Raw genomic sequence first — 112,078 nt, 5'->3', positions numbered from 1 at the left:
ATTTACAGGCGTTGTCGAGGAGGTTACCCATGACTTCCATGAAGTCGTTCTTTTCCCCGACAAAGCTGATCTCGGGTGAAATATCCAGGCTGATATTCACCCCTTTACGCTGATACACCTTGTTCAGCGCAGAGGTAAGATTATCCAGCAGCGGGGCAACAGGGTGCAGCTCGCGGCTGAGCAACGCGCTACCTGATCGCATGCTGGCCCGATGCAAATAGTAACCAATCTGCTGAGAGATACGGCTTATCTGCTCAAGCATGACCGGCTCGGCATCATCTACCGATAATTTAGCGCCACGCATTGAGCGCAACGTGCTCTGCATAACCGCCAGCGGGGTTTTCAAACTGTGGGTCAGATCGGTCAGCGTCGTGCGATATTTATCATACCGCTCGCGTTCGCTCTTCAGCAGTCGATTGAGGTTACGCACCAGACTGGTGAGTTCACGGGTGGTGTCAGGGTTGAGCTTTTCCCGATGATGCTCTTCGAGCTCACGCACCTCTTTTGCCAGCGACTCAATGGGACGCAGGCTCCAGCGTGCCGCAAGCCAGAGTAACGGGATCACCAGCAGGAGATTAGCGGCCAGCACATAAACAAACCAGCTCCAGACCTTATAAGAACGTTTAAGCTCAACCGGAATGGTATCGACCACAACGATGGTCAACTGGGGCATGTCCATGGTTGCCGGATAGATATTGATGGCGACCGAGTGGGTCATCTCCGTCTCATCGTCATCTTCACGAATTTCCGCCAGTTCGCGTTGCATCGACGCATCGTTACCCAGCAGGGCGCTGGTGGCATTCAGACCCGTTTCAATTTCATGAAAGCCGTTCGTTTTAAGCCACTCGGGGCGGATACTCTTTTCCAGCCAGGGAACGTGCCGCTGTGCCCATAAGAGTTGACCCTTTTCATTATAAATCAGCGCCATCGTCGGGCTTTGACGGTCAAGATTTTCGGGCATCTCCACGCTGATGTGGTTATCTTCCCATTTGGCGAGGGTATAGAACAAGTTGCTCTCCCCGCGCAGCAGGCGGAAAGTCGTCTTATCAAAACTGACGCTGTACCCCACCAGAGCAACCATGCCGTAGGCGAGTGACAACACCAGCACAACCGCTGCGGTTGCCAGCAAAAAGCGCACCCGCAGTGAAAGGGGTAAAATATGGCGAAGAAATTTTTTCATTTAGCGTAATTCAAACAGGTATCCCTGACCGCGGACTGTCGTAATGACATCTTGCGGATATTGAGCCTGAATTTTTTTACGCAAACGTCCCATCAGAACATCGATCGTGTGGCTTTCACGCAGTTCTGCATCAGGATAAAGCTGCAACATCAGCGAATCTTTACTGACCACTTTGCCGCTATTGCGGATAAGGGTTTCCATGATGGTGTACTCAAACGCGGTGAGTTTGATCACTTCATCATTGATGGAAAATTCGCGGCGGGAGAGATCGACCAGGAAAGGCGGGATAGAGATAACCTGCGAAGCCAGACCGCTGTTACGACGCATCAACGCCTGCATGCGCGCGGCGACCTCTTCAATATGGAAGGGTTTAGTGACGTAGTCATCGGCGCCCGCACTGAGCACTTCGACTTTATCCTGCCAGCCTTCACGCGCGGTTAAGACCAGAACGGGCAAAGAGATGTCATGGCTGCGCCAGCGGCGGATTAAGGACAAACCGTCTTCGTCCGGTAGCCCTAAATCGACGATGGCAATGTCAGGTAAATGCTCATTGAGATAATAATCGGCTTCTTTCGCATCTTCCGCATCGTCAACCTGATGTCCCATTTCCTGAAGCTGAACCTTCAGGTGATGACGTAGTAATGCATTATCCTCAACAACCAATACGCGCATCATCTCTTCTCCCTAAAATTAATGGTATGAATAGTTTAACGCTGATTATGGTGTTTTGGGGATAAACATTACGTAAACCGGGCGGGAAGGACCCTCTTTCCAGGCGGAAAGAGGGCAAAAGGCATTATTTCAGCTCGTCTACCATTGTAATAGCACGACCGATGTAATTGTCCGGCGTCATGGCCTTGAGACGCGTTTTCTCTTCTTCCGGCAGTGCCAGTCCGTCGATAAACTGTTTCATGCCTTCGGCATCAACACGCTTACCACGGGTCAGCTCTTTCAGTTTTTCGTACGGTTTCTCGATACCGTAGCGACGCATCACGGTCTGGATAGGCTCGGCCAGCACTTCCCAGTTATGATCCAGCTCGTCCAGCAGACGATCGCGGTTCACTTCCAGTTTGCTCACGCCTTTCAGCGTGGACTGATAAGCAATCAGTGAATAGCCAATGCCGACGCCGAGGTTACGCAGAACGGTGGAATCGGTCAGGTCACGCTGCCAGCGGGAAACCGGCAGTTTGCTTGCCATATGCTGGAGCATGGCGTTTGCCAGACCAAGGTTACCTTCTGAGTTTTCGAAGTCGATCGGGTTAACTTTATGCGGCATGGTGGACGAACCAATTTCACCGGCAATGGTTTTCTGCTTGAAGTGGTTCAGGGCCACATAACCCCAGACATCGCGGTCGAAGTCGATGAGGATGGTGTTGAAGCGGGCGATGCAATCAAACAGCTCGGCGATGTAATCGTGCGGCTCAATCTGCGTGGTGTACGGATTCCACTGAATGCCCAGAGAGGTAACAAACTCTTCACTAAACTGGTGCCAGTCAACTTCCGGATAGGCAGCGATGTGGGCGTTATAGTTACCGACGGCGCCGTTGATTTTGCCGAGAATTTCCACCTGCTCAAGCTGGCGGAACTGGCGCTCCATACGGTACGCGACGTTAGCCATCTCTTTACCCATGGTGGATGGGGTAGCGGGCTGGCCGTGGGTGCGCGACAGCAGCGGAATATCACGATATTCAACGGACAGCGCTTTCACCGCATCAATAATCTTGCGCCAGTAAGGCAGCACCACGTCCTGACGCGCGGTGGACAGCATCAGCGCATGCGACAGGTTGTTGATGTCTTCAGAGGTACAGGCGAAGTGGATAAATTCAGACACCGCGTGCAGGGCGGGGATAGACTCCACTTTCTCTTTCAGGAAATACTCGACCGCCTTCACATCGTGGTTGGTCGTGCGCTCGATGGTTTTAATGCGCGCCGCATCGTCTTCATTAAACTCAGCGACGATTTTATCGAGGTAATCGTTTGCCTCGGCAGCAAAAGCAGGAACTTCCTTGATTGCTGCGTGCGCGGCCAGTTTTTGCAGCCAGCGTACTTCAACTTGTACACGGAATTTCAGCAGACCATATTCGCTGAAAATCCCGCGCAGCGCGCTGACTTTATCGCCGTAACGTCCATCGACGGGTGAAACGGCGGTCAGTGAGGATAATTCCATAATTCGCAACTCCGGGAGGTTAACAATGAGCAAGAATTTGTTTTGCCTGAGCGGTCAGGCGACTACGAGAAAACATAAGCTGCAGACGTCCGCCGCCGACCTGGTGCCACAGCACCGCAGCGCGGATACCGGCCAGCAGTGAGGCGCGAACCTTCGCCTGAACCTGCGGGCTTTGCAGCACAGCAGGGGAGCCGGTGACCTGAATACGCGGGCCGAGCGGGCTTATCACGTCAACATATATGGCGGCCATCGCGCTCATTAATGTTTCAGACTGTAGGTCAAAATGATCGAGCTGGCGTTGCAGGCCCGCGATGCGCTCACCGAGGGTATCCATCGCCCCTTTGGCGCCGCTAAGCTTACGCTCAAGGACCATCAGGCTTAACGTGTAACGCGTCAGCTCAGCGTTCAGACCCTGACGGTTACTGGCATTCAGTACGCCAAGGAGCGTTTCGAGACCAGGACGAAGATTCGTTTCACTGCCACCGAATACCCCAAGCGTGGAGCCCGGGTTGAGATCGATAACGCTGTTGAGCGAAACGTGCAGCGCGTCGGCGTCGCAATGACCCTGATGCGCCAGCTCCTGCACCAGACGGGCAGACTGGCAAATTCCAGCCAGCGCCAGGGTGATGTCATAATAGTTCTTCGCCACTCGTGCTCCTTATGGTGTGCAATCGTTTTTAAGCAGACGTCAGGGGCAGACGCTGTTCAATAATACCGCCACCCAGGCAAATTTCACCGTGATAGAAGACAGCGGACTGCCCGGGGGTGACAGCAGAAACGGGTTCATCGAAACGAACCTCAATACGTTCATCATCCAGCGCGGTGATTGTGCACGGGATATCCGTCTGACGATAGCGCGTTTTCACGGTGCAGTGCAGGGTGCCTTTAACCGGCTGGCGGTCGACCCAGTGAAGCTGCTGCGCGATAAGCCCAACGGACATCAGACGCGGATGGTCATGGCCCTGAGCAACGATGAGAATATTATTCTCAACGTCTTTATCGACCACATACCATGGATCTTCGCTGCCTTCTTTAGTGCCGCCAATGCCCAGCCCTTTACGCTGACCGAGGGTGTGGTACATCAGCCCCTGATGCTGGCCGACCTCTTCTCCGTCAACGGTCAGGATTTTGCCCGGTTGTGCAGGAAGATAACGGCCAAGGAATTCACGGAATTTACGCTCACCGATAAAGCAGATACCGGTTGAATCTTTCTTTTTCGCGGTGATGAGATCAAGCTCTTCGGCAATTTTACGCACCTGCGGTTTTTCCAGCTCGCCGACCGGGAACAGGCTCTGTGCAATTTGCTCATGACCGAGGGTATACAGGAAGTAGCTTTGATCTTTGTTGCCATCCAGGCCGCGCAACAGCTGGCTTTTGCCATTCACGTCTGCGCGACGCACGTAGTGACCGGTCGCAATATAATCTGCGCCCAAATCTTCTGCAGCGAACTCCAGGAAGGCTTTAAATTTGATCTCTTTGTTGCACAGAATATCCGGGTTCGGCGTACGTCCCGCTTTATACTCTTCGAGGAAAAGCTCGAAGACGTTATCCCAGTATTCTGCGGCAAAATTGACGGTGTGCAGCTCAATGCCCAGCTTGTCGCACACGGCTTGCGCATCGGCAAGATCGGCAGCAGCGGTGCAGTATTCCTCGCCATCGTCTTCCTCCCAGTTCTTCATGAACAGGCCTTCAACCTTATAGCCCTGTTGTTGCAACAGGTAGGCGGAAACGGAGGAATCGACACCGCCGGACATGCCGACGATTACTTTTTTCTGGCTGTTATCTGACATGGAATACTCACGACATTGAACTTAAGGCGGCGTATTCTATCACGCGCCCCCACCATTGACACCCTCTGTAAACGGCCAGTTAAATTCGCCAATCACCGCAAGCGGCAGGCGAGCGCCAGACTGGTAACTGCGAATACTTTCGGCAACCAGCGGCGAGCGCAGGTTTGGCGCGTTGAGGATCTCCTCAGCGGTGACCCACAGGCAGCGATCGATATCGTCATCATGCGGCTCGGTGGCGCACATTTCGCTAAGTTCAACGACAAACAGAAAACGCAGGAAAGGGGTTCGATCCGGGGCAATCCACTGATGCATACGCACAAAGTACTGCGGCTTTGCCTGAATACCGGTCTCTTCCCACAGCTCGCGCGTGGCGGCCTGCACCAGCGTTTCATCGGCTTCAAGGTGCCCGGCGGGCTGATTCCACAATGCCTTTCCATTAATGGTCTCTTCAACCACCAGAAACTTATCCTGGGCATGAACGAGTGTGGCGACCGTGACATGGGGCTTAAACATATATGTGTCCTTATTCTGTAACGTCCCGCCACGCACCGTTGGCAAGAGCATCCAGGGTATAACTGCCCATCGCATAGCGAATGAGCCGCAGAGTCGGATATCCCACGTGAGCCGTCATCCGGCGCACCTGACGGTTACGCCCTTCGTAAAGGGTGACTTTTAGCCAGGCGGTGGGGATAGCTTTTCGCTCACGAATCGGGGGCTGGCGCGGCCATAACCATTCTGGTTCATTGACCCGCTCAATGCCTGCCGGCAAAGTAGGACCATCATTTAAGGTCACTCCCGTGCGCAGTGCCGCGAGAGACGCTTCGGTGGGTTCACCTTCCACCTGAACGTAATAGATTTTACCGGTGCGCTTTCCCGGCTGGGTCAGTTTGGCCTGTAACGCCCCGTCGTTGGTTAAGACCAGCAATCCTTCGCTGTCGCGGTCAAGACGGCCTGCCGCATACACCCCTTCTACCGGAATAAAATCCTTCAGGGTGCGCCGGCCCGCTTCGTCGGTGAACTGCGGCAAGACATCGTAGGGTTTATTGAACAAAATGACCCGCTTTGGCTGGCTTACCGAGGGTTTGCTGGTGGCTTGTCGTGAGCTGAATCGCTCAACCCGGTGATTTCTAATAGAAGTTTTCTTCATGGTATTTTCAGACGTTATTAATTGCCGCATTATAGCCCAATAACGAATGCCTTTCATGGCGCCAGACATTCAGGTACTATCGAACGGCTCATTACAAATTATTAACATAAGATCAGTAACAACCAGAAGCGCTCGAAGGAGAGGTTAATGGAAAGCAAAGTAGTTGTTCCGGCGGAAGGTAAAAAGATCACCCTGCAAAACGGCAAGCTTAACGTTCCACACAATCCGGTTATTCCGTTCATTGAAGGTGACGGTATCGGTGTAGATGTAACGCCAGCGATGCTGAAAGTGGTTGATGCCGCTGTTGAGAAAGCCTACAAAGGCGAGCGTAAAATTTCCTGGATGGAAATTTACACCGGTGAGAAATCTACTCAAGTTTACGGCCAGGACGTTTGGCTGCCAGCAGAAACGCTGGACCTGATTCGTGACTATCGTGTTGCCATTAAAGGCCCACTGACCACCCCGGTCGGCGGCGGTATTCGCTCCCTGAACGTTGCTCTGCGTCAGGAACTGGATCTGTATGTGTGTCTGCGCCCGGTGCGCTACTACCAGGGCACCCCTAGCCCGGTAAAACATCCTGAACTGACCGATATGGTTATCTTCCGTGAGAACTCCGAAGATATCTATGCGGGTATCGAGTGGAAAGCGGACTCTGCCGATGCAGAAAAAGTCATCAAGTTCCTGCGCGAAGAGATGGGCGTGAAGAAAATTCGCTTCCCTGAACATTGCGGTATCGGCATTAAGCCGTGCTCTGAAGAGGGGACTAAACGTCTGGTGCGTGCGGCGATCGAATACGCAATCACCAACGATCGCGACTCTGTGACCCTGGTTCACAAAGGCAACATCATGAAGTTCACCGAAGGCGCGTTCAAAGACTGGGGCTACCAGTTGGCGACCGAAGAGTTCGGCGGCGAGCTGATCGATGGCGGCCCATGGCAGAAAATCAAAAACCCTAACACCGGCAAAGAGATCATCATTAAAGATGTGATCGCCGATGCGTTCCTGCAACAGATTCTGCTGCGTCCGGCTGAATATGACGTGATCGCCTGTATGAACCTGAACGGTGACTACATCTCTGATGCCCTGGCGGCACAGGTTGGCGGTATCGGTATCGCGCCTGGCGCAAACATCGGTGACGAATGCGCGCTGTTTGAAGCGACTCACGGTACGGCACCGAAGTATGCCGGTCAGGATAAAGTGAACCCAGGTTCTATCATCCTGTCCGCAGAAATGATGTTGCGTCATATGGAATGGTTCGAAGCCGCAGACCTGATTGTTAAAGGTATGGAAGGCGCGATTAACGCCAAAACCGTCACCTATGACTTCGAACGTCTGATGGATGGCGCTAAGCTGCTGAAATGTTCAGAGTTTGGCGACGCGATTATCGCGAACATGTAATCCAGACTCAGGGTTAAACAAAAACGGGAGCCGATGGGTTCCCGTTTTTTTTCGTCTTAATGCCAGCCCCGCGTCGTCTGTAAAAATGTGTTGCATTTTGATGGCGTAAATTCCCTTGTGATTCGTTTCCGGCTAGCTACGCTTAGAGAGGTAACCTATATCGGAGGGGTTATGCTGACTCATTCTGAAGCGAAACGCTGGGCGTCGATAATGTTGAAATCAGCATTATGCGATGGCATGAAAACGGAAGAGATTTCTCGACAGGTGCACCTGATTTGCGATCATCACGGACGTGAGTGCCTGGAAGAACTCATCGAAGAGATCTTAATTGAAGCAGGGCGAATTGGTCCAAGGCACAGCGCCGGGGAGATCACCCACCATTAATCCTCTGCTGACCGCCTTCGGGCGGTTTTTCATTGTCTGAAAGGCGTGCAGGCGTTAGCTCTTTTTCCACCCCTGTAAGGCACCGCGTTACCAGTGTGACAACTCCCGCAGGCCCCTGCGAACCGATGCGACAATTACACGCCGTTACGCGTGACGACGAAGGTCTCGTCGTCACGGCGTTAATCGCCCGATCATGCGTCGGGTGTGCTCAGATCAGAGCCAGTCAAACCGCACGGACAGGAGCACCATCAGCATACTGGCGGCAGTCAGGTTTAACAAAACAACGAATCGGCTTGAAACATTCATAACATCAATTGGTTCCAGCTGTTTTTGGTGAAGTAAGCGTAGTCGGCTTGTGAGGATATTCAAGCTATTAAAGCGGGTAGGGAGGGGAAATCGCTGCGCATGGGGCAAAAAAAAGCCCACTAAAAAGTGGGCAAGAAATACTGGAAGCAATGTGAGCAATGTCGTACTAAATACCTGAGCGTTTCACTCAACTATTCAGTAATGAGAAAGATAATCTTTCTCAAAGGAAGATGCAACCCCATCTTTTGTGTGGTGCGTTTTACCGTGTTGCTTATAAAGTATGCAAACAATCCACGTGATGAATGTCACAAATTTCCTTTCTCAGATCCTGTGCTATCCTTTTCGGTGTCGTTGATTTAATGACAAAAACCATACGGAGAGGAAAACGATGGGAATTTTATCCTGGATTATCTTTGGGCTTATTGCAGGTATTCTGGCGAAGTGGATCATGCCGGGCAAAGATGGCGGTGGTTTCTTTGTGACCGTCATTCTGGGGGTCGTAGGTGCCGTTGTAGGTGGCTGGATCAGCACCTTGTTTGGTTTTGGTAAAGTTGACGGCTTCAATATGGGGAGTTTTGCTGTCGCGGTGATTGGTGCGCTGGTAGTGTTGTTTATCTACAGAAAGATCAAAAGCTAAGCAAAGACTAACTCATTAAAAGGCTGCCCTCTGGCAGCCTTTTTACGTGATAAATTTCACCACCAGCCAAGCTGAGTGCCTGCGACCGCAACAATGGCGACGATCAGCATAATAATGGTCGTTTTTTTCATTCATGCCCCCGGTGCGGCATAACCGCCGACAAAAAACCACGTTAAAAACACCACAGCCGTAATAAAAATAACGACCGGGAAAAGTATTCCGATTCTCATGACGTCCCCTTATTGGGTTTTGATGCGTGCAGAGTGTACGAGGTTACGCCTCAGGGAGAAAGCGGGTTTTCTGCTTACCTTTCTTATCCCGGTACATTGCCGTATCCGCAGCCCGCAATGCGGTGTCTGCATCCGTGGTTGAAGGGTCAACCTCCACGATGCCGAGACTGGCCCCGGGATAGACAATATGAACGCTTCCCAGCCAGTAATCACCGGCAATGCTGGCGCTAATCTGCGTTTTAATCACGTTGAGCTGACCGTTTTCCGCCGCGTTGTCGCTCTGGCTCAGGCAGGCTACCAAAAACTCATCGCCGCCCAGTCGGCCAACAATATCGTCCTCAGTCTGACTGGCGGTGAGACGCTTACCCACCTCAACCAGAAACTGGTCCCCGGCTTCATGGCCCAGCTGGTCGTTGATGAGCTTAAAATCATCCAGGTCAATAAAGGCAATGATGGCTTTGCGTCTGAGATGGCGCGCCAGAGAAAACAACGTGGTCAGATTTTCGAAGATGGCCCGCCGATTCGGTAACCCGGTCAGGGCATCCGTGTACGAGTGAGCAATAAGGGCGGCGTTCGCCTCGCGTAGCTGCATCACCAGCGACTCTTTCTGAATATATTGCCCGATCAGACCCGCAAAGAGCCGCAGCACCTGTTCGCCACGATTGCTGAGCAATTTCTTGTCGGTGCTGGTCGCACATAAGGTGCCGTACAGGTAACCATCGGCCAGATGAACCGGAATACTCACATAGGTTGTGATCCCCAGCGCTTTAGCCGCATCGCAATCAGGCCACCGCTCCGCCACCTCATTACTGAAAAACGTCCCGCTGTCGAGGGCGCGCTTGCACAGCGTGTCGCCCCATGGAACGCTCAGCCCTTCGGGGATCTGCATCTGTTTGCTGTTTCGCGCATACAGAATGTGTTGCAGCCGGGCGTTAATATCGACCTTCGTCAGATAGGTCGATTCCATCTCGGTAACAATCTCAAGCATTTCCAGTAACTGACGTACCAGGCTTTCAAGGGATTGTTCGGTTGCGAGGGTTTCTGAGACACGGGCAAGAATGATGTCCGACATGAAATGGGTAAACTCCCATGCAGAAGGTGTCAATATCTGCATGTTATGCTGAAATTTTCGACTCCGGCATAGTAAAACATGAATTAAAAAAATTTTATATATTTGCAGCGTCACCGGATAGGCGACAAACGAAAAAAGCCCCGAGGGTAAGGGAAACGCGTTAGCGCCAGGAATGAAACGTGCAGGTTTACGCCAGAAATCATGGAGAACGCGACGATGACAGGGTAGTCTTATATCACTGCATTTTATAAGGAGACATGCATGCGTTATCTGTTCCTCGCACTCATTTTGCCCCTCACCGCGTGCTCTACGGCACCTGACGCGCCTGAACCGCCGCAGACAGGCATGGCCAATCCGGCTGCGGTATACTGCATGGATAAAGGGGGAGCGCGCGTTCCGGTTCAAAGCCCGCAAGGTGTGCGTACCGAATGTAAATTGCCTGGCGGTGAAGTCGTTGATGAGTGGACGCTGTTCCGTCGCGATCATCCTGCGTCCACCAGGTGACATTTGCCTCTGGTCTGCGATAAACTTCTCATTAGGAATTATCTTAGCCTTTCATTGGCCGTTAACACCGCGAGAGAAGTATGTTTCAGTTAAAACCGGGTAGCCTCGCCATTATTATTGGTGCCCGCACATCAGCAGGGCGCCGAAATATCGGTAAATCCGTTGAGCTATTTGCGCTCTGCCAGCCAGGGCAGCGTTTTTTGAATCCCGTTAATGGCGTCATGACGGAATTACCGGCTACGGCGGATCGCGCCCTGTGGCTGGTCACCGGCGACATTACCTCGTTTGACCATCAACACGGTTTTGCCTTTGTGCGACCGGAGCATTTAATGCCCCTGACGCCAGAAGATGCGCCGTATGCGGTGGATGCCTTCACCGTTAACTGATTTTCAGATGGCGTAACCAGTCGGCCAGTACCAGGGCGTGATTTTGCCCGGTATTTTTGGCGCCATAGAGCAGGGTAACCGTCTGCTGAGCGGCAAGGGCGGCAATGCGTCGTCCTTCGTCTTCGTGCTGCGCCAGCTCCTGACGGTATGCGTCACTGAAGCTGGCAAAATCTATCGTTTCGCCGTGAAAGGCCTTACGCAACTCGCTCGAGGGGGTGAGGATTTTGCACCACTCGTCGAAGGCCAAATCCGCCTTGCGCACCCCGCGCGGCCAGAGTCTGTCGACAAGAATTCGATAGCCATCGTTTTTACTGGCGTCGTCGTATACCCGTTTACACTGAATCATTCTCTCGCTCCTTAACCCAGTCGATCAGTTCTTCCAGCCGGCTTTCCGGGAAGACTGTTATCCCGTGTGCATTCAGCAAGGCTGCTGCCACACCCATCCCGTCACGTTTTTGCCCGTTAAAATGGCCGCTATAAATATTGTCACTGCCGCAGGTCGGGCTGCCATCGGTCAGCAAAGCCGCGCTACAGCCTGCTTCCTGCGCTGCCTTCAGGGCCAGCCAGGCGGCAAGCTGATAGTGTTCCGTCACGTCTGTGCCATCGCTTTCCAGTATACGCGCCCGGCCTGCCATTACATCCTGTCCGGTGCCCGAAACAATCTCAGCGGGCAGACGCGGAACAGAGAGACCGGCCGCCAGTTCAGGGCAGTGCGTGACCAATCTGCCTTGTGCATGCCAGTCTTTTAATGTGGCCGTAAGGGCGGCCTTTTCGCTGCCGTTATACCGCACCTTGTGGCCCATCAGGCAGGCGCTGACCAGGATTTTTGTCTTCATGTTGCCCCTCGAACAGAAAGAAAACAGGCTATCACATTCTGACAACAGACTTTTGCCCACCGATTTTAAGGTATTGTGATAGCGGCAAAAGATCGGTAGTCTGAGGTTCCTTATGTTATCGGATAATTATTCGCATAAGGACCCTCGCATGGAACTCTCCCCGCTTAAAGACACGCTTCGTATTGCCCTTGTGGGCGATTATAACGCTGAGGTTATTGCACATCAGGCCATTCCACTGGCGATCGATGACGCTGCCGCAGTGCTGGAGTTAACCGCCGATTACGACTGGATCGCCACGCCCGAGCTGACCAGCCCGGAAGACCTGGTCGGTTACGATGCTATCTGGCTGGTGCCCGCAAGCCCCTATAAAAATACCGAGGCGGCCTTTATCGCTGCACGCTACGCGCGTGAGAACAGTGTCCCGTTTCTGGGGACCTGCGGCGGCTTTCAGCATGCGTTAATTGAGTATGCCCGTAACGTGCTGGGCTGGGCGGATGCGGCCCACGCTGAAATTGACAGTGAAGGGCGAATGGTCATTGCACCTTTAACCTGTTCGCTGGTGGAAAAAACCGATGCCATTGAACTGCGTCCCAACACCCTGATTGCGAAAGCGTACGGAAAGTTAGAGATTGAAGAGGGGTATCACTGCAACTATGGTGTCTCGCCCGAGTTTGCGCTGGCGCTGGAGAGCGGCGATATGCGGGTAACGGGCTGGGACGATCAGGGTGACATCCGGGCGGTGGAGCTGATCACCCATCCGTTCTTCGTGGGGACGCTGTTTCAGCATGAGCGCGGTGCGCTGGCCGGGCGACCTGTCCCGCTGGTTCATGCCATGCTTCGCGCCGCCCGGGGATAAAGGGGCAGGGTTTTGGCCTGCCTGAACACTCAGCCGGGCGTGATTTCGCGATCGCGCCCGGCGAGGACGCCACAAAAAGCCATCACCACGGCGGCAAACGCACAGACCAGCAGCGGGATGCGCCAGTCGCCAGCGGTATCGTGGATTTTCCCCATCAGCGGCGGTCCACAAGCGGCCAGCAAATAACCGACGGATTGCGCCATACCGGAAAGCGCGGCGGCCTGATGCGCAGAGCTGGCACGCAGACCAATAAACGTCAGGCCCAGAATCATCGTCGCTCCCGATCCAAAACCAAAGATCAGCGTCCACAGCACCGCCTGCCCGGGAATCATCCAAAAACCCGCCGCGCTCACGGCACACAGCAACGCCGCGAAACCTGCGATGCCGCGCTGATCCTTCATACGATGCAGCAGAAGGGGAACCGCCAGCCCCGGCGCCGCCGTCGCCAGCTGAAGCAGTCCGTGCATGGAACCCGCCTGGGTTTCGCTATAGCCCTGGCTGATCAGGATGGCGGGCAGCCAGCCAATAATGACGTAGTAGACGAGCGAGTTTATCCCGAGAAAGAGCGTCACCTGCCACGCCAGCGCCGAGCGCCAGATACCGCGATTGTGCAAGGCACGGGCACCGGTCAACGGCGAGGTTTGTTTTGCACGCCACTGGGGGAGCCACAGGAACAGCGCCAGCAGCGGGAATGCCATCAGCATCAGCAAGGCGTTATGCCAGCCCGCACCGGCCAGGGCCAGAGGCACCACCAGCGCGGAGCCGAAGGCGGCAGCCGCGCCCATTGTCAGGGAATACGCCCCGGTAAGCCTGGCGACATGCCCAGGGAAATCGCGCTTTATCAGACCAGGCAGTAACACATTGCCCAGGGCGATACCGCAGCCGATGACGGCCGTGCCCGTAAAGAGCAGCGCGGCGGAGGGCAGCGAACGGATCCCGATGCCTGCACAGATCAGGATCAGGGAGATAAACAGGCTACGCTCCATGCCAATCCGGCGCGCGGTGCCTGCCGCCAGCGGGGAGATCAGGGCAAAAGCCAGCAGCGGGAGCGTAGTGAGCAGGCCGGTTTGGGCCGTGGTCAGCCCGTAATCGCTGCGAATCATATCTAAAAGCGGCGCCGCCCCCGTAAAGGTGACGCGCAGCGTGGTGGCAATCATCAGAATGCCCGCGATCAGCAAGGCCCGATCTTTTGCAGAAGGTTGAGTGGTGGTGGTCATTGTTTTCTCTTACATCTTTTAAGAGCGCTCACCTTACCCGTTTTCAGCCTGGTTTAAATCAAGCTAAAATGACAGTTTATCGCTCAAAGAGGACAACATTATGATGGGGCTCGGACTTGAAGGGTACGATCCCGACAGCCAGCACGATCCGGCAGCGGCCTTTCATATTCGCGTGGTCGAAGATGAACAGCACATTCCCGCGCATCAGCACCGTAAAGGTCAGCTGATTCTGGCGTTGCAGGGGGCCATCACCTGTGAAGTCGAAAATGCGATGTTAATGGTTCCACCGCACTATGCGGTCTGGATCCCGGGCCAGTTGCCCCACAGTAATAAAGCTACGCCGAGCGCGCAGCTCTGCTTTCTGTTTATCGAGCCGGGGGCGGTGACGCTGCCGGAACGGTGCTGTACCTTAAAAATATCCCCGCTGGTGCGGGAGCTCATATTGGCGCTCGCTGCCCGCACGCGCGAGCAGATGACATTGCCTGCCACCGCCAGGCTGATTGACGTTCTGTTTGACGAGCTTCCCCAACAGCCCCAGGAGCAGCTGCAGTTGCCGGTCTCCTCTCATCCCCGGATTCGCCTGATGAGCGACACCATGGCGAAAGAACCTGCCGCCTGGCAAACCCTTACCCAGTGGGCGCAGCACTTTGCGATGAGCGAACGCAACCTGGCGCGGCTGGTGGTGAAGGAGACTGGGTTGAGCTTTCGCCGCTGGCGGCATCAGCTTCAGCTGATACTGGCGCTGCAGCTGCTGATTCGTGGGCAGTCGGTACAGCAGGCTGCCCAAACGCTGGGGTATGACTCCACCACCGCGTTTATCAATATGTTTAAAAAAGGGCTGGGCCAGACGCCCGCCCGTTACGTTGCCGGCTTGTCTATGACTTCCCGATAAACAGTGAAACCAGCCCGGCGGCGATCAGCGGGCCGACGGGAACCCCACGGAACAGCGCCACGCCCAGTACGGTGCCCACCAGCAGTCCAGCCACCAGCGAGGGCTGACTGCTCATCAGGGTAACGCCACGGCCACCCAGCCACGAGACAAACACGCCTACGGCAATGGCGATCAGTGATTTCCAGTTTACAAAGGAATGCAAAAGCGTTGAGGCGGGAAGGGTGCCGCTGGCAATGGGAGCCATCACCCCAATGGTCAAAATGATGATCCCGAGGGTCAGGCCTTGTTTTTCTATCCATGGGAAGAATGTGTTCAACGGCGTCACGCGGACAATGATCAACACCAGAATAGAGATAGCGACCGTTGTGTTATGACTGATAAAGCCCAGCGCGGCCAGCGCCAGCAGAATCAGGAGGGTAGGGTCGAACATGAAGGTATCCTTGCCAAAAAAAGTAAGCCTGCTTACTTTACGCGTAAATGCGTGCGCAAACAGGCTATCACGAAAAAAATCGTTCTTTTTTGGGCACCTGCCAGAGGCTTACGCGACCAGCACGGTGATCAAGAGGCTGCCTTCACGAATGAATACCGGAATGGTCTCCAGCCCTGCCTGCACGGTAATACGTTCTCCGCCTGCGTAACCTTCACCGTTCAGGTCAACCCAGCGATTGCCTGCGGGCAGCCAGACGTCGCGCTGCCGCTGTCCGGCATGCATCACCGGGGCAATCAGCAGATCCTCACCGAAGAGATACTGATCCTCACATGCCCAGCTTTCGGGTTCATCCGGATAGTGCCAGAAGAGGGGGCGCATAAGCGGATCGCCGTGCTGGTGCGCATTCTCATACAACGCATCAATGTAAGGACGCAGCTTTTCGCGCACCGACAGCCAGTGCTGCATCAGTGAATAGTTCTCTTCGCCATAGCTCCACAGCTCGTTAGGCGAGCCGCTGTTGCACTGGGGTATGCCATCCCGATAGCGCTCGGGCGGCTGGATTTGTGGTTCACGGTAGCCGTGCATACGCAGCACCGGACAAAATACCGCCCACTGGAACCAGCGAATAAGCAGCTCGTGGAATGCCGGATCGTTGACGTTCCCCCCCTGGAAACCCCCAATATCCGTTGTCCACCAGGGGATGCCTGCCAGACCCATATTCAACCCTGCCGCCAGCTGATTGCGAAACGCGTGGAAAGAGGAGTGGACATCCCCCGACCAGGCCAGCACGCCGTAACGCTGGCTGCCTGCCCAGGAGCAGCGCACCAGGTTGACAATCTCTTTTTCCCCCTCGGCCTGTAAGCCATCATAAAAGCCCTGGGCGAAATCACGCGGATAGCGATTCCCCACCTCCAGCACCGGGCCTGCATGATAACGATAATTATCAAAATCGTAGGCACGGTACTCCGGCTCGGCTTCGTCCAGCCAGAACAGCTTAATGCCCAAATCGTAATAATTCTGCTTCACCGTCTCCCAGACAAACTGGCGTGCCTGAGGATGCGTGGCGTCAAAGAAGGTGGTGTTGCCCATGAAATCCAGATTGACCTGCACGCCACGCTCGCTGCTGACCAGCCAGCCTTTTGCCTTCATCTGCGGGTAGAGCGGACTGCGGGCTTCTACCGTCGGCCAGACCGAGACCATGAGCGCAATGCCCATCGACGAAAGCTCGTCGACCATGGCTTTAGGATCGGGCCAGTCCACCGGATCGAAACACCAGGTGCCCTGATTGGGCCAGTGGAAGAAATCAATCACCATCACCGACAGGGGGAGATGACGCCGACGGTACTCGCGGGCCACTTCCAGCACCTCCTGCTGCGTGCGGTAACGCAGTTTGCACTGCCATAAACCGCTAATAAAGGCAGGTGCCTGCGGCGGCGTGCCGGTGGCTTTGACGTACTGGCGCGTGATGTCAACAATGCTGTCGCCCGCGGTGATCCAGTAATCCATCTCGCCGGTGACGCGGGCGCGCCATTCAGTCTGATTTTTTGCAAAACTCACTTCACCAATCGCCGGGTTATTCCACAGCAGGCCATACCCCAGGCTGGACTGCATAAAGGGGACGCTGGCCTGAGAGTTACGCTGTGCCAGCTCAAGAGTACAGCCTTTCAGATCCAGCCAGGGCTGCTGATATTGACCCATACCGTAGATGCGCTCGCCGTCGCGGGACTCAAAACGTACGGTCAGCTGATATTTGCTGCCCGGCAGCGGTTTAAACTCGCGCCCGTCAAGCTTCAGCGCGCTGACGTATTTATCCTGACTTTTTTCACTCGCGCCAATGCCAACCGTTGAACGCTGTCGCCACATCTCTTCCAGCAACAGCTCGCCGCGCTGGTTGTAAAAGGCCAGTTGCCCCTTCAGATTCAACGTGGCGGTAATGTTGCCATTACGGAGCGTCAGGCTCTCTGCATCTGCGTTGATCCCGGCCTGGCAAGCTGCAGGCGGTAACAGGGCGTGCAGGTCGTCGTTAAAGTCGGGTGAGCAGGTGGCTCTGACGCGCAGGCTATGCTCGCCCCAGGGTTCGATACGCAGGATTTGACGTTCGAAACGCCACTCAATGCTGTTGGTATGTTGAATAAGTTCACTCATGGTTGTGCGTCCTTTTACGAAATGCTCTGTCTGGCGAGATTGATTGATTTCATGGTGCTGTCGTCAAGCTTGTACCAGCGCAACGTGGCGAAGGCACACAGCGACAGTATCCCCGGCACCACGGTAAAGAGTGCGATGATGCAGTACATGGCCGTGGACGTTTGTTCCGGGGCATTCGGCACGTAACCGCTAAAGCCTAGCGTCCAGCCGACGATGGCACCGCTGATGGCCATGCCGAGCTTCAGCACCGCCAGGAAGGTGGAGAAAATGACGCCATCCATCCGCTTGCCCTGTTTCCATTCACCGTAATCGGCCACATCCGCCATCATCACCCACATAAGGGTGGTGGTAGCCTGGTAAAGGGTGGAAATAATGAAGGTGAGCGGGACCAGCACGTACGCGGATTTAGGCGCAAAGAAGAGGGCGATACTCAGAACGCCCGCCAGGACCGCGCAGTAGCCAAACATCTGTACTTTGCTGTAGTCGCGCGTCAGGCGTTTTGCCATCGCGCTGCCGGCGGCTTTGCCCAATATATGAGCCCCGAGCATCCACATAAAATAGCTGGCACTGCCCAGATAATAGGTCACGAAATACATCATGGCGCCAAGGCGAATAACGCCAAAGCCGATATTGGTTAATACCAGAACGGCAACGACGCGCCACTGATCGTTACGGATTAAATCCCGCAGTTCAGCAAGGTAATTATTATGGGTTGCGGGGGCGTTAATCCGTTCGCGGGTATTCGCAAAGCAGATCCAGAACATGACGACCGCGATCGTGGCCATGATAGCCATTGCCCAACGGTAGCCGAGCAGTTTATCGTCGCCACCTAAATATTCCGCCAGCGGCATCATAAAGAACGTGGATAATGCCCCACCCAGCGTGGCCAGGAAAAAACGATAAGATTGCAGCGATATTCGCGCTTCGTTATCCGGCGTAATGACCGCACCCATTGAGCAATAGGGAATATTAATAGCGGTATACATCAGCATCATGACGGTATAGCTGACGGTAGCGAAGATCATTTTACCGTGTAAATCCAGTGATTCCGGGACGGCGTAGGTCAGCAGGCAGCTTGCGCCGAAAGGCAGCGCAAGCCAGAGCATCCACGGGCGGAATTTACCCCAGCGCGTCCGGGTGCGGTCGGCAATATAGCCCATCGCGGGATCAATGATGGCGTCAGCAGTACGCGCCAGCAAAAACATCGTTCCGACAAACGCGGCGGGTAATCCCACAACGTCCGTGTAATAAAAGGTCAGAAAGATAATGACATTATCCAGCCCAATATGGCTTGCCATGTCTCCCAACCCGTAACTGATTTTTTCTTTGCGGGAAATCGTATCGGTCATGAAATTCACCCTGCCAGTGTAAGGTTTATTATAAAGATGTTCTGTTATTCATCCTTGACCACACGCGGGCGGTTAACAATTGCGAGATCTGGCATTGGATTTATGGAAACTCTTTTTCGTGATACCGGTAACAAATCGGGCGGGTAGCGGTTGTGTTATTGAGGAAATAATTATTTTTTAAGGAATCGTTTCAGCGCTGGAATATTCATGCAGGTGCCGTTGAAATGTCATCTCACTGTCATCCTGAACGTTTAAAAAAGAGGCAATAACCACGGGGGAGTCCGTATGAACGATACCATGTTTGTCGAGACGCTGATTATCTCATCCTCATTTCTGTCGATTGCGGTGATTCTGATCGCGTCCGTTATTTTTCTTGAGAAATATCGTTAAGCCTGACGGACGTGCTGCCGTTAAGCTGTTTTAGCGCTATTTGCAAGCCCTGTCAGCGGCTTTTATTCTCTTTGACGCCCGTTGTATCCCTTTTCCCCGCCTGCGAGAATTTTCATTCTTTTTATGCCCCCGCGCTTGACGGTCATCCTCTTTTCTCTGTGAGCCGTGCTTGCGGCAGTGCGCCCTGAAAATAGCTTCACAGGCTCAAGAATGAAACCAAAAAAGTTAACTCTTCATCCCCTGGCGCTTGCGCTCATGGGGGGACTCTCGTTTGCTGCTGGCGCAGCACAAACTTCTGCCGCGCCCGTGCTGAATGACGACGACGTGATCACCGTCACTGCGCCGGTGCTTTCACCGCTGGAAGTGGTGACCTCACCCAAAGCGCCCCGACAGCCCGTCCCGGCGAGCGATGCTTCGGACTATCTGAAAACGATCCCCGGTTTTAGCCAGATTCGTAACGGCGGCAGTAATGGCGACCCGGTGTTTCGCGGCATGTTTGGTTCACGTTTGCGTATGTTAACCAACGACAGTGAAATGCTGGGCGCGTGCCCGGCCCGTATGGATGCGCCAGCCTCATATATCTCCCCCGAAAGTTACGATCTGCTGACCCTTACCAAAGGACCGGAAACCGTCCTCTGGGGGCCAGGAAACTCCGCAGGTACGGTGCGTTTTGATCGGGAACCGCCGCAATTCGCGAAGGGCGATGCGAAAGGCGATGCGAGTTTACTCGCGGCGTCTAACGATCGCTTCGATGAGAACGCCGACGTCAGCTTCGGAAACGAGAAAGGCTATGTCCGCCTGAGCGGCAACCACTCGCAGGCGGGGGATTATAAGGATGGCGACGGCCAGCGCGTGGCCTCTCAATGGGAGAAGTGGAATACTGATATGGCCATTGGCTGGACCCCGGATGCCGATACGCTACTTGAGCTCACGGCCGGACAGGGAGACGGTAACGCCAGCTATGCGGGCCGTGGCATGGATGGCTCCCAGTTCAAGCGCGAAAGCCTGGGCCTGCGCTTTAAGAAAGACAATATCGGTGAGACGTTTGATTCGCTTGATATCAGCGCCTGGTATAACTATGCCAATCACATCATGGATAACTACTCCCTGCGCTCGCCTGGAACGATGACCTCTGCCACGTCTGACACCATGGATATGTCTGCGAAGATGGATAAACAGGTGGACCGCCGAACCGTAGGAGGGCGCATGATGGGCACCTGGCTTTGGTCTGATTTTCAGCTGCAAAGCGGGTTAGATACGCAACTCAATACTCATCGCAGTAATGAAGAAGATGAAAATGAAGGCTGGCAGGAGGATGCGCGCTTTCACGACTATGGCGCCTTTGGCGAGCTAACCTGGACGGCGACGGACCTCACTAAAATGATCGGCGGCGCTCGCCTCGACAAGGTGGAAGTCGACAACGCTACCGGCGTGGGCGACGACAGCCGCCAGGACACCTTGCCCGCAGGCTTCTTACGGGTTGAGCATAATCTGGCAACGGTGCCTGCCATGTATTATGTCGGTCTGGGTTATACCGAGCGCTTCCCGGACTACTGGGAACTCTTCTCGCCGACCTACGGGCCGGACGGCACGACGGACGTCTTCGACCATCTAAAACCAGAGAAAACCACTCAGCTGGACGCAGGGGCGCAGTATAAAGGCAAGCGCGTGAGCGGCTGGGTTTCTGCCTATCTGGGGCGGATCAACGACTATATTTTGTTTGAATATGATCCTGATGACAGCCATGTCAGCCAGGCGCAAAACGTCGACGCGACGATCATGGGCGGCGAGATGGGGGCCTCTTACCAGCTCAGCGAGCAGTGGAAAACCGATTTTACCCTGAACTACTCCTGGGGAGAAAACAGTGATGAAAACCAGCCGTTGCCACAAACGCCCCCGCTGGAAGCACGCGCAGGGCTGACCTGGGAGAAGGGCGACTGGACTTCAACAGGGCTATTACGGATGGTCAGCCCGCAGCACCGGGTGGCGATTAACGAAGGGAATGTCGTGGGCAAAGACTTTGACAGCAGCGCCGGGTTTGCCATCGTTTCGGCTAATGCGGCCTATAAGATCAACCCGCACCTCAAGCTGAGCAGTGGGGTGGATAACCTGCTGGATAAAACCTACAGCGAACACCTCAACCTGGCGGGTAACAGCAGTTTTGGTTACTCCACCAACACGCCGATCAACGAACCCGGCCGGACGTTCTGGGCGAAAATGAACCTGACGTTTTAAACCCGCCCGTTTTTACGCTCAGGCGCGGCGAAAGTTAATCAGTTCAGGTTGAGCGATTCGCAGGTAGTCATCCGTTTTCATAATGACGGATTTTTCCAGCAGGCCGGCATTAAAGGCAATTTCATCAAAACGCTCAAAGAGCAGCGGATCGGCGACCAGCGTCAGGTCAGGATGAAAGCTAAAAGGCGGTATGGCGCCAAAGACGCAGGCGGTAAGCTCATCGACCTCAGCCGGGCTGGCGAGTGACGCTTTTATACCGCCAAAATGGCCGGCTAACTGGCTCAGGTCCGCCTGCTGGTCGGCGGCGAGGATCGCCAGTACGTGTTTTTTCACCCCGTTGCCTTTCACTTTGCAAACCAGCGCTTTCGCACCCTGGCCCAGGTCTGTGCCGCGTATTTCACTGACGGCTTCGCATTTCCCTACCGGTTCATGCTCCACAACGCGAAATTGCGCGCGCTGCTCGGTGAGCAAGGTAATGAGCTGCTGGTGTGTTGCAGACCCTTTAATATCCTCTGACATGGATGTCGTTACCTGTAACGTTATTGAAGAAGATCCAATCTAGCACAGATAAATTGGCGGGGCGTAGAGCAGGAATAAAGATTTATATACCTCTCGCTGACAAATGTTGAACTCTCTGCCGTTATGATGATCCTGCGTGAATTACTCATGGACAGGAGCGATGATGAACAGAAAATTCAAGGAAATCGACGCAACCCTACAGGGCCTTAATTATTCTACCGATGCGCACTTTAAATGGTTGGTGACGATACTGCGCTTTGTCTCTCACCGGGATGTACAGCTGGCGGAGATTACCTTCAGCGATGCCCACGATCATTGTGAGTTCGGTCAGTGGCTTAACGAGCAACTGAAAGCGGAGCGAGAAGATAAACATTTTTTGCTCGAAATAGATGCGAAGCACCGCCAGGTTCATCAGGCGTGTCGACAGGTTGTTACCGCCATTGAAAACAAACATTCCCGTTCCGGGGCATTCGATCTTTTTGAGGCCACGCTGCTGGAATTTACTGCGTCGCTTTCACATTATAAACAGCATTTGCTGCAATTACGCACCAGTTATGATGCACTCACGGGATTACCCTTGCGACGTATTCTGGATGAGTCATTTGAGAAGCGGAATTCCCGCGTGCAGGTGGAAGGGCTCTATTTACTGTTGCTGGATATCGATCACTTTAAAAAGGTGAACGACACCTATGGTCATTTAGTCGGTGATGCAGTATTGCGTTCACTGGCGTTAAACCTTGAAGAAAATGTTCGCCGTGCCGAAACGGTATACCGTTACGGTGGGGAAGAGTTCATTATTTTACTGCAGGCGAATAACGATCGGGATGCCGTGGCGGCGGCGGAGCGTCTGAGACAGTGTATTTCTGCCACCGAAACCGTGTCTGGTGAGAACAGAATCCGTATTACCTTTACCTCTGGCTTAACGCGCGTGCAGAGCGGGGAATCGCTCCGGGAAGTGCTGGAAAGAGCTGATAAGGCACTTTATCGGGGTAAGCATAGCGGGCGAAACTGCACGATGCTAATCGACCCACATTTTCACTGCCTCAACGCAACACGCTAAAAAAGCCAGCTCTGGCGAGCTGGCTGTCAGGTCAGGCATTACTGTTGCTGGTCTGCTTGTGGAAAAGTTCGCGGAAGACGGGGTAAATATCGTCCTGATCGCGGATGTGTTGCATGGCAAAATTATCAAACATCGCCTGAAGATGTTCATACTCTCGCCACAGGGTCTGGTGGGCGCGGCGGGTGATCTCGATGTAACTGTAGTAACGCACCACGGGCAGGATCTTCTTCGCCAGAATGTCGTGACACAGCGGGGAGTCGTCTGCCCAGTTATCCCCGTCCGACGCCTGGGCGGCATAGATGTTCCACTGGGCCGGGTCGTAACGCTCTTTCACGACGTCGTCCATCAGCTTCAGGGCGCTGGAGACAATCGTGCCCCCGGTTTCCTGCGAGTAGAAGAATTCGTGCTCATCCACCTCTTTCGCCTGGGTGTGGTGACGAATATAGACGACTTCCACGTTCTTATAGGTTCTGCTCAGGAACAGATAGAGCAGGATATAAAAACGCTTCGCCATATCCTTGGTGGCCTGGTCCATGGAGCCTGATACGTCCATCAGGCAGAACATCACTGCCTGGCTCGACGGTTCAGGGCGTTTTTCGTAGTTCTTATAACGCAGGTCAAAGGTGTCGATAAACGGGACGCGCTCGATTTTCGCCCTTAGTTCGGCTATCTCTTTGCGCAGGCGTTCTTCTTCCAGCAGTTGCGCGGGTTCGGTGTTTTCAACAACTTTCAGGCTGGTTTCCAGCTCGCGCAATTCGCGCCGTTTACCCGCGGTCATCGCCGTGCGGCGCGCCAGGGAGTTTTGCAACGAACGCACCACGCTGATATTGGCGGGCACGCCGTTGGCGGTATAACCCGCACGATGCGTTTTGTACTCGTTCAGCTGACGCTGCTGATTCTTTTTCAGATTGGGCAGGGCCAAATCTTCAAAGAGCAGATCGAGATATTCGTCTTTCGAAATCTGAAAGACAAACTCATCCTGGCCTTCACCGTCCTGGCTTGCCTGACCCTGACCGCTGCCAGACCCTCCGCCTCCGCCTTGTGGGCGCTCGATTCTGTCGTTTTGCACAAAGTGATCGTTGCCGGGATGAACGCGATGGCGCAGGCCGCCGCGCCCCTGGTGAAACATCGGTTCGCTGATGTCATCGTTAGGGATGGAGACAGATTCGCCGCTGTCGACGTCGGTCACCGAGCGTTTGTTGATGGCCTCGGAGATCGACTGTTTAATTTGCGATTTATAACGACGCAAGAAGCGCTGGCGGTTCACCGTGCTCTTGTTTTTGCCGTTAAGACGCCGGTCAATAAACCAGGTCATATACCCCCCGTACTGCTTTTGCCAACTGTATTCTGCGCTGTAATGCCGGATGCGTTGCAGGTATCCGGCTTACGGTATGTTATTGCAGGCCCCGGTGACGGGGCCTTTTTGTTAAGACGATTTACGTACGCGCAGGTACCACTCGCACAGCAGGCGAACCTGTTTGCGGGTATAACCTTTCTCCATCATGCGGTCGACAAAATCGTCGTGCTTTTTCTGCTCGTCGGTTGAGGTTTTGGCGTTAAACGAAATGACCGGCAACAGCTCTTCGGTATTGGAGAACATTTTCTTCTCGATAACCGTGCGCAGTTTTTCGTAGCTGGTCCAGTTAGGATTGCGTCCGTTGTTATGCGCTCTGGCGCGTAGTACGAAGTTCACAATCTCGTTACGGAAGTCTTTCGGATTGCTGATCCCGGCAGGCTTCTCAATTTTTTCCAGTTCGGCGTTCAGGGATTCACGGTCAAACAGCTGGCCGGTATCCGGATCGCGATACTCCTGATCCTGAATCCAGAAGTCCGCATACGTGACGTAACGATCGAAAATGTTCTGCCCATATTCGGAGTAGGATTCCAGGTAGGCGGTCTGGATCTCTTTGCCAATAAACTCAGCGTATTTCGGGATCAGATAGCCTTTGAGGAACTCCAGGTAGCGTTCAGCCTGCTCCTGCGGGAACTGTTCCCGTTCGATTTGCTGTTCCAGGACGTAGAACAGATGCACCGGGTTGGCCGCGACTTCCGCGTGGTCGAAGTTAAAGACCCGCGAGAGGATTTTAAAGGCGAAACGGGTGGACAAACCGTTCATCCCTTCATCGACTCCGGCGTAATCCCGGTACTCCTGATAGGATTTCGCTTTCGGATCGGTATCCTTCAGGCTCTCGCCATCGTACACGCGCATTTTGGAGTAAATACTGGAGTTTTCAGGCTCTTTCAGGCGCGACAAAATGGAGAAGCGCGACAGCGTTTCCAGCGTGCCGGGGGCGCAAGGCGCGTGCACCAGCTCACTGTGGTTGAGCAGTTTTTCGTAAATCTTGATCTCTTCGGAGATCCGCAGGCAATAAGGCACTTTGACGATATAAACACGGTCAAGGAACGCCTCATTGTTTTTGTTATTACGGAAGGTTACCCATTCCGATTCGTTGGAGTGCGCCAGGATAATCCCGTTAAACGGCAGTGCCGAAATACCTTCTGTCCCGTTATAGTTCCCTTCCTGGGTGGCGGTCAGCAGGGGATGCAGCACTTTAATCGGTGCTTTGAACATCTCGACGAACTCCATAATCCCCTGGTTAGCACGGCACAGCGCGCCGGAATAACCGTACGCATCCGGGTCGTTTTGTGCGTGGTTTTCCAGCTTACGGATGTCCACTTTACCCACCAGCGCGGAAATATCCTGGTTGTTCTCGTCACCGGGTTCCGTTTTGGCGATGGCGATTTGTTCGAGGATAGAAGGCCACACCTTGACCACGCGGAATTTGGTGATATCCCCGCCAAACTCATGCAGTCGTTTAGCCGCCCACGGCGACATGATGGTCCCGAGATAGCGATGCGGGATACCAAATTCTTTATCCAGAATCTGGGCGTCTTCTTGCGGATTGAACAGGCACAGCGGGTGATCGTTTACCGGGCTGCGTTCGCCGTTCGCGCTCAGCACATAGATCGGCACGCGCTGCATCAAGGCTTTTAAGCGCTCTGCCAGGGATGATTTACCGCCGCCCACCGGGCCGAGTAAATAAAGGATTTGCTTCTTCTCTTCCAGACCCTGGGCAGCATGCTTCAGGTACGAAACAATCTGCTCGATGGCATCTTCCATGCCGTAAAACTCTTCAAAGGCCGGATATCGTGCAACCACACGATTCGAAAAGAGACGGGAAAGCCGTGGCTCCAGGGCAGTGTCGACCATATTAGGCTCACCGATGGCCATCAATAGCCGTTCTGCCGCATTGGCATAGGCACTGCGATCTTGCCGACAAATGGTAAGAAACTCCTGCAGTGTGAACTCTTCGTCCTTGGCAGCTTCATAGCGCTGGCGATAGTGATCGAATATATTCATGGCATGCCGTCCTTTCGTTTTTTAGCACAGGAAAAGAGCCGTTCATATGAATAGTGGAGGCTCCCGGAAGAGGGATCCCGCGCACCTTACTGTCAAAGCAGCAACCCGTGTGCCAGGTTGAGAACGAAGCACCGCAGGGCTGGGTGTTCAGGAATTCATCTTCTAAAATTAAGCGTAGATGGCATTTGCAAAACTTGCCTGTCTGCAAAATCTAATTTCAATGACATATCAATAACTCATCCTGAAAATGTCTCTTAAATAAAAAGAGAAAAATTCAGGTTTCATGCGTTGGTCACAATACTGAAAGCTGCCGTTCATCTGAAAAGTTAAAAATAATGGGTTAATCAGAGTGATTAGCAGGCAAAAAATTTTGGGTTGTCTGGAAAGGGCGGTTACACTTCATCCGCTGATTATTTGACTACAGGAAAGAATGGATTGTGACCAAACTCAAACTTCTGGCATTGGGCGTACTCGTCGCCACTTCAGTAAGCACCGTTTATGCAGAGGGCAAAGTCTCTCTTGGTGCAGGCGTTGGTGTGATCAATAGCCCATACAAACAGTATGACCGCGACATTTATCCGGTGCCCGTTGTCACCTATGAGGGAGATAACTTCTGGTTCCGTGGCTTAGGCGGCGGTTACTACCTGTGGAATGATGACACCGACAAGCTCTCCATCATGGCGTACTACGATCCTACCCACTTCAAACCGGGTGACAGTGATAATCGTGGTCTGCGCCAGCTGGATAAACGCAAAAGCAGCCTGATGGCTGGTTTGTCCTATGTTCATAACACGCAGTATGGTTTCCTGCGTACGGCGCTTGCCGGGGATACGCTGGATAACAGCAACGGTTATGTGTGGGATATCGCCTGGCTTTATCGCTATACCAACGGTGCGCTGACCCTGACGCCCGGCATCGGTGTGGATTATAAAAGCGAAAACTATAACGACTACTACTATGGCGTGTCGGGTCATGAATCACGACGCAGCGGCCTGAAGCGTTACGACGCGGATGACGGCTGGAACCCGTACCTGGAGCTGACGGCTAATTACAACTTTGCCAGCGACTGGAACGTCTACGCCACAGGGCGTTATACGCGTCTGAGCGATGAGATCAAAGACAGCCCAATGGTCGACAAATCCTGGAACGGTCTTTTCTCAACAGGCGTGACCTATACGTTCTGATTGGGCACATTAACAGTGCATTCTGTGCATATTAACGGGGCGCTTGCGCCCCGTTTGTTTTAGGGTGGTGCAGAGAACAGGAGGACAGATGAGCATAAAAACGGTGACCTTTGCGGACATGGCTCCACTCCCGGCAATCGGGCAAGGAACCTGGTACATGGGCGAGCAGGCCTCTCTCCGTCAGCAGGAGGTGGCTGCTCTGCGAAAGGGCATTGATCTTGGTTTAACCCTGATTGATACCGCTGAAATGTACGCGGACGGCGGCGCCGAAGAGATCGTGGGGCAGGCGATCAAAGGCCAGCGCGATCGGGTATTTCTGGTATCAAAAGTTTACCCGTGGAACGCCGACGTGAAAAAAGGGGTTGCGGCGTGTGACGCCAGCCTTCGTCGTCTGGGGACCGACTTTATCGATCTCTATCTTCTGCACTGGCGCGGCGACATTGCGCTCGACGCATCCGTCGAACTGATGGAAACGTTACAGCGGCAGGGCAAAATTGGCCGCTGGGGCGTATCGAATCTGGATTATGACGATATGCAGGCGCTCTGGAGCGTGGAGGGCGGTTCTGCCTGTTCGACAAACCAGGTGCTCTATCATCTGGCGTCGCGCGGCATTGAATATCAGCTACTGCCGTGGTGTCAGCAGCAGGCGATGCCGGTGATGGCGTACTGCCCGCTGGCGCAGGCGGGGCGCTTGCGAACGGGGTTAATGAACCATCCCGTTGTGAATCAGATTGCCCGGCAGCATAACGCCAGCGTGGCGCAGATCCTGCTTGCGTGGGTCATCAGCCATCAGGGCGTGATGGCGATCCCGAAAGCCGCAACGGCTGAACATGTGCAGCAAAATGCCGACGCACTGAGGATTGGACTCACTGAGGATGACTGTCTCCAGCTGGAAAAAGCCTTCCCGGCACCGGGGCGTAAAACGCCGCTTGAGATGGTCTGAATCGTTAACCCTCCCCGAAAGGAGAGGGTGACAGGCTTAGCGTTTAATACTGATGGTCTGAGCCAGTCGGGAAGGCTTTTCTTCGCGGGCCGTTTGCGGCGTGGTCACGCAGGCGGTTTCGACGCAAACAAAGGTTTTATACCCGTCATCCGGAACGTCTGCCATGCTGACAGAAAGCGCCGGGCCCGGGTTCCAGCCCACTACATTGCTGTGGTGATGATGCACGACGTCAATGGCGCGATTCAACGCGCTGTCGTGGATCACGCTGCAGGCTTCAGGGTGTAAATAGACGCGGTCGGTGCGATCCGGGAAGGTCTGAACGCCGTCGCTAAGCTGACCTTCTTTCGCGTTATCCACTTTATCGATAAAGGTATCACCCAGGCCGCTGACTTTCACTGCGCCAATGTCACCGACGTTGAAGTAGGTGTGCAGCGCTGAGGTGGTGTCAAATTCGCCGTGGGCTTCCAGTTCGATTTCACAGGTTTTCGCCAGTTTGAAACGGGCGTACAGGGTGAAATCATGTGGCCAAAGCGCACGGGTTTCTTCGTTGGCCTGCAGTTCGAACGTCAGGACAACGCCATTATCATCTTCGTTATGGGCTTTCAGCGTCCACTGTTGGTTACGGGCAAAACCGTGAGCCGGTAAGCCTTGCTGCGCTGCCGGGCCAAACCAGGGCCAGCAAATCGGCACGCCACCGCGGATTGCCGCGCCTTTCCTGAAGGAGGTCGCATTGCTCAACCATAACCCTTCTTCTTCGCCTTCTGGCTTCCAGGAGAGGAGGTGAGCGCCATTCAGCGCCACGGACGCTTTCACGCGGGGATGATCGACCACGATAACGTCAGCATCGTCAATCTTACGAAGTGAAAGCACAGGGGTAAGCTGTTCGACTACCGGAAGTGCAAAAATTTTATTAATCATTACGCAATCCTCTGTCTTTAAGGCAATAAAAAAGGCGACCATAGTCGCCTTTTTGGATCAGTGTCTCATCTCACTTATTTGGAGATGTGAGCGATCAGGTCCAGTACTTTGTTAGAGTAGCCGGTTTCGTTGTCGTACCAGGAAACCAATTTCACGAAGTTGTCGTTCAGTGCGATACCTGCTTTAGCATCGAACACGGAAGTGCATACTTCGCCGTTGAAATCGGTAGAAACAACGTCGTCTTCGGTGTAACCCAGAACGCCTTTCATTTCGCCTTCGGAAGCAGCTTTGATTGCTTTCTTAATTTCTTCATAAGAAGCAGCTTTTTCCAGACGAACGGTCAGGTCAACAACGGATACGTTAGGAGTTGGAACGCGGAACGCCATACCAGTCAGTTTGCCATTCAGTTCTGGCAGTACTTTACCTACTGCTTTAGCAGCACCGGTAGAGGATGGGATGATGTTCTGAGCCGCGCCACGGCCGCCACGCCAGTCTTTGTGAGACGGGCCGTCAACGGTTTTCTGCGTTGCGGTGGTTGCGTGAACAGTGGTCATCAGACCTTCGATGATACCGAAGTTGTCGTTGATCACTTTAGCCAGTGGAGCCAGGCAGTTGGTGGTGCAGGATGCGTTAGAAACGATGTCCTGGCCCGCGTATTTTTCGAAGTTAGCGCCTTTAACGAACATAGGCGTGTTGTCTTTAGAAGGACCGGTCAGAACAACTTTCTTCGCACCCGCAGTGATGTGTTTACGTGCAGTTTCGTCGGTCAGGAAGATACCGGTTGCTTCTGCAACAACGTCAACACCGATTTCGTTCCACTTCAGGTTAGCTGGATCTTTTTCAGCGGTAACGCGGATGGTTTTACCGTTAACAACCAGGTGGCCGTCTTTCACTTCAACGGTGCCGTTGAAACGACCGTGAGTTGAGTCGTACTTCAGCATGTACGCCATGTATTCAGCGTCCAACAGATCGTTGATACCAACGATTTCGATGTCAGAACGTTCCTGAGCAGCACGGAAAACAATACGGCCGATACGGCCAAAACCGTTGATACCTACTTTGATAGTCATATATTCCACCAGCTATTTGTTAGTGAATAAAAGGTTGCCTGTAAAATTACAAAAACCTTACGCAGCGTCAAGCGGAATCGTGTCAATCATTGCGACAAATCAATCCTGCGCATAAACCTTGTGCGACTGACCGCCTCACTTTCCCTCTGAGCTAGCAACCACATGGGGGCTGCGCGCCGAATTTTAAAGGGCCAGCAGGATAAAAATGTGAAACAGATCACAATTGCCCGACTGCTACACCGCAACGCATAAGTTTAGAACAAAAGTTCAGGCTTCACTGTTAATGTTTTGTTAGAATTCGCGTGGAAAGGTATCTGTTTCTACAGCGAGATGTGAGCATATGTCGAATCAACGAAACCCTGAAGACCTGAAAAAAGATCTGACTGAAATGCAGTTCTACGTGACGCAGAATCACGGCACGGAACCCCCATTTACCGGGCGTTTGCTGCACAATAAGCGCGAAGGCGTCTACCACTGCCTGGTCTGTGATGCGCCGCTGTTTCACTCCCAAACCAAGTACGATTCTGGCTGCGGCTGGCCCAGCTTTTATGAGCCGGTGAGCGAAGAGGCGATCCGCTATCTGAGCGATACCACGCACGGTATGCAGCGCACCGAAATACGCTGTGGTCAGTGTGATGCTCACCTGGGGCATGTTTTCCCCGATGGGCCACAGCCTACCGGCGAGCGTTTTTGCGTTAACTCGGCGTCAATGAGCTTCTCTGATGATGAAAATGGCGACCAGACCAAAGGTTGAAGAATCGATTCAGCAAATTATTCCTTTGAACGGGACGCAGTATGAATATTGATGAGATGATTAACAGCATGACGCCGGACGTTTATCAGCGTCTGGTCACCGCCGTTGAGCTGGGTAAATGGCCTGATGGCGTGGCGCTGACGGCGGAGCAAAAAGAGAACAGCTTACAGCTGGTGATGCTCTGGCAGGCGCGTCACAATACGGACGCACAGCACATGACTATCGACACTCAGGGTCAGATGGTGATGAAGAGTAAGCGTGAGCTAAAAGAAGAGTTTGGCATTACGCCTAAGCCTATCGCCACGTTTAAGTCCTGAGTCCGCCGGGCTTCTTCCTTGCTGACGTGCGTCAGCAAGGAAGGGATCGCATCATTTTTTATCGATCATCGCTTTCAGATTGGCGAACGGGTTGTATTTGGCTTCGCCAACGCTCTGTTGCGCGTCTTCGCCCGCCACCACGGTTGAACCATACTGATCCGCCTCGGTGTACTTCGAGTGCTCATGATCGTGGCAAAACAGGCATAACATCTCCCAGTTACTGCCATCTTCCGGATTATTAGAGTGATCGTGATCGATATGATGCACGGTCAGTTCACGCAGATTCGAGTAGACAAACTCGCGTGAACAGCGCCCGCAAACCCAGGGAAAAAGCTTGAGCGCCTTTTCGCGGTAGCCGACTTCCAGACGGGCGTAATTTTTAGGGATAAAAGCCATTAACGTGTTCTCTCCTGCCTGTTTAAACTGAGGGTGATGCTACGCCTGCGTCTCTTGCCAGTCGGCCAGCGTAAAGAGGGTGGCCCCCGCAACCGACATCTCCATAAATGCGTGCGTGCTGTCCTGAGCCTGGATATTGACGCCCCGGCAACCGTCGGTGATAACGTTAACGGTATACCCCAGCTGCAACGCATCCAGCACGGTAAACTTAACGCAATAGTCCGTGGCCAGGCCCATGACGATCAGTTCGTTAATTTCATGATGACGCAGCCAGTCATCCAGCGCCGTTTTTTGCCGGTGTCCGTTATCAAAAAACGCGCTGTAGCTGTCGATGCCGACATTTTCGCCTTTATGAAAAACCGCGTCGATCGCTTTTTGATCCAACAGCGGGTGCAGTTCTGCCCCCTCTGTGTTTTGCACACAGTGATCGGGCCAGAAGGTTTGCGCCAGCCCGTTGAGTTCACCCTGCGTGAAGGGCTCAACCTGATGCTGGCTGGCAAAGCTGCCGTGGTTTGCCGGGTGCCAGTCCTGGCTTGCGACCACCGCGTCGCCACGCGCCTTGCACCAGTCAATCAGCGCATTAGCAACATCAATAGTACTGTCACCTTCCGCAACGGCCAGCGCGCCACCGGCGCAAAAATCATTTTGTAGATCAACCAATAACAAAGCTCGTTGGCTCATAGCGACTCCTTATTCGTCGGGGGTCAGTTCGCCGCGCAGGTTTTGCATCATGGCGAGACGAATGGACTGTATATCCAGATCCTGACTCAGTAAGTAATGAAGTTTAGTCAGCGTCGCTTCCACCGTCATATCAAAACCACTGATGACGCCGGCGTGCGCCAGCGCATTGCCGGTGGCATATCCACCCATATTGACCTTGCCGGACATGCACTGCGTCAGGTTAACCACCACGATCCCGCGATCGCTGGCTTCCTGCAGCTCTTTGAGGAACGCGCCATTCTGCGGCGCGTTGCCCACGCCATAGGAGCGCAGAATCAGCGCTTTGACCGGCTGGCGCAGGAAGTTGCTCACCACGTCAGCGGAGATGCCAGGGTAGATTGTCACCACGCCAATGGGCTGCGGCGTAATAGGATGCACAATCAGCTCGCCCACCGTATGGGGTGCCGGTGGGGTCCCCAGACGACGAATGTGGATCCCGGCCTCCAGCAGCGGCTGCAGGTTTGGCGAAGCAAAGGCATTAAAGCCGTCGGCGTGTGCTTTGGTGGTGCGGTTGCCGCGAAACAGCGTGTTGTTGAAGAACAACGTCACTTCGTTAATCGGGTAATTGGCCGCGACATACAGCGAGTTCAGCAGATTGGTTTGCCCGTCCGACCGCAACTCCGCCAGCGGGATTTGCGAGCCGGTCACAATCACGGGTTTGCTCAGATTTTCCAGCATGAACGAGAGCGCCGAGGCGGTGAACGCCATGGTGTCGGTGCCGTGCAGGATCACGAAGCCATCATACTCGTCATAATGGGCTTTGATATCGTCGGCGATATGCTGCCAGTCTTCCGGCGTCATATCGGATGAATCCATCAGCGGGGTATATTCATGGATGGTGAAGTCTGGCATCTCCGGGCGATGAAACTCCGGCATGAGCGCAAGCTGGCGTTGCAGGTGGCCGGAAACCGGGATGTAGCCATTTTCTGAGCGTTGCATACCGATGGTACCGCCGGTATACGCCACATAAATTGATTTCTTCTGCATGGTTGTGTGTTCTTGTGCTTCAAAGAAAAATCCCCTCTTCGTGGAAGAGGGGACGGGGATTAACGAACGTTAGCGCAGGTCAGACAAAATGCGTAACGATTTTGTGGATCGTTGAAGGCCGCCAGTTTATCGCTTTCAGTCTTCACCACGTTTGCCGCCGAGGCAACCGGTGCAGGCAGCCAGGCCTGAAGGGCGTCTGGCAGCGCGGCGCTCACCGTACCGGACATGCTGTTCATTACCCGGTCAAAGAACGTCGGTTCATCCTGGTAATATTCCACATGCCACTGTTTCACTTTTGCCAGCTCTGCGGCTTTCGCTACGGCGTCATCGAAATCACCCAGGCTGTCAACCAGGCCGTTGCTCTTCGCATCCTGGCCTGTCCAGACATGGCCCTGGGCAATCTTATCGACCTGCTCAGGCGTCGACTTACGCGAGGCGGCAACCAGACCAATAAAGCGTTTGTAGCCATTTTCGATGCTCAGCTGCATCATCTGCGCCACTTCCGGCGGTAAGGATTTGGTGACGGCTACGTCTGCCAGCGGCGAGGTCGCCACGCCATCCGTATGCACGCCCAGATAATCCAGACTGTTTTCCACGGTGTTAATCACCCCGAAGATGCCGATAGAGCCTGTCAGCGTGCTGGGGTTGGCAACAATGTAGTTCGCTGGCGTCGAAATCCAGTAACCGCCTGAGGCTGCCATGCCGCCCATAGACACCACCACCGGTTTACCCGCCGCGCGTGCCGCCGCCAGTTCCGCGCGGATCACTTCAGACGCGCTTACGCTGCCGCCCGGGCTGTTAACGCGCAGGACAATGGCTTTCACCTTCGGATCGAGTCGGGCATCGCGAATTTGCGACGCGGTAGTATCCCCGCCGACGTTGCCCGGCGTTTCTTCACCGTCCATGATTGCGCCATTGGCGAAGACTACGGCGATGCTGCCGCCTTTCTCCTCCGGTTTTTTCGGCGTGTAATCATACAGGCTGATCGCACTGTAATTTTTCTCTTCTTTGCTCCAGCCGAACTGTTTAGTCAGCGCTTTTTCGATATCGGCGCTTGAACCCAGTGCATCAACCAGTTTGTTGTCCAGCGCATATTTCGCCGTATCGCCTTCCGTTTTTTGCAGACCTTGCAGCAGGGCCTGCGCGCCCGGGAAGACCTGCTCAGGGGTAATCTGACGGTTCGCTGCCACGGTGGTGAGATAATTGTTCCACAGCTCGCCAATCCAGCGGCTGTCCGCTTCACGCGCGGCGGGAGACATATCATCGCGGATGAACGGCTCAACGGCAGATTTATAGGTGCCCACGCGGAAAACATGCGTGGTCACTTTCAGCTTATCCAGCAGGGACTTGTAGTACAGGCCGTTGGTGGCGAACCCGTGCAGGTCGACCGTACCGTACGGGGACAGCCAGATTTTATTGGCAAAACTCGCCAGATAGTATTGCCCCTGGCTGTAGCTATCGCCGACGGCAATAACGGGCTTGCCGGTATCGCGGAATTCACGCAGCGCTTTGCCGATATACTGCATGGAGGGCTGATCGGCCCCGGCAAAGTTCTTCAGGTCGAGCACGATGCCGGTAATGTTCCGGTCATCCTTCGCCTGGCGGATGGCGTCGACGATATCAAACAGGGAGTTCTCCTGCAGGCGATCAGAGGTTGACCCGAACAGCTGACGGCCAATCACGCCCAGACGGTTGCTGCTGGACGGTTTGTCCACAATAACGCCCGTAATATCTAACAGCAGCGCGCCGCGCTCAGCATGCTGTGGCTGACTGGCGCTGTTGATGTGCATCCAGATACCTGCACAGACCAGGATCAGGGCGATGAAGAAAATGTTCATCACCAGCTGGCGGACAAAATTAAGCAGTCGCCACGTCCATTTAAAGAATCCGGCAAAAATTCGCCAAAGGGTTCGCATGTATTCTCCCTGTCCAGATATTTACGGTTCCGCCACGATGGGCGGCAATGTGCGGATATCGTAATGACCCAACCGCCACTTGTCAGCAGGAATCGCCCGCTACGCTGTAACAAAGTCTACTCTCGTGTTAATTTTGTAGATAATTTTGATGACAGGAGTTAACTAATGGATGCACTTGAACTGCTTGTTAACCGTCGTAGCGCGTCACGTCTGGCGGAACCTGCGCCTGCGGGCGAGCAGCTGGAAAACATTCTGCGCGCCGGTATGCGCGCACCGGATCATGGCACCCTGCAGCCGTGGCACTTCTTTGTTATAGAAGGTGAAGGACGCGAACGTTTCAGTTCTGTCCTGGAAAAAGGCGCCGTGGCGGCAGGCCAGGATGAAAAGGGAATTGAGAAAGCGCGTAGCGGTCCGTTCCGTGCGCCAATGATTATCGCCGTTGTCGCAAAATGTCAGCCGGAACATAAAGTCCCGGTCTGGGAACAGGAGATGTCCGCCGGTTGTGCCGTGATGGCGATGCAGATGGCGGCTCTGGCGCAAGGGTTTAACGGTATCTGGCGTACCGGCCCGCTGACGGACAGCCCAGCGGTACGTGAAGGGTTCGCCTGCGGCGAGCATGACAAGATTGTCGGTTTCCTCTATCTGGGTACGCCTCAGCTTAAAGCGTCCAGCACTATCACCGTGCCGGATACCTCTCCTTTCGTCACCCGTTTCTGATTTGACGCAAAACTGTCTGGATTCTGAGCATCTGCCCCAGAATTCAGACAGTCATACTTACCTCTTTAAGGAATGAGCGCTACCATAGCGCCAGAGTAATGACAGGAGATGTCCATGAGCGAGCAAACTATTCGTTTAACGCAGTACAGCCACGGAGCCGGTTGCGGTTGTAAAATTTCGCCGAAAGTGCTGGAAACCATCCTGCACAGTGAGCAGGCAAAGTTTGTCGACCCGAACCTGCTTGTTGGCAATGAAACGCGTGACGATGCAGCAGTTTATGATTTAGGGAATGGCACCAGCGTCATCAGCACCACCGATTTCTTTATGCCGATCGTTGATAATCCTTTTGATTTTGGTCGTATTGCAGCCACCAATGCCATTAGCGATATTTTTGCCATGGGCGGCAAACCGATCATGGCGATCGCTATTCTGGGCTGGCCAATCAATACCCTGGCACCGGAAATCGCCCGTGACGTGATCGAAGGCGGTCGCTTTGCCTGCCAGCAGGCGGGTATCGCACTGGCGGGCGGTCACTCGATTGACGCACCTGAACCGATCTTCGGCCTTGCGGTAACCGGCATCGTGCCGACCGAACGCGTCAAGCGCAACAGCACCGCGCAGGCCGGATGTCAGCTATACCTCACCAAGCCGCTGGGTATTGGCGTGTTAACCACGGCCGAGAAAAAATCGCTGCTCAAACCCGAGCATATTGGTCTGGCGACGGAAGTGATGTGCCAGATGAACCTTGCGGGCGCCGCCTTTGCCAATATCGACGGCGTGAAGGCGATGACCGACGTGACCGGTTTTGGGCTGCTGGGCCATCTCAGCGAAATGTGTCAGGGTGCAGGCGTTCAGGCACAGGTCCGGTTCCAGGACATTCCTAAGCTGCCGGGCGTTGAAGAGTACATCGCCCAGGGCGCCGTGCCTGGCGGAACCCAGCGTAACTTCGCCAGCTACGGTCATCTGATGGGTGAAATGCCTGCTGAATGGCGCGATCTGCTGTGCGATCCGCAAACCTCCGGCGGGCTGTTGCTGGCGGTCACGCCAGAAGCCGAAGCCGAGGTAAAAGCCACGGCGGCAGAGTTTGGCATCACGCTGACCGCAATCGGTGAGCTGGTGACCGCGCGCGGCGGACGTCCGATGATTGAGATTCGTTAATTTCATGCGGTTGTTCATTGCGGAAAAGCCAAGCCTGGCGCGTGCCATTGCCGATGTGCTGCCTAAGCCGCATCGCAAAGGCGACGGCTTTATTGAGTGCGGCAACGGACAGGTGGTGACCTGGTGTATTGGTCACCTGCTTGAGCAGGCGCAGCCGGATGTCTATGACAGCCGGTATGCGCGCTGGAACCTCAACGATCTGCCCATCGTACCTGAGAAATGGAAATTGCAGCCTCGCCCGTCGGTGACGAAACAGCTTAATGTCATTAAGCGTTTTCTTCATGATGCGTCTGAAGTGGTTCACGCGGGTGACCCGGACAGGGAAGGACAGCTGCTGGTCGATGAGGTACTCGATTATCTTGACCTCGCCCCTGAAAAACGCCAGCAGGTTCAACGCTGCCTGATAAACGATCTTAACCCGCAGGCGGTCGAACGCGCCATTTCGCGCCTGCGTGCGAACAGTGAGTTTATTCCGCTGTGTGTTTCTGCCCTGGCCCGCGCGCGCGCCGACTGGCTGTACGGCATCAATATGACTCGCGCCTATACCATCCTGGGCCGCAATGCCGGCTATCAGGGCGTGCTGTCCGTCGGGCGTGTGCAAACGCCCGTTCTGGGGATGGTGGTGCGTCGCGATGAAGAGATCGAAAACTTCGTGGCGAAAGATTTCTTTGAGGTGAAGGCGCACATCGTCACCCCGAAAGAGGAGCGTTTTGTCGCCGTCTGGCAGCCAAGCGAGGCGTGTGAACCTTATCAGGATGAAGAGGGGCGGTTATTACACCGTCCGCTGGCCGATCATGTGGTCAATCGCATCGCGGGCCAGCCCGCTATCGTCACCAGCTATAACGATAAACGGGAATCAGAACCGGCTCCGCTGCCGTTTTCGCTCTCCGCGTTGCAGATTGAAGCGGGCAAACGCTTTGGTATGAGCGCGCAAAACGTGCTCGATATTTGTCAGAAACTCTATGAAACGCACAAGCTGATTACCTATCCGCGTTCAGACAGCCGCTATCTTCCGGAAGAGCATTTTGCCGGGCGTCATGCGGTGCTGAATGCCATTGCGGTGCATACCCACGATTTGCTGCCGCAGCCGGTCGTAAACCCCGACACGCGTAACCGCTGCTGGGACGATAAAAAAGTCGATGCTCACCACGCCATCATCCCCACGGCACGCAGCAGCGCCGTTAATCTGACCGAGAATGAATCGAAGATTTACTCGCTGGTCGCCCGCCAGTATTTAATGCAGTTCTGCCCCGATGCGATGTTCCGCAAATGCGTTATCGAGCTGGAAATTGCTAAAGCGAAGTTTGTAGCCAAAGCCCGTTTCCTGGCGGAGGCAGGCTGGCGCACGCTGCTGGGCAATAAAGAGCGTGATGAAGAAAATGACGGTACGCCGCTGCCAGTGGTTGCCAAAGGCGATGAACTGTTGTGCGAAAAAGGGGAGGTCGTTGAGCGTCAGACTCAGCCGCCGCGCCATTTTACCGACGCCACGCTGCTCTCTGCCATGACCGGTATCGCCCGCTTTGTGCAGGATAAAGACCTGAAAAAAATCCTGCGCGCCACGGATGGATTAGGCACCGAAGCCACCCGCGCCGGGATCATTGAACTGCTGTTTAAGCGCGGATTTTTAATCAAGAAAGGGCGCTACATTCACTCCACGGATCCGGGCAGAGCGCTGGTGCACTCCCTTCCTGAAATGGCGACCCGCCCTGACATGACCGCGCACTGGGAATCGATCCTGACGAAAATCAGCGAGAAACAGTCCCGCTACCAGGACTTTATGCAGCCGCTGGTGGGGACATTATATGAGCTGATCAATCAGGCGCGCAGCACCCCGGTACGCCAGTTCAGAGGAATGGTGGCCCCGGGCGCGGCAAAAAAACCGTTCAGGAAGAAAAAGAGCGCGGCCTGAAACAGGCCCGATGGCGCGTCGCTTATCGGGCTAATCTTGCTCAGCGGCAATCATGGGCGCGACATCCATCACGCCGGCAGGTGGACGTCTTTGGGCAATTTGTTCCGCCATATATCGCATATACGGGTCCATGTGGCGGAAGATCGCTTTATATCCCGCGCATAAATGGTTATGCCAGCGTTCGCCGCTTTTATGAATACGGTGCTTCGGGCAGCCGCCGTGGCAGGCGAAACGCCACGGGCAGCGCATGCACTCCCCGGATACCTCCGTTTTAGCCATGCCAAATTTCCGCTGCTGTCGGCCATTGACCATTTTCGCCAGACTGTCCCGCTTCAGGTTGCCGAGCCGGTGTTCCGGATAGACATAGTGATCGCAGCTAAAGACATCGCCATTCTGTTCAACTACCAGCCCAAATCCGCAGGACGACTGCATGACGCACAGCGAGGGCTTTTCACCAAGCCAGGCCGCCAGCGCACTGTCGAACATCTGAACATATACCCGTCCCACGTCCTGCCTGACCCACAGGTCAAACACGCCATTGATAAACGCTCCCCACTGTTCGCCTGAAACAGACCACTCCGTTACTGTCCCCCCTGATAACGACTGGGGATACAAGAGTTCGCCATATTTCTCTTTCACCGGCCGCTGTTCGACGGCGGGAATAAACTGCACGTGCCCGGCCTTGAGTTCACGGGTGAGAAAATGATAAATCGCCTGTGGGTGCGCGGCCGTGACGTTATTCACCACGGCTAATACGTTTACCTCCACCCCCTTTTCCTGAAGCAGGCGCATGGCGTTGATCACCTTGTTAAACACCGACTGGTCGCTGCGGGTTTTTCGGTAGGTATCGTGTAACCACTGTGGCCCATCGACAGAGAGACCCACCAGAAAATGATGGGTCGCCAGAAACGTTGCCCACGCCTCGTCGATCAGGACACCATTGGTCTGAATACTGTTAGTGATACGTTTTCCGCGGGCATATTTTTGCTGTAACCGCAGCGCATTCTCATAAAAAGCAATCCCGGCCAGCGTCGGTTCCCCGCCTTGCCAGGTGAACTCGACCTCGTCACCGGGGTGAGCCTCAATGTATTGACGCACGTAGGCCTCCAGGGTCGGCTCGTCCATATGGCGCGTGGCTTTCCGTGGCTTCAGCGTGCCTTGCTCCTTTTCCAGATAAAAGCAGTAATCACAGGCGATATTGCACTGATAGCTGACCGGTTTGGCCATAAGATGAAACGGACGATTCATAGCAACTCCTCGGGTGATTGTCCCGCTGCGAATACGTGATATTGCTCACTTTTCTGTCAATGCGTTTTGACATGGCGGAGAAATGATCGAAATATATATTTCATATAAACACATATAAAATGAAATTAAAACTTCACTGCACCAATATCAGGGGTCTTTATGAGCAAACTGTTCGCCGGAGCACAAAACCTCGGAAAGTCGTTTATGTTGCCTATTGCTGTCCTGCCTGCCGCCGGGTTGCTGCTGGGCTTTGGCGGCGTATTCACTAACCCGGTAACCCTCGCGACCTATCCCATCCTGGATAACCACATTATCCAGACCCTTTTTACCGTGATGAAACTTTGCGGCAGTGTCGTCTTCGATAATCTGTCACTGCTCTTTGCCGTGGGGATTGCCGTTGGTATGGCGCGTAGCGATAAGGGAACGGCAGGACTGGCGGCCGTGCTGTGCTTTATCGTTATGAATAAAGCCATCAGCGCGCTGTTACTGATCACCGGTACGCTGGCGACGGACAACCTCGCCGGTGCGGGGCAGGCAAACGTCATGGGCATCACTACGCTACAGACCGGGGTGATGGGCGGGATCATGAGCGGGCTGCTGGCCTTTTGGGTACAAAAACGCTTCGGTAAAACGGAGCTACCCAGTTTGCTCGCCTTCTTCAGCGGCTCGCGTTGCGTACCCATTATCGGATCCTTCTTTGCCATATTTCTTGGTGCGGCACTGTTCTGGATCTGGCCGCCCATTCAGGCTGGTATCACCCATCTGGGCGGGCTGGTGGAGCAAACCGGTTACATTGGCACGCTCATTTACGGCATGATCCTGAAATGTCTGATTCCGCTTGGGCTTCATCATCTCTTTTATCTGCCTTTCTGGCTGACCAGCGTTGGCGGTGAGGCGATAGTGAACGGGCAACTGGTGCAGGGTACGCAAAAAATCTTTTTTGCCCAGCTTACCGATCCCTCTGTTACCCAGTACTACATTGGGGTGTCACGCTTTATGGCGGGACGTTTCGCCGACTTTATGTTTGGTTTACCAGGCGCCGCGCTGGCCATTTACCACTCCGCCCGACCAGAAAACCGTAAAAAAGTGGCGAGCCTGATGCTCTCAGCCGCGCTGACGGCGTTTGTTACCGGCATCACCGAGCCGCTGGAGTTTGCCTTCATGTTCTGCGCACCGCTGCTCTATGGCGTGCATATCGTCCTGACCGGCGTGGCTTTTATGCTGACGCATATGCTGGAAATTACCGTCGGGCAAACCTTCTCTGGCGGCCTGATCGACTTCCTGCTCTTCGGCGTGCTGCAGGGGAATGCGAAAACCAACTGGCTACTCATGCTGCCGCTTGGCGCGGTCATGTTCTGCCTCTACTACTTCTCTTTCCGCTTCCTGATCGGCTGGCGTCAACTCAATACGCCGGGACGTGAAGCGGAGCGCGATGAACCTGTCCAACCCGTGCAGGTGGGTAATGAAAGGGCGGCAGGGATCGTGGAGGCCCTGGGCGGGCGCGACAATATTATCGATGTCGACTGCTGCGCGACCCGGCTGCGGGTCACCGTAAAAAATCCGCAGAGCGTCAACATTGAGGGCTTCTCCCTGCTCGGCAGTCGCGGTGCCTTTGTGCGTGGCGAGGGCGTGCAGGTGGTCTATGGGCCGCACGTCACCCTCATCAAAAACGAAGTAGAAGAATTTATCGGCTCATAACGAAGAGATGTCTTATGAAAGCAGTCATGCTGATGTTTGATACGCTAACCCGCAACCACCTTGCGCCGTATGGCGGTGATGCTATCACGCCCAACTTTACCCGCCTGGCCAAAGAGTCGGCGCAATTTGATCGCTTTTACGTTGGCAGTATGCCGTGCATGCCTGCACGTCGGGAGCTGCATACGGGGCGATATAACTTTCTCCACCGCAGCTGGGGACCGATGGAGCCTTTTGACTTCTCAACCTTTCAGGCGCTTAGTCAGGCTGGCGTCCATACGCATCTGGTGACCGATCATAAACACTACTGGCGGGATGGCGGCGCGACCTATCATACGCGGTATTCCACCTTCGAGTTTATCCGCGGGCAGGAGGGCGATTGCTGGAAAGGGCGGGTTGAGAAACCTGCCATTCAGTGGAAAGGGGCAGAAGATACCGAGACGTTACGCCGCCGAAGCGGCAGGATGACGCAGGATCTGATTAATCGCGCCGCCATGCCCACGCAGGAGGAGCACTACACCCATCGGACCCTTCAGGAGGGCATGGCGTTCCTCGATGCCAACCACCAGCAGGATAACTGGTTTTTGCAAATTGAATGTTTTGATCCCCATGAGCCTTTTTTTGTGCCTGACAAATATCTGGCACAGTACGGGTGTCGTGCAGAGGAGTTTGACGGCTGGGTGCCGTATTACTGCGGTGCGCCAGGCGGAAGCGAAGATGAAAAGGTCAGGAAGTTTTATCAGGCGCTGATCACCATGTGCGACGATTATCTGGGTCAGGTCATGGATAAGCTTAAAGCCCTCAACCTGTGGGATGACACGCTATTTATCGTCTGCACCGACCACGGTTTTTTGTTGGGCGAGCATCAGTGGTGGGGCAAAAATATCATGCCTGTCTATAACGAGATCGCCAACACGCCTTTTTTCATTCGCGATCCGCGCAGTGGCGTGAAGGGCGTCAGACGTCAGGCGCTCGCGCAGACGATAGATATCCCCGCCACGCTGCTCGACTATTTTGACCTGCCTCGCCCCCCAACCATGACCGGCAGGCCACTCACCCAGGCCATCGTCGATGATTCACCGGTGCGCGACTATGCCTTGTTCGGCTATTTCGGTGGGCACATTAATATCACTGACGGCGATTATGTTTACATGCGTTGTCCCCGGGAAGAGGGGAAAACGCATCTCTATGAATACACCCTGATGCCCACGCGTATCGACAGTATGTTTAATGTGAAAGATCTGACCGACATTCGCATACACCCTGGTTTCACCTTTACGCAAGGCGCACAGGTGATGCAGATCCCGGCCTCCTTCGGCTACCTCAATCCCTGGCGCTTTGGCGATAAACTCTTCGATCTGCGGGCCGACCCGGGACAACTCACCCCGCGACAGGAACCCTCGCGAACGCGCCACTATGCCCAGGCGATGCGCGACATGATGAACGCGCACGACGCGCCGCCAGAGCTGTATACGCGATTTGAACTCGATACGCTGAGCGATTCGCGCGAACAGGCCTTTGCCGAGCGCTGGGCGCGTCTGACCCTGGCAGAGGGCGATGCGCTGCGCTGCGAACATTTTGGTGTGGAGGAGGCGCTGCGCTTTGTCCTTCGGGCCGCAGAGGGGCAGGGCTGTCGTCAGCAGATGCGCGAGCGCCTGGAGGCGTGTGCGGTCGTGACCGAGCAGGATATTTATGTGCTCATTAATACCTGTCTGACCGGCGATTGCCACAAGGCGACCCTCTACCAGGCGCGATTGCTGCTGAGGACCGCGTAATGACGTCGTGGACACTGGAAAACAGCCGTTTCAGCGCGGAAATTGCCCAGGCAGGCGGCGAGCTAACCCGCCTGTGGGATAAGCGCCGGGGCGTGAATGCGCTGTGGACGGCCACGCCGAAGGTCTGGAATAGCGCGGCTCCTCAGCTTTTTCCGGTAGTGGGGCGCTTGATCCATCAGGGCCTCTGGATCGGTGACCGTTTCTGTGCGCTTCCCGCGCACGGCTTCTTACGCCACCAGCCCTTTTTGTGTCTGGAACATACCCACGACACGCTGCGGCTGGAAGCCAGCGCAACCCCGCAGACCCAGGCGGTATGGCCTTATCGCTGGCGCGTTCGGATCTCTTTTAAGCTCGACGAGGAGGGGCTTTCCGTCAGCCAGTGCGTCGTTAACGAGGATGACACGACGTTTGCGTATTCGCTCGGCTGGCACCCCGGCCTGGCGCTGCCTGTTTCCAGCCGTGCTGGCTGGTGTGTCGACTTTGGCCCAGGCCCGGCTGGCGGACCGTTCTATACCCGCGACCGCACCCTGACGGTGCCGGACAACCAACCGTTGCTGCACCGCTTTGCGCTCACTGAAACTACTTTTCAGGGCGGTGCAGTCTATTTCGGCGTCTGTGAAGGCCAGCAGATCGCGGTGCGGGGCCCGGACGGAACGCTGGTCGTAAAGGTTGAAACGTTCAATTACCCCTGGCTGGCGCTCTGGGGGATCCCGGGTGAGGATTTGCTCTGTATCGAACCGCTCGCGGGAACCACCGACGCGCCGGATTTTGACGGACAGGCGGCAGGAAAGCGCGGCATGCAGCGCCTGCTCGCGGGGCAGCAGGAAACGTTTCGCACCCGGTTGCGTTTTGCGGTGGACGCATGAACGCGGGATTGCCAGAATACCCGGATACTTTGTTGCCGAGAGAGCAGAACGTCACTATGAGCGTAAACCGGGAAAATGTCCGCGTGTATATCAGCAATATCCTGAGCGGGTTAAGCGATACGGATCGCCATATTGCGGAGTTTATTCTTCAACAGCCCGCGCAAGTGGCGCAAATGCCGGTCAGCAAGCTGGCAGAGGCGGTACAGATCAGCGAAGCCACCATTGTGCGATTCTGCAAAAAAATTGGCTATGGCGGATTACTTAATCTGAAGACGGCCCTTAAGCGTGAACTGCTGGAAGAGAGCGAGCAGACGTTACCCGCCTCGCCGGATATTTTCCTGGATGATTCACGTAACGACGTGGCGCAAAAAATTGCCCTGACGGTAGAAACCACCATCAACGAAACCATCGGGCTGCTGGATATGAAAGTGGTGAATCCGGTGGTGAACCGTTTTCTGTCGGCAAACCGCATTCTGTTTGTCGGGTTTGGCGCCTCCGGCCTGTCGGCAATGGAAGCCAGGGATAAAATGAACCGTCAGGGGATAGATTCTGAAGCCTACACGGATCGTTTCACGATGACCCTGAAGCTGGCCAATCTTAAACCTCAGGATCTGGTGGTGGCGTTTTCCCACTCTGGCGAAACACCGGAAGTGGTAAATGCGTTCCGGCTTGCCAGAAAAGCAGGTGCCCACTGTCTGGCGATCACACACAGTCCACAGTCGCCGCTGACCGAACTTGCTGATACCTGGTTGTTAACCAGCGGCAGCGCAGGGCCTCACCAGGGGGACTCCATTGCGACGCGCGTTTCCCAACTGTTTATTATTGAGTTCCTTTGTACCGAAATCACCCGGCATAACTTGCGCGACAGCGTCTCTACCGGGCTGTCGATCAAGGAATTGCTGATAAAAGAAAGGATTAAACGTGAGTCTTCAGGATCATAATACGCCCCGAGGGAAATGGTGGCTGAGGGGAAAAACGCCGGATTACCGTTTCACGCTGGCGAATGAACGCACCTTTCTGGCATGGATCCGCACGGCGCTGGCGCTGATGGCAGGTGCGGTGGGTATCGAACAGTTTTCGCCACAACTCGCCTCGGCTGAACTCAGGTTCACACTGGCCGGGCTGTTGCTGTGTGCCGCCTGCTGGATGGGCATCACCGCCTGGCGACGCTGGCGCAGAAATGAGTATGCCATGCGTCTGGACAGCGATCTCCCCTACACGCGGGGGCTGCTGTTTCTGGGATTACTGGTGGTGATCCTGGCAGTGCTGCTGGGGCTATTACTCTGGCAGGCACGGACATGACGCCGCGCGATCCGGGCCTGCAGCCGGAGCGCACCTTGCTTTCATGGCGCCGTACCGGATGGTCGATGATGATCCCGGGGCTGTTATGCCTGCGCATCTGGTTTCACAATAGCGAGCCGCTGCATGGAATCAGCGCGCTGCTGCTGATTCTGACGGGTGCGGCAATGCTGGTGGGGGTGGCGAGAGGGCGTATCAGCCTGATTGCGGGTCTGGTCACCGGCATCGCGCTGTTGCTGCTGATTGCGCTTTCCGGCGTGGCGGGCAACCTGGCCGGGCAATAAGTCTGCCCGGCCATCTTGATCAGATTACACCCTGGCCGATCATTGCGTCGGCGACCTTCACGAACCCGGCGATATTTGCTCCGCGCACGTAATTGGTTTGCGCTTCTTCGCCACCGTACTCGACGCACGCATGGTGAATATCGAGCATGATGTGGTGCAGTCGGGCATCCACTTTCTCTGCCTTCCAGCCCATTCGCGCCGCGTTTTGTGCCATCTCCAGCCCTGAGGTGGCCACGCCACCGGCATTTGCGGCTTTCCCTGGCGCAAACAGGACGCCCGCCTCCAGGAACAGATCGGTCGCTTCAATGGTGGTCGGCATGTTGGCCCCTTCGGCCACGGCTTTAACACCATTGGCGATCAGCTGCTGCGCGGCATCGGCATCCAGCTCGTTTTGCGTGGCGCACGGCAGCGCGATATCAACCGGCACCGACCAGGGCTGTTTGCCTTCCAGATAAGTCAGGCCAAATTCACGCGCATAGTCGGCGACGCGACCGTCGCGGCTGGCTTTGATTTCGCACAACCGCGCCAGTTTTTCGGTCGTGAAGCCTGCTTCATCCACCACGGTGCCGCTGGAGTCGGATGCGGTGATCACGCGGGCGCCAAACTGCATCGCTTTCTCAATCGCATATTGCGCCACGTTGCCCGACCCTGACACCGCCACGCGCATGCCTTCGAAACCAAGACCGTGGCGTTTAAGCATCGCTTCGGTGAAATAGACCAGCCCATAGCCGGTCGCTTCCGGTCGAATCAGGCTGCCGCCAAATGACAACCCTTTGCCGGTGAAGACGCAGGCGCTGTTATTAGAGAGCTTTTTCATCATCCCGGCCATAAAGCCCACTTCGCGCCCGCCCACGCCGATATCGCCGGCCGGCACGTCGGTATCCGGCCCCAGATGACGATACAGTTCAGTCATCAGCGCCTGACAGAACCGCATCACTTCGCCTTCGCTTTTGCCTTTTGGATCAAAGTCGCTGCCGCCTTTGCCGCCACCCATAGGCAGCGTGGTCAGGGCATTTTTAAACGTCTGCTCAAAGCCGAGGAATTTCAGGATCGATAAATTGACCGACGGGTGGAAACGCATACCGCCCTTAAAAGGGCCGATGGCAGAGTTAAACTGCACGCGCCAGGCCCGGTTAACCTGAACCTGATTGCGATCGTCGACCCAGACCACGCGGAACTGAATGACACGCTCGGGTTCTACAAGACGCTCCAGTAAAGACATCTGACGATAGCGGGGGTTTTCTTCGAGAAACGGCCACAGGGTAGTCATTACCTCGCGTACGGCCTGCGCAAACTCACTCTGATGCGGGTCGCGTTGTTGAACATGGGTTAAAAACGAGTCCAGAGAGCGTGTCTGATCCATAGATATAAGAACCTCTTATAATAAATTTTGTATGTTGTGTAGGCGTTTTAGGTTGTTTTTCGACTATAACACCCGTACCGCTTTGCGAGGCAAGCAGAAATTGGCGCTGAAAGGGAAATTCATTATCGGATGCCTGTCATCACAAAAAACGATGATGCAGAAATTAAAGGTTCGGCCCGGGATTACCGTTATAGTCATTAACAGGACAAAAAAGGAAGAGATGTCAATGAACCGTTACCTCGTCACCGCACTGTTTGCTTTACTCTGCACGGGGGCTCAGGCCGACCGCCTGCGCCCGGATGTCGACGTGAATATTCCGCCGGAGGTCTTTAGCTCAGGCGGCCAGCGCGCGCAGCCGTGCAATCAGTGCTGCATTTATCAGGATCAGAATTATTCGGAAGGGGCGGTGGTCAAAGCGGACGGCATTTTGTTGCAGTGTCAGCGCGATGAACGCACCATCAGCACGAATCCGCTGGTCTGGCGGCGCGTAAAAGGATAAACGCGTCCAGCAGGGGGATATCCGCCGGGGCCAGGTCATAGGTGAAAGCCGCCTCAGGCGTACACCATACCAGCTGGCTATGATGCAGAGCGGTGGGCGTACCGGTGTACTCAGGCACATGCCAGGCATGCAGGTGGATCATCCGCTGCGACACCTCTCGCTGATGGCTGGCAACATAGCGGGCAGGGCGGGCCTCAATGCCCAGCTCTTCGCGCAGTTCGCGTATGAGCGCCTCGGGTTGCGTTTCCCCTGACTCCACTTTTCCCCCGGCAAATTCCCACATTCCGGGCTGATCCGCGTGGTCCGGGCGCTGAGCCAGTAAAATTTTGCCATCTTGTTCAATAATGGCGGCAACAACATCGAGCGTTTTCAGCATGGTTATCAATATCTGATCGGTAAAAACGACATATTATCGTGCGCTTGCAAAGAGTCCAGCTATCAGGAGAATCCGGTGAAAGAGTCGTCCGCCTGGGTCAAGCCCCTCGAATCCCTGCCCGTCAGTATCAGGCCTGTCGCCGCCATGCAGAAAAAGCATTTTGGTGTGGTGCTCAATCCCACCCGCTGGTGGGGACGAATGCCTCGTCTTTTCTGGCTGGTGGCCCTTTTTGTCGGGTTCCTTGAACGCCGCAACGCGCGGCTGAATCCGGCGCTGCGAGCGCTGCTTCAGACCCGGATCTCTCAGCTGTGCCACTGCGCTTTTTGCATTGATGCCAACAGTCTGCGGCTGGCCGAGCGCTGCGGTGCGATGGATAAAGTGCAGGCGGTTAGCCACTGGCAGTCATCTGCGTTATTCAGCCCCGAAGAGCGCGCGGCACTGGCCTATGCGGAGGCCACCACGGCGACGCCGCCACAGGTGAGCGACGCGATTAAAACGGCGCTAAAACGCTACTACCGCGATGAGGCCATTGCAGAAATGACCGCGTTGATTGCTTTCCAGAACTTATCCGCTCGTTTTAATGCCGCGCTGGATATACCCGCTCAAGGGCTGTGTGACGGACTGAAAGGAAAACCGCATGTTTGACCGGCATTTGCACCCCCGCCTGAAGCCGCTGTTGAATCGCGTCGCGGCGGCAGTGGACAGACCGGGCATCACGCCCGATCGGTTGACCCTGCTGGGCTTTGCTCTCGGGGCGCTGGCGCTGCCGTTGCTGGCGTTGGGGCATTATAGCGCCGCACTGGTGGCCATCCTGCTGAACCGGCTGCTGGATGGCCTGGACGGTGCCTTAGCCCGTCGCAGAGGACTTACCGATGCGGGAGGGTTTCTTGATATCGCCCTCGACTTTTTATTCTATGCGCTGGTGCCGTTTGGTTTTGCGCTTGCCGCACCGGTCGACAATGCTCTGGCGGCGGGCTGGCTGCTGTTTGCCTTTATTGGAACGGGAAGCAGCTTTCTGGCCTTTGCGGCGCTGGCATCCCGACATAATATTGAAAATCCAGGCTATGCGCACAAGTCGTTTTATTATATTGGCGGCTTAACGGAAGGGACGGAGACCATCCTGCTGTTTGTGCTGTGCTGCCTGTTTCCGACGCATTTCGCACTGTTTGCCTGGGTGTTTGGCGCGTTGTGCTGGTTGACCACCACAACGCGCATCTGGAGCGGATATCAGACGCTAAAAGCGCTCAGGCCCTAACGCGTCTGTTCCGGTGTCACAGGGCCGGTAGTCACCGGATTTTTGGGGTGGCTGCTCCACTCGTACCAGCCGCCATCATAGACGGCGATGTTGTTCCAGCCCATTGCCCGCGCATACATGAAGGTTTCTGACGCCCGCCAGCCGGTGCCACAGTAAAAGGCAACGTGCTGGTCTGGCGAAATATTCCACTGCTTCCACATCGCGGCAATATCATCGGCGCTACGCATGGTTCCGTCCGGATTGTGAAAATCCTCCATATGTGTGGCATCGCTGCCTGCGTGCCCCCAGCGCGCGCCCGCGATTTCACCTTTTGGTTTGATGTAGCTATAGCCGCTGGTTTCACCGATAAATTCCGGCCATGACCGAATACTCACCAGTGAGGCATCCTGGCGATGCAGCATACTGCGGGCCTGCTCCATATCCACCATCAGCTGCGGCTGACCCGGGATCGGCGCGCCAAAATCCTCTGCTGGTTGAACAGGGGCCGGCATGCCACGCTCAACCGGCAGACCTGCATCGGCCCAGCTTTTCCAGCCGCCATCCAGGATCCGGACATCCTTCACGCCTGCGTAAAGCATGATCTGGGCGACTCGCGCGGCGGCATACACATCACGCCCGTAAAGAATGACGGTGGTGTCATGCCGAATACCCTGTTTTGCCAGCAGCGCTTTAAGCTTTTCATCAGAGACTTTATTCCACAGCGGTTCGCTTTCGACGTCGTTCGTGTCGATATAGCCTGCGCCGGGAATATGGTTCAGAAGATAGAATTTCGGTGCGCCCCAGGCGGCTTCAATTATTTTCCACTCGCCCGCGGGGGCAGCAACCACCGGCTTGCCTTGCTGAAGCTGATGGATCCACTGTGGGTAAACCAGCTGCTCAAAATGCGGCAGGCGTTGCAGACGTTCGGGATGGCGCAGCGCATCGCTGAGCAGAGAGATATGCTGAAAACCGGCCTTGTTGAGACGTGCTTTTACCGCCTGGCGGTCGGCCTCGGCGCCATACAGCGCAAGAGGCGCATCGGCGGCCAGATGATGCTGCGCGGCCCAGCGGGTAAGTTGTTCGTCGCTCATCTTGCCAAGCCACGAGGCGGAGAGATTCAGCGCGGCCGGTTCATGGCCGGAAGGCCCGTTCAGCGTCTGGGGCCAGCCGTTGTAAAACGCGCTGGGGCGGGTATCAATCACCGCGCCCTTTTGCTGTTGAAGTTGCGTGAGCGTCATCTCAGCGGCAAGCGAAGAAAAAGAGGCGAAACCCAGGGCGAGGGTCAGCGCGGTCAGTTGAGAAACACGTTTCATCGAAAAACCTGACGTTAAATAATGGGAGCGTCATTTTCGTCTTCCCCTGCGGAGAATTCCTTGCGTTAGCACATACATTATTGCCAGTCGGCGATCTGGATAACGCGTCCACCGTCGGGGATATCTTCGTTATCATGGGTGACCAGCACCACCGGGATGTTCAGGCTGCGCACCTGTGCAAACACCCATTTCCGGAACGTCTCGCGCAGGGCTTTATCCAGACGGCTGAAAGGTTCATCCAGCAACAGGGCGTGCGGTTGCGCCAGCAGGGCACGCAGCAGGCTCACGCGGGCGCGCTCGCCGCCGGACAGGGTGGCAGGGTCTTGCGAATAAAAACCGGTCAGCCCGGCACTGGCGAGCGCCTGTTCGACGTGTTCACGACGCGCCGGGCCTTTAAGGGTGCCCGGCAGGGCCAGCATCAGGTTTTGCCCCACGCTGAACGCGTCGAAGAGCAGCGCGTCCTGAAACAGAATTCCGATACCCCGTTTTTCGACGGGTAGCGCATCGCAGCGCCGATCGTTGAGCCACAGCTCGCCGTGAGCGTGAAAATCGGTCGACAGGGCACCCACCATCCACGCAAAGAGGGTCGACTTTCCGCTGCCTGACGGCCCCATTAGCGTCACGATTTCACCCGCCTGCACGCTGAACGACACGTCGCGCAAAAGCGGCGGCAGAGACAAACTATTCACCCGCAGCATTAACGTAATCCTTTTCGATAGTCACCGGCGAGCCGGGAGAGGGCCGCCGCAAGCGCAAAGATGAGGGCGGTAAGCACCAGCAGGCCCAGCGCCCGTTCCGCTAGCACTGGCGTACTGCCACCGCTGCTTAATGCCACCGCTTCGGTGGTGAGGGTAGCGTATCGGCCTGCACCCAGCCACAGCGTGGGCATATATTGCGCCATGCTCACCGAAAAGCCTGTCGCGAACGCCAGCAGCAGAGGACGGATCAGCAGCGGGCATTTGATTAACCAGAACCGTTTCCAGCGTGGCATCCCCAGCGTGCGGGCAATGAGCACCTGACGCGAATCGATGCCACGCCAGGCGGGTTGAATAACCAACAGCATCCACGGCAGTACCCACAGCAAATGGCCCCAGAGCACCGCGAAATAGTGCCCCTCGACGCCAAGGTATAGCGCCAACTGATATTGTCCGGCGACCAGCGGCAGAGCGGGCAGCGCCAGCGGTAGCCATACACAGCTTGTATAACGTTGCGGTCCCCACTCAAGCCAGCCGAGGATGGCGACCAGCGCAATCAGGCTGGATAACAGCCCCAGAGAGAGGCTGGTCATGACAGGGCCAAAATCGCCTTGCAGCGTTCGGGAGAGAACAACCAGCACTGCCGCGCTGAGGAGACCGGCGAGCGGCAAGAGCCCGCCCAGAAGAGCACCCGTACGAGACGGAGCGCTCGGGTGGCGTTGGCCTTTTTCCACCGGCATCGTCTGTTTAACCCCCCGCCAGAGCACGTATCCCAGGGCGGCGAAAAGCAGGACCAGGCCCAGCAATAACAAACACAGCAGCGTGCCTTTTGTCTGTTGTTCGGCATCACCCTGCGTCAGCCATTGCCAGGCCAGCACCGCCAGCGTGGGCGGATTACCGGGACCGAGAATCATCGCCACGTCGACCACCGACAGCGACCAGGCCGCGACGGCCAGCATCACGCCGCCCAGCGCCGGGGCGATGGCGGGAAGGACCAGCCAGCAAAGACCCTGCACTCTTCCGTAGCCCATCGTTCTGAGTATCACCATTTTTTGCGCCAGCCTCTCCTCGGGCAGGACGGCATAGATAGCCCACAATACAAAGGCGCTCTCTTTTATCGCCAGCGTCACGCCCAGCCCCACGCCGTATCGATCGAGCTGTGGGGTACAAAGCGTGCACAGACGATAAAACTCGCCTCCTTCGGCAAACAGCAGCAGGGCGCTGGTGGCAAAGGCGACGTGCGGGATCGCGAGTAAACAGGGCAGACGCGTGCTTAGCCGTTGCCAGGCTTTACCGGGCCAGAGCGCGGCGACTACCACCAGGGCGATAAACAACGATCCCAGGGTGGCGATAAGCGATGAAATAAGCGTGGCAGCGAGCGCCTGAGGGACCTGCGGATCGGTCAGTAGCGCCTGCCAGCCATCCGGTGAGAATGCGGGTGCCAGCATCAGCCCGCCTGCCGGCAACAGCGGCAGGTAAATGGCAGCCATCACCAGCAGGATAAGCCCGCCTAGCGGGTGCCGTAACGACGCAGCCATTCCTGCTCCAGTGCGTTAACCCAGGCGGCGTGGGGTTCGGCTAACACCACGGGCAAGCCGCCAGGGGTATGCTGACGCAGCGATGCCGCCAGTGGCGCAGGCAATTTTTGCGGATCCAGCACGCTTGGGTCGCCCCAGATTGCCGGGTCGGCCTTGCGGATTTGCGCCGGTGGCGAAAGCAGGAAATTAGCGACCACTTTTGCCCCGGCGCTGGCGCTGCTGTTGGCCGGGATCGCCACGAAATGCACGTTGCCCAGCATGCCTTTCTCAAAGCCAAAAGGATATGCGTCGGCGGGGAGTTCACCGCTTGCCACTTTTTGTTGAGCATGGGCCGGATTAAAAGTCAGCGACAGATTCAGGCTACCGCTGGCAAGCAGGGCATCCATTCGTGCAGGCGAGGGTGGGAAATCGTTCCCTTCACGCCACAAGAACGGATGCAGTTTATCCAGATAGGCCCACAGCGGCGCCGTCACCTGTTCCAGGGTGTGCGGGTCGGGGGCGCGCTTCAGGGCATCGGGGTCATGGGTTAATGACAACAGCAGCTGCTCAAGGAAGGCGGTCCCGGTAAAATCAGGCGGGCGCGGATAGCTCACTTTGCCGGGATGACGCTGCGCATAGTCAAACAACGCCTGCGGATCGCGCAGCGCGGCCGGCAGCGTGGCCCGACGGCCAATGAAGGTCAACTGCGCGCCGCCCCAGGGGGATTCGGCGCCGTCAGTCGGGAGGGCGAAATCTTCGCTGACCGGCTTCGTGGTGTCCACGTACCGCCAGTCTGGCAGCATAGTCGCCCAGCCAGTTTGCAGCAGCCCGGCCTCTTTTAGCGTGCGAAAGTTTTCGCCGTTCACCCACAGCAGGTCAACCGAGCCTTTCGTCTGGCGGCCGGCACGGGACTCGGTCTGGATGCGCTTAACGGCATCGGCGGCATCGGCCAGATGAACGATGTTGAGGGTAATGTCGTAGTGGGTTTTGACTTCAGTACTCACCCAATCCAGATAACGGTTAACGGCTTGATCGCCGCCCCAGGCATTGAACCAGACCGTCTGGCCTTTGGCTTCGTTCTGGATGCTTTGCCATGACGCCTGGGCAAAGAGAGGGGCAGTCACCAGCAGACTGGTCAGAAACACGCAAGAACGCACACGGCGCATAATGGCTCCCTGTTAGTGAGAAATTCGGGTGAAGCGAGAAAAAAGCCAGCGGGTGGCCAGGGGAAGTACCCCTAATAGTGTAAGGGCGATAAGCATCCCTGGCGACAGAATATCGTGTAAAGAGGTGAGTTTTCCCAGCGCTCGTCCGGCATTGAGAAAGATCACCGTGGCGGGCAGCATCGCCACCTGGCTGACCCACCAGTATCGGGGTACGCTCAGGGTCGTTAATCCCGCCAGCAGGTTAACCATAAAAAAGGGGAATAACGGCATCAGGCGCAGGGCAAAAAGATAAAACGCCCCGTCACGCTGAACTCCGGCATTGACGGTCGCCATCTGCCCGGCAAAACGGCGCTGCACCCACTCGCGCAGCAAATAGCGGCTGGCCAGCATGGCCAGGGTCGCCCCCAGCGTTGAGGCGAAAGAGACCAGCAGCGTGGCCTGCACCAGGCCGAAAATCGCCCCGCCGAGCAGGGTCAGCAGGGCCGCGCCGGGAATCGACAAAGCTGATACCAGCACATAAACGCAAAAGTAAATTGCCGCGCTGCGTAACGGCGCATGATTAACGTGAGCCAGCAGCGCAAGCTGATGGCTTTTCAGCGAGGCCAGTGAGAAACCGCCCGCAGGGAGCAGAAAAAACACCACGGCAAGTGCGCCCAGAAGGGCGCACAGGAAGAGTTGTTTTTGACGTTTCACCGGGGGTTACAGTTTGAACGTGGCCCAGACCGGCGCATGATCGGAGGGTTTTTCCATGCTGCGGATGTCATAGTCGATACCGGTTTCAATGCAGCGCTCCGCCAGTGGCGCACTGGCCAGCAGCAGGTCGATACGCAGACCACGGTTATCGTCAAACCCTTTCGAGCGATAATCAAACCACGAGAAGCGGTCCTGTGTTTCAGGGTTAGCGGCACGGAAGGTATCCACCAGGCCCCAGTCCTGTAAGCGCTGCATCCATTCACGCTCTTCCGGCAGGAAGGAACATTTCCCCGTACGCAACCAGCGTTTGCGGCTGTCTTCACCGATACCAATATCCAGATCGGTCGGGCTGATATTGACATCGCCCATGATCAGCACCGGATTCTCATTTTTCAGCTCGGTATTCAGATAATCCTGCAGGTCCTGATAGAACTTCGCTTTGGCAGGGAATTTGGTCGGGTGATCGCGGCTTTCGCCCTGAGGGAAGTAACCATTGATCACCGTGATATTTCCAAGCGGGGAGGGAATTTCCGCCATGATAATGCGACGCTGTGCTTCACCGTCATCGCCCGGGAAGCCGCGACGAACCGAAACCGGGGTCGCTTTGGTCAGTAACGCCACGCCATAGTGACCCTTCTGCCCGTGATAAAAGACGTTGTAACCTAACTTTGCCACCTCTTCGAGAGGGAACATGTCGTCGTGAACTTTTGTCTCCTGCAGGCCGATCACGTCTGGCTGATGTTGTTCAACAATGGCTTCCAGTTGATGAGGGCGGGCGCGCAGGCCGTTGATATTAAAAGAGACAAATTTCATAGTCGCTGCCAGTGCAAGGTGAATAGTGCAAGGATGTTAGCAGAATTTCCTTCAACTGTTATCCGGTTCGGCCAATAACTGCGACAGATCGTTGTGACGGTGCAATATTTGCACCATTTTGACGCGGCTTGCCCTGAATAAGCGCGTAAACGGAGAGTAAATTTCGCGAGCGATCACAAATCCAGAATTATATTTGGCATGTGAATAGTCTTTCTGGTTTTCATGCGGGAAAGCGCCGCTTACCGTAAAAATATTCACTTTTTATGCAGAAACAGTGAATAACTCCATATCGTAACCCCTTGATATTCTGTCCATCACCCCCGTTTATGCATTTTTATCGCTGGCTGGCACGAAGGCTGCAATCTACATTCACAGTGCAAACACTCAATAATTTAACATTTAAACAACCTTTTGTTTACCGGATGAGGTCGCTATGTCTCTGTCAATTACGCGTGAAAATTTTGATGAATGGATGATGCCGGTTTACGCGCCGGCGGCTTTTATTCCGGTTCGTGGGGAAGGCTCGCGCCTGTGGGACCAGCAGGGGAAAGAGTATATAGATTTTGCCGGTGGGATTGCGGTGAACGCGCTGGGGCATGCGCATCCTGCCCTGCGTCAGACGCTGAACGATCAGGCGGCCAAATTCTGGCATACCGGTAACGGCTTTACTAACGAGCCGGCATTGCGTCTGGCGAAGAAACTGATTGATGCCACTTTTGCTGAAAAAGTCTTTTTCTGTAACTCCGGGGCAGAGGCCAACGAGGCCGCGCTGAAGCTGGCGCGTAAGTACGCCCACGACCATTTTGGCGCACAAAAGAGCGGGATTGTTGCTTTTAAGAATGCCTTCCATGGACGTACCTTATTTACCGTGAGCGCAGGCGGACAGCCAGCTTATTCAAACGATTTTGCCCCGTTGCCGCCGGATATCCGACATGCGGTATTCAATGATTTACAGTCGGCCCGCGATCTTATCGACGAAAACACCTGTGCGGTGATCGTCGAACCGATGCAGGGCGAGGGCGGCGTTGTTCCCGGTCAAAAAGCCTTCCTGCAAGGGCTGCGCGAGCTTTGCGATCGCCATAATGCGCTGCTCATTTTCGATGAAGTACAAACCGGTGTCGGCCGCACGGGTGAGCTGTATGCCTATATGCATTACGGCGTCACGCCGGATGTGCTGTCGACAGCCAAAGCGCTGGGCGGCGGCTTCCCGATTGGGGCCATGTTAACGACCGATAAATGCGCCAGCGTCATGACCGTGGGCACGCACGGCACTACCTACGGCGGAAATCCGCTGGCCTCGGCGGTGGCAGGGCAGGTGCTGGATATCATCAATACGCCGGACGTGTTAAACGGCGTCAAACAGCGTCATGCGTGGTTTGTTGAACGCCTGAACGCGATAAACGCTAAAACCGGCATGTTTAAGGAGATCCGTGGGTTAGGGCTGCTGATTGGCTGTGAACTGACGGCTGAATTTAGCGGCAAAGCGAAACTGATCTCACAAGAAGCCGCCAAAGCGGGCGTGATGGTACTGATTGCCGGGGCCAATGTGGTGCGCTTTGCTCCGGCGCTGATTGTCAGTGAAGAAGAGGTGCAAACCGGTCTGGACCGTTTTGCACGGGCCTGTGAACAGGTGAAATCTGAGGTGTCATCATGATGGTCATCCGTCCCATTGAGCGCGGGGATATCGCCGGGCTTATGCAGCTTGCGGGGAAAACCGGCGGCGGCCTGACGTCGCTGCCGGTGGATGAAAAAACGCTGTCGGCGCGTATCGAACGCTCTCTGCAAACCTGGCAAGGGACGCTGCCAAAAAGCGAACAAGGCTATGTGTTTGTGCTGGAAGATACACAAACGGGGACCGTGGCCGGGATTTGCGCCATCGAAGTGGCGGTGGGTCTGAACGATCCCTGGTACAACTACCGCGTCGGGACGCTGGTTCACGCTTCGAAGGAGCTCAACGTTTACAACGCGTTACCCACCTTGTTTCTCAGCAACGATCACACCGGCAGCAGCGAGCTGTGCTCGCTTTTCCTCGATCCTGACTGGCGCAAAGAGGGCAATGGCTACCTGCTGTCCAAATCACGCTTTATGTTTATGGCTGCCTTCCGCGATCGCTTTAACGAGAAGGTGGTGGCGGAGATGCGCGGCGTGATCGATGAGACGGGTTATTCGCCTTTCTGGGAAAGTCTCGGGGAGCGCTTTTTCTCCATGGAGTTCAGCCGCGCCGATTATCTGTGCGGAACAGGGCAAAAAGCCTTTATCGCCGAACTGATGCCGAAACACCCCATTTATACCCACTTCCTCTCGCCGCAAGCGCAAGCGGTGATCGGTGAAGTGCATCCCCAAACGGCTCCGGCCCGGGCGGTGCTCGAAAAAGAGGGCTTCCGCTACCATAACTACGTCGACATCTTTGACGGCGGGCCAACACTCGAATGCGAGGTTGACCGCGTGCGGGCGATTCGCAAAAGCCGTCTTGTCACCGTGGCTGAAGGCCAGCCGGCGCCGGGAGAATGGCCAGCCTGTCTGGTCGCCAATGAAAATTACGCGCAATTTCGCGCCATGCTGGTACACACCAACCCAAAATGCGAGCGTCTGGTCCTGACTGCCGCGCAGCTGGATGCCCTGAAATGTAGCGCAGGCGACACGGTTCGCATGGTGCGCCTGTGCCCCGAGGAGAAAACGGTATGAGTTTATGGATCAATGGTGACTGGATAACGGGCGAAGGTGAGCAGCGGATCAAAACCAACCCTGTGGGTAACGAGGCGCTGTGGCAAGGAAATGATGCCAGCGCCGCGCAGGTTGAACAAGCCTGCCAGGCAGCGCGGCGCGCCTTTCCGGCGTGGGCCAGATTGCCGTTTAACGTGCGTCAGGCCGTCGTCGAAAAATTTGCCAGCCTGCTGGAGGCGAACAAAACCGCGCTGACGGAAGTGATTGCCCGCGAAACCGGCAAGCCGCGCTGGGAAGCCGCCACTGAAATCACGGCAATGATTAACAAAATTGCTATTTCTGTCAGGGCCTGGCATGCGCGCACCGGCGAGCATCATACTGAGATGCCAGACGGTGCGGCCACGCTGCGCCACCGTCCGCACGGGGTACTGGCCGTTTTCGGGCCGTATAATTTCCCCGGACATCTGCCGAACGGGCATATCGTGCCTGCTTTGCTGGCGGGTAATACCCTTATTTTCAAACCCAGTGAGCTGACTCCCCGGAGTGGCGAAGCGGTGGTCAAACTGTGGGAGGAAGCCGGTTTACCGCCGGGCGTGCTGAACCTCATTCAGGGCGGGCGTGAAACCGGGCAGGCGCTCAGCGCATTGTCAGACCTCGATGGGTTACTCTTTACCGGCAGCGCCGGTACGGGCTATCAGCTGCATCGCCAACTGGCGGGCCAGCCAGAAAAAATCCTCGCCCTGGAGATGGGGGGGAATAACCCCTTGATCGTCGAAGATCCTGACGACATTGACGCTGCCGTGCATCTGACCATTCAGTCGGCCTTCATTACCGCAGGACAGCGCTGCACCTGCGCCCGTCGTCTGCTGGTGAAACGTGGGGCGCAGGGCGATGCCTTCCTTAAGCGTCTGGTCGACGTCGCCGGGCGCATTGTGCCCGCCGAATGGGACAGCGAACCGCAGCCGTTTATCGGCGGGCTTATCTCCGAACAGGCCGCTGAGAATGTGCTCAACGCCTGGCAGGGCCATATTGCCCGTGGCGCAACGGCCTTGCTGGAGCCGAAACGCATCAAGCCCGGCACCTCATTATTAACACCCGGCATTCTCGACATGAGCGGTGCGCATGATGTGCCGGACGAAGAGGTCTTCGGTCCCTTGCTGTGCGTGTGGCGTTATGACGATTTTGACAGTGCCATTGCCATGGCTAATGACACGCGGTACGGGCTGTCGAGCGGACTTGTCTCACCCCATCGTGAGAAGTTTGAACAGCTGCTGCTGGAAGCGCGTGCGGGCATCGTGAACTGGAACAAACCCCTGACCGGGGCGGCCAGTACGGCACCCTTTGGTGGCGTAGGCGCATCAGGTAACCACCGCGCCAGCGCCTGGTATGCGGCTGACTATTGTGCCTGGCCTATGGCAAGCCTTGAAACGCCTGCGCTGACGCTGCCGGAAACGCTTAATCCGGGGCTGGATTTCAGCCAGGGGAATGACCATGAAAGCGCGTGAAGTCAATTTTGACGGGCTGGTTGGCCTGACGCACCACTATGCCGGGCTGTCGTTCGGGAATGAAGCCTCGACGAAGCATCGCTTTCAGGTTTCCAATCCCAAACTGGCGGCAAAACAGGGGCTGCAAAAAATGAAGGCGCTGGCGGATGCGGGTTATCCGCAGGCCGTCATTCCCCCGCAGGAGCGTCCCAACGTGGCCGCGTTGCGCCAGTTAGGCTTTAGCGGCAGCGATGAACAGGTGGTCGAAAAGGCCGGAACCCAGGAGCCAGACCTGCTGTCGGCGGTCAGTTCCGCCTCGTCGATGTGGGTGGCGAACGCCGCCACCGTCGCACCGTCGGCGGATACCCTGGACGGTAAAGTGCATTTCACGGTGGCAAACCTGAACAACAAATTCCATCGCGCGATGGAAGCGGTGACCACCGGGCGCGTACTGAATGCCATCTTCAGCAACGAAGCACACTTCAGCGTGCATGAGGCGCTCCCGCAGGTGGCGATGTTTGGTGATGAAGGGGCCGCGAACCATAACCGTCTGGGGGGCGAATATGGACAACCCGCCACGCAGCTTTTTATTTATGGCCGCGACGAGCAGGGCAACCAGGCGCCGGTGCGCTATCCGGCGCGTCAGACACGAGCGGCGAGCCAGGCCGTGGCGCGCCTGAACCAGGTCAATCCTTCGCAGCTGGTTTTCGCCCAGCAAAACCCGCGCGTCATCGATCAGGGCGTCTTTCATAACGATGTCATCGCCGTTTCTAACCGTCAGGTTCTGTTTTGCCATGAAGAGGCCTTTGCCGGGCAGGATGAGCTGATGGCGACGCTTCATGCACGCGTGCCGGGGTTTACGCCCATTGTGGTGCCTGCCAGTGCCGTCAGCGTCAGGGATGCGGTGGAAACCTACCTCTTTAATAGCCAGCTTCTCAGCCGCGACGATGGCAGCATGATGCTGGTGCTGCCGGAGGAGTCACGCCAGCACGCCGGGGTGTGGCGTTATCTCAACGCGCTGATAAGTGAGGATAACCCTGTCAGTGAACTGCGGGTGTTTGATCTGCGGGAAAGCATGGCAAACGGGGGCGGGCCAGCCTGCTTGCGTCTGCGCGTGGTGTTAACCGAGGAAGAGCAACGTGCGGTGAATCCGGCCGTCATGATGAATGACGCGCTGTTTGAGGCCCTGAACAACTGGGTCGATCGCTACTATCGCGACCGTCTGACGCAATCTGACCTTGTCGATCCGCAGCTTTTACGCGAAGGGCGCGAGGCGCTGGACGCGTTGACAACGCTTTTGCATCTGGGATCGGTCTATCCGTTCCAGCGATAAAGGAGCCACCATGGAAAATCTACTGGCACTGACGCTGGCCAATGAAACTCCAAATCAGGTAGAAGGAGAGAGTGCGTATTTTCACTGGCGCTGGCTGGGGAGTGGTTTACTGGCGCTGACGCCGCATCAGTCAACCGAACGCTCCCTGGTGCTCTCGGCCGGGATCCACGGTAACGAGACGGCGCCCGTCGAGATTGTCGATCTGCTTCTGCGGGCGTTATTTCGCGGTGAGGTAACCTTAACCTGTCGGCTGCTGGTGGTGCTGGGAAATCCGCCCGCGCTCGCTCAGAACAAACGTTATCTGTCCAGCGACATGAACCGGATGTTCGGCGGCCGCTGGGTCCACTTCCCTGAAAACGACGAGACGCTGCGGGCACAGGCGCTGGAAAGCGCCGTCAGCGCCTTTTTTGCAACCGGGGGCGAGGATCGCTGGCATCTGGACCTGCATACCGCCATTCGGGCCTCCTACCACATGCGGTTTGGCGTCCTGCCGCAGCGCGAGAAACCCTGGGATGAGGCTTTCCTGAGCTGGCTGGGCGATGCGGGTCTCGAAGCGCTGGTCTTCCACCAGTCGCCTGGCGGTACCTTCACCCACTTTAGCTGCGAGCATTTTGGCGCACTTGCCTGCACGCTGGAGTTAGGGAAAGCCCTGCCGTTTGGTCACAATGATTTGACGCAATTTGCGGCCACCCATCTCGCGCTGCGCGCCTTGCTCGCCGGTGAGGCGACGCAGCATCCGTCCGGAAAAGTCGAACGCTATCGCGTGGTGCAGCAACTTACCCGTCGCAGCGAGGCTTTTATCCTGCACATGGCGGCTCACACGCTCAACTTTACCCCTTTTCGACAGGGCGTTCTGCTGGCGGAAGAGGGGGATGAACGTTACGAGGTGCAGAAAAGTACCGAATATGTTCTTTTCCCGAACCCATCTGTGGCGTTGGGTTTACGGGCAGGCTTAATGCTGGAGAAAATAACCTGAGGCGATAAATTCCTCCTCCTGAGGAGGGGGGATGCGTTTTTTTCTTGGCATTCAGCGCGGCCTGAGAGATTTTGCAGAATATTCCTGGAGAACTGCTTTATTATTAATCTCTCCCTGGTTATACTCCTCCATAATCTCTTTAAAATCATCTGGTTGTTTATTCTTGTTTCAACTCTCCATCCTTTCTCCTTTATTTCTCCATAGTTGGCGATAAAGTGTTTTTTATACTTTCATTGATTTACCGTTGCTCTGACTTATTGACGATAAACCCCGTAAAGTTAATCTCGTCAACACGGCATAGCGCCGAAGAATAACTGAAAGAAAGGACCAACTATTATGCGTAAATTAACTGCACTGTTTGTTGCTTCTACCCTGGCTTTGGGCGCTACCAGCATGGCGTTCGCCGCGGATACCTCAACCACCACCGCTGCGCCGACCGAAGGCAAAATGATGCACCACAAAGGTAAGCCGGGCATGCATCACGAGATGATGATGTTCAAAGACCTCAACCTGACGGATGCCCAGAAACAACAGGTTCGCGACATCATGAAAAGCCAGCGCGATCGGATGAAACGTCCTTCGCTGGAAGAGCGCCGCACAATGCACGACATCATCGCCAGCGACAGCTTCGATAAAGCCAGGGCGGAAGCGCAAATCGATAAGATGGCTGCACAGCATAAAGACGGTATGCTGGCACGTATGGAAACCCAGAATAAGATTTACAACATTCTGACCCCGGAACAGAAAAAACAGTTTAATGCCAATTTTGAGAAGCGTCTGACAGAACGTCATGCGCCGGAAGGTAAAATGGCCCCTGCTGCTGAGTAATTAGCACACCCTATCAAGACCGCCGGATCCTGTTCACAAACGCGCATTACGCGGTGAACAGGTCCGGCGGTTTTTCGTTGTTTTTACGGGTACCCTCGCAAAATCCCGATCTGGCGATCTTATTTTTTTCTTCCCCTCTTGTCAGATGCGGCAGGAGGGGTATTCTCCTGTATGCAGTCGCTGAAATGTTTAGCATAGTCAGGGCGTTACTCTTTTTTTACACGTCAGGCTAAGCCCTTTCATCGCGCTGCCGATAATACGTCTGAGACTACCTAACGATAACAAATAAGACAGCGACACGGGTTACCGCGTCGCCCTGGTGCGCGTTGCGCCTTTCAGGAGTGGTGATGGAGTTCTTTGATATCCGCAAAATGCCGATCAACCTTTGGCGTAATGGCGCGGGCGAAACGCGGGAGATTTGCTGCTTTCCGCCTGCGACGCGAGATTTTAACTGGCGTGCCAGTATTGCTTCTATCGCCAGTAACGGCGAATTTTCCCTTTTCCCGGGCGTAGACCGCGTCATTACCCTGCTGGAAGGCGGTGAGGTGACGCTGGAGGCAGGCCAGCGCTTTTGCCATACGTTAAAACGCCATCAGCCTTTTAGCTTTGAGGGCGATCTTCCGGTGAAGGCGACGCTGACAGAGGGCCAGATGTCGATGGACTTCAACATCATGACCCGTCGCGAGAGCTGCAAAGCGAAAGTGCGTGTTGCCGATCGCACCTTCACCACGTTTGGCTCGCGGGGCGGGGTGGTTTTCGTGTTAAGCGGTGCATGGCAACTGGGTGAAAAGCTGCTGACCCCGGATCAGGGGGCGAGCTGGCAGGAGGGGACGCACACCCTACGCTTACTGGAATCCACAGGAACGGTGCTCTTTAGCGAAATCACCTGGCTTCCGGGTCATTGAGTTCAATTACGTCATAGGTGCCGCCCAGCAACGGTTTGCAGAGGATCTTATACCCGTCGTGATCGAATCCGGCGGGGGAGCGCATTAATTCGGCGGCCTCATGCAATGTCTCAACGGCGCCCAGCCAGAACCAGTTGTGGATGATGTGATAGTGGGTCATCCCTTCGCGGGTCTCTTTGAGCGCAACGGCGCTCTTCCACGGCCAGCAGTTGACGCGTAACGTCGACAATCCGGACAGTAACCGCGCCTGATGCGCCTCGACGCTCTCTTTACCACAGCACGCCCCCGCACAGCGTTTTAGCGCCGAACGAAAACAGGCGCGCCCCCGCGTGACCGATTCCAGCCCTAACAGGCCGTAACAGAGCTGTTGCTCATCGGCCAGCGTTTGCAGCGTTTGCAGCGCCGAGCGGCGGTTGGCGAACAGGCCGAACAGATTGGGCGCACGTGAGAAGTCAACCTCACGGGCATAGACCACCTGCGGCTTGCCGTCGATGATTTGCAGGGAGCAAAGCTGACGATTACGGCGCAGGCGCTTATTAAACAGCGGCTGCTGCTCTTTAATCAGCCGGGCTTCAAGAAGTAACGCACCCAGCTCTCCCGCGGTCTGAATGAAGGTGATGCGGCGGGACTGGCGCAACATAGAGGCTTCATCCGGCGTGCGCAGATGCGACAGTACGCGGCTGCGGATATTGACGCTTTTGCCGATATAAAGCGGCATCGCCTCGCTTTCGCCATGAAAAAAATAGACGCCGGGCTGCTTAGGTAATGCTTCCAGCCACGGGCGAAGATGTTCAGGATATTCATAGATGGCCGCCGCTTCGAACTCCAGACGCGGGGCAGATTGACGCCTGCTCACAAAAAACTCTCCATACTGTTCAGGCATACAGTGTATCAGGTGTTGTCTGGTTAAAAAAGAGGCGGGTGCGCTTTAGCGTGGCGGTCTGTAGGGTGTAAACATCAGGCAGGATGTGAGCGATAAAACGGTAACCCTGAGGTTACCGTTTTTGAGATTAGCGTTTCCAGAAATCGTCAAAGATGGTTACCGGCGGGCGGCGTTTATGTTCGGTCTTGATGTACCAGCCTTCGATAATGCGGGCAATGCTCTCCTCGACGGGTTTACCTTCAAGATAATCATCAATGTTTTCATAGGTAACGCCCAGCGCCGCTTCGTCAGGCAGGGAAGGGCGATCGTCTTCGAGATCGGCGGTTGGGGCCTTTTTATAAAGATGCTCCGGACATCCCAGTGCCGCCAGCAGCTGTTTCCCCTGACGCTTGTTCAGGCGGAAAAGTGGGTTGAGGTCCGTTCCGCCGTCGCCGTATTTCGTGTAGAAGCCCGTGACCGCTTCGGCGGCGTGATCGGTGCCGACCACCACGCCTTTGGTCATGCCGGCAATGCTGTACTGCGCTTTCATGCGCTCACGGGCTTTTTCATTGCCGCGCACAAAATCGCTCAGTTCAATGCCCGCCTCGCGCAACGCCTGCTCGCTCGCCAGAACCGCCCCTTTAATATTTACCGTCAGTACGCGATCGGGTTGAATAAACGCAATCGCGTCCTGGCAATCCTGCTCGTCGGCCTGAACGCCATACGGCAAGCGAACCGCGATAAACTGCAGCTCCTCATCGCCCGATTCCTGACGGAGTTCAGTAATGGCCATCTGGCAGAGTTTACCGGCAAGGGTAGAATCCTGGCCGCCGCTGATGCCCAGTACCAGCGATTTCAGGAAAGGATAGGTTTTCACGTAGGATTTCAAAAAGTCGACGCTGCGGCGAATTTCCGCATTAGCATCGATGGTGGGTTGAACGCCCAGAGCCTGAATAATCTCGTGTTGCAGAGCCATAACGCCCTCCATTAGCAAACAAAGCAGATGAGTGATGTCTTAAAGCTAACCCTTTGGACGGAAAACGACAAGGATCACAGATTCGTCTGCGGCAAATTGCGTCAAAAACGGCTTATCCTTGTTTTGTTGGAATTTTCCGAAAAACCTCAGGCGTCACACGCAAAGTTGATGAATTGCACTTTTTATTCCATGCTTAGATAACACGCTGATAAACAAGAGGACGGAATATGAACAAGAACGTAGCAGGAATTTTAAGCGCAGCGGCCGTATTGACTATGCTGGCAGGGTGTACAGCTTATGATCGCACTACCGATCAGTTTAAAGAACCTGTCGTGAAGGATGTTAAAAAAGGCATGAGCCGCGCCCAGGTCGCGGAGCTGGCCGGTAAACCTTCTTCAGAAGTGACGATGATTCACGCACGTGGTACTTGTCAGACTTACATCCTGGGTCAACGGGATGGTAAAGCCGAGACCTATTTTGTCGCGCTGGATGACACCGGACACGTAATGAATTCAGGCTATCAGTCCTGTGCAGAGTACGATACCGATCCGCAGGCACCTAAGGCTCAGTAACCTTTCTGCCTGACACGATAACGAACCGGCCATTTGGCCGGTTTTTTTATGTATTCAGGAATCTTATTTATCTTCGCGAATTATTTGCATGAAATGTGAAGGCAGTCAAAACACCAGGTCAATGAGAGACAATTTCAGTCGATTTAGAATTATCCCCCCCGATGCCCCTTGCCGTATACTCGATTTCAATGACAAACAAGAGTAACACCCGCAGGCGCTCAGCGTGGGTGGTCATACGAGAGGGAAGTTGTTATGGAAAAGAAACATATCTATTTGTTCTGCTCTGCGGGCATGTCAACCTCGCTACTGGTTTCTAAGATGCGTGCACAAGCAGAAAAGTATGAGGTGCCCGTGGTCATCGAAGCCTTCCCGGAAACCCTGGCCGGTGAAAAAGGTCCGAACGCGGATGTCGTTTTGCTGGGTCCGCAAATTGCCTATATGTTGCCTGAGATTCAGCGGTTATTACCGAACAAACCGGTAGAAGTCATCGATTCTGTGCTGTACGGCAAAATTGATGGTTTAGGTGTGTTAAAAGCTGCTGTTGCAGCCATTAAAAAATTTGCAGCAAATTAATTATTTATTTTTCCCGTCAAAGAGTGATTTCACATAACAATACGCCGCAACATTGTTGCGGCATTTAAGGGTATTTCCTATGAGTAAAGTCATCGCTTCACTTGAAAAGGTACTCCTTCCTTTTGCTGTTAAAATAGGAAAGCAGCCGCACGTTAACGCCATCAAAAACGGTTTTATTAAATTAATGCCGTTGACGCTGGCGGGTGCGATGTTTGTATTAATCAACAACGTATTTTTGAGTTTTGGCGAAGGTTCTTTCTTTTATTCATTGGGCATTCGATTAGATGCTTCTACGATTGAAACCCTTAATGGTCTTAAAGCCATTGGCGGTAATGTTTACAACGGTACGTTGGGCATTATGTCGCTGATGGCGCCTTTCTTTATTGGTATGGCGCTGGCAGAAGAACGCAAAGTCGATCCGCTGGCCGCAGGTTTATTATCCGTTGCCGCCTTTATGACGGTCACGCCATACACTGTAGGCGAAGCCTACGCCGTCGGTGCAAACTGGCTGGGTGGCGCGAATATTATTTCCGGCATTGTTATTGGGCTGGTCGTGGCGGAGATGTTTACCTTCATTATCCGTCGCAACTGGGTGATTCGCCTGCCTGATAGCGTTCCCGCGTCCGTCGCCCGCTCTTTTTCCGCGTTGATTCCAGGCTTTATCATCCTTTCGGTTATGGGGATTATCGCCTGGGCGCTCTCTCACTGGGGCACGAACTTCCATCAGATCATCATGGACTCTATCTCTACGCCGCTGGCGTCGATGGGTGGCGTGGTCGGATGGGCGTATGTCATTTTCACCTCCCTGCTGTGGTTCTTCGGCGTGCATGGTTCACTGGCACTGGCGGCGCTGGACAGCGGTATCATGACCCCGTGGGCACTGGAAAACGTTGCCCTTTATCAGCAATACGGCTCCGTTGACGCGGCGCTGGCTGCGGGTAAAACCTTCCATGTGTGGGCGAAGCCGATGCTTGATTCCTATATCTTCCTGGGGGGAACCGGGGCGACACTGGGTCTGATCATCGCGGTCTTTATTGTCTCTCGCCGGGCGGACCACCGCCAGGTAGCGAAGCTGGCACTGCCATCCGGCATCTTCCAGATCAACGAACCTATCCTGTTTGGTCTGCCGATTATCATGAACCCGGTGATGTTTATCCCGTTCGTGCTGATTCAGCCACTGCTGGCAGCCATTACCCTGACGGCCTATTACCTGGGGATTATCCCGCCGGTGACCAACATTGCGCCGTGGACAATGCCGGCAGGTCTGGGGGCATTCTTTAATACCAACGGTAGCGTTGCCGCCTTCCTGCTGGCGATATTCAACCTCGGGATTGCCACCCTGCTTTATATGCCTTTCGTGGCGATTGCAAACAAAGCGGCGACCGTTATCGATGAAGAAGAGAGCGAAGAGGATATCGCCCTCGCACTGAAATTCTAAAATTGCCCGGCGCGGGGCGACCCGCGCCAGCCAAAAGGAGCAGAAAGATGTTAGATTTAGAGAGTATCGTTGCAGAAGAAGCCGCAGAGAACGATCTGGAAGAGGTGGTGATGGGCCTTATCATCAATTCCGGTCAGGCGCGCAGCCTGGCGTATGCCGCACTGAAACAAGCCAAACAGGGCGATTTCGACGCCGCCAAAACCATGATGGACCAGTCGCGGCTTGCCCTTAATGAAGCCCACCTGGTGCAAACGAAGTTGATAGAAGGCGATCAGGGCGAAGGTAAGATGAAGGTGAGCCTGGTGCTGGTGCATGCGCAGGATCACCTGATGACCTCAATGCTGGCGCGTGAACTGGTCGCTGAGCTCATCGAACTTCACGAAAAATTGCATTAAGACAGCACAGGCAGCAGGAGGTAAACACGATGGAAATCAAAACCGCACTTGAGCAGCTTCTGTTTAATGGCAAGAATTTTCACGTGGTTATCTACAATAAAACGGAAAGCGCCAGTGGCTTGCACCAGCATGACTACTACGAATTCACCATCGTTTTGACCGGGCGATACTATCAGGAGATCAACGGCAAGCGTGTCCTGCTGGAGCGGGGTGATTTTGTCTTTCTCCCGATGGGGTCCTATCACCAGAGCTTTTATGAATTTGGCGCGACCCGCATTCTGAACGTGGGCGTTAGCCGCCGTTTCTTCGAAAAGCACTACCTGCCGCTGGTGCCGTTCTGCTTTGTGGCCTCGCAGGTGTATCGCGTTAAAAACGAATTCATGACCTGGATCGAAACGGTCATTGCCTCACTGAACTTCCGTGACAGCGAATTTGATGAGTTTATCGAAACGGTGACGTTCTACGTGATGAATCGCCTGCGTCACCACCGGGATGAGCAGCAGGTCATGGATGATATTCCACACTGGCTGCGCGGTACCGTTGAAATGATGCACGATAAATGTCAATTCAGTGAAAATGCGCTGGAAAATATGGTCGCCCTGTCCGGAAAGTCACAGGAATATTTGACCCGCGCGACGCAGCGTTATTACCGTAAAACGCCTGTGCAGATCATAAATGAAATCCGCATTAACTTTGCTAAAAAACAGCTGGAAATAACCAACTATTCGATTACGGATATCGCCTACGAGTCGGGTTACAGTAGCCCCAGCCTGTTTATTAAAACGTTTAAAAAACTCACTTCATTTACGCCGAGCAGTTATCGAAAGAGTCTGACGGTAATTAATTAACGCTGGCGGTCATCACCGCCAGAGCAGATTGACGTAAGCGCTTGCCCAAAATAGCGGGAAGAGTCCCCTATACTTTGCAGGCGGCTAACCTGACACGCTAAGGGAGATATTATGCAACAGAAATTAAAAGTAGTCACAATTGGCGGCGGCAGCAGTTATACCCCCGAATTACTGGAAGGCTTTCTGAAACGTTATAATGAATTACCGGTCAGCGAATTATGGCTGGTGGACGTTGAAGAGGGACAGGAGAAGCTGGATATTATTTTCGACCTGTGCCAGCGCATGGTAAAAAAGGCAGGCGTACCGCTTACCGTTCATAAAACGCTGGATCGTCGTCTGGCCTTAAAAGACGCCGACTTTGTCACGACGCAGCTGCGCGTGGGTCAGCTGAAAGCCCGTGAACTCGATGAGCGAATTCCTTTAAGCCATGGCTATCTGGGTCAGGAGACTAACGGAGCGGGAGGGCTGTTTAAAGGGTTGCGAACCATTCCGGTCATTTTTGACATTATCAAAGACGTCGAAGAGATTTGTCCAAACGCATGGGTCATTAACTTCACCAACCCCGCCGGCATGGTGACGGAAGCCGTCTATCGCCACACCGGGTTCAGGCGTTTCATTGGGGTTTGTAATATCCCTATTGGCATGAAAATGTTTATCCGCGACGTGCTGGCATTGACCGATGAGGATGCACTCTCTATCGATCTGTTTGGTCTTAACCATATGGTCTTTATCAAAGACGTGCTGGTGAACGGCGAATCGCGTTTTGCCGAACTGCTGGATGGCGTGGCGTCCGGTCGTCTCACGGCAGGGTCGGTGAAAAATATCTTCGACCTGCCGTTCAGCGAAGGATTGATCCGCTCTCTGAATCTGCTGCCATGCTCCTACCTGCTTTATTACTTCAAGCAAAAAGAGATGCTCGCCATTGAAATGGGCGAATACTATAAGGGCGGTGCGCGCGCACAGGTGGTGCAGAAAGTCGAGAAACAGCTCTTTGAACTGTATAAAGACCCTCACCTGGACGTGAAGCCTAAAGAGCTGGAGCAGCGCGGTGGAGCGTACTATTCTGACGCGGCCTGCGAGGTGATCAACGCCATTTTCAATGATAAGCAGGCTGAGCACTACGTGAACGTGCCTCACCACGGTCACATCGATAATATTCCCGCAGACTGGGCCGTGGAGATGACCTGTATCCTGGGTCGCGACGGGGCGAAACCTCACACGCGCATTACTCATTTCGATGACAAAGTGATGGGGCTTATCCATACCATTAAAGGCTTCGAAGTGGCTGCGAGCCACGCCGCGCTGAGCGGTGAGTTTAACGATGTTCTTCTGGCGCTCAACCTGAGCCCGCTGGTGCATTCAGACCGTGATGCGGAATCGCTGGCGCGTGAAATGATTCTGGCGCATGAAAAGTGGCTGCCAAACTTTGCCGCCACCGCCGAAAAACTGAAACGTGAACATCACTAAGAGGCATCAGGATGGAAAATCTGCTTATCGTGAATGCCGATGATTTTGGCCTGTCAAAAGGGCAAAACTACGGCATTGTGGAAGCCTGTCGTCACGGCGTGGTGACCTCCACCACCGCGATGGTCAACGGCGAAGCCTGCGCGCACGCTGCCGCGTTGAGCCGTGAGCTGCCGATGCTGGGCGTAGGTATGCATTTTGTACTGACCCTGGGCACGCCGCTCACGCCACTGACGGGACTGACGCGCGACGGACTGCTGGGGAAATGGATCTGGGAAAGGGCGGAGCAGGGCGATTTGCCGCTTGATCAGATTGCCGGGGAGCTGGAGTGTCAGTTTACGCGCTTTACCGAGCTTTTTGGTCATGCGCCAACGCATATCGACAGCCACCACCATGTGCATATGATCCCGGCGATTTTCCCCATCGTCGCTGACTTTGCCAAGCGTAAAGGCGTGGCGATGCGCGTGGATCGTCAGGAGATCGCCCGGCATGGCCTTTCACTCAGCGCCGCGCCGACGACGGAAGGGTACAGCAGTGAGTTTTATGGCGAGGCGATTGATGAAGCGCTGTTTTTGCAGGTGCTGGACGCCTCGGCAGCCCGCGGGGAAAAATCGTTTGAGATGATGACCCATCCGGCGTTTGTCGATAACACCGTGCGTAAAAGCGCCTACTGTTGGCCGCGTCTGGCGGAACTGGATGTGCTGACGTCGGCATCGCTGAAAAAGGCGATCGCCGCACGCGGATACCGACTGGGAACGTTCAGGGATCTGTAAGAAATGCCGGGTAGCGCAAGGCTACCCGGTTTTTTTATGCCGGAATTTGAGCGGTTTTACTGCTACGCGACCATACCCGATGGGCGGCAAGCAGATCGAACAGTTCGTCCATAAACGCGTTGTCCGCGTTGTCAGCCTCCACAATGCCTTCTTCGCCCTGATCGGCAACCTTCAGCAATGTTTTAAACTGCCGTGCGTCACCGGCCAGTGCGACAGGCTTAAGATGCTTATACGCTTCAAGCAGGTAATACGCCGCGTCCCCGTTGCCGAGCAGGCTACTGATATCACCGCAGGGCACAATGACCGCGTCCACCGTCAGCGACGGCGCACCCGCAAAGGTGGCGGCAATTGGCAGTACGGAGCCATCATCAGCGGTGACTTCCCCCATACGGGAATAGAGCAGTTTGGCGTGAACGCCTTTGGATTTCAGCGCCTGCATAATGCCCAGCAGATCGCTGGCGCGGGTGTTGTCGTTCAGAAGAATGGCGACGACGCGCCCTTTAATCGAACCACCAGGCACGGCATAGAGGCTTAGAGACGGATCTTTCTTCAGGCCATTCACATCCTGCGGCGGCGCCGCATGGCGTTGCTCGTCGGTGAGCGTGATCCCCAGATTATCCGCCACGCTTTGCGCGAGCTGGATGTCAATCCGCGTGAGCTGGTCTACAACGCGTTCACGAATATAGGTGCGTACCACTTTGCTCAGCTCAAAACTGAAACCGCCGATAATGTGTTGCTGTTCAATCGGGGTCTGGCTGTGCCAGAAGAGGCGCGGATGCGCATAGTATTCAGCAAATGACGGGCTACGCTCGCGGATTTTGTTGCCGTCGACCCGTTCCTGATACGACTCAAAGCCGCCGCGTTTCGGCGCAGGTGGCGTCTCGCGAGGCCAGTTATCATTAATGGAGTTGGGCTCGTAGTTAGCCGGGTTGGTGTCGATGTCCTGCCGGTGCATGCCATCGCGCTGGAAGTTATGGTACGGGCAGGTCGGACGGTTAATCGGGATTTCGTGGAAGTTCGGCCCGCCAAGACGGCTAATCTGCGTATCGGTGTAGGAGAACAGGCGGCCTTGCAGCAGGGGATCGTTGGTGAAATCCAGGCCGGGCACGATATGTCCGGGGTGGAACGCCACCTGCTCATTTTCGGCAAAGAAGTTATCCGGGTTGCGGTTGAGCACCATTTTGCCGACCAGTTGCACAGGCACCAGCTCTTCCGGGATCAGTTTGGTTGGGTCGAGCAAATCGAAATCGAACTTGAATTCGTCTTCTTCCGGAATCAGCTGGAACCCGAGTTCATATTCCGGGAAATCACCCGCTTCAATAGATTCCCACAGTTCTCGGCGATGGAAATCAGGATCGCGGCCCGTCAGCTTTTGGGCTTCATCCCAGACCAGCGAGGCTTTACCGGCGACCGGTTTCCAGTGGAAGCGGACGAAAGTGGCTTTGCCCTCTGCGTTAATCAGGCGGAAGGTATGGATACCAAAGCCTTCCATGGTGCGATAGCTGCGGGGGATACCGCGGTCAGACATGGCCCACATGACGTTATGCAGGGTTTCAGGTTGCAGCGAAACATAGTCCCAGAAGGTGTCATGCGCGCTCTGCCCCTGTGGGATGGCCCAGTGGGGTTCCGGTTTGACCGCATGGACGAAGTCCGGGAATTTATGGGCATCCTGGATAAAGAATACGGGGGTGTTGTTACCGACGAGATCGAAGATCCCCTCGTCGGTATAAAATTTAGTGGCGAACCCACGAATGTCACGGACGGTATCTGCTGAGCCGACGCCGCCCTGCACGGTAGAAAATCGTACGAAAACCGGCGTGATCTTGTCCGGGTCGGACAGGAAATCGGCTTTAGTAATATCGCTCAGGCTCTTATAAGGCTGGAAATAACCATGCGCGGCGGAACCACGGGCATGAACAATACGTTCCGGAATGCGCTCATGGTCAAAATGGGTGATTTTTTCACGCAGAATGAAATCTTCAAGCAGCGTTGGACCACGGCTGCCCGCGCGCAGGGAGTTTTGGTCATCGGCGATGCGCACGCCCTGATTGGTGGTAAGCGCAAAACCTTCTCCGCCTTTCCGGTGTGGCTCAAGGGCGTTCAGTTTCTCGTTGCCCGTATCGGGGGCTTTCAGGCTGCCAGGCGCAGTGGGCTGCTCGCCAGGGGCGGTCGGTTCCGGTGTAGGACGATGGGAACCATCTTCCGGTGCTAATGAGTCCATGCCGGGTTCTGATTCTTCTTTGCCATGAATGGGTGATTGATGTGTCTTATCATTATGCGACATTGCACTCGTCTCCTGTTTGAATGGCTAAAGGACGGCCTTTATTGTGTAAAAGCCTACTAACTATAGAACAATGTCGCCTGAAAGCAGGGAAAGTGAGAGTTTTCAGAGGAGGATTGGCGAAAGAGGGGGCATTAGCATGCAAGGCGCAACGTGCAGGAGGGGATTCGGCTATGATAGACTTTGCCCGCTATCAGAATTTGCCTTAGTGAACCGACGCTTATGAAACCGTATCGCCAACAAAACCGTCCCGTTATCAGCTACGTGCCTCGCGTTGAACCTGCTCCGCCCGATCACGCCCTTAAAGTGGATGGTTTTCGCGATGTCTGGCAGTTGCGGGGCAAATATGTCGCCTTTGTGCTGGTCGGACACACGTTCCGTCGTTCCCCGGCGTTCAGCCTGCCGGAAGCGGCGCAGCGCTGGGCGATGCAAATTCGTCAGGAAGAAGATATTCAGGAAGAGTAGAAACAAAAAAACCGCCCGAAGGCGGTTTTTTTAGTGGCAGCAATTAACGATGCGCCAGTTCGGCATCGTCATCACTTTCCAGAATCGCTTTATCGGTCTGTTTCAGCCACTGGCTGGTCAACGTACCGGCAGTCATGGAGCCGCTGACGTTCAGCGCTGTACGACCCATATCGATTAACGGTTCAACGGAGATCAGCAGGGCAACCAGCGTGACCGGCAGGCCCATCGCAGGCAGCACAATCAGTGCGGCAAAGGTCGCACCGCCGCCGACACCGGCAACGCCTGCGGAACTCACGGTCACAATACCGACCAGGGTAGCAATCCACATCGGATCCAACGGGTTAATGCCCACGGTCGGCGCAACCATCACCGCCAGCATCGCCGGGTAAAGACCCGCGCAACCGTTCTGACCAATTGTCGCGCCAAAAGAGGCGGAGAAGCTGGCAATGGCTTCCGGTACACCCAGACGGCGGGTCTGTGCTTCAACGTTCAGCGGAATAGATGCTGCGCTGGAGCGGCTGGTGAAGGCGAACGTCAGCACTGGCCACACTTTGCGGAAGTATTTCAGCGGGCTAACGCCGTTCACCGCCAGCAATATGCCATGCACGACAAAGATGATCGCCAGGCCCAGATACGAGGCGATAACAAAGCTACCCAGCTTGATGATGTCCTGCAGGTTTGAACCCGCCACCACTTTGGTCATCAGCGCCAGCACGCCGTACGGCGTCAGCTGCATCACAAGACGCACCAGCTTCATTACCCAGCTCTGCAGCGTATCGATCGCGGTCAGAACACGCTGGCCTTTTGGCGCGTCGTCTTTCAGCAGCTTAAGAGCAGCCACACCCAGGAAAGCGGCAAAGATGACCACGCTGATGATTGACGTTGGGCTTGCACCCGTCAGATCGGCAAACGGGTTTTTAGGCACGAAGGAGAGCAGCAGCTGCGGTACGCTAAGGTCGGCTACCTTGCCTGCGTAGTTGGTTTCAATGGCGGTAAGACGGGCTGTTTCAGCGGTCCCTTGCACCAGTCCTTCAGCCGTCAGGCCGAACAGGTTAGTAACAAGTACCCCCACCAACGCCGAAATCAGCGTGGTGAACAGTAAGGTCCCGATGGTCAGGAAACTGATTTTGCCCAGCTGAGACGCGTTATGCAGACGTGCAACCGCACTCAAAATAGACGCAAAGACCAGCGGCATGACAATCATTTGCAACAGCTGTACATAGCCATTACCGACGACGTTAAACCACTGGATCGATTCTTTCAGAACTGGATTATCCGCGCCGTAGATCGCCTGCAAGGCCAGACCAAAAACGACACCCATAACCAGGCCAACCAGCACCTTTTTCGCCAGACTCCACTGTTTATGGCGCGTCTGCGCCAACAGCAATAGCAAGACTACGAACACCACGATGTTCGCGATGAGTGGAAAATTCATCCCCGTTCTCCTGATTTATTATACGACCGGTCTAGTCCGATCTTGTTGGCGCAAGATTAGCAGAAGTGTGATGTGGCGCTTATATCCAAATGGAATGGATTATTACAAATGTGATTGTTTTGTGGATTTATTGTTCAATCTGATGATGAATGAAGCGATTGAACTGAAATTGCAGCGTGTTGATCATCTGCGATGACCAGCGAACTGCACTGTTTTCGGGCAAGGTTTGCGGCATCCAGACCGCGTAGGCAAACAGCGCCATGCATAAGACGCGCTCAAGCTGATTACCTTTTTGCGGGGCGAGAATGGGAAAGCGAAAACGCCAGCGGCAGGGCCAGAGCAGCGGCACGCCGGCGGGCGTCAGCATATCCGCAAGGATGTGGCTGAGATAACCCAGCACCATTCCCTGAATGGCGTCAGCGGGAACAATCCAGTTTTCGGGAACTTTCAGATAGAAGAGGGTAAGCAGAGCGAAAACGGCTAGCAGACTGTGCGTGAACCCCCGATGGCCGAAAGCCCGCGCGATAGGTTTTGCAATCCACTTCAGCCGTTGCCCGAGAAACGATTTTGGATGATCGATATCCGGCAGCAGACAGGTCAGCACCGCGGAAGGGACAATATGCCACCAGTCACCCTGGGCCAGCACAGGGGTAAGCTCAGCGTTTTTAGAAAACACTGCACAGGCAATTGAAAAAAGCAGGTGGCCTTCCGCCGTCATGATAAAATCCACGAAACTGTCAATTCATACAGTATAGGGTTTTTATACAGTAGGCGGAAGAGGTGACGGTGTAACTCTTTGTCACAAAGTGGCGTTAACGCGCCAGCCAGCCGCCATCTACGGCTAAGGTGTAGCCATTAACGTAGTCCGAGGCTGAAGAGGCCAGGAAAACCACCGGGCCTTGCAAATCTTCTGGGGTTCCCCAGCGCTCGGCCGGAATACGCTGCAGAATTTCCTTGCTGCGTTGTTCGTCATCGCGCAGCGCTTGCGTATTATTCGTTGCCATATAACCCGGCGCAATCGCGTTGACGTTAATCCCGTGCTTCGACCATTCATTCGCTAGCAAGCGGGTGATACCCAATACGCCGCTTTTCGAGGCGGTGTATGACGGAACCCGTATGCCGCCCTGGAAAGAGAGCATAGAGGCAATATTGATAATTTTGCCACCGTCACCCTGGGCAATAAACTGTCGCGCGACGGCCTGAGACAGGAAAAAGACCGATTTCAGGTTGAGATTCATTACATCATCCCAATTTTTTTCTGAAAACGTCAGGGCATCTTCCCGGCGGATTGTCCCGGCATTGTTCACCAGAATATCCACGCGCCCCATATCAGCAACCGTTTTGGTGACGATATCCTGGATGCCGGTCTGCTGACTCAAATCGGCCTGGATGGACATAAAACGTCGGCCCAGCGCGGTGACGCGGGCGGCGGTCTCCTCAGGGATTTTTCGATTGACGCCCACAATATCGCAGCCAGCTTGTGCCAGACCCAGGGTCATCCCCTGGCCAAGCCCCGTGTCGCAGCCGGTCACGATGGCTACTTTACCCGTCAGATTAAAGGCATCCAGTATCATTTCTACCTCAGAAGTAAGGGTTATTGTTATTCTCGAGGTAAGAGTAGAAGGGCGCTGGCAGAATTACAAATTAAAATGAAATGCTGTTTTAGAAATTATACCGCGGTCAAAGTTTCGGGCAACATCCTGTTGCCCGGGACCCGGATTATTGACCGCGCAGGTGAGCTGGCGTGAGATCGGCAAGCGTGGCGAGCTTCACATCTGCAAGGGCAAAACGGGGATCATGCTGACCCTCTTCCGCCGGTACCACGACAGATCGCATACGCGCTGCTTTTGAAGCGATCATACCGTTAACGGAATCTTCCAGCGCCACACAGGCCAGAGTATCGACGCCCAGCTTAGCGGCGCAGTCCATATACACTTGCGGATGCGGTTTGCTGTATGGCAGTTTTTCAGCAGAGGCAAGCGCATCGAAGCTCTCACGCAGGTCAAACATGGCGAGAACTTTCTCCAGCATATGCAACGGCGACGCAGACGCCAGACCCACTTTCAGCCCCTGCGCTTTACACAGTGCAACGGCCTCACGCACCCCCGGCAGCAGCGGGCGAGACGCTTCAACCAGCGTAAGCGCACGGCTTATAATTCGGTCGGTCACCTCCTGGCGACTCGGGCCATTCCATGGCTGGTGGGCGTACCACAGCTCCACCACCATATCGATGCGCAGGCCCAGAGTATCGGGAAGCTCGTTACGGCGACGGATATCTACGCCAAGGCTTTCCATAACATCCAGTTCCGCACGATCCCAGAGAGGCTCAGAATCGATGAGTAATCCATCCATATCGAAAATAGCCGCAACGATCTGGCGCGAGGTTGACATAACGATAACTCCTTGTCTGTAGGGTAGAGCAGGGGATAAGTGCTGAGTATGAGAGGCAATTTACCATATCGCTTTTAAAGATCAGGCGAAAATGATGCACTGCGGGTAAACTTAGGCACAAAGAAAGCGTCTTTACGAAGGGGAACTGATGACGTATCAACAAGCTGGACGCATAGCGGTGTTAAAACGTATTGCTGGATGGGTAATTTTTATTCCAGCGGTAATTTCTACGCTGATCTCTGTCCTGAAGTTTATGTATGAACACAGTGAAAAGCAGGCCGGAATCAATGCCGTTATGCTTGATTTTGCCCATGTAATGATTGAAATGATGCGTTTCAACACGCCGTTCCTCAATGTTTTCTGGTTTAACTCCCCCACGCCAGACTTTCATCAGAAAACAAATGTGCTGTTCTGGGTAATTTACGCACTGATTTTTATCGCCCTGGCTTTACAGGCATCAGGCGCACGAATGAGCCGTCAGGCGCGTTTCCTGCGTGAAGGCGTTGAAGATCAGCTTATACTCGAAAAGGCCAAAGGGGCGGATGGCTTGACGCGCGAGCAAATTGAATCGCAGATTGTTGTTCCTCATCACACTATTTTTCTGCAGATTTTCCCGCTCTACATCCTGCCCGTCCTGATTATCGTCGGGGGATATTTCTTCTTTTCCCTGCTCGGTTTTCTGTAAGGCAAAACGGGTGGCACACGCCACCCGAAGTCACCCGTCCTTTACGCGGCCAGGATACGGTCTAAGGCGCGCTGGGCGTTAACCAGATGTTCACCGCCAAACAGGATGGCCCGATTTAACAGCGTATAAAGCTGATAAATCGGCTGGCGCTCAAGGAATCCCGACGGAAGCGGTGAGATGGACTGATAGCCATCATAAATTTGTGAAGGTTGCTCAGGATGTAAAGGAAGCATGGCGAGGTCGCACTCGCGGTCGCCCCAGTAGCAGGCAGGATCAAAGATGTAAGGTCCGTTTGGCCCCAACGCGCAGTTCTCTGACCATAAATCACCGTGTAATAAAGAGGGCTGTGGCTGATGTGAAGCAAGTCGTTGCTGAACATGTTCCACGATGGCGTCAATGTTGCCGAACGCTAACCCTTTTTCGGCGGCCAGTTCAAGCTGCCAGCCGACACGTTGTTCGGCGAAAAAGGTAGACCACCGACGCTGCCAGGCGTTCGGCTGAGGTGTGGTGGACAGGTCGTTATCAAAGTCGAGACCAAATTGCGGCTGATCGCTCCACTGATGAAGACGGGCAATTTGCTGACCTAAAATATAGGCGTTGTGGGCGTCGAGCGGACGGGCGGGCAGGTATTCCATCACCAGAAAACTGTAATCACGATCGCTGCCTACTGCCAAAACCTGCGGGACCTGCACGGTTTTGCTGCGTGATAACAGTTCCAGCTGATCGGCTTCAGCGGTGAAACACGGTAACAGCTCTCGCTCATCGCATTTCACGAAGAGGTCGCGTCCTGCGTAGCGTAAATGCCATGCGGCGTGGATTTCTCCGCCTGGCAATTCGTTACGCAGTTCAATTTCACCTTCCCCCATTTGCTCGCTTAAAAGATGACTGATAGCCTGCCACATGATGATTCTCCCATGTTGTCTGCCAGATCATTAAGTTAGCGCAGAGACGCGGTAAAAAGATACGAGCTAACGCACACCTGAGCCGTTTGGGTTAAGAGAGGGCATTTATTGTTCTTTTTTGTGCCACTCCTCCCACTGCGCGATCTCGATTTCTGCCTCTTTTCCTGTCGCTGATTTTGTCAGACCTTGCGCGAGCTCTTTCACTTCTTCTGGACTTAATGCACTGATTAAGCCAAAGGTGTTGGTACCGAGATCGTGAATATTGCCGTCATCATCAGCCATAGTGAGCGAAAAACCGGCTCGGGTAAGGTGATTGATCATCTCATTCAGTTCAGTCAGCGAGTCTTCATGAATCTTAACGGTCACTACGTAGCGGGTAATATCACCACTGCTCATTTTTCACCTCGTTGTAATCATGAAAGTTTTCTTAGCATAGTCGATAGCCAGCGTTTAGCGACTAATTGATAGCGCCCCCGGGACTACAGGGGGCGGAAAGATTACTGACTGGCCAGGTAGTCGACAATTTTCTGCGTATCCGCCAGCGAACACAAACGTGTACCCTGGTTAATGGTGGCGGCACTCCCGGCGGCGACACCGTAGCGTGTCATCTCGAGCAGGGAGGCACCCTGCGCCAGCTTCAGCGTCATGGCTCCCACCATGCTGTCGCCTGCGCCAACGGTACTCTGGCTTTTCATGGGAGGGGGAACAACCTGCACGAACCCGGTTTTATCTACGGCCAGCGCCCCCTGCGGACCCAGTGAGACCACGACCCGGTGGGCTTTACCACTTTGCACCAGCTCTTGCGCGGCGGTGCGGACGTCATCCGGCTGGCTTAATTCGCGATTGACCAGGGCGCTCAACTCTTTCTGGTTCGGCTTCACCAGCTCAAGATTTCCCGGCTCCAGGGCGGCGAGGAGCGCATCTCCGGAACTGTCCACAATGCAGCGCAGGCCATTGCCCTGTGCGTGGCGGATCAGCTGGGTCAATTTTGCCGTATCCACACCGGGCGGCAGACTGCCGCTGATCACAAGGATTGCGCCGCTTTCAATCGCCAGTACTTTTTCTTCAAGCTGGTGGAACTCTTTTTCACTCAGACGGGCGCCGGGCATGACGAAACGATATTGCTCGGCGCTGGATTCGACGTGGACATGCAAATTTTGACGCGTCCAGTCCTCGGCATTTATGGTTTCCACCGGCACCTTTTCTTCCGTCAGGAGCGACACCAGATGTTCACCGGTGGCGCCTCCCGCGGGGAAAATAGCCGTAGCGTTGCCGCCAAGATAGGTAATCGCGCGCGCCACATTAATGCCTCCGCCGCCGGGTTCAAACACCGGCGCGCTGCAACGAAGTTTCCCTTCAGGATAAATTTGCGGGGTAACCGTGGCGCTATCAAGAGAAGGGGAGAGCGTCAGCGTATAAATTTTTACCATCATGACCTCCTTTTAACCGTGATACAGACAGTCTGGCACCCTTTGGCAGGAAGGGAAAGTAAATAACAGTATGATTTTAAAAATGAATATTTACATTCAGGAGCGTTTTTTTAATATGTAATAAAAGAAGATTTAAGATCGTTCTTATTCAAAAATGGAAAGAAGAAATCATTGCTATGTTATTTGAGCCTTTTTATAATTTGTTACCTTTCGATGGATGCCTTGTCATTGATCCCCAAGAAAGTTTCCGAGACCGTGATGGTCTCTTTTTTTGTTGTACGGACTCTAAATAAATGAAGCTTTTGAAGACAGTACCCGCTGCACTGATGCTGGCGGGTGGCGTGTTTGCCTCGATGTATGCAGCCGCTGACGACACCGTTTTTACTGTCATGGATGACCCTTCCAGTGCAAAAAAACCGTTTGAAGGCAATCTGAACGCAGGCTACCTGGCGCAATCGGGTAACACTAAAAGTTCGTCCCTGACGGCGGATTCCACCCTGACATGGTATGGCAACACCACCGCCTGGTCTCTTTGGGGAAATGCCAGCAACACCTCTTCCAATGATGAGCGTTCTTCCGAAAAATATGCTGTCGGTGGACGTAGCCGTTACAACATGACGGATGCTGATTATATTTTCGGCCAGGCAAGCTGGTTAACCGACCGGTATAACGGCTATCGCCAGCGTGATGTCTTTACGGCGGGTTATGGTCGTCAGTTCCTGAACGGACCGGTACACAGCTTCCGTTTTGAATTCGGTCCGGGTGTCCGTTATGACGAGTATACCGACGGCGAAACAAAAACGCAGCCGTTAGGTTATGCATCAGGCACCTACGCCTGGCAATTTACCGACAACGCGAAGTTTACTCAGGGTGTGTCTGTATTTGGTGCCGATGATACGACGCTGAACTCAGAGACCGCGCTAAACGTGGCGATTAACGAACACTTTGGCCTGAAAGTCGCTTACAACGTGACCTGGAACTCAGCGCCACCGGATTCTGCGCCGGAACATACCGATCGTCGAACCACGATCTCACTCGGTTATAAAATGTAATTTAAGCGGGCCGGGAAATTCCGGCCCGCGTTTCAAATATTGGCTTTTCGTGCTTTTAAATATCAAACAATGTTTTAAAAAATATATAAAACGCCTTTCTCCATTTTCTCTTCACAATCGTGTAGTAACGCGCTAATTCAATTAATTTGACACTTTTTGATAAATAAACTGACTAGGCAAAAGTGTGATCCAGATCTACACTATCAATACAGGCTGATATATGCCTCAGGTTGTTCAGTATTAATTTAGAAAGAGAAAGATAATTATGAAAAAAATCAAAACTGCAGCAGCAGCCATCGTGCTTTCCGCACTTTCATTTGGTGTCTTTGCTGCTGACACCGTGACCGCACCTGCCAGCGAAGCCAACAGCCGTATCGGTATCACCCACGCCTCTGACGTAGAAGCCGGCTCAAACATTGCACCCGGTTCTCAGTCAACCGGCCAGTCAATGAATGATGCGTTTGATGTGCATACCTTAGTCGCGGGCGAGTGGTCCTGATAATATCAGGAATATGCACGGCGAGTTTGAAAACCGGATAATGATGTACCGGTTTTTGCACTCATGAATAAGTCGTAAATTTATATCAGGATAATTCAGTATTTGTCTTTCACTTTTACAGTGGGACATACTTTTCTTTTCACGCCCCTGACAGACGTATTATAAGTCCATATAGGTACGTTAACGGGGTCGTCGCTATCCCCAAATCATGGCGGCCCATCGTAATAACAACAGTGCGCCACAGATGGCAATAAGCACGACCACCATTTTCCAGTGTTTTTGAGCAAAGCGCTTAGATGGCATAACCCGTTCCCTCATTGTATGAGCGTCGTAGTTTACCAAAAGCGGGTTTGCAGCGTAAGCCGAAGCGGGTCAGAACCAATGAAACTTGTCGGCCAGGATCAAAATCAATCCCGTTGCTGAAAGCAGATTTAACACAACGACAGTTCTGCTGGATACATTCATATTATACCCCTCTACTGTGTAAGGACCCTGTACAAGATTAGCTCAGCAAAATGGGAATGCGAGCGCCGGGCAGTGAATTTTTACACACTCATACCTACGCATGAGTCGCGCCAATCTGATCCGCACGGGGTGCATTTGCCCTTTTGTTAGTGTTACCATTGAGCGACTTGCCGTAAATCTCCATTAATCTGATTCTGGCGAGTCCCTGATGACGGGCCAATTTGACGATTGTTGGTCAGATGGTTTCATCATCTTTTTGTCAAAAACGATTATTTTCTTTGTATATGCTCTTATGTGTGGGGCATCACTGCAAATAAGGATATAAAATGCCTGTTATTACTCTTCCTGATGGCAGCCAACGCCATTACGACAACGCCGTAAGCCCAATGGATGTTGCCATGGACATTGGTCCTGGCCTTGCGAAAGCCACTATCGCGGGTCGCGTAAATGGCGAGCTGGTTGACGCATCTGACCTCATTGAAAACGATGCAAAGCTTTCCATCATTACCGCGAAAGATGAAGAAGGCCTTGAGATCATTCGTCACTCCTGCGCGCACCTGCTTGGTCATGCGATTAAGCAACTGTGGCCGCACACCAAAATGGCGATTGGCCCGGTCATCGACAACGGCTTCTATTATGACGTTGATCTCGACCACACGCTGACCCAGGAAGATATCGACGCGCTCGAAAAACGTATGCACGAGCTCGCCGAAACGAATTACGACGTCATCAAGAAAAAAGTCAGCTGGCACGAAGCGCGTGAAACCTTCGTGAAGCGTGGCGAGACCTATAAAGTGTCTATTCTTGATGAGAACATCGCGCATGATGACAAGCCTGGCTTGTATCATCACGAAGAATACGTCGACATGTGCCGTGGTCCGCACGTGCCGAACATGCGTTTCTGCCATCATTTCAAACTGATGAAAATCGCGGGCGCTTACTGGCGCGGCGACAGCAACAATAAGATGTTGCAGCGTATTTATGGTACCGCATGGGCAGATAAAAAAGCCCTGAGCGCCTATCTGGTTCGTCTGGAAGAGGCCGCGAAGCGTGACCACCGTAAAATCGGTAAACAGCTCGACCTGTATCATATGCAGGAAGAGGCGCCAGGCATGGTGTTCTGGCATAACGACGGCTGGACAATCTTCCGCGAACTGGAAACGTTTGTACGTTCCAAACTGAAAGAGTACCAGTATCAGGAAGTGAAAGGCCCGTTCATGATGGACCGTGTGCTGTGGGAAAAAACCGGCCACTGGGACAACTATAAAGATGCGATGTTCACGACCTCTTCAGAGAACCGTGAATACTGCATCAAACCGATGAACTGTCCGGGTCACGTTCAGATCTTTAACCAGGGTCTGAAATCCTACCGCGACCTGCCGCTGCGTATGGCGGAATTCGGTAGCTGTCATCGTAATGAACCGTCAGGTGCACTGCATGGCCTGATGCGCGTTCGTGGCTTTACACAGGATGATGCCCATATTTTCTGTACGGAAGAGCAGGTGCGTGAAGAAGTTAACGCCTGTATTCGTATGGTCTACGATATGTACAGCACGTTTGGCTTCGAGAAAATCGTGGTCAAGCTCTCAACGCGCCCGGAAAAACGTATCGGTAGCGATGAGACCTGGGATCGTGCTGAGGCGGACCTTGCAGTTGCACTGGAAGAAAACGGTATCCCATTTGAGTATCAGCTGGGTGAAGGTGCGTTCTACGGTCCGAAAATTGAATTTACATTGTATGACTGTCTCGATCGCGCATGGCAGTGCGGTACGGTACAGCTGGACTTCTCGCTCCCGGCACGTTTAAGCGCTTCTTATGTAGGCGAAGACAACGAGCGCCAGGTGCCGGTCATGATTCACCGTGCTATTCTGGGGTCGATTGAACGCTTCATCGGTATTTTAACCGAAGAGTTTGCGGGCTTCTTCCCAACATGGCTTGCACCTGTGCAGGTTGTGGTGATGAACATTACCGATTCTCAGGCCGATTACGTTAAAGAATTGACGCAGAAACTACAAAATGCGGGCATTCGCGTAAAAGCGGACTTGAGAAATGAGAAGATTGGCTTTAAAATCCGTGAGCACACATTACGTCGTGTCCCTTACATGTTGGTCTGCGGTGATAAAGAGGTGGAATCAGGCAAAGTTGCCGTTCGCACCCGCCGTGGTAAAGACTTGGGCAGCCTGGACGTAAATGAAGTGATTGAGAAGCTGCGACTAGAGATTCGCAGCCGCAGTCTTCAACAACTGGAGGTATAAGGTATTAAAGGCGGAAAACGAGTTCAAACGGCGCGCCCGAATCGTATCAACGGCGAAATTCGCGCGCAGGAAGTTCGCTTAACAGGTCTGGAAGGCGAGCAGCTAGGTATTGTGAGTCTGAGAGAAGCTCTGGAAAAAGCAGAAGAGTCCGGAGTAGACTTAGTCGAAATCAGCCCTAACGCCGAGCCGCCAGTTTGTCGTATCATGGATTACGGCAAATTCCTCTATGAAAAGAGCAAGTCTTCTAAGGAACAGAAGAAAAAGCAAAAAGTTATTCAGGTTAAGGAAATTAAATTCCGACCTGGTACCGACGATGGCGATTATCAGGTAAAACTCCGCAGCCTGATACGCTTTCTGGAAGAGGGTGATAAAGCTAAGATCACGCTGCGTTTCCGCGGTCGTGAGATGGCTCACCAGCAGATTGGTATGGAAGTGCTTAATCGCGTCCGTGACGATCTGAGTGAACTGGCAGTGGTCGAATCCTTCCCATCGAAGATCGAAGGCCGCCAGATGATCATGGTGCTCGCTCCTAAGAAGAAACAGTAAGGCCTTCAAGTAGCTATTCCTGTGGAGCCTTTGGGCTTCACAGGTTTAGTTCGCCTACGTTTCGTTTATTAACAATGCGAAGTGGAAGTTATTAAAATGCCAAAAATTAAGACCGTACGCGGTGCTGCTAAGCGCTTCAAAAAAACCGGTGGTGGTGGATTTAAGCGTAAGCACGCAAACCTGCGTCATATTCTGACCAAAAAATCTACTAAGCGTAAACGTCACCTGCGTCCAAAAGGCCTCGTGTCTAAAGGCGATCTGGGTCTGGTTATCGCGTGCCTGCCGTACGCATAAGCCGTTAACGTTTAATTCATTTTTTACTAAGAATATAGATACAGGAGAGCACATATGGCTCGCGTAAAACGTGGTGTAGTTGCCCGTGCACGTCACAAGAAAATTTTGAAACAAGCTAAAGGCTACTACGGTGCGCGTTCTCGCGTATACCGCGTTGCCTTCCAGGCTGTTATCAAAGCTGGTCAGTATGCTTACCGTGACCGTCGTCAACGTAAGCGTCAGTTCCGTCAACTGTGGATTGCGCGTATCAACGCAGCAGCACGTCAGAACGGTATTTCTTACAGCAAATTCATCAACGGCCTGAAAAAAGCCTCTGTTGAAATCGACCGTAAGATCCTGGCTGACATCGCAGTATTCGACAAATTAGCGTTTACCGCGCTTGTTGAAAAAGCGAAAGCAGCACTGGCATAAGCCAGTTGAAAGAGGGAGCATTGCTCCCTCTTTTGTTTTAATGCCGTCTAAAGATTGACTTTTTTCCGTTGAGCCTTTCCAATAAGCCTCTACGGTATTGACCACACAAGGTAACGCAAGCATGAATGCTGCTATTTTCCGCTTCTTCTTTTACTTTAGCACCTGAAATCAGGAGGCTAGCGCGTGAAAGATGAAACGAAAAACAGCGCCAGAAAGCCTCCTGATGGAGGCTTTTTTTGTTTCTACCGCTTATGAATATAGCCACATAACGAGGAAAACCATGTCACATCTTGCAGAGCTGGTTGCCAGTGCAACAGCCGCCATTAATCAGGCCTCAGATGTTGCCGCGTTAGATAACGTCCGCGTCGAATATCTGGGGAAGAAAGGGCATTTGACCCTTCAAATGACCACCCTGCGTGAGTTACCGGCAGAAGAGCGTCCGGCCGCGGGTGCCATCATTAACGAAGCCAAAGAGCAGGTCCAACAGGTTTTGAATGCGCGTAAAAACGAACTCGAAAGCGCAGCGTTAAATGCCCGTCTGGCACAGGAAACCATCGATGTTTCCCTGCCGGGCCGTCGTATTGAGAACGGGGGTCTGCATCCTGTTACCCGCACGATTGACCGTATTGAACAGTTCTTCGGTGAGCTTGGCTTTACCGTGGCAACAGGCCCTGAAATCGAAGATGACTATCACAACTTCGACGCGCTGAATATCCCGGGGCACCATCCGGCACGTGCCGATCACGACACCTTCTGGTTTGATGCAACGCGCCTGCTGCGTACCCAGACCTCAGGCGTGCAGATCCGCACCATGAAAGAACAGGAACCGCCTATCCGCATTATCGCGCCGGGCCGTGTTTATCGTAACGATTACGACCAGACCCACACGCCTATGTTCCACCAGATGGAAGGGCTGATCGTTGACAAGAACATCAGCTTTACCAACCTGAAAGGCACGCTGCATGACTTCCTGAATAACTTCTTTGAAGAAGATTTGCAGGTCCGTTTCCGTCCTTCCTACTTCCCGTTTACCGAGCCGTCTGCAGAAGTCGATGTGATGGGTAAAAACGGCAAATGGCTTGAAGTTCTGGGCTGCGGCATGGTGCATCCAAACGTCCTGCGCAATGTCGGAATCGATCCGGAAGTCTATTCTGGCTTTGCGTTCGGCATGGGTATGGAGCGTCTGACCATGCTGCGCTATGGTGTGACCGATTTGCGCGCGTTCTTCGAAAACGATCTGCGTTTCCTCAAACAGTTTAAATAAGGCAGGACAGAACAATGAAATTCAGTGAACTGTGGTTACGCGAATGGGTCAACACCACGCTCGATAGCGAAGCGCTGTCAAATCAAATCACCATGGCGGGTCTGGAAGTTGACGGCGTAGAGCCGGTTGCTGGCGCCTTTCATGGCGTGGTCGTAGGCGAAGTGGTGGAGTGCGGACAGCACCCTAACGCGGACAAACTGCGCGTGACCAAAATTAACGTCGGTGGTGAGCGCCTGCTCGACATCGTATGCGGTGCGCCAAACTGCCGTCAGGGTCTGAAAGTGGCCGTGGCCACCATCGGCGCAGTATTGCCCGGTGATTTTAAAATTAAAGCGGCGAAGCTGCGCGGTGAGCCTTCCGAGGGCATGCTGTGCTCGTTCTCTGAGCTGGGCATTTCCGACGATCATAACGGCATCATTGAGCTGCCGGCCGACGCGCCGATTGGTACCGATATCCGCGAATATCTGAAGCTGGATGACAATACCATCGAGATCAGCGTTACGCCAAACCGTGCCGACTGCCTGAGTCTGCTGGGCGTGGCCCGCGATGTGGCAGTGCTGAATCAGACCGAGCTGAATGCGCCTGAAATCGCGCCAGTGGCCGCCACCATCAATGACACCTTGCCTATCCAGGTTGACGCCGTAGATGCCTGCCCGCGCTACCTGGGTCGTGTGGTGAAAGGGATCAACGTAAAAGCCGCAACGCCACTGTGGATGAAAGAGAAACTGCGTCGCTGCGGCATTCGCTCCATTGATGCGGTCGTTGACGTCACCAACTATGTACTGCTCGAACTGGGCCAGCCTATGCATGCTTTCGATAAAGATCGTATCGAAGGCGGGATCGTGGTGCGTATGGCGAAAGAGGGTGAAACCCTGGTTCTGCTGGACGGTAGCGAAGCAAAACTTAACGCCGACACGCTGGTTATTGCTGACCACAACAAAGCGCTGGCAATGGGCGGTATCTTTGGCGGTGAACATTCGGGTGTAAACGATGATACCCAGAACGTCCTGCTGGAGTGCGCGTTCTTCAGCCCGCTTTCTATTACCGGCCGCGCACGTCGTCACGGTCTGCACACGGATGCCTCTCATCGCTATGAGCGTGGCGTTGATCCTGAGCTGCAGTACAAAGCCATGGAACGCGCGACGCGTCTGCTGATCGATATTTGTGGCGGTGAAGCCGGTCCGGTGATTGACGTCACAAATGAAGCCGCACTGCCGAAACGAGCTACCATTACGCTGCGCCGCAGTAAGTTGGATCGCCTGATCGGTCATCACATTGCTGATGCACAGGTAGGGGATATTCTGCGTCGTCTGGGCTGTGAAGTGACAGAGGGCCAGGACGAGTGGAAAGCGGTCGCGCCGGGCTGGCGTTTCGATATGGAAATCGAAGAAGATCTGGTGGAAGAGGTTGCCCGTATTTACGGCTACAACAATATTCCTGATGAGCCTGTGCAAGCGGGTCTGGTCATGGGTTCCCACCGCGAAGCCGATCTGTCTCTCAAGCGTGTCAAAACCATGCTGAATGACAAAGGGTATCAGGAAGTGATCACCTACAGCTTTGTTGATCCGAAGCTGCAGCAGCTGATCCATCCGGGCGAAGAGGCGCTGCTCCTGCCAAATCCTATCTCCAGCGAAATGTCCGCGATGCGACTTTCCCTGTGGACCGGTCTGCTTGGGACCATCGTTTACAATCAGAACCGTCAGCAGAACCGCGTGCGTATTTTTGAATCGGGTCTGCGCTTTGTACCGGATACGCAGGCAAATCTGGGTATCCGTCAGGATCTTATGCTGGCGGGCGCCATTTGTGGTAACCGTTACGAAGAGCACTGGGATCTGACCAAAAACAGCGTCGATTATTACGATCTGAAAGGCGATCTGGAATCTGTCCTCGAACTGACCGGTAAATTATCTGAAATTGAATTCCGTGCAGAAGCAATTCCGGCCCTGCATCCGGGCCAGTCTGCCGCGATTTATTTAGACGGTGACCGTGTTGGTTTCATTGGGGTTGTTCATCCGGAACTGGAACGTAAACTGGACCTGAACGGCCGTACGATGGTGTTTGAGCTGGAGTGGAACAAGGTCGCAGACCGCGTCATTCCTCAGGCTCAGGACGTTTCTCGCTTCCCGGCAAACCGTCGTGATATCGCGGTTGTCGTGGCCGAAAATGTGCCTGCTGCTGAGATTTTGGCCGAGTGTAAGAAAGTTGGCGTAAATCAGGTAGTTGGCGTAAACTTATTTGACGTGTACCGCGGCAAGGGCGTAGCAGAAGGTTCTAAGAGTCTTGCTATTAGCCTTATCCTTCAGGATACCAGCCGTACACTCGAAGAAGACGAGATTGCCGCTACTGTTGCCAGATGTGTAGAGGCATTAAAAGAGCGATTCCAGGCATCATTGAGGGATTGAACCTATGGCGCTTACTAAAGCTGAAATGTCAGAATATCTGTTTGATAAGCTTGGGCTTAGCAAACGGGATGCCAAAGAGCTGGTCGAGTTGTTTTTCGAAGAGATCCGTCGTGCTCTTGAAAACGGTGAGCAGGTAAAACTCTCCGGTTTCGGCAATTTTGATTTGCGAGACAAAAACCAACGTCCGGGTCGTAACCCGAAGACGGGGGAAGATATTCCCATTACAGCTCGCCGCGTGGTGACCTTCAGACCCGGACAGAAGTTAAAGAGCCGTGTCGAAAACGCAACGCCCAAAGCAGAGTAATAGAACTAACTAAAAAGGCCGCCGTTGCGGCCTTTTTTCTTTGCTCTTGTGAAATCCCACCGTAAAATCAAACACATTCTCCAGATGAATAGCTAACCCATGCGTGATTTCTCCCGTCAACAACATCGTTCTGACCTGCGCTGGATGTGGGTGCTTCTTTTATCTTTGCTGGCTGCGATGGCGGTGAGTCTGTGTGCGGGGGAGCAGTGGATTGGGCCTTCACGCTGGCTCAGCGACGAGGGCACCCTCTTTATCTGGCAGATTCGTCTTCCCCGCACGCTTGCCGTCGTGCTGGTAGGTGCCGCGCTGGCCCTCTGTGGGACGGTGATGCAGGCGCTGTTTGAAAATCCGCTGGCGGAGCCGGGCCTGCTGGGCGTCTCCAATGGCGCGGGGGTCGGTCTTATTGCAGCCGTCATGCTCGGGGGCGGGGCGCTGTCAGGCTGGAGCATCAGCCTCAGTGCGATTCTTGGGGCTCTGCTGGTCACCGTCATACTGCTGCGTTTCGCCCGACGCCATCTTTCTACCAGTCGCCTGTTACTGGCGGGCGTGGCGCTGGGGATCATTTGCAGCGCCGTGATGACCTGGGCGGTCTACTTTTCCACTTCATTCGATCTGCGTCAGCTGATGTACTGGATGATGGGAGGGTTTGGCGGGGTGGACTGGGGGCAGGGCTGGCTGATGATATTGCTGGTTCCGGTCATTGTCTGGACCTGTTTTCAGGCGTCACCGCTTAACATGCTCGCGTTGGGCGAGACCTCAGCCCGTCAGCTGGGTTTATCGCTCAGCCTATGGCGCAACGTGCTGGTCATCGCGACAGGCTGGATGGTGGGCATCAGCGTTGCGCTGGCAGGCGCCATTGGCTTTATTGGTCTTGTCATCCCGCACATGCTCCGATTATGCGGGATCACCGATCACCGCACTTTACTGCCTGCTTCGGCGGCGGCAGGCGCATCCACCTTACTGATTGCCGATATTGTTGCCCGACTGGCGCTCACCGCTGCTGAGCTGCCCATTGGCGTAGTGACGGCAACGTTAGGCGCGCCAGTCTTTATTTGGCTTCTTATTAAGTCGACCAGATGACGCTATCTACGGTTAACATGCCTGAAATAAAGAACTGGCTTACTCCCGGGCGCGAATGTAGGTGATTTTTTAATTTAAGAGTTTTCTGACGGAGCGGTAATCAACACACGCTAAATTAATATTTTGTATAAATGTATTTGTATTATTACCATAATGAGTAAACCTCCTGAATCCTAAGGCATTCTTACTCATTTATCCTGGCCATTTAGCCTGATTCCATTCTCATTTTTCTGCGGAAATGCACGGTCACTTTTGACTGTAAAAATGTCAAATAATAAATTAACGCTCGCGTCCCGTTTGACGCCTGCCAATTCCCCACTAGAATTAATTGTGCATTGTATTTAAGTTATATTTCTTATGAACTTATTTTAAACGTAATTAATTCGCGTAAATAAAAGTGAGGTTTTTGAATGAATATGAAAACGATTGACGATGTCTTTATTCACCTTCTTTCAGACACCTACAGCGCCGAAAAGCAATTAACGCGTGCGCTTAAAAAATTAGCGCGTGAAGCCTCCAGTGAGAAACTCAGTGCGGCTTTTGCTCAGCATCTGGAAGAAACCCAGGGGCAGATTGAGCGCCTGGATCAACTTGTTGAACGTGAATCTTCAGTGAAGATTAAGCGTATGAAATGTATCGCGATGGAAGGGTTGATCGAAGAAGCTAATGAAGTTATTGAAAGCACTGAGAAAAACACCATTCGTGACGCTGCATTAATCGCCGCAGCCCAGAAGGTTGAGCATTATGAAATTGCCAGTTACGGCACTCTGGTCACCCTTGCGGAACAGTTGGGTTTGAAACACGCGGTTAAGCTTTTATCCGCAACGCTTGAAGAAGAGAAAGCGACAGATATCAAACTCACCGATCTTGCGGTCAGTAATATTAATCCGAAAACGCAGGCTAAATAATATAACCTTAGGATGGAAAATATGAATCACGTAGAACATTATCATGACTGGCTACGCGATGCCCATGCAATGGAAAAGCAAGCCGAATCCATGCTTGAGTCAATGGTTAGTCGTATAGATCACTATCCGGACCTTCGTGCACGCATTGAACAACACGTTACAGAAACCAAGGGGCAAATTACGCTTCTTGAAGAAATACTCGACAGAAACAATATATCCCGATCGGTGATTAAAGATTCAGTGAGCAAAATGGCGGCCTTAGGACAATCCATGGGTGGCATGTTTGCTTCCGATGAAATTGTAAAAGGGTCAATTAGTGGTTATGTGTTCGAGCAATTCGAGATAGCGTGTTACACCTCTCTCGTCGCCGCCGCTAAAAAAGCGGGTGACACCGCCTCTGTCTCAACCCTTGAATCTATTCTGGCGCAGGAACAAGCCATGGCTGACTGGCTCATTCGCCATATCCCTGATACGACAGAACAATTTCTGTTGCGCTCGGATGAGCCAGGCATTGAAGCTAAAAAATAAAATAAGAGAGGCAGAGCATGTTTAAACACGTCAAACAACTTCAATATACAGTACGCGTTGCTGAGCCAAACCCAGGGTTAGCCAATCTTCTGCTTGAACAATTCGGGGGCCCGCAGGGAGAGCTGGCCGCAGCTTGCCGTTACTTCACGCAAGGGCTCGGGGATGATGATCCTGGCCGCAAGGATATGCTGCTGGATATCGCCACGGAAGAGCTGAGCCACCTGGAAATTATCGGCACCCTGGTCGGGATGCTGAATAAAGGGGCGAAAGGCGAATTAGCCGAAGGCACGGAAAATGAAGCAGAGCTTTATCGTTCCATGACGGCCAACGGCAATGACAGCCATATTACCTCTTTGCTGTACGGCGGCGGCCCGGCGCTGACTAACTCTGCGGGTGTTCCCTGGACCGCAGCCTACATTGACACCATCGGTGAGCCGACCGCAGATTTGCGCTCCAATATTGCCGCGGAAGCGCGCGCAAAAATCATCTACGAGCGGTTGATTAACGTGACCGACGATCCGGGCGTAAAAGATGCGCTGGCATTTTTGATGACCCGTGAAGCCGCCCACCAGATGTCATTTGAAAAGGCCTTGCAGTCTATCCGTAATAACTTCCCACCGGGTAAACTGCCCCCGGTCGAGGAGTACACCAACAAGTACTACAACATGTCGCAAGGCGGCGAAGTTCGCGGCAGCTGGAACAGTGATAAACACTTCGAGTATGTCGAGGATCCACAGCCCGCCGTTGATGGCGGCGATGGCCTCGCCGATGTGAAGCTGAGTTCGACGCAAAAAACGCTTCTTAAGGCGATGGCTAAGAGAACGGAGTCTGACCCAGCCACTGACTCCTTAACCGGTGCCGAACTGGGCATGGGTAAGAAAAAAGTGTAATCCTTAACCGGAGTGCCCTGAAAGGGCACTCCGGACATTTATCTTCGCAGGGCTTTGTTCTTCCTCTCTCTTTAACTTCTTCTCTTGATGATCGATCACCATCCAACGTAATCGCCCTCGGGCCTGAACGCGGTTTTTTGCATCCGGGCGCGGTCTCTGACCGCATCATGACCTGGCACGAAGAACCCGCTGATTTTATGATAAATTATCGTTTTTCAGGATAGCTGGTCATTTATCGCGTTATCTGGCTACTATTAAAGGCCGGACGTAAAGATCCGCTCAACTGAACGACACACTAAGGGGAAGCTATGCAGGACGATATTCTGAATACCGAAGTCACCACGATTGAGGGTGAAAAGACCACGCTCGAAAACTACAAAGGCAACGTGCTGCTGGTGGTGAATGTGGCTTCCAAATGTGGTCTGACGCCGCAATATGAGCAGCTGGAGAACATTCATAAAGCCTGGGAGAAAGACGGCTTTACCGTGCTGGGCTTCCCGTGCAATCAGTTCCTTGGACAGGAGCCGGGCTCAGAGGAGGAGATCAAAACCTTCTGCAGCACCACCTATGGCGTCACTTTCCCTCTGTTTAGCAAAATCGACGTCAACGGGGAAAACCGTCATCCGCTTTATGCCAAACTGGTGGCGGCCGCGCCGACCGCCGTCGCGCCTGAAGCCAGCGGATTCTACGAACGTATGGCCAGTAAAGGTCGCGCGCCCCTCTATCCGGACGACATTCTGTGGAATTTCGAAAAATTCCTGATTGGTCGTGACGGGCAGGTCGTTCAGCGCTTTTCACCCGATATGACACCAGAAGATCCTATTCTGATGGAGTCTATCAAACTGGCGCTGGCAAAGTCCTGACATGCTAATGCAGCTGACGGATGTGGCTGAACCTGGCCGGCTGGAACCGATCAATGCGGCGATCGCCGCCGGGGAGATCGTCCATCTCGTCGGCCCTAACGGTGCCGGCAAAAGCACGCTTCTGGCACGCATGGCCGGGCTGACGTCGGGGCAGGGCGATATCGTTCTGCACGGTAAATCGCTGCGTGAGTGGGCGCCTGCGACGCTGGCGCATCGCCGTAGCTACCTGGTACAGCAGCAAACGCCGCCATTTGCGATGCCGGTCTGGCATTATCTGAAGCTGCATCAGCACGCGAGCGTCGGGGCCACGTCGTTTAGCCCTGTCGTCTCGGCGCTCGGTCTGGAAGACAAACTGGCCCGCAGTGCAAACCAGCTTTCTGGCGGGGAGTGGCAGCGTGTCAGGCTGGCGGCGGTTATCCTGCAAATTCATCCTGACGATAATCCAGACGGCTGTCTGCTGCTGCTGGACGAACCGATGACCGGTCTGGATGTTGCCCAGCAGGCCGCGCTGGACAAACAGCTTCATGCGCTCTGCCGGGCGGGCATGACGATTGTGATGAGCAGCCATGACCTCAACCATAGCCTGCGTCACGCGCATAAAGTCTGGCTACTGGCAGGGGGAAAACTTCTGGCAAGCGGCCCGCGCGATGCCGTTTTAACGCCGCCACATCTTTCTCGTGCTTACGGCATGCCGTTCCGGCGGCTGGATATTGAAGGCCACAGAATGCTGATTTCAACGGCTCAGGAATAACCGTTTCTTGCAACGTAGCGTAATCACAGGCTAAATTACAGAAAGGACACAAAACGCAGAGGATTCGTCTGAAAATGCGATTCTGGTTTTTACTGGCAAGCGTGCTTATTCTTGCAGGATGCAGTAGCCATCGGGCACCCCCGCCAAATCCACGCTTATCGGATTCGATCACGGTGATCGCAAGCCTGAACGATCAACTTTCAACCTGGCGCGGCGCACCTTATCGCTATGGTGGGATGAGTCGTCGCGGCGTCGACTGCTCGGGTTTTGTGCTGCTCACGTTTCGCGATAAGTTTGATCTAAAACTGCCGCGTGATACCCGCAATCAGGCGGAAATCGGCACGGAAATCGACAAAGACGATCTCCTGCCCGGCGATCTGGTTTTCTTTAAAACAGGCTCCGGTGAAAGCGGGCTGCACGTCGGCATTTACGACACCGATAATCAGTTTATACATGCCTCTACCAGCCGCGGCGTGATACGTTCTTCACTTGATAATGTCTACTGGCGGAAGAATTTCTGGCAGGCCCGCCGTATTTAGCTGTGTACATTTGTGCTTTTGCTAACTGCCTGGCGCGATCGTTCTGACCTTCGCGCCGGGTTTCAGAATCAGACTAAAGTTAAATCTGTTTCATATTAATTATCATTAAACCCGCGTTGTGCTAAAACTGGCTATTATCTGACATCCAGGATAAAATTATTTTAGATTGAAGGAAAAATCTGAAAATTAAAAAGGAAAGAATGAAATTAATCTTATTAGAATCAATAAAGTTGAATTCTTTCAGCAATAACTCCAGGATGATTGTTTCCATCTTCCATGCGGACCGGGCGCGATGATTGTCACCCTGAATACTTCATACAAGTCTGATCTTTTATTACTCCCTGCGCGAAACAGTGCAGGTGAACTTAAGGGTCTGGAAATTACAGCACACTTCGTTGAGGTTGGCTCTGACGTGCGCATTCCGACGGGGCTGATTGTCCCGTATCTTTCCCCTGATGACGAACTGGCTTTGTTTCAGGAAAAGTTATGCCTGCTCGAAACCTGTAAACTATTTTTTATTCAGCACAATCTTAATGCCTGGGTAAATATTACCCCGTCCATTGTTGATTTTCTTTTAACTGACAGGAATGCGTTTTCGATATTTGAACGATTTCCATTTCTTGAGTTAGCGGTTAATGAGACGTATCCCGGGTTAAATAATGGTAAAGACGATCCCATGCTCGCAAGAATGGCCATCCATTTTCCCCTGATGCTGGCTGATTTTGGCGCTGGTGCGATCACCACTAAACCGATTTTTGATGGCTTATTCGGGCGCATCATGCTGGACAGAAGTTTCGTGCAGCAGCGTGCGGGTAGCCTGTCCTTCGACCCCTTTATGCGGGCCATTCTTTCGCAAATCTCGCCCTATTGCCAGGCGGTGATGGTTGCAGGTGTTGATGACCACGCGGTACTGCAGCACGTCCTGCCGTTTAATTTCAGCGCCATGCAGGGAAGCCTGTGGCCAGCGGTCGCAGCGGAGCAGGTCACCACCCTGGTTCAGGGATAACCCTGCTTATCTCCCGTGTTTAACCGCCCATAAACCCTCTACACTTAAGACAGGAGGACCTATGACCCTGTCTTTTACTGCTCGTTGGCATGACCAATTACCTGGCTTTTACACCGCCCTGAAACCGACTCCGTTAAAGAATGCCCGACTAATCTGGCATAACGAGGGCCTGGCGAATGAACTGGGCGTTCCATCTTCTTTATTTCAGCCTGCCGAAGGGGCAGGTGTCTGGGGGGGCGAAACGCTGCTCCCGGGAATGCAGCCGCTCGCGCAGGTTTACAGCGGACATCAGTTTGGCGTCTGGGCGGGCCAGCTGGGCGATGGCCGGGGGATCTTACTGGGTGAACAACAGCTCCCCGATGGCCGCTCGTTCGACTGGCACCTGAAAGGGGCAGGGCTGACGCCTTATTCACGTATGGGGGATGGGCGTGCCGTGCTGCGCTCGACGCTCCGCGAAGCACTGGCGTCAGAGGCCATGCATGCGCTGGGGGGTCCGACGACCCGCGCCTTATCCATCGTAACCAGCGATACGCAGGTCGCGCGTGAAACCTATGAACAAGGTGCCATGCTGATGCGCATCGCACAAAGCCACGTGCGTTTCGGTCACTTTGAACATTTCTACTATCGACGAGAGCCGGAAAAGGTCCGCCAGCTGGCAGACTATGTGATTGAGCATCACTGGCCCCAGTTTAACAGTGAAGCGGATAAATACGTTTTGTGGTTCCGCGATGTCGTGGCCCGTACCGCGTCACTGATGGCCTGCTGGCAAACGGTAGGATTTGCGCATGGCGTAATGAATACGGATAACATGTCGATCCTCGGCCTGACTTTTGACTATGGTCCTTACGGTTTCCTTGATGACTATCAGCCGGGCTATATCTGTAACCATTCCGATTATCAGGGGCGCTACAGCTTCGAAAATCAGCCGTCTGTCGGGCTGTGGAATTTACAGCGTCTGGCGCAGTCGCTCTCGCCGTTTATCGACGTCGAGGCTTTGAATGACGCGCTGGATCATTATCAGGAGGTACTGCTCCAGCAGTTCGGCACGCTGATGCGGCGCAAGCTCGGGATGGTCACCCAGGAAAAAGGGGATAATGAAATTCTGAACGGGCTCTTCTCGCTGATGGCGCGGGAAGGCAGCGACTATACGCGTACGTTCCGTCTGCTGGGGCAGACTGAACAGCAGAGCGCAGCGTCACCGTTACGCGACGAATTCATCGACAGAGCCGCGTTCGACAGCTGGTTCGCGACCTATCGTGAACGCCTGCAGCAGGAAAATATCGACGATGCCGCGCGTCAGCAGCAGATGAATGCCGTCAATCCCGCCATGGTGTTACGCAACTGGCTGGCGCAGCGCGCGATTGAACAGGCGGAGAAAGGCGATTATGCCGAACTGCACCGGTTGCATCAGGCGCTCTGCACGCCGTTTGCGGACAGGGAGGATGACTATGTCAGCCGCCCACCGGACTGGGGTAAACGGCTGGAAGTGAGTTGCTCAAGCTAGGGGGCGAGAAAGACCTGAGGCGTGGCGCCTGAGGGATGCTGACCGATCTGGACCTCGGCGCCGTACCAGCGCGCCAGGTCATTAGCCTGCAAAACCTCGACCGGCGCGCCACGTGAGACGATATTGCCCTGGTGAAGCAGGATAATTCTGTCGGCCCATAGTGCGGCGAGGTTAAGATCGTGCAGCACAACGCAGACATGTAGATGCCCTTTTGCGGTGAGTGATTTCAGCAGGCGCAGCAGATGCTGCTGGTGGAAGAGATCCAAGGCCGACGTGGGTTCATCCAGAAATAACCAGCCGCGTGGGGCATCATTTTGCCACAGCTGCGCCAGCGCACGGGCCAGTTGAACACGCTGCTGTTCGCCGCCGGACAAGGCGGCATAACGGCGTCCGGCTAATGGCAGGCAGCCTGTTACCGACATGACCTGATGCACGGTCGCCGACTCTGCAGATCCGCTCCAGGGCGCCCGGCCCATTCCGATAACCGCCTCGACCGGCCAGTCAAACCCCAGCTGCGTGTTCTGGCGCATCACCGCGCGATGACGCGAAAGCGTCTGCGTCGGCCACTGTTCAAGTGATTTTCCGCCGAGGGCGCAGCGCCCCGACGTGGGGCGCAAATAACCGGTCAGCAGGCGCAGCAGCGTCGATTTACCCGCCCCGTTTGGGCCAATTAACGCCACCAGTTCACCCGGTGAAAGGGTGAGCGATACGTCCTGAATAATCGTTCTGTCTGCGATGCGATAGCTCAGCGCGTCGGCGATGAGACGTTCAGCCATGTTGTCCTTCCCGATGAAAAATAAGCCACAGGAACCACGGTGCGCCAAACAGGCTGGTCAGCAAACCGACCGGCATTTCTGCCGGGGCCACCAGCGTGCGCGCAGCGGTATCCGCCACCAGCAACAGCAGCGCACCTGCCAGGACAGAGCCGGGAACAACTGCCCGATGATCCGATCCCAGCCACATCCGCATCAGATGTGGCACCACCAGCCCGATAAAACCAATCACGCCGCTCACCGCCACCGCTGCGGCAACAAGCAGGGCGCTACACACCAGCAGGATGCGCTGAACATTTTTCACGTCCACGCCCAGGTAGTGCGCCTCCTCTTCGCCGAGCTGGAGCAGATTCAGGGTTGCGGCCATGCGCCAGATAATCAGCACCGTCGGGATCATTATTGAGGTAACCGCCAGCAGCGTCGACCACTGTGCCTGACCCAGGCTGCCCATCCCCCATAAGGAGAGCTGCCGCAGCTGCGCGTCATTGCTTATCCAGGAGAGAACGCCCGTGGCCGCGCCGCACAGCGCATTGATTGCAATGCCCACCAGCAACAGACGCGACAGCGAACTGGTGCGCTGTTGGCTGATGACAAAAATCACGCCCGTCGCCGCCAGCGCGCCCAGGAATGCCGCCAGCATTGGGGCATACAGCACGATCAATGGCGGTAACGAAAGGGGGAGCACAACCCAGAGGGCAACCGCGCAGGCGGCACCGCTGCTGATACCCAACAATCCCGGATCGGCAAGCGGATTACGAAACAGCCCCTGCATCACGCAGCCGGCCAGCGCCAGCGACCCACCGATAACCAATGCCAGTAATACCCGGGGCAGGCGTATGGTCAGCCAGATCTGGCGAAGCGCGTCGTTTTCCTGCCGCCAGAGCAGATCCACCGGCAGACGCAACGCGCCAAAACCGGTGGCGATTAGCGTCATGATGGCCAGCAGTATCCCCAGCAACCATAACGAGCAGGCGATCCGTCGGGACATCAGGGAATGTGCTCCGCTGCGGCCCGAAGCTGCAGAATCGCCTGCGGAGTGCGGACGCTGAATCCGAGCAGCGCCATGTCGTCAATCAGCAGCACCTGTTTGTTTCGACCCGCGGGCGTTTGCGCAAGGCCAGGCAATCGCCACAGCGTCGCTTCTCCGCCCATCGACTCCACGCCCTCTTTGGATATCACCACCAAATCCGGCTGGCTGGCGATCACCCCCTCCTGGGAAAGCGGTTGATAGCGAGAGAATCCCTGCATTGCGTTTCGCAACCCGGCCGCGGCGATCGCGTTGTCCGCCGCGGTATGTTGTCCGGCAGCCATGGCGTTCATCCCGCCATGGCTGAGGATAAACAGCACCCGCTTATCAAGAGGGGAGGAGGGCAAGGCGGCAATCTGGGCGCGCACCTTGTTTCGCAAGGCTTCCCCCTGCTCAATACGGTGCGTGGCCTCGGCTACCACGCGGATTTTTTCGTCAATGGCGGCGAGGTCGGTTTTGCCCGGCACGGTGACCACCCGAACGTGACTCTGCTCAACCTGTTTTAACGCCAGAGAAGGTTGCGCCTGAGCGCTTGCCAGCACCAGCGTGGGACGCATCGCCAGGATCCCTTCCGCGTTCAGCTGACGCAAATAGCCGACATCGGGCAGCGCGTTAACTGCCGCAGGCCACTGGCTGGTGCTGTCCCGGGCTACCAGCGTATCCTCGGCTTTCAGCGCATAGACGATTTCCGTCACGTCTCCGCCAAGCACCACCATGCTTTCCTGGGGCGCGGCAGACGCCAGCAGAGGAAGCGCCGTTATCAGAGCAAGCACGCTCTTCATGCGGCGATCTCTTTCGCCGTCAACGCGTCAATCTGGCTGCGCCATTGCGCCTGCTCAGGCTCTCCCTCGCTACGCTGGCCGTAAAGCTGGGCAATCTGCGTTCCATCGGCGGCAAAAAGCTCCAGACTGGTGACGTGACCATCCGCCGTGGGCTTGCGGGTCACCCAGCTCTCCGCAATCGCCTCTTCCAGAAGATGCAGCGTAAACGTCGGGTTGAAGATATTCAGCCAGCCTTTCATGGGCACCCATTGTTCCACGGTGCCTGTGAATATCTGTACACAGCCGCGGTTGCCGATAAAGATCATGATCTCGTTGCGATCCTGGCTCGCGCGGGTCAGCAGCTGCGCCAGCGCATGGTTGTCCACTTTGCAGGCCAGATCGTCACCGACCAGGCGGAAGGCTTCCTGCCGGCTCAAATTGTGCCGTTTCAATAGACTAAAGAACTGATGAACGTCGGTCATCGCACGCCATTCCGCATCCACTTTTGAGGCATCCGCGTCCTGGGAAAGCGCGGGTTGTTCTGCGGCCTTCAGCATCACAGGCGGGTTCCCGGCGATAATAAAGCGTGACAGCACATCGCCCCAGGCGGCAATGTCGGTGTTCTCGGTGGCGTAAACCTTGAGTACGGCCTCGCCCTGATGGTCAAAAAACTGAATGCTCTGCCGCTCGCCACGCGCCGTCGCTTCGCAGAGATGGAACGCGCTTGCCCACTGATTCAGGAACAGACGCAGATCCAGCGCCCGCGGGTTCAGCACCAGCCCGGCGTGTCCACTGAGATGTTGGTGGGTAAACGCCCCGAGCTGTTCATGCACGGCGTATTCATTGCGGCAAATAGATTTGGTTTCACCGACGTTTTCCAGCGCAGCAAGGATGTCACGTATCTCACCCTGCAGACGCCAGGCGTCGTGACCCACGCGGGCATAAGCCAGCTCCGCTTCAGTGATCGTCATTAAACGGGCGATGTCGCGGGCGTATTTCCCGGGATTTTCTTCTTTTAGCGTAAGCCATCGTGTGTAGTGATTCATTCTCTTTTCCTGTCGAATTCATGCGCCCCGGCGAGCCGGGGCAAGGGGTTACCACTGGTAACTGACGAAAAGTTTAGCGTTACGGCCATCCTGCGGTATGCCCTGCGGCGACCAGTACTCTTTATCAAAGGCATTTCCCAGCGCCAGGGTGGTCGTGACGCCTTTCAGCTGCTGTTGTCCCTGATAACTCACGTAAAAATCGTTTACCGCATAGCCGGGTTGTTTGCTGTAGCTGCTGCTGACGTGCGTGGAGCGATCGACGAAGGTGCCTATCCAGCCGACGGAGAAGCCGCTTTGCGCCAGAGGAATATCCAGCTTGCTGCTCACGGTGTCGGGGTTAATGCTGGAGATGTACTCACCCGTTTCTGTGTCTTTACCGCGGGTGCGGTTATAGGCCATATCCAGAGTGAACACACGGGTGGAATATTTCGCCATCACGTCCCAGCCCCAAATTTTGGCATTCGGTACGTTATAGGACATGGTGGTCGCGGCCGCAAAGTCGACGGTCGTGGAGATATAGTCTTTGGCATTGGTATCGAAGTAGCTGGCTTTAAATTCCAGCGCATCGTTGGCCATCATCAGGTCGTCAAACCGCAGGCCAAAGCCGAACTCCTGCGTTTCGTTGGTTTCCGGACGCAGATTCGGGTTAGGCACCCAGTAGTTTGTATAGAAGCTGCCGATGGAGAAGTGCTTCGCGTCGTTATACATTTCGCCCATCGTCGGGGCGCGGAACGCCTGCGCCCAGGAGCCGAACAGCATCAGCCAGTCGGTGGGGGAGACGGTCAATCCGGCGCGAGAAGACCACTTGTCTGCATCCACGTCATCATAACCCTCACTGCTGCCGCGATAGCTGTCATAACGGGTACCGCCTGACAGGGTCACCGGCAGGTCGCGCAGGGTAATTTCATCCTGCAACCAGCCGGAGCTGAAATCAATCCTGGCCTCGGGGAAACCCGTCGCCTGACCACCGGGCTTCTGCTCCTGGCGATAATACTCTCCACCATAGGTCAGCAGGTGCGAGGCGAAGGAGTCAGCGAACAGACGGGTGCGGTTTTCAACTTTGCCGCCCTTCGTGGTCTGAGTGCGAAATTCGCCGGTGCCGTCGATATTTTCAGCGTTGATTCGCGCCTGTGACCAGTACAGCTTAACGTTGGCATCCAGCCACGCATTACCGGCAGGGGCAAGGTGATACCCAAGCAGTGCGTCACGCTGTATGGTCGAGCGATCGGTCATAGGGTTGCTGCTGTCCGAGGCGTCAATGCTCTGTGGGTTTTTGGGTTCCTGCGCGGCATTGTTGTAGTAGCGCAGCGAGCCGCTCAGGGTTTGGGCTGTGTCTACCTTCCAGCTCCCTTTCGCCAGTATATTGTGAATAGATTCATCGTTTGGCGCGGTGCTGCCGTCGCTCTGGCGGATATCACCGCGATCGCGGCTGGACCAGGTCAGCAGCCCGTCAAGGGAATCGGTACGTCCGAAGGCGCTGGCCCCCATTCCGATGCTGCGATCGCCCGTGGCGCCCGTGCCAAATACGCGATAGCCGCTGTTTTTTCCGGCATCCAGCAGATCTTTGGCGTCAACGGTGTCGTAGGCGATCACCCCACCCAGCGCGCCGCTGCCGTAAAGCAGGGCAGAGGGGCCGCGGACCACTTCGATACGTTTGATCAGGGCCGGATCGAGGAAAGTACTGTTCAGGTGGCCCGTGTCGGTTCCCTGACGCACGCCATCCACCAGGATTAACACCCCGCGGCGATCGTAGCCGCGCAGATTCACATCCTGACCGTTAGTGCGCCCTGTGCCGTCGAGCATCAGGCCAGGCACGTTGCGCAGCAGATCGGCGGCGGAGCTGGCGGTACGGTTTTCCGGCGCGGTCGCGTCGATCACGCTGACCATCATCGGCGCTTCGAAGGCGCTTCGGGCATTACCCGTGGCGGTCACGGTCATCTCATCAGTGGCGGCAAGCGCGGTCCCGGGCAACGTGCTGACAATCGTCAGAGCCAACAGTGAGGGACGCAAAGACGACGAACGAGGGTGTGGCATAGCAACTCTCCATCTGGAAATCGAAAGTGCTGGCTGCCTGGGAAAATCCTGGGTGGCTGGCGAATTAAGGAATGTTTATTTCGTTAGAATAAGTTTTCCGGCATGGGTCTGACGCAATAAGTAGAGCTGACCATCATGCTCGATAATGACCCGTCCCTCATCTCCCAGAAGACGTTTACTGTCAATTCGGCGATCGGCTGAAGCCGGGGTCGGTGCTGTGTGTGTTTTATCTGGCGTTGCCGCGCTGTTATCCGTTGGTGACATCATGTTTATAAATAACAATCAATGTAACAATGATAATCATTATCAATAAACGACAAATTCTCGGCAAGTGTTTTTGTGAAAATTATGTGACGCGATCAAATTTAGCGCGAAAAGGGGCGTAAAAAAGCCGGGCGGCGGTCATGCCTTACCCGGCTTATCAGGCGTGATTCAGGGGAATTACTGGCCCGGTACGGCAAAGTCGCAACCGGGCCAGTCCGTCAGAAACGGGCGTCAACGGCTGTCGCCAGCTTCTCCAGCAGCACTTCGCTGTCATCCCAGCTCAGACACGGATCGGTAATCGACTGACCGTAGACGGTGGGCTGACCGGCAACGATCTTCTGCGTCCCTTCCTTCAGGAAGCTTTCCGCCATGATTCCGGCAATGGCCGTCGAGCCACTGCGGATCTGCTGGCAGATTTCATCGCAGACATCCAGCTGGCGACGATGCTGCTTCTGGCAGTTACCGTGGCTAAAATCGACGACCAGATGTTCAGGAAGGTCAAACTCGCCTAACGTTTCACATGCGGCGGCGATATCCTGAGCATGGTAATTCGGCTGTTTTCCCCCACGCATGATGATATGGCCGTAGGGGTTACCGCTGGTCTGATAGATGGTCATCTGGCCGTTTTTATCCGGGGAGAGGAACATGTGGCTGGCCCGCGCCGCACGGATAGCATCTACTGCAATACGGGTATTCCCGTCGGTGCCATTTTTGAACCCAACCGGACACGAAAGGGCGGACGCCATTTCACGGTGGATCTGGCTCTCGGTGGTCCGGGCGCCAATGGCCCCCCAGCTGATCAGGTCGGCAATAAATTGTCCGGTCACCATATCCAGGAACTCGGTGGCGGTCGGCACACCCAGTTCGTTGACCTGCAACAGCAGCTTGCGTGCCAGCTCAAGGCCGTGGTTCACCCGATAGCTGCCGTTCAGATCCGGATCGGAAATTAAGCCTTTCCAGCCCACCACGGTACGCGGCTTTTCAAAATAGGTACGCATCACGATTTCAAGGCGATGCTGGTACTTTTCACGTACAAGCTGAAGGCGTCTGGCGTAATCCATTGCTGCATCCAGATCGTGAATGGAGCATGGGCCAATGACCACCAGTAAACGGCGGTCTTCACCATTGAGGATCTTTTCTATACGTCGGCGTGAGGCGGTAACATTTTCCGCCACGCGGGTGGAAACAGGATGCCGTTGCGCCAGTTCGGCAGGCGTCACCAGGCTTTCGATACGCGCGGTGCGCAGTTCATCGGTTTTATTCATGGAATGTCTCAGAATTTTTTGCTTCATCGGCAGACTACCGGGAAGTGATGGGCATCACCATAAACCAATCTCTGCTGATTTCAAGTTCGGGGCCTGTTCGCCCCGAGAATGAAACCATAATAACCGAAAATGATTCATTGTACTAGCTTGTTAGTACATGCGGCGATTCAGGCCCATGATATCGAGGATTTTTGTGGCGATCTCTTCTACCGAATAGTTCGTGCTGTTGAGCCAGGGGATTTGGTTTTTACGGTAGAGCGCCTCGACTTCGGAGACCTCCATACGACACTGGCGCATCGACGCGTAGCGGCTGTTTTCCCGACGCTCTTCACGTATGGCCGCCAGCCGCTCCGGGTTAATGGTCAGACCAAACAGCTTATGCTGCAGCGGTTTCAGCGCCGGGGGCAGCACCAGGTTATCCATATCATCGGCAATAAAGGGGTAGTTCGCCGCACGGATGCCAAACTGCATCGCCAGATAGAGGCTGGTCGGCGTTTTACCGCAGCGCGAGACGCCCAGCAAAATCACCTGCGCCTGATCGAGATTACGCATTGAGATACCGTCGTCATGGGCAAGGGTGTAATCAATGGCGGCGATACGTGCGTCATATTTAATCAGGTTGCCGGGATTCAGACCGTGCGTGCGGTGGGCAATCGGCGTGGGATCGAGTTTCAGTTCGCTTTGCAGGGGGGCGACCAGGGCCTGAACAATATCCTGACAAAACCCCTCACTTTGCAAAATAATCTGGCGAATTTCAGGAATAACGATGGAATAGAAGACCAGGGGGCGCACGCCGGTTTGCTGGAAAATGGCATCGATTTGCTCTTTCACCGCCTTCGCACGGCTCTCGTTTTCAACAAACGGCAGCGTGATACTGTTGATCGCAACGGGGAATTGCGACATCACAGCGTGCCCCAGCACCTCGGCGGTGATCGCCGTACCATCAGAAATATAAAAAACGTGGCGATCGACAGCATTATCCATTTTATTCACCCTGAATATCGTACGTAATTATCTGAAAGCATAAATTAAAAAAGTAAAATACACAGCATGGAACTTATCTTAATTGAAAATGAAATGCTGTTTTTACTTTTAATGAAAAGTGGATTTCATTTTCAAAAAGACGCTTTAAGAGGAAGGTTTTTTGATGAATCTATAGGAATCATCGGGTTAGCGGTTGATGGGAAAGTGTCCTAAAAAATGAAAAATAAAAGTGCTTACACGATTCACCGTTTTTTTAGCGCAACTAATTATGCCAGTATAAAAACGAAGTCAGGTGTTTCTTACTCCGATTAAATATCACAAAAGGATTGTTTCGATGTCCAACAATGGCTCGTCACCGCTGGTGCTTTGGTATAACCAACTCGGCATGAATGATGTAGACAGAGTTGGAGGCAAAAATGCCTCCCTGGGTGAAATGATTACAAATCTGTCGGGCATGGGTGTTTCCGTGCCGAACGGGTTTGCCACGACCGCTGACGCGTTCAACCTCTTTCTGGACCAAAGCGGCGTAAACCAGCGCATTTACGACCTGCTGGATAAAACGGATATTGACGATGTGACCGAGCTTGCGAAAGCCGGCGCGCAAATCCGCCAGTGGATTATCGATACACCTTTCCTGCCTGAGCTGGAACACGCGATCCACGACGCTTATAACCAGCTTTCAGCCGATGACGACCAGGCGTCGTTTGCGGTACGTTCTTCTGCCACTGCAGAAGATATGCCGGACGCGTCCTTTGCCGGCCAACAGGAAACCTTCCTTAACGTTCAGGGGTATGATGCGGTGCTGGTGGCCGTGAAACATGTCTTTGCTTCGTTGTTCAACGATCGCGCCATTTCCTATCGTGTGCATCAGGGCTATGACCATCGCGGCGTCGCGTTGTCAGCTGGCGTGCAGCGTATGGTGCGCTCAGATATTGGCTCCTCCGGGGTCATGTTCTCCATTGATACCGAATCGGGTTTCGACCAGGTGGTCTTTATTACCTCTGCCTGGGGCCTGGGCGAAATGGTGGTGCAGGGCGCCGTCAACCCGGATGAATTCTACGTTCACAAACCGACGCTGGCAGCCAATCGCCCGTCCGTGGTACGCCGGACCATGGGGTCGAAAAAGATCCGCATGATATATGCCCCAAATCAGGAGCATGGCAAGCAGGTGACCATCGAGGATGTGCCGCAGGAGCAGCGCGATCGCTTCTCGTTAACCGACGAAGAGGTGCAGGAACTGGCGAAGCAGGCGGTACAGATCGAAAAACATTATGGCCGTCCGATGGATATCGAATGGGCCAAAGACGGTCATACCGGCAAGCTGTTTATCGTGCAGGCGCGTCCGGAAACCGTCCGCTCGCGTGGCCAGGTGATGGAGCGTTATACCCTGCATGACCACGGTAAAATCGTGGCGGAAGGTCGCGCTATCGGTCACCGCATCGGCGCAGGCCCGGTAAAAGTGATTCACGACATCAGCGAGATGAACCGGATCCAGCCAGGCGACGTGCTGGTCACGGACATGACCGATCCCGACTGGGAACCGATCATGAAAAAAGCCGCGGCCATTGTGACCAACCGTGGCGGACGCACCTGTCACGCGGCCATCATTGCCCGTGAGCTGGGGATCCCGGCGGTTGTCGGCTGCGGTGATGCCACCGAACGACTGAACGATAATGAGAAGGTGACCGTCTCCTGTGCCGAAGGGGATACGGGTTATGTCTACGCCGAAATTCTGGACTTCAGCGTGAAAAGCTCCAGCGTGGATACCATGCCGGATCTGCCGCTAAAAATCATGATGAACGTAGGCAACCCCGACCGCGCATTCGACTTTGCCTGTCTGCCGAATGAAGGCGTTGGCCTGGCGCGTCTGGAATTTATCATCAACCGCATGATTGGCGTGCATCCGCGTGCCCTGCTGGAGTTTGACGACCAGGACGCGAAGCTGCAGGCTGAGATCCGCGAGATGATGAAAGGCTACGACTCGCCGAAAGAGTTCTACGTGGGGCGTCTGAGCGAAGGGATCGCCACCCTTGGCGCGGCATTCTATCCGAAACGCGTGATCGTGCGTCTGTCCGACTTCAAATCCAACGAATACGCCAACCTCGTCGGCGGCGAACGTTATGAACCGGAAGAAGAGAACCCGATGCTGGGCTTCCGCGGGGCGGGACGTTACGTCTCTGACAGCTTCCGCGACTGCTTCGCGCTGGAATGCGACGCGGTGAAACGCGTGCGTAACGAGATGGGGCTGACCAACGTCGAAATCATGGTCCCGTTTGTGCGTACCGTGGATCAGGCAAAAGCGGTGGTGGATGAGCTGGCCCGTCAGGGTCTTAAGCGCGGCGAGAACGGGCTTAAAATCATCATGATGTGTGAAATTCCGTCCAACGCGCTGCTGGCTGACCAGTTCCTTGAGCACTTTGACGGCTTCTCTATCGGTTCGAACGATATGACGCAGCTGGCCCTGGGGCTGGATCGCGACTCCGGCGTGGTGTCTGAACTGTTTGACGAGCGCAACGAGGCGGTGAAAGCCCTGCTCTCGATGGCCATCCGCGCGGCGAAGAAACAGGGTAAATATGTGGGCATCTGTGGTCAGGGCCCGTCCGATCACGAAGATTTTGCGGCCTGGCTGATGGAAGAGGGGATTGACAGTCTGTCCCTGAACCCGGACACCGTGGTGCAAACCTGGTTGAGCCTGGCGGAACTGAACAAGTAATATTTCTTCCTGCAAAAGGTCCCACACTCGTGGGACCTTTTTTTATCTTCACTCACTCAGGTTCAGATGTTGCCATAAGGCGGGAAGGGGCAGTGTGGCGAGGGCAATCGACTCGTCGGCCGCGCCGTACCAGATATGCAGCACGTCATCCCTGATTAAGGCCCCGCAGGTAAAGACCACGTTACCGAAAAAGCCTTCACGTTCGTACGGCGCGGTGGGCTCAAGTAACGGGAGAGCGGATTTCGCGAGAATGCGCGTCGGATCGTCACTGTCCAGCAGCAGCGCCCCCAGACAGTAGCGAAGATCGTCATCAACGCCATGATAAATTTCCAGCCAGCCCCGCTCGGTTTTAATCAGCGGCGCGCCACCGCCTGATTTACTGCCATCCCACCGATCGCCTGAGCGGCCCAGCAGATGACGATGGTTTCCCCAGTGGTGCATGTCCGGTGATTCACAGATCCAGATTTCAGGATGACCAAAATGGCAGGGAGCCGGGCGCGTAAGCGCGAAGAACCGACCGTTGATACGTTCCGGGAAAAAGCAGACGTCGCGGTTATCGGGACAGAAAATTAAGCCCTTTTTCTCCACCGAGATAAAATCCGACGTAGTGGCGAGCGCCGTCGTGATCCCCATCGGCGAGATAGCGGAATAGTTGATATACCAGACATCATCGATACGGGTGATGCGCGCATCCTCGCAGCCAAACTGCTCGTACTGATTATCCGGCATGATGAAGGGCTTATCGTCCACCGTAAAATGGACCCCGTCCTGGCTGCGCGCCAGACGCAGATGAGACAGCGAGGTGAGCCAGAGCTGGGCACGATCGGCTTTCAACACGATGGTGCGCGGATCGCTAAAGTCATACTGCGTATCGCGGCGGTCGAAGTGCTTTTCGCTCAGACGCCACGCCCCGTCCTGTAAGGTTAAAAGCGGCACGATCGCCTGCTGCGGGTCGTGGGATAGAACGCTTTCCGCGACCCGGACCAGCAGAATGATCTCACCGTTCATCTCGGTAACACCGGCGTTAAAAACGCAGTCTACCTTCCAGCCCGGGCGGGAAGGAATGAGATCGGCAGGGGTGATAAGGGGATTCTTACTGTGCCTTTGCATGACAACTCCTTTTGATAATGGCGTGATTTTTGGCTATCCACGGGGTGTTTTCACCGACAACAACCGGAGCGGGGATCTCGTACCACGGGTTTTTTACCGCGTCGCCGAAATTGATCGAGACCCAGACGCAGGTATCATCGGATTCGCGAATAAAATGGATGCACTGATTTTCCTGAGCCAACAGGCGATATTCACCGGTACAGAGCGCCGACGTGGTCGTTCTGAGCGCAATCATCTGCTGATAGTCCTGCCAGAGCGAACCGGGCGTGTCGCGTTGTACTTCGAGACAGGTCGCCGCACTGATTTCCGCCAGCGGCATCCAGGGCCCGGCGCGGGTAAAACCCCCGTGCGGCGCAACAGCCCAGGGGAGCGGTGCCCGGGAAGCATCGCGGGAGTGGCTTATCGCCACCTGCAGCGCCTGCGCCGCTGTCTTACCCTGCGCAAGCGCGGTGCGATAGTGGGTCTTCCCCTGGATGTCGATGAGCATCGCTTCATTCGCGGGCACATAATTGTTAACGCCCGCCTCCTCACCCTGAAAGATAAA

119 protein-coding genes, 1 pseudogene and 1 other annotated feature (2 of these 121 cut by a window edge) are annotated in these 112,078 nt (G+C 54.6%); of the genes and pseudogenes, 63 read left to right on the top strand and 57 right to left on the bottom strand.

The genetic code is table 11. The features are described from left to right. The 7 genes from phoQ to rluE form a co-directional block, all read right to left on the bottom strand. Positions 1–1,180, bottom strand: partial view of a two-component system sensor histidine kinase PhoQ gene (phoQ, locus tag LZP96_RS01445; protein WP_064325728.1) — the 5' portion only. The gene continues 284 nt to the left of window position 1, outside the view; 1,180 of the gene's 1,464 nt are visible here — the first part of the coding sequence; its start codon is at positions 1,178–1,180; the stop codon falls past the left edge of the window. After that, the gene (gene phoP / locus LZP96_RS01440; RefSeq protein ID WP_064328103.1) at positions 1,181–1,852 is read right to left on the bottom strand and encodes a two-component system response regulator PhoP; all 672 of its coding nucleotides are present in this window, start codon (positions 1,850–1,852) and stop codon (positions 1,181–1,183) included. Between the two features lie 124 nt (positions 1,853–1,976). Beyond that, the gene (gene purB, locus LZP96_RS01435) at positions 1,977–3,347 is read right to left on the bottom strand and encodes an adenylosuccinate lyase (RefSeq protein ID WP_064325729.1); all 1,371 of its coding nucleotides are present in this window, start codon (positions 3,345–3,347) and stop codon (positions 1,977–1,979) included. 19 nt (positions 3,348–3,366) lie between these two features. After that, positions 3,367–3,996 (bottom strand): high frequency lysogenization protein HflD, encoded by a 630-nt coding sequence (gene hflD / locus LZP96_RS01430; protein ID WP_064325730.1) that lies wholly within the window; start codon positions 3,994–3,996, stop codon positions 3,367–3,369. 28 nt (positions 3,997–4,024) lie between these two features. After that, positions 4,025–5,137 carry a tRNA 2-thiouridine(34) synthase MnmA gene (gene mnmA / locus LZP96_RS01425; RefSeq protein ID WP_064325731.1) on the bottom strand — a complete coding sequence of 371 codons (1,113 nt, stop codon included), beginning with the start codon at positions 5,135–5,137 and terminating at the stop codon, positions 4,025–4,027. Between the two features lie 39 nt (positions 5,138–5,176). Then, positions 5,177–5,650, bottom strand: a complete 474-nt coding sequence (locus LZP96_RS01420) for an NUDIX domain-containing protein (protein WP_064325732.1) — start codon at positions 5,648–5,650, stop codon at positions 5,177–5,179. 10 nt (positions 5,651–5,660) lie between these two features. After that, positions 5,661–6,314: a 23S rRNA pseudouridine(2457) synthase RluE gene (gene rluE, locus LZP96_RS01415; protein WP_064328104.1), complete on the bottom strand. Its 654-nt coding sequence runs from the start codon at positions 6,312–6,314 to the stop codon at positions 5,661–5,663. Positions 6,315–6,431: 117 nt separating this feature from the next. Between rluE and icd the strand changes: the two genes are divergently transcribed. Next, positions 6,432–7,682 carry an NADP-dependent isocitrate dehydrogenase gene (gene icd, locus LZP96_RS01410; RefSeq protein WP_064325733.1) on the top strand — a complete coding sequence of 417 codons (1,251 nt, stop codon included), beginning with the start codon at positions 6,432–6,434 and terminating at the stop codon, positions 7,680–7,682. 171 nt (positions 7,683–7,853) lie between these two features. Then, on the top strand, positions 7,854–8,066 hold the full coding sequence (locus LZP96_RS01405) for a hypothetical protein (protein WP_064325734.1): 213 nt from the start codon (positions 7,854–7,856) through the stop codon (positions 8,064–8,066). A gap of 213 nt (positions 8,067–8,279) precedes the next feature. Here the strand turns inward: LZP96_RS01405 and yncL (LZP96_RS01400) are convergent, their stop codons facing one another. Then, positions 8,280–8,372, bottom strand: coding sequence for a stress response membrane protein YncL (gene yncL, locus LZP96_RS01400; protein ID WP_071892362.1), 93 nt, complete (start codon positions 8,370–8,372; stop codon positions 8,280–8,282). A gap of 388 nt (positions 8,373–8,760) precedes the next feature. Here yncL (LZP96_RS01400) and LZP96_RS01395 point away from each other — a divergent pair, with 388 nt between their 5' ends. Beyond that, positions 8,761–9,009, top strand: a complete 249-nt coding sequence (locus LZP96_RS01395) for a GlsB/YeaQ/YmgE family stress response membrane protein (protein WP_064325735.1) — start codon at positions 8,761–8,763, stop codon at positions 9,007–9,009. Positions 9,010–9,065: 56 nt separating this feature from the next. Here the strand turns inward: LZP96_RS01395 and yoaJ are convergent, their stop codons facing one another. The 3 genes from yoaJ to LZP96_RS01385 are packed head-to-tail and all read right to left on the bottom strand — an operon-like array spanning position 9,066 to position 10,311. Further along, the gene (yoaJ, locus tag LZP96_RS24175) at positions 9,066–9,140 is read right to left on the bottom strand and encodes a protein YoaJ (RefSeq protein ID WP_103677854.1); all 75 of its coding nucleotides are present in this window, start codon (positions 9,138–9,140) and stop codon (positions 9,066–9,068) included. Next, positions 9,141–9,239, bottom strand: coding sequence for a YoaK family small membrane protein (locus LZP96_RS01390; protein ID WP_049003319.1), 99 nt, complete (start codon positions 9,237–9,239; stop codon positions 9,141–9,143). Between the two features lie 43 nt (positions 9,240–9,282). Next, positions 9,283–10,311, bottom strand: coding sequence for a sensor domain-containing diguanylate cyclase (locus tag LZP96_RS01385; RefSeq protein ID WP_064325736.1), 1,029 nt, complete (start codon positions 10,309–10,311; stop codon positions 9,283–9,285). 261 nt (positions 10,312–10,572) lie between these two features. On the opposite strand from LZP96_RS01385, the gene LZP96_RS01380 reads away from it, so the two are divergent. Both LZP96_RS01380 and LZP96_RS01375 read left to right on the top strand, forming a co-directional pair. Beyond that, on the top strand, positions 10,573–10,815 hold the full coding sequence (locus LZP96_RS01380) for a putative hemolysin (protein WP_064325737.1): 243 nt from the start codon (positions 10,573–10,575) through the stop codon (positions 10,813–10,815). A gap of 80 nt (positions 10,816–10,895) precedes the next feature. Then, positions 10,896–11,201 carry a hypothetical protein gene (locus LZP96_RS01375; RefSeq protein ID WP_064325738.1) on the top strand — a complete coding sequence of 102 codons (306 nt, stop codon included), beginning with the start codon at positions 10,896–10,898 and terminating at the stop codon, positions 11,199–11,201. On the opposite strand, the gene LZP96_RS01370 is transcribed toward LZP96_RS01375, so the two are convergent. Next, positions 11,194–11,547: a DUF488 domain-containing protein gene (locus LZP96_RS01370; protein WP_064325739.1), complete on the bottom strand. Its 354-nt coding sequence runs from the start codon at positions 11,545–11,547 to the stop codon at positions 11,194–11,196. The two genes, LZP96_RS01375 and LZP96_RS01370, sit on opposite strands and share 8 nt — an antisense overlap. Beyond that, complete coding sequence (locus tag LZP96_RS01365) at positions 11,534–12,037, bottom strand: 2-thiouracil desulfurase family protein (RefSeq protein WP_064325740.1); 504 nt, start codon at positions 12,035–12,037, stop codon at positions 11,534–11,536. The genes LZP96_RS01370 and LZP96_RS01365 overlap by 14 nt, the downstream gene beginning before the upstream one ends. A gap of 148 nt (positions 12,038–12,185) precedes the next feature. Here LZP96_RS01365 and LZP96_RS01360 point away from each other — a divergent pair, with 148 nt between their 5' ends. Then, entirely contained in the window at positions 12,186–12,893 is a 708-nt protein-coding gene (locus LZP96_RS01360; protein WP_064325741.1) for a CTP synthase C-terminal region-related (seleno)protein, read from the top strand. A 29-nt stretch (positions 12,894–12,922) separates the two neighbouring features. On the opposite strand, the gene LZP96_RS01355 is transcribed toward LZP96_RS01360, so the two are convergent. Then, a complete protein-coding gene (locus tag LZP96_RS01355) occupies positions 12,923–14,110 on the bottom strand; it encodes a CynX/NimT family MFS transporter (RefSeq protein ID WP_064325742.1) in 1,188 nt (395 codons plus the stop codon). A 100-nt stretch (positions 14,111–14,210) separates the two neighbouring features. On the opposite strand from LZP96_RS01355, the gene LZP96_RS01350 reads away from it, so the two are divergent. Continuing rightward, a complete protein-coding gene (locus tag LZP96_RS01350; protein ID WP_064325743.1) occupies positions 14,211–15,002 on the top strand; it encodes an AraC family transcriptional regulator in 792 nt (263 codons plus the stop codon). Here LZP96_RS01350 and LZP96_RS01345 read toward each other — a convergent pair. From LZP96_RS01345 to LZP96_RS01335, 3 genes are all read right to left on the bottom strand, one after another. Beyond that, the gene (locus LZP96_RS01345; RefSeq protein WP_064325744.1) at positions 14,986–15,432 is read right to left on the bottom strand and encodes a DUF441 domain-containing protein; all 447 of its coding nucleotides are present in this window, start codon (positions 15,430–15,432) and stop codon (positions 14,986–14,988) included. The two genes, LZP96_RS01350 and LZP96_RS01345, sit on opposite strands and share 17 nt — an antisense overlap. Before the next feature lie 108 nt (positions 15,433–15,540). Beyond that, positions 15,541–17,577, bottom strand: a complete 2,037-nt coding sequence (locus LZP96_RS01340; protein ID WP_064325745.1) for a glycoside hydrolase family 31 protein — start codon at positions 17,575–17,577, stop codon at positions 15,541–15,543. A gap of 14 nt (positions 17,578–17,591) precedes the next feature. Continuing rightward, complete coding sequence (locus LZP96_RS01335) at positions 17,592–18,926, bottom strand: glycoside-pentoside-hexuronide (GPH):cation symporter (RefSeq protein WP_064325746.1); 1,335 nt, start codon at positions 18,924–18,926, stop codon at positions 17,592–17,594. Between the two features lie 285 nt (positions 18,927–19,211). Between LZP96_RS01335 and yoaI the strand changes: the two genes are divergently transcribed. Then, complete coding sequence (gene yoaI / locus LZP96_RS01330) at positions 19,212–19,316, top strand: small membrane protein YoaI (RefSeq protein ID WP_087892587.1); 105 nt, start codon at positions 19,212–19,214, stop codon at positions 19,314–19,316. A gap of 210 nt (positions 19,317–19,526) precedes the next feature. Further along, complete coding sequence (locus tag LZP96_RS01325) at positions 19,527–21,551, top strand: TonB-dependent copper receptor (RefSeq protein ID WP_064325747.1); 2,025 nt, start codon at positions 19,527–19,529, stop codon at positions 21,549–21,551. An 18-nt stretch (positions 21,552–21,569) separates the two neighbouring features. On the opposite strand, the gene LZP96_RS01320 is transcribed toward LZP96_RS01325, so the two are convergent. Continuing rightward, a complete protein-coding gene (locus LZP96_RS01320) occupies positions 21,570–22,070 on the bottom strand; it encodes a YbaK/prolyl-tRNA synthetase associated domain-containing protein (protein ID WP_258925658.1) in 501 nt (166 codons plus the stop codon). A gap of 163 nt (positions 22,071–22,233) precedes the next feature. Between LZP96_RS01320 and LZP96_RS01315 the strand changes: the two genes are divergently transcribed. Further along, positions 22,234–23,130: a diguanylate cyclase gene (locus LZP96_RS01315; RefSeq protein ID WP_064325749.1), complete on the top strand. Its 897-nt coding sequence runs from the start codon at positions 22,234–22,236 to the stop codon at positions 23,128–23,130. A gap of 31 nt (positions 23,131–23,161) precedes the next feature. Here LZP96_RS01315 and LZP96_RS01310 read toward each other — a convergent pair whose 3' ends face one another. After that, a complete protein-coding gene (locus LZP96_RS01310; RefSeq protein WP_064325750.1) occupies positions 23,162–24,445 on the bottom strand; it encodes a YeaH/YhbH family protein in 1,284 nt (427 codons plus the stop codon). A 111-nt stretch (positions 24,446–24,556) separates the two neighbouring features. Beyond that, positions 24,557–26,491, bottom strand: coding sequence for a protein kinase YeaG (yeaG, locus tag LZP96_RS01305; protein WP_064325751.1), 1,935 nt, complete (start codon positions 26,489–26,491; stop codon positions 24,557–24,559). 437 nt (positions 26,492–26,928) lie between these two features. Here yeaG and LZP96_RS01300 point away from each other — a divergent pair, with 437 nt between their 5' ends. Then, complete coding sequence (locus LZP96_RS01300; RefSeq protein WP_064325752.1) at positions 26,929–27,675, top strand: MipA/OmpV family protein; 747 nt, start codon at positions 26,929–26,931, stop codon at positions 27,673–27,675. A gap of 88 nt (positions 27,676–27,763) precedes the next feature. Beyond that, complete coding sequence (locus LZP96_RS01295; RefSeq protein WP_064325753.1) at positions 27,764–28,618, top strand: aldo/keto reductase; 855 nt, start codon at positions 27,764–27,766, stop codon at positions 28,616–28,618. 36 nt (positions 28,619–28,654) lie between these two features. Here the strand turns inward: LZP96_RS01295 and LZP96_RS01290 are convergent, their stop codons facing one another. Together LZP96_RS01290 and gapA are read right to left on the bottom strand one after the other, a co-directional pair. Beyond that, positions 28,655–29,536, bottom strand: a complete 882-nt coding sequence (locus LZP96_RS01290; RefSeq protein ID WP_258925656.1) for a D-hexose-6-phosphate mutarotase — start codon at positions 29,534–29,536, stop codon at positions 28,655–28,657. Positions 29,537–29,610: 74 nt separating this feature from the next. Further along, positions 29,611–30,606, bottom strand: coding sequence for a glyceraldehyde-3-phosphate dehydrogenase (gapA, locus tag LZP96_RS01285; RefSeq protein WP_230351742.1), 996 nt, complete (start codon positions 30,604–30,606; stop codon positions 29,611–29,613). 340 nt (positions 30,607–30,946) lie between these two features. Here gapA and msrB point away from each other — a divergent pair, with 340 nt between their 5' ends. Both msrB and LZP96_RS01275 read left to right on the top strand, forming a co-directional pair. After that, entirely contained in the window at positions 30,947–31,360 is a 414-nt protein-coding gene (msrB, locus tag LZP96_RS01280; RefSeq protein ID WP_064325756.1) for a peptide-methionine (R)-S-oxide reductase MsrB, read from the top strand. Between the two features lie 41 nt (positions 31,361–31,401). Next, positions 31,402–31,677: a YeaC family protein gene (locus LZP96_RS01275; RefSeq protein WP_064325757.1), complete on the top strand. Its 276-nt coding sequence runs from the start codon at positions 31,402–31,404 to the stop codon at positions 31,675–31,677. A gap of 51 nt (positions 31,678–31,728) precedes the next feature. Here the strand turns inward: LZP96_RS01275 and yajD are convergent, their stop codons facing one another. The 4 genes from yajD to sppA are packed head-to-tail and all read right to left on the bottom strand — an operon-like array spanning position 31,729 to position 35,696. Beyond that, the gene (gene yajD, locus LZP96_RS01270) at positions 31,729–32,073 is read right to left on the bottom strand and encodes an HNH nuclease YajD (RefSeq protein WP_064325758.1); all 345 of its coding nucleotides are present in this window, start codon (positions 32,071–32,073) and stop codon (positions 31,729–31,731) included. Between the two features lie 39 nt (positions 32,074–32,112). Then, positions 32,113–32,754 (bottom strand): bifunctional nicotinamidase/pyrazinamidase, encoded by a 642-nt coding sequence (gene pncA / locus LZP96_RS01265; protein ID WP_064325759.1) that lies wholly within the window; start codon positions 32,752–32,754, stop codon positions 32,113–32,115. A 9-nt stretch (positions 32,755–32,763) separates the two neighbouring features. After that, entirely contained in the window at positions 32,764–33,780 is a 1,017-nt protein-coding gene (ansA, locus tag LZP96_RS01260) for an asparaginase (protein WP_064325760.1), read from the bottom strand. A 59-nt stretch (positions 33,781–33,839) separates the two neighbouring features. Next, positions 33,840–35,696, bottom strand: coding sequence for a signal peptide peptidase SppA (gene sppA / locus LZP96_RS01255; protein ID WP_064325761.1), 1,857 nt, complete (start codon positions 35,694–35,696; stop codon positions 33,840–33,842). 165 nt (positions 35,697–35,861) lie between these two features. Here sppA and LZP96_RS01250 point away from each other — a divergent pair, with 165 nt between their 5' ends. The 3 genes from LZP96_RS01250 to LZP96_RS01240 all read left to right on the top strand — a co-directional run bounded on the left by LZP96_RS01250 (position 35,862) and on the right by LZP96_RS01240 (position 39,480). Beyond that, the gene (locus LZP96_RS01250; protein ID WP_064325762.1) at positions 35,862–36,413 is read left to right on the top strand and encodes an NAD(P)H nitroreductase; all 552 of its coding nucleotides are present in this window, start codon (positions 35,862–35,864) and stop codon (positions 36,411–36,413) included. 114 nt (positions 36,414–36,527) lie between these two features. After that, complete coding sequence (gene selD, locus LZP96_RS01245; RefSeq protein WP_064325763.1) at positions 36,528–37,571, top strand: selenide, water dikinase SelD; 1,044 nt, start codon at positions 36,528–36,530, stop codon at positions 37,569–37,571. A gap of 4 nt (positions 37,572–37,575) precedes the next feature. After that, positions 37,576–39,480, top strand: coding sequence for a DNA topoisomerase III (locus LZP96_RS01240; RefSeq protein ID WP_064325764.1), 1,905 nt, complete (start codon positions 37,576–37,578; stop codon positions 39,478–39,480). Between the two features lie 30 nt (positions 39,481–39,510). Here the strand turns inward: LZP96_RS01240 and LZP96_RS01235 are convergent, their stop codons facing one another. Then, positions 39,511–40,728, bottom strand: a complete 1,218-nt coding sequence (locus tag LZP96_RS01235) for an anaerobic sulfatase maturase (RefSeq protein ID WP_064325765.1) — start codon at positions 40,726–40,728, stop codon at positions 39,511–39,513. A gap of 159 nt (positions 40,729–40,887) precedes the next feature. Between LZP96_RS01235 and LZP96_RS01230 the strand changes: the two genes are divergently transcribed. Genes LZP96_RS01230 through LZP96_RS01205 form a run of 6 tightly spaced genes read left to right on the top strand, consistent with a single transcriptional unit; the run spans position 40,888 to position 46,647 of the window. Continuing rightward, complete coding sequence (locus LZP96_RS01230; protein ID WP_064325766.1) at positions 40,888–42,426, top strand: PTS transporter subunit EIIC; 1,539 nt, start codon at positions 40,888–40,890, stop codon at positions 42,424–42,426. Between the two features lie 14 nt (positions 42,427–42,440). Further along, positions 42,441–44,198, top strand: coding sequence for a sulfatase (locus LZP96_RS01225; RefSeq protein WP_064325767.1), 1,758 nt, complete (start codon positions 42,441–42,443; stop codon positions 44,196–44,198). Next, positions 44,198–45,064: an aldose epimerase family protein gene (locus tag LZP96_RS01220; protein ID WP_064325768.1), complete on the top strand. Its 867-nt coding sequence runs from the start codon at positions 44,198–44,200 to the stop codon at positions 45,062–45,064. The genes LZP96_RS01225 and LZP96_RS01220 overlap by 1 nt, the downstream gene beginning before the upstream one ends. Continuing rightward, positions 45,061–46,005 carry a MurR/RpiR family transcriptional regulator gene (locus LZP96_RS01215; RefSeq protein ID WP_232462963.1) on the top strand — a complete coding sequence of 315 codons (945 nt, stop codon included), beginning with the start codon at positions 45,061–45,063 and terminating at the stop codon, positions 46,003–46,005. Before LZP96_RS01220 ends, LZP96_RS01215 begins: the two co-directional genes overlap by 4 nt. After that, a complete protein-coding gene (locus LZP96_RS01210; protein ID WP_064325770.1) occupies positions 45,986–46,366 on the top strand; it encodes a YidH family protein in 381 nt (126 codons plus the stop codon). Before LZP96_RS01215 ends, LZP96_RS01210 begins: the two co-directional genes overlap by 20 nt. Further along, positions 46,363–46,647, top strand: coding sequence for a DUF202 domain-containing protein (locus LZP96_RS01205; protein WP_064325771.1), 285 nt, complete (start codon positions 46,363–46,365; stop codon positions 46,645–46,647). The genes LZP96_RS01210 and LZP96_RS01205 overlap by 4 nt, the downstream gene beginning before the upstream one ends. Before the next feature lie 19 nt (positions 46,648–46,666). On the opposite strand, the gene gdhA is transcribed toward LZP96_RS01205, so the two are convergent. Continuing rightward, complete coding sequence (gene gdhA, locus LZP96_RS01200; protein WP_064325772.1) at positions 46,667–48,010, bottom strand: NADP-specific glutamate dehydrogenase; 1,344 nt, start codon at positions 48,008–48,010, stop codon at positions 46,667–46,669. A 226-nt stretch (positions 48,011–48,236) separates the two neighbouring features. Here gdhA and LZP96_RS01195 point away from each other — a divergent pair, with 226 nt between their 5' ends. After that, positions 48,237–48,509 carry a YnjH family protein gene (locus LZP96_RS01195; RefSeq protein ID WP_064325773.1) on the top strand — a complete coding sequence of 91 codons (273 nt, stop codon included), beginning with the start codon at positions 48,237–48,239 and terminating at the stop codon, positions 48,507–48,509. Here the strand turns inward: LZP96_RS01195 and LZP96_RS01190 are convergent. Next, positions 48,469–48,885 carry a pyrimidine (deoxy)nucleoside triphosphate diphosphatase gene (locus tag LZP96_RS01190; RefSeq protein ID WP_269466929.1) on the bottom strand — a complete coding sequence of 139 codons (417 nt, stop codon included), beginning with the start codon at positions 48,883–48,885 and terminating at the stop codon, positions 48,469–48,471. The two genes, LZP96_RS01195 and LZP96_RS01190, sit on opposite strands and share 41 nt — an antisense overlap. 75 nt (positions 48,886–48,960) lie before the next feature. Between LZP96_RS01190 and LZP96_RS01185 the strand changes: the two genes are divergently transcribed. Then, positions 48,961–49,530 (top strand): carboxymuconolactone decarboxylase family protein, encoded by a 570-nt coding sequence (locus LZP96_RS01185; RefSeq protein WP_064325774.1) that lies wholly within the window; start codon positions 48,961–48,963, stop codon positions 49,528–49,530. After that, complete coding sequence (locus LZP96_RS01180) at positions 49,523–50,140, top strand: CDP-alcohol phosphatidyltransferase family protein (RefSeq protein WP_064325775.1); 618 nt, start codon at positions 49,523–49,525, stop codon at positions 50,138–50,140. The genes LZP96_RS01185 and LZP96_RS01180 overlap by 8 nt, the downstream gene beginning before the upstream one ends. Here LZP96_RS01180 and LZP96_RS01175 read toward each other — a convergent pair. From LZP96_RS01175 to xthA, 6 genes are all read right to left on the bottom strand, one after another. After that, positions 50,137–51,432: a rhodanese-like domain-containing protein gene (locus LZP96_RS01175; protein WP_064325776.1), complete on the bottom strand. Its 1,296-nt coding sequence runs from the start codon at positions 51,430–51,432 to the stop codon at positions 50,137–50,139. The two genes, LZP96_RS01180 and LZP96_RS01175, sit on opposite strands and share 4 nt — an antisense overlap. A 77-nt stretch (positions 51,433–51,509) precedes the next feature. Continuing rightward, positions 51,510–52,130 carry an ATP-binding cassette domain-containing protein gene (locus LZP96_RS01170; protein WP_064325777.1) on the bottom strand — a complete coding sequence of 207 codons (621 nt, stop codon included), beginning with the start codon at positions 52,128–52,130 and terminating at the stop codon, positions 51,510–51,512. Beyond that, positions 52,130–53,665, bottom strand: a complete 1,536-nt coding sequence (locus tag LZP96_RS01165) for an ABC transporter permease subunit (protein ID WP_064325778.1) — start codon at positions 53,663–53,665, stop codon at positions 52,130–52,132. Before LZP96_RS01165 ends, LZP96_RS01170 begins: the two co-directional genes overlap by 1 nt. Continuing rightward, the gene (locus LZP96_RS01160; protein ID WP_258925654.1) at positions 53,638–54,810 is read right to left on the bottom strand and encodes an ABC transporter substrate-binding protein; all 1,173 of its coding nucleotides are present in this window, start codon (positions 54,808–54,810) and stop codon (positions 53,638–53,640) included. The genes LZP96_RS01165 and LZP96_RS01160 overlap by 28 nt, the downstream gene beginning before the upstream one ends. A 12-nt stretch (positions 54,811–54,822) precedes the next feature. Next, complete coding sequence (locus LZP96_RS01155; protein WP_064325780.1) at positions 54,823–55,503, bottom strand: TVP38/TMEM64 family protein; 681 nt, start codon at positions 55,501–55,503, stop codon at positions 54,823–54,825. Between the two features lie 6 nt (positions 55,504–55,509). Next, on the bottom strand, positions 55,510–56,316 hold the full coding sequence (gene xthA, locus LZP96_RS01150; protein ID WP_064325781.1) for an exodeoxyribonuclease III: 807 nt from the start codon (positions 56,314–56,316) through the stop codon (positions 55,510–55,512). Between the two features lie 433 nt (positions 56,317–56,749). Here xthA and astC point away from each other — a divergent pair, with 433 nt between their 5' ends. The 7 genes from astC to ves all read left to right on the top strand — a co-directional run bounded on the left by astC (position 56,750) and on the right by ves (position 64,506). Next, a complete protein-coding gene (astC, locus tag LZP96_RS01145) occupies positions 56,750–57,970 on the top strand; it encodes a succinylornithine/acetylornithine transaminase (protein ID WP_064325783.1) in 1,221 nt (406 codons plus the stop codon). Next, the gene (astA, locus tag LZP96_RS01140; RefSeq protein ID WP_064325784.1) at positions 57,967–59,001 is read left to right on the top strand and encodes an arginine N-succinyltransferase; all 1,035 of its coding nucleotides are present in this window, start codon (positions 57,967–57,969) and stop codon (positions 58,999–59,001) included. The genes astC and astA overlap by 4 nt, the downstream gene beginning before the upstream one ends. Continuing rightward, entirely contained in the window at positions 58,998–60,485 is a 1,488-nt protein-coding gene (gene astD, locus LZP96_RS01135) for a succinylglutamate-semialdehyde dehydrogenase (protein WP_064325785.1), read from the top strand. Before astA ends, astD begins: the two co-directional genes overlap by 4 nt. Next, the gene (gene astB, locus LZP96_RS01130; protein WP_064325786.1) at positions 60,472–61,797 is read left to right on the top strand and encodes an N-succinylarginine dihydrolase; all 1,326 of its coding nucleotides are present in this window, start codon (positions 60,472–60,474) and stop codon (positions 61,795–61,797) included. Before astD ends, astB begins: the two co-directional genes overlap by 14 nt. 10 nt (positions 61,798–61,807) lie before the next feature. Further along, entirely contained in the window at positions 61,808–62,773 is a 966-nt protein-coding gene (gene astE / locus LZP96_RS01125) for a succinylglutamate desuccinylase (RefSeq protein WP_064325787.1), read from the top strand. 336 nt (positions 62,774–63,109) lie between these two features. After that, entirely contained in the window at positions 63,110–63,601 is a 492-nt protein-coding gene (gene spy / locus LZP96_RS01120; RefSeq protein WP_064325788.1) for an ATP-independent periplasmic protein-refolding chaperone Spy, read from the top strand. A 347-nt stretch (positions 63,602–63,948) separates the two neighbouring features. Then, positions 63,949–64,506 (top strand): environmental stress-induced protein Ves, encoded by a 558-nt coding sequence (gene ves / locus LZP96_RS01115; protein ID WP_064325789.1) that lies wholly within the window; start codon positions 63,949–63,951, stop codon positions 64,504–64,506. Here the strand turns inward: ves and cho are convergent. Then, a complete protein-coding gene (cho, locus tag LZP96_RS01110; protein WP_198324760.1) occupies positions 64,484–65,362 on the bottom strand; it encodes an excinuclease Cho in 879 nt (292 codons plus the stop codon). The two genes, ves and cho, sit on opposite strands and share 23 nt — an antisense overlap. A 154-nt stretch (positions 65,363–65,516) precedes the next feature. Continuing rightward, entirely contained in the window at positions 65,517–66,344 is an 828-nt protein-coding gene (gene nadE / locus LZP96_RS01105) for an NAD(+) synthase (RefSeq protein WP_064325791.1), read from the bottom strand. A gap of 227 nt (positions 66,345–66,571) precedes the next feature. Here nadE and osmE point away from each other — a divergent pair, with 227 nt between their 5' ends. The 7 genes and pseudogenes from osmE (at position 66,572) to chbG (ending at position 72,407) form a co-directional block, all read left to right on the top strand. Then, positions 66,572–66,916, top strand: a complete 345-nt coding sequence (gene osmE, locus LZP96_RS01100) for an osmotically-inducible lipoprotein OsmE (RefSeq protein ID WP_064325792.1) — start codon at positions 66,572–66,574, stop codon at positions 66,914–66,916. A gap of 240 nt (positions 66,917–67,156) precedes the next feature. Beyond that, positions 67,157–67,489, top strand: a pseudogene (locus tag LZP96_RS01095) (PTS sugar transporter subunit IIB); the annotation flags it as partial. A gap of 79 nt (positions 67,490–67,568) precedes the next feature. Next, positions 67,569–68,927 (top strand): PTS N,N'-diacetylchitobiose transporter subunit IIC, encoded by a 1,359-nt coding sequence (chbC, locus tag LZP96_RS01090; RefSeq protein WP_064325794.1) that lies wholly within the window; start codon positions 67,569–67,571, stop codon positions 68,925–68,927. Positions 68,928–68,974: 47 nt separating this feature from the next. Then, positions 68,975–69,322: a PTS N,N'-diacetylchitobiose transporter subunit IIA gene (gene chbA / locus LZP96_RS01085; RefSeq protein ID WP_064325795.1), complete on the top strand. Its 348-nt coding sequence runs from the start codon at positions 68,975–68,977 to the stop codon at positions 69,320–69,322. Then, positions 69,313–70,170: a transcriptional regulator ChbR gene (chbR, locus tag LZP96_RS01080; protein WP_257789909.1), complete on the top strand. Its 858-nt coding sequence runs from the start codon at positions 69,313–69,315 to the stop codon at positions 70,168–70,170. The genes chbA and chbR overlap by 10 nt, the downstream gene beginning before the upstream one ends. Positions 70,171–70,281: 111 nt before the next feature. Beyond that, on the top strand, positions 70,282–71,637 hold the full coding sequence (locus LZP96_RS01075; RefSeq protein ID WP_064325797.1) for a 6-phospho-beta-glucosidase: 1,356 nt from the start codon (positions 70,282–70,284) through the stop codon (positions 71,635–71,637). 11 nt (positions 71,638–71,648) lie between these two features. After that, positions 71,649–72,407 carry a chitin disaccharide deacetylase gene (chbG, locus tag LZP96_RS01070; protein WP_064325798.1) on the top strand — a complete coding sequence of 253 codons (759 nt, stop codon included), beginning with the start codon at positions 71,649–71,651 and terminating at the stop codon, positions 72,405–72,407. A gap of 34 nt (positions 72,408–72,441) precedes the next feature. Here the strand turns inward: chbG and katE are convergent, their stop codons facing one another. Beyond that, on the bottom strand, positions 72,442–74,691 hold the full coding sequence (gene katE / locus LZP96_RS01065; protein ID WP_064325799.1) for a catalase HPII: 2,250 nt from the start codon (positions 74,689–74,691) through the stop codon (positions 72,442–72,444). A 219-nt stretch (positions 74,692–74,910) separates the two neighbouring features. Between katE and cedA the strand changes: the two genes are divergently transcribed. Beyond that, a complete protein-coding gene (gene cedA / locus LZP96_RS01060; protein ID WP_064325800.1) occupies positions 74,911–75,153 on the top strand; it encodes a cell division activator CedA in 243 nt (80 codons plus the stop codon). A 43-nt stretch (positions 75,154–75,196) separates the two neighbouring features. On the opposite strand, the gene LZP96_RS01055 is transcribed toward cedA, so the two are convergent. The 4 genes from LZP96_RS01055 to hxpB all read right to left on the bottom strand — a co-directional run bounded on the left by LZP96_RS01055 (position 75,197) and on the right by hxpB (position 78,979). Beyond that, a complete protein-coding gene (locus LZP96_RS01055; protein WP_064325801.1) occupies positions 75,197–76,588 on the bottom strand; it encodes an L-cystine transporter in 1,392 nt (463 codons plus the stop codon). A gap of 127 nt (positions 76,589–76,715) precedes the next feature. Beyond that, the gene (locus LZP96_RS01050; RefSeq protein WP_064325802.1) at positions 76,716–77,306 is read right to left on the bottom strand and encodes a metal-dependent hydrolase; all 591 of its coding nucleotides are present in this window, start codon (positions 77,304–77,306) and stop codon (positions 76,716–76,718) included. 94 nt (positions 77,307–77,400) lie between these two features. Beyond that, positions 77,401–78,162, bottom strand: coding sequence for a 2-dehydro-3-deoxy-D-gluconate 5-dehydrogenase KduD (gene kduD, locus LZP96_RS01045; protein ID WP_064325803.1), 762 nt, complete (start codon positions 78,160–78,162; stop codon positions 77,401–77,403). 145 nt (positions 78,163–78,307) lie between these two features. After that, positions 78,308–78,979, bottom strand: coding sequence for a hexitol phosphatase HxpB (gene hxpB, locus LZP96_RS01040; protein ID WP_064325804.1), 672 nt, complete (start codon positions 78,977–78,979; stop codon positions 78,308–78,310). Between the two features lie 148 nt (positions 78,980–79,127). On the opposite strand from hxpB, the gene LZP96_RS01035 reads away from it, so the two are divergent. Then, the gene (locus LZP96_RS01035) at positions 79,128–79,664 is read left to right on the top strand and encodes a YniB family protein (RefSeq protein WP_258925653.1); all 537 of its coding nucleotides are present in this window, start codon (positions 79,128–79,130) and stop codon (positions 79,662–79,664) included. Positions 79,665–79,705: 41 nt separating this feature from the next. Here the strand turns inward: LZP96_RS01035 and LZP96_RS01030 are convergent, their stop codons facing one another. The 3 genes from LZP96_RS01030 to pfkB form a co-directional block, all read right to left on the bottom strand. Then, a complete protein-coding gene (locus tag LZP96_RS01030; RefSeq protein WP_064325806.1) occupies positions 79,706–80,566 on the bottom strand; it encodes a fructosamine kinase family protein in 861 nt (286 codons plus the stop codon). Between the two features lie 105 nt (positions 80,567–80,671). Beyond that, complete coding sequence (gene ghoS / locus LZP96_RS01025; RefSeq protein WP_064325807.1) at positions 80,672–80,962, bottom strand: type V toxin-antitoxin system endoribonuclease antitoxin GhoS; 291 nt, start codon at positions 80,960–80,962, stop codon at positions 80,672–80,674. Positions 80,963–81,063: 101 nt separating this feature from the next. Next, a complete protein-coding gene (gene pfkB / locus LZP96_RS01020) occupies positions 81,064–81,996 on the bottom strand; it encodes a 6-phosphofructokinase II (protein WP_064325808.1) in 933 nt (310 codons plus the stop codon). Positions 81,997–82,289: 293 nt separating this feature from the next. Between pfkB and LZP96_RS01015 the strand changes: the two genes are divergently transcribed. Continuing rightward, positions 82,290–83,048, top strand: coding sequence for a DUF481 domain-containing protein (locus LZP96_RS01015; protein ID WP_064325809.1), 759 nt, complete (start codon positions 82,290–82,292; stop codon positions 83,046–83,048). A 265-nt stretch (positions 83,049–83,313) separates the two neighbouring features. Beyond that, the gene (locus LZP96_RS01010; RefSeq protein WP_064325810.1) at positions 83,314–83,547 is read left to right on the top strand and encodes a YdgH/BhsA/McbA family protein; all 234 of its coding nucleotides are present in this window, start codon (positions 83,314–83,316) and stop codon (positions 83,545–83,547) included. A 195-nt stretch (positions 83,548–83,742) separates the two neighbouring features. On the opposite strand, the gene yniD is transcribed toward LZP96_RS01010, so the two are convergent. After that, on the bottom strand, positions 83,743–83,850 hold the full coding sequence (gene yniD, locus LZP96_RS01005) for a small membrane protein YniD (protein WP_087892589.1): 108 nt from the start codon (positions 83,848–83,850) through the stop codon (positions 83,743–83,745). Positions 83,851–83,919: 69 nt separating this feature from the next. Then, positions 83,920–84,012 carry a stress response membrane protein YncL gene (gene yncL / locus LZP96_RS01000; protein WP_071892367.1) on the bottom strand — a complete coding sequence of 31 codons (93 nt, stop codon included), beginning with the start codon at positions 84,010–84,012 and terminating at the stop codon, positions 83,920–83,922. A gap of 326 nt (positions 84,013–84,338) precedes the next feature. On the opposite strand from yncL (LZP96_RS01000), the gene thrS reads away from it, so the two are divergent. The 17 genes from thrS to selO all read left to right on the top strand — a co-directional run bounded on the left by thrS (position 84,339) and on the right by selO (position 99,557). Continuing rightward, a complete protein-coding gene (gene thrS, locus LZP96_RS00995) occupies positions 84,339–86,267 on the top strand; it encodes a threonine--tRNA ligase (RefSeq protein WP_064325811.1) in 1,929 nt (642 codons plus the stop codon). 3 nt (positions 86,268–86,270) lie between these two features. Continuing rightward, positions 86,271–86,813 carry a translation initiation factor IF-3 gene (infC, locus tag LZP96_RS00990; protein WP_064325812.1) on the top strand — a complete coding sequence of 181 codons (543 nt, stop codon included), beginning with the start codon at positions 86,271–86,273 and terminating at the stop codon, positions 86,811–86,813. A 96-nt stretch (positions 86,814–86,909) separates the two neighbouring features. Then, positions 86,910–87,107, top strand: coding sequence for a 50S ribosomal protein L35 (gene rpmI / locus LZP96_RS00985; protein WP_003030583.1), 198 nt, complete (start codon positions 86,910–86,912; stop codon positions 87,105–87,107). Positions 87,108–87,161: 54 nt separating this feature from the next. Beyond that, positions 87,162–87,518 carry a 50S ribosomal protein L20 gene (gene rplT / locus LZP96_RS00980; RefSeq protein WP_012017122.1) on the top strand — a complete coding sequence of 119 codons (357 nt, stop codon included), beginning with the start codon at positions 87,162–87,164 and terminating at the stop codon, positions 87,516–87,518. 116 nt (positions 87,519–87,634) lie between these two features. Continuing rightward, positions 87,635–87,758, top strand: a sequence feature (Phe leader region). Beyond that, positions 87,640–87,684 (top strand): pheST operon leader peptide PheM, encoded by a 45-nt coding sequence (gene pheM, locus LZP96_RS00975; RefSeq protein WP_001386830.1) that lies wholly within the window; start codon positions 87,640–87,642, stop codon positions 87,682–87,684. Its footprint overlaps the feature before it by 45 nt. Positions 87,759–87,798: 40 nt before the next feature. Then, positions 87,799–88,782 (top strand): phenylalanine--tRNA ligase subunit alpha, encoded by a 984-nt coding sequence (gene pheS, locus LZP96_RS00970; protein WP_064325813.1) that lies wholly within the window; start codon positions 87,799–87,801, stop codon positions 88,780–88,782. Between the two features lie 14 nt (positions 88,783–88,796). Beyond that, positions 88,797–91,184 carry a phenylalanine--tRNA ligase subunit beta gene (gene pheT / locus LZP96_RS00965; protein ID WP_064325814.1) on the top strand — a complete coding sequence of 796 codons (2,388 nt, stop codon included), beginning with the start codon at positions 88,797–88,799 and terminating at the stop codon, positions 91,182–91,184. A 4-nt stretch (positions 91,185–91,188) separates the two neighbouring features. After that, positions 91,189–91,488 (top strand): integration host factor subunit alpha, encoded by a 300-nt coding sequence (gene ihfA, locus LZP96_RS00960; RefSeq protein WP_003857805.1) that lies wholly within the window; start codon positions 91,189–91,191, stop codon positions 91,486–91,488. Positions 91,489–91,587: 99 nt separating this feature from the next. Further along, positions 91,588–92,568, top strand: a complete 981-nt coding sequence (gene btuC / locus LZP96_RS00955; protein ID WP_064325815.1) for a vitamin B12 ABC transporter permease BtuC — start codon at positions 91,588–91,590, stop codon at positions 92,566–92,568. 410 nt (positions 92,569–92,978) lie between these two features. After that, positions 92,979–93,476: a YciE/YciF ferroxidase family protein gene (locus LZP96_RS00950; RefSeq protein WP_064325816.1), complete on the top strand. Its 498-nt coding sequence runs from the start codon at positions 92,979–92,981 to the stop codon at positions 93,474–93,476. A 21-nt stretch (positions 93,477–93,497) separates the two neighbouring features. Next, on the top strand, positions 93,498–94,004 hold the full coding sequence (locus LZP96_RS00945) for a ferritin-like domain-containing protein (protein WP_064325817.1): 507 nt from the start codon (positions 93,498–93,500) through the stop codon (positions 94,002–94,004). A gap of 17 nt (positions 94,005–94,021) precedes the next feature. After that, positions 94,022–94,894 carry a manganese catalase family protein gene (locus LZP96_RS00940; RefSeq protein WP_064325818.1) on the top strand — a complete coding sequence of 291 codons (873 nt, stop codon included), beginning with the start codon at positions 94,022–94,024 and terminating at the stop codon, positions 94,892–94,894. A 308-nt stretch (positions 94,895–95,202) separates the two neighbouring features. Beyond that, a complete protein-coding gene (locus LZP96_RS00935; RefSeq protein WP_064325819.1) occupies positions 95,203–95,757 on the top strand; it encodes a glutathione peroxidase in 555 nt (184 codons plus the stop codon). Position 95,758: 1 nt separating this feature from the next. Then, positions 95,759–96,508, top strand: coding sequence for a vitamin B12 ABC transporter ATP-binding protein BtuD (btuD, locus tag LZP96_RS00930; RefSeq protein WP_087892591.1), 750 nt, complete (start codon positions 95,759–95,761; stop codon positions 96,506–96,508). A gap of 74 nt (positions 96,509–96,582) precedes the next feature. Next, positions 96,583–97,047 carry a C40 family peptidase gene (locus tag LZP96_RS00925; protein WP_064325820.1) on the top strand — a complete coding sequence of 155 codons (465 nt, stop codon included), beginning with the start codon at positions 96,583–96,585 and terminating at the stop codon, positions 97,045–97,047. Between the two features lie 292 nt (positions 97,048–97,339). Further along, positions 97,340–98,053 (top strand): EAL domain-containing protein, encoded by a 714-nt coding sequence (locus tag LZP96_RS00920; RefSeq protein ID WP_258925652.1) that lies wholly within the window; start codon positions 97,340–97,342, stop codon positions 98,051–98,053. A 61-nt stretch (positions 98,054–98,114) separates the two neighbouring features. Then, a complete protein-coding gene (gene selO, locus LZP96_RS00915) occupies positions 98,115–99,557 on the top strand; it encodes a protein adenylyltransferase SelO (RefSeq protein ID WP_064325822.1) in 1,443 nt (480 codons plus the stop codon). Here the strand turns inward: selO and LZP96_RS00910 are convergent. The 8 genes from LZP96_RS00910 to ppsR form a co-directional block, all read right to left on the bottom strand. Beyond that, on the bottom strand, positions 99,554–100,333 hold the full coding sequence (locus tag LZP96_RS00910) for a heme ABC transporter ATP-binding protein (RefSeq protein WP_064325823.1): 780 nt from the start codon (positions 100,331–100,333) through the stop codon (positions 99,554–99,556). The genes selO and LZP96_RS00910 overlap by 4 nt on opposite strands. Then, a complete protein-coding gene (locus LZP96_RS00905; RefSeq protein WP_064325824.1) occupies positions 100,326–101,318 on the bottom strand; it encodes a FecCD family ABC transporter permease in 993 nt (330 codons plus the stop codon). The genes LZP96_RS00910 and LZP96_RS00905 overlap by 8 nt, the downstream gene beginning before the upstream one ends. Next, a complete protein-coding gene (locus LZP96_RS00900; RefSeq protein ID WP_064325825.1) occupies positions 101,318–102,139 on the bottom strand; it encodes a heme/hemin ABC transporter substrate-binding protein in 822 nt (273 codons plus the stop codon). The genes LZP96_RS00905 and LZP96_RS00900 overlap by 1 nt, the downstream gene beginning before the upstream one ends. Further along, entirely contained in the window at positions 102,136–103,164 is a 1,029-nt protein-coding gene (locus LZP96_RS00895; protein ID WP_064325826.1) for a hemin-degrading factor, read from the bottom strand. Before LZP96_RS00895 ends, LZP96_RS00900 begins: the two co-directional genes overlap by 4 nt. A gap of 48 nt (positions 103,165–103,212) precedes the next feature. Next, complete coding sequence (locus LZP96_RS00890; RefSeq protein ID WP_064325827.1) at positions 103,213–105,198, bottom strand: TonB-dependent hemoglobin/transferrin/lactoferrin family receptor; 1,986 nt, start codon at positions 105,196–105,198, stop codon at positions 103,213–103,215. A 75-nt stretch (positions 105,199–105,273) separates the two neighbouring features. Next, positions 105,274–105,462: a hemin uptake protein HemP gene (hemP, locus tag LZP96_RS00885; protein WP_064328107.1), complete on the bottom strand. Its 189-nt coding sequence runs from the start codon at positions 105,460–105,462 to the stop codon at positions 105,274–105,276. A gap of 218 nt (positions 105,463–105,680) precedes the next feature. After that, entirely contained in the window at positions 105,681–106,727 is a 1,047-nt protein-coding gene (gene aroH / locus LZP96_RS00880; RefSeq protein ID WP_258925651.1) for a 3-deoxy-7-phosphoheptulonate synthase AroH, read from the bottom strand. Positions 106,728–106,877: 150 nt separating this feature from the next. Further along, positions 106,878–107,711: a posphoenolpyruvate synthetase regulatory kinase/phosphorylase PpsR gene (gene ppsR, locus LZP96_RS00875; protein WP_258925650.1), complete on the bottom strand. Its 834-nt coding sequence runs from the start codon at positions 107,709–107,711 to the stop codon at positions 106,878–106,880. A 66-nt stretch (positions 107,712–107,777) separates the two neighbouring features. Here ppsR and LZP96_RS00870 point away from each other — a divergent pair, with 66 nt between their 5' ends. After that, a complete protein-coding gene (locus tag LZP96_RS00870) occupies positions 107,778–107,924 on the top strand; it encodes a hypothetical protein (RefSeq protein WP_258925649.1) in 147 nt (48 codons plus the stop codon). 121 nt (positions 107,925–108,045) lie between these two features. Then, complete coding sequence (gene ppsA / locus LZP96_RS00865) at positions 108,046–110,424, top strand: phosphoenolpyruvate synthase (RefSeq protein WP_258925648.1); 2,379 nt, start codon at positions 108,046–108,048, stop codon at positions 110,422–110,424. Positions 110,425–110,472: 48 nt separating this feature from the next. On the opposite strand, the gene LZP96_RS00860 is transcribed toward ppsA, so the two are convergent. Further along, complete coding sequence (locus tag LZP96_RS00860) at positions 110,473–111,534, bottom strand: glycoside hydrolase family 130 protein (protein WP_258925647.1); 1,062 nt, start codon at positions 111,532–111,534, stop codon at positions 110,473–110,475. Further along, a protein-coding gene (locus LZP96_RS00855; protein ID WP_258925646.1) for an alpha-amylase family glycosyl hydrolase crosses the window boundary here: on the bottom strand, positions 111,518–112,078 show its 3' portion. Its footprint extends 1,020 nt past the window's final position; 561 of the gene's 1,581 nt are visible here — the last part of the coding sequence; the start codon falls outside the window, past its right edge — the gene reads right to left on this strand; the stop codon is at positions 111,518–111,520. Before LZP96_RS00855 ends, LZP96_RS00860 begins: the two co-directional genes overlap by 17 nt.

The organism is Huaxiibacter chinensis, assembly GCF_022171985.1.
Lineage (GTDB): Bacteria > Pseudomonadota > Gammaproteobacteria > Enterobacterales > Enterobacteriaceae > Enterobacter > Enterobacter chinensis_A.
This window is presented reverse-complemented; position numbering and strand designations above follow the sequence as displayed.

What these genes read in the sequence shown, in the direction of transcription:
- phoP (WP_064328103.1), bottom strand. Translation starts at nt 1,852, where the DNA reads ATGCGCGTATTGGTTGTTGAGGATAATGCATTACTACGTCATCACCTG.
- purB (WP_064325729.1), bottom strand. Translation starts at nt 3,347, where the DNA reads ATGGAATTATCCTCACTGACCGCCGTTTCACCCGTCGATGGACGTTAC.
- mnmA (WP_064325731.1), bottom strand. Translation starts at nt 5,137, where the DNA reads ATGTCAGATAACAGCCAGAAAAAAGTAATCGTCGGCATGTCCGGCGGT.
- LZP96_RS01420 (WP_064325732.1), bottom strand. Translation starts at nt 5,650, where the DNA reads ATGTTTAAGCCCCATGTCACGGTCGCCACACTCGTTCATGCCCAGGAT.
- rluE (WP_064328104.1), bottom strand. Translation starts at nt 6,314, where the DNA reads ATGCGGCAATTAATAACGTCTGAAAATACCATGAAGAAAACTTCTATT.
- icd (WP_064325733.1), top strand. Translation starts at nt 6,432, where the DNA reads ATGGAAAGCAAAGTAGTTGTTCCGGCGGAAGGTAAAAAGATCACCCTG.
- LZP96_RS01405 (WP_064325734.1), top strand. Translation starts at nt 7,854, where the DNA reads ATGCTGACTCATTCTGAAGCGAAACGCTGGGCGTCGATAATGTTGAAA.
- yncL (WP_071892362.1), bottom strand. Translation starts at nt 8,372, where the DNA reads ATGAATGTTTCAAGCCGATTCGTTGTTTTGTTAAACCTGACTGCCGCC.
- LZP96_RS01395 (WP_064325735.1), top strand. Translation starts at nt 8,761, where the DNA reads ATGGGAATTTTATCCTGGATTATCTTTGGGCTTATTGCAGGTATTCTG.
- LZP96_RS01390 (WP_049003319.1), bottom strand. Translation starts at nt 9,239, where the DNA reads ATGAGAATCGGAATACTTTTCCCGGTCGTTATTTTTATTACGGCTGTG.
- LZP96_RS01385 (WP_064325736.1), bottom strand. Translation starts at nt 10,311, where the DNA reads ATGTCGGACATCATTCTTGCCCGTGTCTCAGAAACCCTCGCAACCGAA.
- LZP96_RS01380 (WP_064325737.1), top strand. Translation starts at nt 10,573, where the DNA reads ATGCGTTATCTGTTCCTCGCACTCATTTTGCCCCTCACCGCGTGCTCT.
- LZP96_RS01375 (WP_064325738.1), top strand. Translation starts at nt 10,896, where the DNA reads ATGTTTCAGTTAAAACCGGGTAGCCTCGCCATTATTATTGGTGCCCGC.
- LZP96_RS01370 (WP_064325739.1), bottom strand. Translation starts at nt 11,547, where the DNA reads ATGATTCAGTGTAAACGGGTATACGACGACGCCAGTAAAAACGATGGC.
- LZP96_RS01365 (WP_064325740.1), bottom strand. Translation starts at nt 12,037, where the DNA reads ATGAAGACAAAAATCCTGGTCAGCGCCTGCCTGATGGGCCACAAGGTG.
- LZP96_RS01360 (WP_064325741.1), top strand. Translation starts at nt 12,186, where the DNA reads ATGGAACTCTCCCCGCTTAAAGACACGCTTCGTATTGCCCTTGTGGGC.
- LZP96_RS01355 (WP_064325742.1), bottom strand. Translation starts at nt 14,110, where the DNA reads ATGACCACCACCACTCAACCTTCTGCAAAAGATCGGGCCTTGCTGATC.
- LZP96_RS01350 (WP_064325743.1), top strand. Translation starts at nt 14,211, where the DNA reads ATGATGGGGCTCGGACTTGAAGGGTACGATCCCGACAGCCAGCACGAT.
- LZP96_RS01345 (WP_064325744.1), bottom strand. Translation starts at nt 15,432, where the DNA reads ATGTTCGACCCTACCCTCCTGATTCTGCTGGCGCTGGCCGCGCTGGGC.
- LZP96_RS01340 (WP_064325745.1), bottom strand. Translation starts at nt 17,577, where the DNA reads ATGAGTGAACTTATTCAACATACCAACAGCATTGAGTGGCGTTTCGAA.
- LZP96_RS01335 (WP_064325746.1), bottom strand. Translation starts at nt 18,926, where the DNA reads ATGACCGATACGATTTCCCGCAAAGAAAAAATCAGTTACGGGTTGGGA.
- yoaI (WP_087892587.1), top strand. Translation starts at nt 19,212, where the DNA reads ATGAACGATACCATGTTTGTCGAGACGCTGATTATCTCATCCTCATTT.
- LZP96_RS01325 (WP_064325747.1), top strand. Translation starts at nt 19,527, where the DNA reads ATGAAACCAAAAAAGTTAACTCTTCATCCCCTGGCGCTTGCGCTCATG.
- LZP96_RS01320 (WP_258925658.1), bottom strand. Translation starts at nt 22,070, where the DNA reads ATGTCAGAGGATATTAAAGGGTCTGCAACACACCAGCAGCTCATTACC.
- LZP96_RS01315 (WP_064325749.1), top strand. Translation starts at nt 22,234, where the DNA reads ATGAACAGAAAATTCAAGGAAATCGACGCAACCCTACAGGGCCTTAAT.
- LZP96_RS01310 (WP_064325750.1), bottom strand. Translation starts at nt 24,445, where the DNA reads ATGACCTGGTTTATTGACCGGCGTCTTAACGGCAAAAACAAGAGCACG.
- yeaG (WP_064325751.1), bottom strand. Translation starts at nt 26,491, where the DNA reads ATGAATATATTCGATCACTATCGCCAGCGCTATGAAGCTGCCAAGGAC.
- LZP96_RS01295 (WP_064325753.1), top strand. Translation starts at nt 27,764, where the DNA reads ATGAGCATAAAAACGGTGACCTTTGCGGACATGGCTCCACTCCCGGCA.
- LZP96_RS01290 (WP_258925656.1), bottom strand. Translation starts at nt 29,536, where the DNA reads ATGATTAATAAAATTTTTGCACTTCCGGTAGTCGAACAGCTTACCCCT.
- gapA (WP_230351742.1), bottom strand. Translation starts at nt 30,606, where the DNA reads ATGACTATCAAAGTAGGTATCAACGGTTTTGGCCGTATCGGCCGTATT.
- msrB (WP_064325756.1), top strand. Translation starts at nt 30,947, where the DNA reads ATGTCGAATCAACGAAACCCTGAAGACCTGAAAAAAGATCTGACTGAA.
- LZP96_RS01275 (WP_064325757.1), top strand. Translation starts at nt 31,402, where the DNA reads ATGAATATTGATGAGATGATTAACAGCATGACGCCGGACGTTTATCAG.
- yajD (WP_064325758.1), bottom strand. Translation starts at nt 32,073, where the DNA reads ATGGCTTTTATCCCTAAAAATTACGCCCGTCTGGAAGTCGGCTACCGC.
- pncA (WP_064325759.1), bottom strand. Translation starts at nt 32,754, where the DNA reads ATGAGCCAACGAGCTTTGTTATTGGTTGATCTACAAAATGATTTTTGC.
- ansA (WP_064325760.1), bottom strand. Translation starts at nt 33,780, where the DNA reads ATGCAGAAGAAATCAATTTATGTGGCGTATACCGGCGGTACCATCGGT.
- sppA (WP_064325761.1), bottom strand. Translation starts at nt 35,696, where the DNA reads ATGCGAACCCTTTGGCGAATTTTTGCCGGATTCTTTAAATGGACGTGG.
- LZP96_RS01250 (WP_064325762.1), top strand. Translation starts at nt 35,862, where the DNA reads ATGGATGCACTTGAACTGCTTGTTAACCGTCGTAGCGCGTCACGTCTG.
- selD (WP_064325763.1), top strand. Translation starts at nt 36,528, where the DNA reads ATGAGCGAGCAAACTATTCGTTTAACGCAGTACAGCCACGGAGCCGGT.
- LZP96_RS01240 (WP_064325764.1), top strand. Translation starts at nt 37,576, where the DNA reads ATGCGGTTGTTCATTGCGGAAAAGCCAAGCCTGGCGCGTGCCATTGCC.
- LZP96_RS01235 (WP_064325765.1), bottom strand. Translation starts at nt 40,728, where the DNA reads ATGAATCGTCCGTTTCATCTTATGGCCAAACCGGTCAGCTATCAGTGC.
- LZP96_RS01230 (WP_064325766.1), top strand. Translation starts at nt 40,888, where the DNA reads ATGAGCAAACTGTTCGCCGGAGCACAAAACCTCGGAAAGTCGTTTATG.
- LZP96_RS01225 (WP_064325767.1), top strand. Translation starts at nt 42,441, where the DNA reads ATGAAAGCAGTCATGCTGATGTTTGATACGCTAACCCGCAACCACCTT.
- LZP96_RS01220 (WP_064325768.1), top strand. Translation starts at nt 44,198, where the DNA reads ATGACGTCGTGGACACTGGAAAACAGCCGTTTCAGCGCGGAAATTGCC.
- LZP96_RS01215 (WP_232462963.1), top strand. Translation starts at nt 45,061, where the DNA reads ATGAACGCGGGATTGCCAGAATACCCGGATACTTTGTTGCCGAGAGAG.
- LZP96_RS01205 (WP_064325771.1), top strand. Translation starts at nt 46,363, where the DNA reads ATGACGCCGCGCGATCCGGGCCTGCAGCCGGAGCGCACCTTGCTTTCA.
- gdhA (WP_064325772.1), bottom strand. Translation starts at nt 48,010, where the DNA reads ATGGATCAGACACGCTCTCTGGACTCGTTTTTAACCCATGTTCAACAA.
- LZP96_RS01195 (WP_064325773.1), top strand. Translation starts at nt 48,237, where the DNA reads ATGAACCGTTACCTCGTCACCGCACTGTTTGCTTTACTCTGCACGGGG.
- LZP96_RS01190 (WP_269466929.1), bottom strand. Translation starts at nt 48,885, where the DNA reads ATGCTGAAAACGCTCGATGTTGTTGCCGCCATTATTGAACAAGATGGC.
- LZP96_RS01180 (WP_064325775.1), top strand. Translation starts at nt 49,523, where the DNA reads ATGTTTGACCGGCATTTGCACCCCCGCCTGAAGCCGCTGTTGAATCGC.
- LZP96_RS01175 (WP_064325776.1), bottom strand. Translation starts at nt 51,432, where the DNA reads ATGAAACGTGTTTCTCAACTGACCGCGCTGACCCTCGCCCTGGGTTTC.
- LZP96_RS01170 (WP_064325777.1), bottom strand. Translation starts at nt 52,130, where the DNA reads ATGCTGCGGGTGAATAGTTTGTCTCTGCCGCCGCTTTTGCGCGACGTG.
- LZP96_RS01165 (WP_064325778.1), bottom strand. Translation starts at nt 53,665, where the DNA reads ATGGCTGCGTCGTTACGGCACCCGCTAGGCGGGCTTATCCTGCTGGTG.
- LZP96_RS01160 (WP_258925654.1), bottom strand. Translation starts at nt 54,810, where the DNA reads ATGCGCCGTGTGCGTTCTTGCGTGTTTCTGACCAGTCTGCTGGTGACT.
- xthA (WP_064325781.1), bottom strand. Translation starts at nt 56,316, where the DNA reads ATGAAATTTGTCTCTTTTAATATCAACGGCCTGCGCGCCCGCCCTCAT.
- astC (WP_064325783.1), top strand. Translation starts at nt 56,750, where the DNA reads ATGTCTCTGTCAATTACGCGTGAAAATTTTGATGAATGGATGATGCCG.
- astA (WP_064325784.1), top strand. Translation starts at nt 57,967, where the DNA reads ATGATGGTCATCCGTCCCATTGAGCGCGGGGATATCGCCGGGCTTATG.
- astD (WP_064325785.1), top strand. Translation starts at nt 58,998, where the DNA reads ATGAGTTTATGGATCAATGGTGACTGGATAACGGGCGAAGGTGAGCAG.
- astB (WP_064325786.1), top strand. Translation starts at nt 60,472, where the DNA reads ATGAAAGCGCGTGAAGTCAATTTTGACGGGCTGGTTGGCCTGACGCAC.
- astE (WP_064325787.1), top strand. Translation starts at nt 61,808, where the DNA reads ATGGAAAATCTACTGGCACTGACGCTGGCCAATGAAACTCCAAATCAG.
- spy (WP_064325788.1), top strand. Translation starts at nt 63,110, where the DNA reads ATGCGTAAATTAACTGCACTGTTTGTTGCTTCTACCCTGGCTTTGGGC.
- ves (WP_064325789.1), top strand. Translation starts at nt 63,949, where the DNA reads ATGGAGTTCTTTGATATCCGCAAAATGCCGATCAACCTTTGGCGTAAT.
- nadE (WP_064325791.1), bottom strand. Translation starts at nt 66,344, where the DNA reads ATGGCTCTGCAACACGAGATTATTCAGGCTCTGGGCGTTCAACCCACC.
- osmE (WP_064325792.1), top strand. Translation starts at nt 66,572, where the DNA reads ATGAACAAGAACGTAGCAGGAATTTTAAGCGCAGCGGCCGTATTGACT.
- chbC (WP_064325794.1), top strand. Translation starts at nt 67,569, where the DNA reads ATGAGTAAAGTCATCGCTTCACTTGAAAAGGTACTCCTTCCTTTTGCT.
- chbA (WP_064325795.1), top strand. Translation starts at nt 68,975, where the DNA reads ATGTTAGATTTAGAGAGTATCGTTGCAGAAGAAGCCGCAGAGAACGAT.
- LZP96_RS01075 (WP_064325797.1), top strand. Translation starts at nt 70,282, where the DNA reads ATGCAACAGAAATTAAAAGTAGTCACAATTGGCGGCGGCAGCAGTTAT.
- chbG (WP_064325798.1), top strand. Translation starts at nt 71,649, where the DNA reads ATGGAAAATCTGCTTATCGTGAATGCCGATGATTTTGGCCTGTCAAAA.
- katE (WP_064325799.1), bottom strand. Translation starts at nt 74,691, where the DNA reads ATGTCGCATAATGATAAGACACATCAATCACCCATTCATGGCAAAGAA.
- cedA (WP_064325800.1), top strand. Translation starts at nt 74,911, where the DNA reads ATGAAACCGTATCGCCAACAAAACCGTCCCGTTATCAGCTACGTGCCT.
- LZP96_RS01055 (WP_064325801.1), bottom strand. Translation starts at nt 76,588, where the DNA reads ATGAATTTTCCACTCATCGCGAACATCGTGGTGTTCGTAGTCTTGCTA.
- LZP96_RS01050 (WP_064325802.1), bottom strand. Translation starts at nt 77,306, where the DNA reads ATGACGGCGGAAGGCCACCTGCTTTTTTCAATTGCCTGTGCAGTGTTT.
- kduD (WP_064325803.1), bottom strand. Translation starts at nt 78,162, where the DNA reads ATGATACTGGATGCCTTTAATCTGACGGGTAAAGTAGCCATCGTGACC.
- hxpB (WP_064325804.1), bottom strand. Translation starts at nt 78,979, where the DNA reads ATGTCAACCTCGCGCCAGATCGTTGCGGCTATTTTCGATATGGATGGA.
- LZP96_RS01035 (WP_258925653.1), top strand. Translation starts at nt 79,128, where the DNA reads ATGACGTATCAACAAGCTGGACGCATAGCGGTGTTAAAACGTATTGCT.
- LZP96_RS01030 (WP_064325806.1), bottom strand. Translation starts at nt 80,566, where the DNA reads ATGTGGCAGGCTATCAGTCATCTTTTAAGCGAGCAAATGGGGGAAGGT.
- ghoS (WP_064325807.1), bottom strand. Translation starts at nt 80,962, where the DNA reads ATGAGCAGTGGTGATATTACCCGCTACGTAGTGACCGTTAAGATTCAT.
- pfkB (WP_064325808.1), bottom strand. Translation starts at nt 81,996, where the DNA reads ATGGTAAAAATTTATACGCTGACGCTCTCCCCTTCTCTTGATAGCGCC.
- LZP96_RS01015 (WP_064325809.1), top strand. Translation starts at nt 82,290, where the DNA reads ATGAAGCTTTTGAAGACAGTACCCGCTGCACTGATGCTGGCGGGTGGC.
- LZP96_RS01010 (WP_064325810.1), top strand. Translation starts at nt 83,314, where the DNA reads ATGAAAAAAATCAAAACTGCAGCAGCAGCCATCGTGCTTTCCGCACTT.
- yniD (WP_087892589.1), bottom strand. Translation starts at nt 83,850, where the DNA reads ATGCCATCTAAGCGCTTTGCTCAAAAACACTGGAAAATGGTGGTCGTG.
- yncL (WP_071892367.1), bottom strand. Translation starts at nt 84,012, where the DNA reads ATGAATGTATCCAGCAGAACTGTCGTTGTGTTAAATCTGCTTTCAGCA.
- thrS (WP_064325811.1), top strand. Translation starts at nt 84,339, where the DNA reads ATGCCTGTTATTACTCTTCCTGATGGCAGCCAACGCCATTACGACAAC.
- rpmI (WP_003030583.1), top strand. Translation starts at nt 86,910, where the DNA reads ATGCCAAAAATTAAGACCGTACGCGGTGCTGCTAAGCGCTTCAAAAAA.
- rplT (WP_012017122.1), top strand. Translation starts at nt 87,162, where the DNA reads ATGGCTCGCGTAAAACGTGGTGTAGTTGCCCGTGCACGTCACAAGAAA.
- pheS (WP_064325813.1), top strand. Translation starts at nt 87,799, where the DNA reads ATGTCACATCTTGCAGAGCTGGTTGCCAGTGCAACAGCCGCCATTAAT.
- pheT (WP_064325814.1), top strand. Translation starts at nt 88,797, where the DNA reads ATGAAATTCAGTGAACTGTGGTTACGCGAATGGGTCAACACCACGCTC.
- ihfA (WP_003857805.1), top strand. Translation starts at nt 91,189, where the DNA reads ATGGCGCTTACTAAAGCTGAAATGTCAGAATATCTGTTTGATAAGCTT.
- btuC (WP_064325815.1), top strand. Translation starts at nt 91,588, where the DNA reads ATGCGTGATTTCTCCCGTCAACAACATCGTTCTGACCTGCGCTGGATG.
- LZP96_RS00950 (WP_064325816.1), top strand. Translation starts at nt 92,979, where the DNA reads ATGAATATGAAAACGATTGACGATGTCTTTATTCACCTTCTTTCAGAC.
- LZP96_RS00945 (WP_064325817.1), top strand. Translation starts at nt 93,498, where the DNA reads ATGAATCACGTAGAACATTATCATGACTGGCTACGCGATGCCCATGCA.
- LZP96_RS00940 (WP_064325818.1), top strand. Translation starts at nt 94,022, where the DNA reads ATGTTTAAACACGTCAAACAACTTCAATATACAGTACGCGTTGCTGAG.
- LZP96_RS00935 (WP_064325819.1), top strand. Translation starts at nt 95,203, where the DNA reads ATGCAGGACGATATTCTGAATACCGAAGTCACCACGATTGAGGGTGAA.
- btuD (WP_087892591.1), top strand. Translation starts at nt 95,759, where the DNA reads ATGCTAATGCAGCTGACGGATGTGGCTGAACCTGGCCGGCTGGAACCG.
- LZP96_RS00925 (WP_064325820.1), top strand. Translation starts at nt 96,583, where the DNA reads ATGCGATTCTGGTTTTTACTGGCAAGCGTGCTTATTCTTGCAGGATGC.
- LZP96_RS00920 (WP_258925652.1), top strand. Translation starts at nt 97,340, where the DNA reads ATGATTGTCACCCTGAATACTTCATACAAGTCTGATCTTTTATTACTC.
- selO (WP_064325822.1), top strand. Translation starts at nt 98,115, where the DNA reads ATGACCCTGTCTTTTACTGCTCGTTGGCATGACCAATTACCTGGCTTT.
- LZP96_RS00910 (WP_064325823.1), bottom strand. Translation starts at nt 100,333, where the DNA reads ATGGCTGAACGTCTCATCGCCGACGCGCTGAGCTATCGCATCGCAGAC.
- LZP96_RS00905 (WP_064325824.1), bottom strand. Translation starts at nt 101,318, where the DNA reads ATGTCCCGACGGATCGCCTGCTCGTTATGGTTGCTGGGGATACTGCTG.
- LZP96_RS00900 (WP_064325825.1), bottom strand. Translation starts at nt 102,139, where the DNA reads ATGAAGAGCGTGCTTGCTCTGATAACGGCGCTTCCTCTGCTGGCGTCT.
- LZP96_RS00895 (WP_064325826.1), bottom strand. Translation starts at nt 103,164, where the DNA reads ATGAATCACTACACACGATGGCTTACGCTAAAAGAAGAAAATCCCGGG.
- LZP96_RS00890 (WP_064325827.1), bottom strand. Translation starts at nt 105,198, where the DNA reads ATGCCACACCCTCGTTCGTCGTCTTTGCGTCCCTCACTGTTGGCTCTG.
- hemP (WP_064328107.1), bottom strand. Translation starts at nt 105,462, where the DNA reads ATGTCACCAACGGATAACAGCGCGGCAACGCCAGATAAAACACACACA.
- aroH (WP_258925651.1), bottom strand. Translation starts at nt 106,727, where the DNA reads ATGAATAAAACCGATGAACTGCGCACCGCGCGTATCGAAAGCCTGGTG.
- ppsR (WP_258925650.1), bottom strand. Translation starts at nt 107,711, where the DNA reads ATGGATAATGCTGTCGATCGCCACGTTTTTTATATTTCTGATGGTACG.
- LZP96_RS00870 (WP_258925649.1), top strand. Translation starts at nt 107,778, where the DNA reads ATGGAACTTATCTTAATTGAAAATGAAATGCTGTTTTTACTTTTAATG.
- ppsA (WP_258925648.1), top strand. Translation starts at nt 108,046, where the DNA reads ATGTCCAACAATGGCTCGTCACCGCTGGTGCTTTGGTATAACCAACTC.
- LZP96_RS00860 (WP_258925647.1), bottom strand. Translation starts at nt 111,534, where the DNA reads ATGCAAAGGCACAGTAAGAATCCCCTTATCACCCCTGCCGATCTCATT.